Here is a 115343-nt window from a genome sequence, read left to right as displayed (position 1 = left end):
ATAAAGTATGAATGATCCAGGGAAGGTGCGAGCGCGTCAGCTTCCCTACGTCAGAAATGAAAGTAATGGTTAACGTCGGCGTGAGTGAAATAAAAAAACCGCGACAAACCTGTGATTTGCGCGGTTTACACCCTAAGTATCCAGGGGAAGCGGTGCTTCCTGCACCGCTCAGTCAGGGAATCAGAACGAGTAGTTGAAGCCCAACAGGTAGTTGGCACCGTAATGCTGGTACAAGGTGACCTGTCTTGAGTCAGCACCTGAAGACTGAATATCATCTTCATCGGTGATGTTCTGCGCCTGTAAGGTTACGCGCAGACCTTCCAGGTACTCAATGCCAGATTCGCTAAAGTCATAACCAATCTGTGCATCGATAAAGGTACCACCCTGGTTAGTAGAGTCAGACAGCGCCAGACTCAGACCGCGGGTTTCACTTAAGTAATCTGTACGTTTCGTTGCGGCAACACGGAATTCAAAGCCGGCGTTTTCATAGAAAACCGTCATGCTGTAGTTTTCGTCAGAAAGACCCGGTATACGCGTTTCCGATGTCCCTGGTGCGGCATCTGCGTACCCGTCAAGGAACGTGGCACTGGCAAATAAACCGAAGCCTTCCAGCGAGTCATGCAGAAGTTCGCCGGGTAAGCTACCCTGCACTTCCCAACCGCGTACAAAACCTTCGTAGCCATCTTGTGGACGAGAGTTTTCGCCTACGAACAGAACCGGAGCCTGATTCCCTGTCTCATCTGAACTCTGGTGAATTGCAGGAATATAGAATTCAGTAAAGTCTTGTGAAACAGCGTTACTACGATGCCAGTTTTTCAGATCTTTATAGAAGAAGGAAACAGCAACGTAACCAGTTTCAGAGAAGTAGTTCTCGTACGCCAGATCAAACTGATTCGCCTCATAAGGTTTCAGCTCAGGGTTACCTGATGATGCGCCCCACGGGCTGTTATCCGGGTCGTCACTCAGGATCTGACTGTCGTTAAACGAGAAGGTTACCTGACTGTTCGGACGCATATCATCCATACGCGGACGCGTCAGCACTTTGCTCAAACCAAGACGTACAAACTGCCCTTCTGCGAACTCGGCACTTAAGTTAAGCGTAGGGAGTACGTCGGTGTAATCCGTTCCGCCTGATACCGGTAGCGCTTCAACATAACCCAGACTGTCAGAAGTGGTAGCAAAACCCGTAGACTGTTGGTCAGCGTTAACAATTTGCAGACCTACATTACCGCGGATGTAAATACCTTCATATTCCGTATCGATATTCAGCTTACCGTAAAGCGTAGTCAGCTGTTCTTCCACTTCATAAGTGTCACCTAAACGATCGGCCTGTACCAGCTGTGCATCCAGCTCACTGTAGTAACCACTGTTGTAAAGACCCAGTGAGTCGTAAGCAAGCACCCCATTAATTCCCACGAAGTCCATAGGAACCACACCCAGCACGTCAGGGATTGCACCGTCTCCGGGATACTCAGGTGCCGTCAGATACGCACCGTTGTTAACTTTAGACTTAGTACGATCTGAATAGACGATGCCAAATTCAACGCCTGAGACAATACCCCAGTCGACAAAGCCTTCCGCATCCAGACGGTAAGTGTTCAGTTCCTCTTCAAACACAGGCTTGTTAACAAAGCCATCTTGCTGATCAGAGAAGTACACAGCGTCGCCGTCTTCGTTAAGAATAGTTGGGCCCCATGCCTGAGGACCGGCAAGACGAATCAGGCTTGGGTCTGTCAGATCCACCGGGTCAACGGTTGGGTGGTCAGAATAAACTACGCCGTTTGACGTCATCTGCCATGAACGTGCGGCTAATGGACGGCCGTCAGTGCCGGCACGACCTACACCTGAATAACTCTCAACATCGGTGATTGTCTTATCGACCTTGCCTGAGGATATATCGGCATTAACCGTCCAGTTATCATTTAACAGATACTCAGCATTCAGTGCCAGCGTAGTCAGCTCAGCTTCCTGTTGGCGTACGTCATTTCGAACCACGCTGTAAAAGCCGTCATAATAACCTGATGTGGCAAGCCCATTTTGTACTTCAGTTACTGTGTACGCGCTGCCTACACCAAATTCCGGACCGCCCTCTTCAAGACCACGACGCGCATCGTCTTCCAGAAAGTCGATATACAAGCCGTCAAACTGTAGCGTCAGCTTATCAGACGGAGCCCACTGAATCACAGTAGCGATAGAGTCACGCTCCATCATGGCTGAGCGCGCGAAGCTGTCGTGTCCAGCCTGAACTACCGTACCTTCAGGAATATCAACATCAGCACGTGCTGCGGCGTCTGGAGAAACACCCGCATAGCCCCAAATGCGTGACTGTTGCTCCTGACGCGGTGATTCCATCGTCGCGATAGTCAGTGCTACACCAAGGGTATCGTCAGCGAACTGGTCAACGTAGTTGAACGACAGACGGTGACCGTTATCGTCAAAGTCAGGGTTGAGGGCATCTTCTTTGTTTTGTTCGTAAGTACCGTTAATGGTCATCGTACTTTCGGCTGTTAACGGCTTCACCGTTTGCAGGTCGATTGAACCACCGATACTTTGTGTCGTCATTCCGGCTTCAGGTGTTTTGTAAACCAGAATGTTTGAAATGATTTCTGTAGGGTACAGGTCAAACTCAACACCACGGTTGTCACCCATACCTAAAAGCTCACGGCCATTTAGTGTAGTGCCGACGTAGTTCTCGTTGAAACCACGAACAGAAATACCGCTGGTACGACCGTTACGACGCTCGCCGGCAAGGCCAGGCAGACGCGCCAGCGACTCAGCGATACTGGTATCAGGAAGCTTACCAATATCTTCAGCAGACAGCGCTTCTACGATAGACGTATTGTCCATTTTGATGGCCTGAGCACGCTGCAGTGAGCCGCGGATACCAGAAACCTGGATAACTTCCACCATGCTTTCATCAACTTGATCAGTCTCTGTGTCCTGCGCCATTGCTGGCATGCTACCAAAAGCCATACCACTGGAAATCAGCGCCGCTTTAATTAGGTTCGGTTTGAATTGTGTCATAAGGAGGGTGTCCCATTCAGTTAGTTAGATTGTCTTTGTTATTGGTGTTATGACAATTCGATGACATTCAATTAGTCGGTGAGCATCCTAACTGTAGGGTCTTAATTGCTCAATTGCCTGCATACGTATTCATTAAAATTGATATACACGGCATTAACATTTAAGGGAGTTATTAACAATTCCAAAACCCGGAAAGCACATATTAATACATTGTAATTAATGGATTTTTTATTTTTCAGGTGTGATTACTGGGCGCATTTGCGAATGCAGGCATATACCATTTTTACATTATGCTTTAACCTCTGACTGATGAATAACAACCTTGTTACCTGACGAAAACGCCCCGCTTTTCCGCATAAATTACACAAGCCTGAATGTAAGAAGCAAAAACAGGTTCGCCACAGCGACCCTGTTTGAGAGTCACTTGGGTGCCTTAAAAACAGACATTGCGGTGTGAAGCTTTCCTTAAACGACAAAGGAATGAATTGACGACCATGAAGAACGGTCAAGTACCGGGAAGTACGTTTGTTTGAGCGTATGCCAGCAGAATTAGATTGGCGCGAAGCATGGCAGGGATTAGATATCGAAAGGATGTCATACTAATTCAAGTAAGAGCGCAGACACAAAAAAAGCCGGGAAAACCCGGCTTTTCATTTACTGGAGCCTGTTATGCTCTTTAGCTTACCAGCCAGTCGCTTCGCGAAGCGCTTTGCCGATATCAGCCAGTGAACGCACAGTTTTCACGCCAGCAGCTTCCAGTGCAGCAAATTTCTCATCTGCTGTACCTTTACCGCCTGCAATGATTGCACCGGCGTGACCCATACGCTTACCCGGAGGTGCAGTCACACCCGCGATGTAAGATACCACAGGCTTAGTTACGTTTTCTTTGATGAACGCCGCCGCTTCTTCTTCTGCGGTTCCACCAATTTCACCGATCATCACGATCGCTTCAGTTTGTGGATCGTCCTGGAACAGTTTCAGGATATCAATGAAGTTTGAACCCGGTATTGGGTCACCACCGATACCAACACAGGTAGACTGACCAAAGCCTTCGTCTGTGGTTTGCTTAACCGCTTCGTAGGTTAGCGTACCAGAGCGTGAAACAATACCCACTTTACCTGGCTTGTGAATGTGGCCCGGCATGATACCAATCTTAGTCTCTCCTGGCGTGATAACACCAGGACAGTTAGGACCAATCATACGTGCGCCTTTGGCATCAACGTACTCTTTCACATACAGCATATCCAGTGTAGGAATACCTTCAGTGATACATACAACAAGTTCGATACCTGCATCTACCGCTTCAACGATAGAATCTTTACAGAATGGCGCAGGAACGTAGATAACAGACGCCGTTGCGCCTGTTGCTTCAACGGCTTCACGCACTGTGTTGAATACTGGCAGACCCAGGTGCTCGGTACCGCCTTTACCTGGCGTTACACCGCCAACCATTTGCGTACCGTAAGCGATGGCTTGTTCAGAGTGGAATGTACCCTGACCACCAGTGAAACCCTGGCAGATAACTTTGGTGTCTTTATTAATTAAAACTGACATTATTTGCCCTCCGCAGCGGCAACCACTTTCTGAGCTGCATCGGTAAGCGATTCAGCAGCAATGATATCAAGGCCAGAGTTGGCCAGAACGTCACGACCCAGTTCCGCATTGGTACCTTCAAGACGAACAACAACCGGTACATTTACGCCAACTTCTTTCACGGCGCCAATGATACCTTCAGCAATCATGTCACAGCGAACGATTCCGCCGAAGATGTTAACCAGTACGGCTTTAACCGCATCGTCAGACAGAATGATTTTGAATGCTTCAGCCACACGTTCTTTCGTCGCGCCGCCACCAACATCCAGGAAGTTTGCCGGCTTACCGCCGTGCAGGTTTACGATGTCCATGGTTCCCATAGCAAGACCTGCACCGTTAACCATACAGCCAACGTTACCGTCAAGCGCGACATAGTTCAGTTCCCACTGTGCTGCATGCGCTTCACGAGAGTCTTCCTGAGAAGGATCGTGCATATCTTTCACTTTAGGCTGGCGATACAGTGCGTTGCTGTCGATGCCAACTTTGGCATCAAGACAGTGCAGGTTACCGTCAGTCTTGATTACCAGAGGGTTGATTTCGATAAGTGCAACGTCCAGTTCTTCGAACATTTTTGCCAGACCCAGGAAGATCTGTACGAACTGTTTAATTTGAACGCCTGACAGGCCAAGTTTGAAAGCCATTTCACGCGCCTGATAAGGCTGTGGACCAACGATTGGGTCAATTTCAGCTTTCAGGATTTTTTCTGGCGTTTCTTCAGCTACCGTTTCAATTTCAACGCCGCCTTCAGTCGACGCCATGAAAACAACACGACGTGTAGTACGGTCTACAACCGCGCCCAGGTACAGCTCATTGTCGATATCTGTGCATGATTCAACAAGAATCTTGCTAACTGGCTGACCATTTTCGTCAGTTTGGAAGGTCACCAGATTTTTGCCCAGCCATTTTTCGGCAAATTCACGGATGTCGCTCTTGTTCTTAACAAGCTTAACGCCACCGGCTTTACCACGGCCACCCGCGTGGACCTGACATTTTACAACCCACTCGTCACCGCCAATGCGGTCGGCCGCTTCTACTGCGCCTTGAGGAGTGTCTGCTGCGTATCCTTCAGAAACAGGTAAGCCGTATTCTTTGAATAGCTGCTTACCTTGGTATTCATGCAAATTCATGGTGTTTCTATCCGATTTTTAGTAAGACAAAAGTCGCTTTCGCGACTTGATTAACTTGACTGGCACTGTAGGGTCAACGCCAGCGTTGCGCCAGAGCGAGCGTCCAGTGTAAACAGGACACCCCTCTGCACACAATTCCCTGAGACGAAAGTCTTACACGTCTAAAAGCAGACGTGTTGGATCTTCAAGCATCTCTTTAACTGTTACCAGGAAGCCCACTGACTCTTTACCATCGACAATTCGGTGGTCATAAGACAGTGCCAGGTACATCATTGGCAGAATTTCTACTTTACCGTTCACCGCCATTGGACGATCCTGGATCTTATGCATACCCAGAATAGCGCTTTGTGGTGGATTAATGATGGGTGTCGACATCAGTGAGCCAAACACACCGCCATTAGTAATGGTGAAGTTTCCGCCTTGCAAATCCGCCATCGACAGCTTGCCGTCGCGACCTTTGATTGCAAGTTCTTTAATTCCCTTCTCGACATCCGCCATGCCCAGTGTGTCTGTATCTTTCAATACAGGCGTCACCAGACCACGTGGGGTGGATACCGCGATAGAGATATCAAAATAGTTGTGGTAGCAAATGTCATCACCATCGATAGATGCATTCACTTCCGGGAAGCGTTTCAGCGCTTCAGTCACTGCTTTCACGTAAAAAGACATAAAGCCGAGGCGGATACCGTGACGTTTCTCAAAGCCTTCCTGATATTGTTTACGAAGATCCATGATAGGTTTCATGTTCACTTCGTTGAACGTAGTCAGCATCGCTGTAGAGTTCTTAGCTTCAAGCAGACGATTCGCAATCGTCTTACGCAGGCGCGTCATTGGAACGCGTTTTTCTGTGCGATTACCCGAAGGCAGGTCAGAGGCATCAGAAGGTGCTGAAGACGTCGAAGAAGCTTTCTTGTCGCTATCGCCACCTTTCAGATATTGCTCAACATCTTCTTTTGTGATGCGACCATTTTTGCCAGTGCCTTTGACTTTAGAAGCGTCTACGCCTTTCTCCGCCAGCAAACGACGCACAGAAGGACTCAAGGCATCGCTGCCGCCCTCATCATCGTCACTATCTTCTGCCTTTTTGGGCGCTGATTTCGACGCGCCACTGCCGGCTACAAATTTCGCAATCACTTCCTCAGCAGTCACGGTTGCGCCTTCTTCAGCCAGGATCTCACTTAAGGATCCATCAGCCGGAGCCACAACTTCCAGTACCACTTTGTCGGTTTCTATATCAACCAGGTTCTGGTCGCGGCTGACCGACTCGCCCACACTCACGTGCCATGTAGCGATAGTCGCGTCGGCAACAGACTCCGGAAGTACCGGTACTTTAATTTCACTCTCTTCTCCAGAGGCAGCGTCATTGCTGTCGCCCTCGTCTGAAGATTCTGTTGTTTCTTTTGCTTCGGCTTTGTCTTTGTTATCCGTATCAGACTTATCACTGCTGTCAGATTTAGCAGCACTGCCCTCACCTTTTTCCAGCTTTGCGATGACTTGTTCGCCTAGAACTGTTGCACCCTCTTCATCAAGGATCTCAGCCATTACGCCGTCAGCAGGCGCTACAACTTCCAGTACGACCTTGTCTGTTTCAATGTCAACCAGGTTCTGATCGCGTTTTACTGTGTCACCGGCCTTAACGTGCCAGGTTGCAATGGTGGCATCGGCAACTGACTCAGGTAGGACCGGAACTTTTATCTCAATTGTCATCATTGTTCCTTATTTAATAGTGAGTGCGTTTTCAACCAGGCTCTTCTGTTGCTGGTTGTGAACGGAAACATAACCAACTGCAGGTGATGCTGACGCTTCACGACCTGCATATGTTAGCTTGGCACCTTCTGGAATTGCCTGCCAGAAATGATGCTGGCTGCAATACCAGGCGCCCTGATTCTGTGGCTCTTCCTGGCACCAAACCCAATCTTTCACGTGGCTGTATTCTGCCACAATTTTCGCGCATTCTTCCTGCGGGAAAGGATAAAGTTGTTCAAGACGAATGATAGCAACGTCGGTTTGCTCGTTTTTACGGCGTTGATCCAGTAAATCGTAGTATACCTTACCGGAACACATCACAACCCGTTTCACGTTTTCAGGGTTTATCTCGTCGATTTCCCCGATGACGTTTTTGAACTGGCCTTCTGCAAGTTCTTCCAGCGTCGATGTTGCCATTGGGTGGCGCAGCAATGACTTAGGAGACATTACGATCAATGGCTTCCGCATTGGCCGGATAGCCTGACGACGAAGCATGTTGAACACCTGCGCCGGTGTAGAAGGCACACAAACCTGCCAGTTGTGATCCGCACACATTTGCAGAAAACGCTCCAGACGGGCTGAACTGTGCTCTGGCCCCTGACCTTCATAGCCATGAGGAAGCAGTACAGTTAAGCCACACAAGCGACCCCATTTGGCTTCACCAGAACTCAGGAACTGGTCAAACACAACCTGTGCGCCATTGGCGAAATCACCAAACTGCGCTTCCCAGATCGTCAGGCAACCCGGTTCAGCTGTTGCATAGCCATATTCAAATGCCATAACAGCTTCTTCAGATAACACCGAATCGTATATCTCAATGTCGCCCTGTCCTTCGCGGACATGTTGAAGTGGCATGTAAGTAGAGGCGTCTTTCTGGTTGTGCAATACCGCATGCCGATGAAAGAAGGTTCCGCGACCCGAATCCTGCCCTGTGATGCGAATATCGGTACCAATATCAACGATGTTTGCATACGCCAGCGTTTCAGCCATGCCCCAGTCCAGCTTTTTCTCACCGGCAATCATGGACTTGCGGTCTTGATACAGCTTGTTTACACGGGAATGAAGCTTGTGACTATCAGGGTAAGACGTAATCGCCTCACCCAGTTCTCTAAGCTTTTCGACGCTCAATTCGCCATCATAAGGCGTATCCCAGTCATGACCAAGGTACGGAGTCCAGTCAACCGAATGTTCAGTCATCGGACGCCATTCCTCAACGACGCAAGCGCCGTGATCTAAAGCGGCACGATATTCCTCTAGAAAACGATCAGCATCTCGCTGTTCAATTACGCCTTCTGCGATTAATTGATCTGCATAAATCACGCGCGGGACCGGATGCTTTTTGATCTTCTGATACATCAACGGCTGCGTCGCGTTTGGTTCATCCGCCTCGTTATGACCGTGACGACGGTAACAAACCAGGTCAATCACAACGTCTTTCTTAAATTTATTTCTGTATTCAAGGGCCAGCTCTGTGACAAATGCCACTGCTTCCGGATCGTCTGAATTAACGTGGAAGATCGGCGCCTGAACCATTTTCGCAATGTCCGTACAATATTGCGTAGAGCGCGTATCTTCGGTTTTAGATGTCGTAAAACCAACCTGGTTGTTAACCACAATACGCACTGTTCCACCCACTGCAAAGCCGCGGGTTTCAGACATGTTGAAGGTTTCCTGCACTACACCCTGTCCAGCAATTGCTGAATCGCCGTGAATAGTAATAGGAAGGACCTTACTGGTGTCGTTGTTGCGTCGAACCAGACGTGCCCTGACTGAGCCCATAACCACAGGATTTACAATTTCCAGGTGAGACGGGTTAAACGCAAGCGCCAGGTGAACATTACCGCCAGGTGTTGCAAAGTCAGATGAAAAACCTGCGTGGTATTTCACATCTCCGGCACCCAGAGAATCATCGTGTTTCCCTGAGAACTCATCAAACAATACAGATGGATTCTTACCAAGGACATTTACCAGAACGTTCAGACGACCACGGTGAGCCATACCAATAACGCATTCTTTGGTACCACCCGCGCCCGCTTTACTAATCAGCCCTTTGAGCATAGGAATGAGCGCGTCGCCACCCTCAAGTGAGAATCGCTTCGCACCCGGGAATTTCGACCCGAGGTATTTTTCCATGCCGTCAGCTGCGGTAAGCCCTTTCAGTATGCTCAGCTTTTCGTCTTTACTGATTTCCGGCTTGGCCTGAACCGATTCAATTTTTTGTTGTAACCAACGTTTCTGTTCGGTATCGGTGATGTGCATATACTCTGCACCGATAGAACCACAGTAGGTTCTGTTAAGCGACTTAAACAAGTCGCCTAACGTCATTGATTCTTTACCAATGGCATAAGAGCCAATATTAAACGTTGAATCAAAATCTTCTTCTGAAAGCGAGTGATGCGACAGTTCAAGATCACGTACCCGGGCCTGCTTCCAAAGACCAAGGGGATCGAGGTTCGCATGCTGATGACCGCGGAAGCGGTACGCATTTATCAATTGAAGAACTTTAACCTGCTTCTGGTCAGAGACATTACCCGCAGATACCTGAGTCGGTGCCATGCGCGCTGTCGGACCTAAAGAAGCAAGTTTGCGGAACTGGTCTTTAATCGATGTGTGATTATTTTCAAGCTCCACACCTTCGACTTTAGGAAGGCTATCGAAGACCTGACGCCAGGTTTCGGAGACGCTCTGAGGGTCATCAAGGTACGCTTCGTACAACTCTTCAACATAGGCCGCGTTCGCACCAGCCATGTGTGACGAGTCCCACCACGCTTTCATCACGCTTTCTTGCATTATTGTGCCTTGCTACGTTCTGTAAAAAACAAAAGATACCGGCATATTATGAAGGCTAAATACGCGTTAACCAACCTTATTCCCGATATATACAAAAAAATAGCCATCCCGAGCGGATGGCCATTTAGAGCATTGCTATCTGTAACTCGTGAGTTGACAGAAATATAGTACTAAACAGCCCGTTGTAAAAGCATCGACTTGATTTGGCCGATAGCTTTTGTCGGGTTAAGTCCCTTAGGACATACGCTAACGCAGTTCATGATACCGTGGCAGCGGAATACGCTGAATGCGTCATCCAGATCGTTCAGACGCTCTTCGGTTGCTGTATCGCGACTGTCGATAAGGAAACGATATGCATGCAGAAGACCTGCCGGGCCAATAAACTTGTCCGGGTTCCACCAGAACGACGGACATGATGTTGAACAGCAAGCGCAAAGAATACACTCGTAAAGTCCGTCAAGCTTGGCACGCTCTTCAGGCGACTGCAAATGTTCACGTGCAGGCGGCACCTGTGAATCGTTAATCAGGAACGGCTTCACCTTTTCATACTGGGTATAGAATTGCGTCATATCAACGACAAGGTCGCGTACAACTGGCAATCCCGGTAACGGGCGAACAACCACTTTGCCCTTGCCCAGGCTGGATAATGGGGTTATACATGCCAGGCCATTTTTGCCGTTCATGTTAACACCATCAGAACCACACACACCTTCACGGCAAGAGCGGCGGAGTGACAAGGTAGGATCCTGCTCTTTCAGCGCCAGTAACGCATCAAGAACCATCATGTCACGACCTTCTTCCACTTCCAGCGTGTAGTCCTGCATGTACGGCGCGTCATCAACCTCAGGGTTGTAACGATAAATTGAAAATTCTAATTTCATGATCGTTGCCTCTCTTAATATGAACGCGCTTTCGGTGGGAATGCTTCCCGCAACTTCGGCGCCATATTGACTTCACGTTTGACCATAGACTCAGACTCCGGACGATACACTGAATGACATAACCAGTTTTCATCGTCACGGTCCGGGTAATCGAAGCGGCTGTGCGCGCCACGACTTTCCGTTCTGAAGTTCGCTGCAACTGCAGTGCTGTACGCGGTTTCCATAAGGTTATCCAATTCCAGACACTCAATACGTTGGGTGTTGAAATCTGAACTCTTATCATCCAGGCGAGCATGCTTCAGACGTTCACGAATTTCGCGAAGTTGTTCAAGGCCTTCAGCCATCGCGTCACCTTCGCGGAATACAGAGAAGTTAAGCTGCATACATTCCTGCATGTCTTTTTTGATTTGGACAGGGTCTTCGCCTTTGCCTTTTTCTGAATTTTCCCAGCGATTAAAGCGCGACATCGCGGCATCAATGTCCGATTCAGAAGCATCTCGGGACGGTGCCATCTCTGCCAGGGTTTCACCAAGATGAAGACCGGTTGCACGACCAAATACCACCAGGTCAAGCAGCGAGTTTCCGCCCAGGCGGTTCGCGCCGTGTACTGATACACATGCAATTTCACCACAGGCGAACAGGCCGTTAACCACGGTATCCTTGCCATTCTCATCAATAGTCAAACACTGACCATGTACGTTGGTTGGAATTCCACCCATCATATAGTGACAGGTAGGAATTACCGGAATCGGCTCTTTAACCGGGTCGACGTGTGCAAAGGTACGCGACAACTCAAGAATACCAGGCAAGCGTGACTCGAGAACTTCTTTACCCAGGTGATCCAGCTTCAGTTTAATGTGCGTGCCCCATGGGCCATCACAACCGCGACCTTCACGAATTTCAGTCATCATCGAGCGAGCAACAACGTCACGACCTGCCAGGTCTTTCGCGTTCGGTGCATAACGCTCCATGAAGCGTTCACCATCTTTATTTAGCAGGTAACCACCTTCACCACGGCAACCTTCTGTCACCAGCGTACCCGCGCCGGCAATACCTGTTGGGTGGAACTGCCACATTTCCATATCCTGCACAGATACGCCCGCGCGAAGGGCCATACCTACACCGTCACCGGTATTAATGTGCGCGTTAGTGGTAGACGCATAAATACGCCCTGCACCACCTGTGGCAAGAACCACTGCGCGTGATTTGAAATAAACCACTTCGCCGGTCTCAATGTCGATGGCAGTACAGCCAACAACGTCACCATCCTGGTTTTTCACCAGATCCAGTGCGTACCATTCGCTGAAAACTTTTGTCTTGTTCTTGACGTTTTGCTGATAAAGCAGGTGCAATAACGCGTGACCAGTACGGTCGGCTGCGGCGGCTGTTCGTGCGGCTTGTTCACCACCGAAATTCTTGGACTGGCCACCGAAAGGACGCTGATAAACCTTACCATTTTCAAAACGAGAGAATGGCAAGCCCATGTTTTCCATTTCAATAATGGCTTCAGGGCCGGTTTTACACATATACTCGATAGCGTCCTGGTCACCGATATAATCGGAGCCTTTGACCGTATCGTACATGTGCCATTCCCAGTTATCTTCATGAGAATTACCCAGCGCTACCGTAATGCCGCCCTGGGCAGACACAGTGTGCGATCGGGTTGGAAATACTTTTGATAATAGTGCGCAGGATTTGCCAGATTGAGAAATCTGAAGTGCAGCACGCATACCTGCACCACCGGCGCCAATAACGACGGCATCAAACTCGTGAACGGGTAAACTCATATTACACTCCCCACAATACAAACAGACCAACGGCAACGTAAACAAATGCGATGATGTTCAGCACATATTGCACCACGCCGCGCAGGGCAGCTGATTTAACGTAGTCGGTTAACACCTGCCAAAGGCCAATGCGAACGTGAATCATGATGGCAACCAACGCTGCCAGCGTGAACACTTTCATCGCGATACCAGAAAACAGATCTTGCCACACTGCAAAAGTAATATTGTCAGTGGTGATAAAGAACCACGCCATAAATAGCGAAAATGCAGCAATGATGACTGCGGTTGCACGTAATGAAACGTAATCCTGAACGCCGTTACGCTTAATGCTTGCTTGATTCGTTACCATAATGCAACTCCCAATACGATGGTCAGTACAATCCAAAGCCCGATAACGATCTTCGCGCTTAAATTACCTGACTCAAGCTCTTCCCAATAACCCATATCCATGATGCCATGGCGAATGCCGCCCAACATGTGATAGGTCAGCGCTGACGCTGTGCCGATTGCGACCAATTTTCCAATGATACCGTCCATCATAGACTGCACGCTCGCAAAGCCATCCGCTGATGACAAAGAAACCGCCCAAGCCCAGATAACAAACAGCAATGCAAAAAACATTGCCACACCAGTAACCCGATGGAGAATTGACGAAATAGCAGAAGGAGGAAATTTAATAGTATTGAGTTCTAAATTTACTGGTCTTTGCTTTTTCACAATGTATGCCTGTTTGATCCGTAGGGATAATGAACCTCTCACAATTTTTATGTCCTGTGTGAGTCGATTCGTTTATTACCTGTTAATTGCCTCATCCACTGAGTTGTTAACAATTTGTGAATTATTTATTACTTGATTTACAGAATAAATATTCCGGATTTCAAGTACGGCTGAGTATATCCAGCGCATAGTATAATTACAATTTTTTGTGCCTTATTAGGACTTTAGTCTTAGACTATAGACATAAGTCGGCTAGTGCCCAAATAACGCGCTAAAATTGATCGAAAGTTGATAACGCTGCAGTATAAAACGGCGCATCAGTTTATCAGTCCCTTACGTACATAACTATCGAAAAGATTGATAAATTACGCTCATTTAATGTGAGTGGACAAACACCACCCAAATTTTGATTAAATTAAGTGCGACTTAACAAGAAGTGTGAAAATTCACCGGCTTAACGGCTGGTGAATACGCTCAATCGCATGAATAAATTTGTGATTTGTGGCACATTATCCAGGTTGAATTGTGGAGAGTATCATTATTAACAATCTGGAATATTTATCATCCATATATGCATTTAAATTGACTTGTTAGTGCATAATAAAGTACAAATACGCCACTTTTCCCAACGAGTCGGGGAATTTCCCCTGATTTCGCTGCAAACAGAACCATTCTGAGGAGAGCATTTTATGGCAGATCAGAAAGCCATTCTTAAAGCGGGCGACAAGGAAATTGAACTTCCTATTTTGTCCGGAACAGAAGGTCAAGACGTAATCGACGTACGTCCTTTGGGCGCTAACGGTTATTTCACCTATGACCCAGGGTTTATGGCGACAGGATCTTGCGAATCAGCAATCACCTATATCGATGGCGCTAATGGTGTGCTTTTACACCGCGGTTTCCCAATTGAGGAACTGGCCAGAGACGCAGAGTACCTGGAAGTGTGCCACATGCTATTGCACGGTGACGCACCTTCAAAAGATGAGTACGAACAATTTAAATCGACGATAACTCGTCACACCATGTTGCATGAACAAATCAACATGTTTTTCCATGGTTTCAGAAATGACGCTCACCCAATGGCTATGCTTTGCGGCACTGTTGGCGCGATGTCATCGTTTTATCACAGCGATTTGGATGTTTCTAATCCAGACGAGCGTGTACGCAGTGCGCACCGTCTGATAGCGAAAATGCCAACGCTGGTAGCAATGTGCTACAAGTACAACATTGGTCAGCCATTTGTATATCCGCGCAATGATTTGAGCTATGCCGCCAACTTCCTGAATATGATGTTCTCAGTCCCTGCTGAAGAATATCAAATCAGCCCGGCGGTCGAGCGTGCAATGGATCGTATCTTTACCCTTCACGCCGACCATGAGCAAAATGCATCAACGTCTACAGTGCGTCTTGCTGGCTCTTCAGGCGCTAACCCATATGCGTGTATCGCAGCTGGTGTTGCGTCACTCTGGGGTCCTGCGCACGGCGGTGCAAACGAAGCATGCCTGAACATGCTGGAAGAAATCGGTAGTGTAGACCGAATTCCTGAGTTCATTGACAGGGCAAAAGATAAAAACGATCCTTTCCGCCTGATGGGCTTCGGTCACCGTGTTTATAAAAACTATGACCCGCGCGCAACCGTAATGCGTGAGAGCTGCCATGAAGTTCTGAAAGAGCTGAATGTGCAGGATCCGTTACTGGATGTGGCGATGGAGCTTGAGCGCATTGCACTTGAAGACCCTTACTTCGCTGAGAAGAAACTATTCCCTAATGTAGATTTCTACTCAGGAATTGTGCTGAAAGCGATAGGTATCCCAACTAACATGTTTACGTGTATCTTTGCCCTGTCTCGTACTGTTGGCTGGATTTCACACTGGCATGAAATGATGAGCGATCCAAAACAAAAAATTGGTCGTCCACGTCAGCTTTATACTGGTCACAGTAAACGTAAATATAATCCGATTAAGTAACACATCGTATTAGTCATTACGTCACAAAATAGCGCCCAACGGCGCTATTTTTTTAAGGAGAACTTCATGCCCTACTCTGCAGTGTTTCTGGGTATTGCAGGCCTAATCCCGTTCATTGCCATGCCACTTTTCGTTATCACCGACATGTTATCGTTAAGTGAAAGCGCCAGGTATTTCACCCAGTATTCGGCGGTATTGTTATCGTTTTTTGGTGGTGTCCACTGGCTGGATGCGCTTCAGCACAACCGTACCAATCATCAGTTATACATTGCTATGCTTCCTACCATTATTGGCTGGCTTTGCCTGGTGTTCAGCGGAGATGTGAAGGTGCTCGGTGTGTTATCGGTATCTTATATCGCGATACTTTTCTACGATAAATTTACGCTAACGCTGCCACAAAAAATTGTCGTAGCTTACACCACCGTCAGAATGGCCCTCACAACGGTAGTCGTAATTTGTCACGCGGCGATGATAGTGCTATTGACCTGAGCGGGATCTTATTCAGCGAGCCTATTTCAGCGCTGACTGCATTGTGGAGTTACCGACCTGGAGCGCGGCTGAAACCGCAAACGATTTATAAAAGCAAAAAAGCGCCTTCAGGCGCTTTTTACGTTCGTATTCGCAAATGATTATTCGTCTCTAATCACGGCAAGTAATTCCGCTGTTTTTTCTTCCATCAGAGGAATATCACCTTTCGACTCGACATTAAGCCGGATCACAGGCTCGGTATTGGACTTTCTCAGATTAAAGCGCCAGTTACCGAACTCAAGCCCTAAGCCATCAGTCTTATCGATAACCTGCGCATCCGCTTCATACTTATCAAGTACGCGTTGAAGCGCGGCATCTGCATCCTTAAGCTTACTGTTGATTTCTCCGGAAGAGGGAAACGCGGCGATCCGCTCCTTGACCATCGACGCCAGCGACTGCTTCTTCGTACAAATCAGCTCTGCAATCAGTAGCCATGGGATCATACCTGAGTCACAGTACGCGAAATCGCGAAAATAGTGGTGTGCGCTCATCTCGCCGCCGTAGACGGCATCTTCCTTGCGCATCCGCTCCTTAATAAAAGCATGGCCGGTTTTGCACTTAATGGGCTCGCCACCCGCGTTGTTTACGATATCTTCGGTATTCCAATAAACGCGTGGATCATAGATGATTTTTGAGTCACTGTTTTTATCCAGAAACGCTTCTGCCAGCAACCCAACAATATAGTAACCTTCAATAAAGTTACCTTCGGCATCAAATAAGAAGCAGCGATCAAAATCGCCATCCCACGCGATACCGAAATCTGCGGCATTGTCCTTAACAGCCTGCGCAGTATCGGCCCGATTTTCTGGCAACAATGGATTCGGGATCCCATTGGGGAACGTACCATCGGGCTGATGATGCACTTTCACAAAGTCAACCGGCACATTATTCTTTCTGAATGCAGAATCAATCGCGTCCAGCGCCTTGCCCGCCGCACCGTTTCCGGCATTGGCAACAATCGTCAGTGGTGTGAAGTTATCAAGATTCACATAAGAGAGAATATGTTCAACATACGCATCCATACACGTGGCGCTTTTATAGCTTCCCGTGTCATGTAGTCGTGCTTCCAGAATGTGCGATTTGCCATCAAAAAACGCGTCCGGATCGATATCAACGTGATTGGTGTAGAACCCAAGACGCTCATTAACCTTCGCATCATCGAGAGATTCAGCACGTGATTTGATTGCATTAAGGCCGGTGTCGCCGCTGATGGGGACCGATTGCGCCTTAACCAGCTTCATGCCGTTATAATTAATTGGATTATGGCTGGCCGTTACTTCGATACCACCATCAACGCCAAGGTGCTTGGTGGCGAAGTAAATCTCTTCCGTACCAGCCATGCCGATATCAACGACCTCAGCGCCACCATCGATTAACCCGGCAGAAAGGGCCAGTTTTAATGGTGCCGATGTCAGGCGAACGTCACCGCCGACAACCACTGTCTTCGCGCTCAGTTCTTCGGCAAAAGCGTAGCCGATTCGATATGCAACCTCTTCATTCAACTGGGAATTAAGTTCGCCGCGAATGTCGTAAGCTTTGAAACAGGTAATAGGTGTTCCCATTATGGTAATCACTCCAGGCGGTTACTTGGCTGTACGGCCATAGCGGTCAGAAAAACGCACAATGTCGTCTTCTCCAAGGTAGGCTCCCGACTGCACTTCAATCAATTCCAGCGGAATTTTGCCGGGGTTTTCCAGCGCGTGTACATCGCCGATAGGAATGTAAACCGACTCATTCTCTGTGACCAGTTGTGTTTTCTCACCGATTGTCACATTGGCCGTACCTGACACCACGATCCAGTGTTCTGCGCGGTGATGATGCATCTGTACTGAGAGCTTTTCACCCGGTTTAACGGAGATCCGCTTAACCTGGAAACGCTTCCCATTGTCGATGGAGTCGTAACTGCCCCACGGGCGGAAGACTTCCCGGTGAAATTCGAACTCAGGCCGCTTTTCCGCTTTTAACGTACCGACGACCTTCTTGATATCCTGCACCTTGTCTTTGTGGGCTACCATGACTGCATCTTTAGTCTCAACCACAACCACATCATCAAGGCCGATCACCGATATCAGGCGCTCCTCTGCATTAATGTAGCTGTTGTGCACTCCTTCAAGGATGGCATCACCCACAACCACATTGCCGTTCTCATCTTTATTCTCTGCGGTATCCCACAACGACGTCCAGCTGCCCACATCAGACCAGCCTGCATCCAGTGGAACCATCGCAGCCGCTTGCGTTTTCTCCATAACGGCATAATCGATAGAGTCATCCGGGCAGGTAGCAAAAATGTCAGCATCGACGCGGATGAAATCAAGGTCGTGAGATTCAGAATCTATGGCTTTTTTGCACACATTAAGAATATCGGGATTGAACTTACTCAGCTCTTCCAGGTAACGACTGGCCTTGAACATAAACATGCCGCTGTTCCAGAAGTAATTTCCGGAATCAACATAGGTCTTCGCCGTTTCCATGTCAGGCTTTTCAACAAACTCTTTTACTGCAAACCCGCCGTCCAGCTCATCACCAGACTGGATATAACCGTACCCGGTATGCGGCTCGTTTGGCACAATACCAAAAGTTACCAGGTTGCCCGCTTCAGCCAGAGCCTGAGCTTTCTCAATTGCACCATGAAACTCAGGCAATTGTTTAATCAGATGATCTGCCGCCAAAACTAGAAGTACAGGGTCCTGACCATCTTTCGTGGCATGCAGGGCCGCCAGCGCAATCGCCGGTGCCGTATTGCGCCCGACAGGTTCCAGCATAATACCGCCATGCTCAGTACCCAGTTGTCGTAATTGCTCAGCAACCAGAAACCGGTGCGCTTCATTGCAAATTAATACCGGCTTTTGTGCTCCGGTGCCGTTAAGGCGCGACAGCGTTTCCTGAAGCATGGTTTGTTCTGACGTCAGGGATAAAAACTGCTTGGGGAGTGCGGCGCGGGATTTTGGCCAGAGACGACTTCCTGAGCCGCCTGCGAGGATAACTGGTTTCATTATCTGTCCTGTTTAGTGTGGCTTTCGCCTGATAAATCCTGAGTATGATGGTAATCAAGGCGGACGCCCCAATCAATGGCTATATTCCATTAAATTTAAAAAAAACATAGATTGGAATAAAAAAGCCCCTCGCTATAAGCTTAAGGGCCTTTGATTCAGGATACTAGCGTTATTTTCAGGTGAAGTTACCGCTTTGGTAATCCATCAGCGCCTGACGAATTTCCTGTTCGGTATTCATGACGAACGGGCCATATTGCACCACGGGTTCGTGGATAGGTTCACCGGCGACTAAAATCGCCTTACCTGTTCCCGAAATCTCCACGTTTCCGGTATCGGATAATACCGCTAATTCGCCAGCCTCTATGGTTTCTCCGCACAGGGTAAGGTTGCCATCATAACAGTAGACAAAACCATTATGACCGTCTTCCACTTCAACGGCTTGAGTGTCCTGCGTTTTTAAATCAAAATCGACGAACAGTGGGGCAACGGCTTGTGTCGAGACCGGCCCGCAAACGTCTTTAATCGTTCCTGCAAGTACTTTGACGCTATTGCCATTTCCCAATTCCACACTGGGTACAGATGTTGGCTGAATGTCCTGATAGCCAGGCTCTGAGAGCTTTTCGCTGGCAGGCAAATTAACCCACAGCTGGAAGCCACGCAACAAACCGGATTCCTGCTCTGGCATTTCTTCGTGGATAATCCCTCGTCCTGCATTCATCCACTGGATGCCACCAGACTCAATCACGCCCTCATTGCCCACCGAATCTTTATGTCTCATCTTTCCGGTAAGCATATAGGTAACGGTCTGAAATCCACGATGCGGATGCGGCGGAAATCCTTCAATATAGTCGCTGGCTTCTTCAGAACCGAAAAAGTCGAGCATCAGGAACGGATCCAGCCTTGGTAAGGCCGGTTGCCCAATAATTCGGGTAAGTTTGACCCCAGCCCCATCCTGCGTGGCTATACCTCTTACTCGCTGGGTAATAAGTCTAACATTCATCGCGCTTTACTCCACCTTCCCGGACAAATCCTGATCGGGTCCTACCGGCACAACCTGCGTAGGATTGATCATAGTATGACTATAATAATAATGTCGCTTTATGTGCTCAAAATTCACCGTTTCAGCGATGCCCGGATGCTGATACAAGGATTTCATATATGCATATGTCGCCGGATAATCAGCAATTTGCCTGATGTTACATTTGAAATGACCGTGATATACCGGGTCGAAACGGATCAGTGTGGTAAACAGTCTCCAGTCCGCTTCAGTAAGAGTATCACCTACCAGATAGCGGTGCTGTTTCAGCCTTTCCTCTACCGTGTCCAACGCTTTGAAAAGCTTATAAACCGCTTCCTCGTAAGCTTCCTGTGTTGTTGCAAACCCTGACTTGTAAACGCCATTATTAATATCGTGATATACCATCTCATTAACGGTATTGATCTCGGTGCGCAGCGATTCTGGATAATAATCATCGTGATTGTCTGTGATGTCATTAAAAGCCGAGTTAAACATACGGATAATTTCCGATGACTCATTGCTCACAATACATTCTTTCTGTTTATCCCATAGAACGGGCACGGTAACCCGCGTAGTAACATCGGGTGTATCCATCAGATAAATTTCACGAAGAAATGTTTTGTTATACAGTGTATCGCCGGTGGCGCCAGGAAAATCCTCAAACGTCCAGCCTTCATCCAGCATGTCCGGACATACTACAGACACGCTGATATGCGACTCCAGCGCTTTGAGCTTACGAAATATCAGTGCCCGGTGCGCCCACGGACATGCCAGAGAAACATAGAGGTGGTAACGGCCGCTTTGCGGAGGAAATTCAGCGCCGGCTTCCGTTGATATTGTATTTCTGAAGGATGACGATTCCCGTTTAAATTTCCCATCATTGCTATCCGTGTCGTACCATTTATCCTGCCATTTACCGTCTACCAATAATCCCATGACTTTCTCCTGTATTAACCTGATTGCAGATACGCGGCGTTTCATCTGCGTCGTAAAACGTGCATTTCTTCACTGTGCTACGTTTCGCGATGATGATCGGGTGAAACTACCTGTCGATAACCCGCCAAATCTGCCAGGTCTTTATTTGACCATACAGAGTCTAGAACGTATTCACGTTATATTTGGATTGAGCGTTCGATAAAATAGAACAAGCCAGCGTGGTGGTGGTGGCTTATAAAAACGCTCTGTCGAGAATGGCTCTGGCAATAGGAAGCGCACTGGTAGCAGCCGGAGAAGGTGCATTCGCGACATGCAGGATACGTTCGGAGGCCACAAAGCAAAAATCCTGCATCAGTTCACCATCGTGAGTAACGGCTTGTGCACGAATACCGGCTCGGTAAGGAGCAAAGTCATGTTCTGTGACTGATGGACAATAACGCTGAATGAGAGACGCATAATGACGTTTACTCAGAGTGGTGGCTAATTCAGAGACCACACTTTGCCGATATTTCCAAAGCAGCTTCCACAATCCCGGAGACCTGCCCAGTTGCCAGAGTTCAGCCAGGGAAGTCTGGTAATTGTTATACGCTTCTTTCCCCGGCGCCAGCACCGCATTAGGCCCGACAGTCGTGTAGCCACCGATCATGCGGGTAAGATGGACGCCAAGAAACGGCATCGCCGGATCCGGTACCGGATAAATTAACCGTGAAGTAATATCATCGAAGCGCGAATGTAGCTTAAAGTACTCGCCCTTAAATGGCAGTATGCTGAATTCACAGTCAAGGCCTTGTTGCCGGATCAATGAGTCGGCATATACGCCTGCACAGATGATCAGTTTTTCTGCGCGGTACTGTTTTGTTTCACCAGAACACTGACATGTTATCGTGGCAAACGCATCACTTTCCTCAATGTCGCAGACTGCGTGCTGATAGCGAATTTCCAGCGCCCCGGACAACCGGGCTTGTTCCAGCATGCAGGCCGTGATTGCTGCATAATCGGTAATCCCCGTGTGAGAGACATAGATAGCCTCTTCGCCCCGAATATGCGGCTCCATGTCGGTAATCCCCTTGGCGTTTACGCGCTGGGGAGAAAGATCATTTTGCTGGCAACGGTCGAATATCGTATCCAGAGCTTCGACTTCTTTATCAGAGGTTGCCACGACAAGCTTACCGCATTGTTCGAAAGGTATCGTGTAGTCCTGACAAAAACGCAGTGTATCTTCCAATCCTTGCCGACAGTATTTCGCTTTTAGTGAGCCTGGTGGATAGTACACACCGGCGTGGATCACACCGGAGTTTCTTCCTGTCTGATGGCTAGCCGGCTTTGTGCTTTTCTCTATTAACATCACTCTGGCAGTCGGATATTTTTTGCAGTAAGTGTAAGCGACAGCGGCACCAATGATGCCCGCACCAACAATGATTAAATCGTATGTCTTCTCGCCCACTTCCTTCACCTGCAATTGCGCATCGTAACACTTGAAAATTACTGGTAGTCTGCCATTATGCGCGCGGTTAAGAAACCGATGAGTACAGATTCTGTAATCACGATAATCAGGCAGGGCAATATCCTGCACACCGGCGAACACTATCATCTGACAGGCACTATGAATTCAGACGAAAAAACCCGCTTTGGGGGTATCACGCGACTGTACGGGCAAGCCGCAACCGATGCTTTGACAAACAGTCACGTCTGCGTGGCGGGTATTGGCGGCGTTGGCTCCTGGACAGCGGAAGCGCTGGCGCGCTCAGGCATTGGCACGATTACGCTGATTGATCTGGATGATATCTGCACCACCAACACCAACCGGCAAATTCACGCACTGACCGACACGGTTGGAAATGCCAAAGTTGAAGTCATGAAATCGCGGATACACGCAATCAACCCGCAGTGCACCGTTAATGCCATCGAAGATTTTGTCACTGAAGAAACCGTCGCTGACTATCTGACGCAGAAGATGGATGTAGTGATTGATGCTACCGACAGCATTAAAGCCAAGGCGGCCATGATCCATCACTGCAAGCGGCGCAAAATCACAATCATTACCGTAGGCGGCGCAGGCGGACAAATCGACCCAACCCAGATAACCCGGGGCGATTTAGCAAAAACAACGCAAGATCCGCTTGCGGCAAAACTTCGCAGCGAGCTTCGTCGGTTTTACGGCTTTAGCAAGAATCCCAAGCGCCGGTTTGGTGTTGAGTGTATTTACTCCACCGAACAGCTTCGCTATCCGCAACCTGATGGTTCAGTGTGCTTTAACAAATCGGCAATGGAGGGGGGAACCCGCCTTGATTGTGCCGGCGGTTTTGGTGCTGTTGTAACCGTAACGGCGACATTTGGCATGTTTGCTGCGGCAAGTGCGATAAACCGCATCACCGGCCAGAAATAGACATCGACGGCGAACTGCCGCAGAATAGCGTCTAGTTACCGGGCAAAGCCAGAGGCATATCGCGGTAACGTCAGAGTGATAACAAAAAATAAAACGATTTCTCGAGCTTATAAAATACGGAGCGATGGATGGAACAACAAGAACTGGAAAAACTCATGGCAGATTGTGCCCGCGATGCGGTTGCTACAGCTCAGGAAGAATTTCAGGTAGAACTGGACTACTCCGGTGAGAGCATCGCTGCCGTAGATGACGTATTGTTGAGTTTCGTTGACCGTTATCACGACAAAGCGCTCGAAGACGAAGCTGTATTTACTCTGTGCAACGTCTACGGCGCGTATACCGGTGAAACCTTTCGCAGGCTTGCCGGAGGCACCTGGCGCTACGACCAGTCAGATCCGAAAGCACCCTACGTACTTCTGGATGTCGGTGAGCGGTCCTATGCGTTTGCAGGAATTTGCTATGAGCGCCTGGTAAACGACAGCCAGGTAAGCGTGAAAGCGTATTTTGACCAGGCACTGTCACAGCACGTGCAATAACCCAAATTGGGGTCAGCGCCAGCCTGATCCCATTGTTCAGGGTTTCAGCAACCAGTCTGAAATCATCCAACGTAAGTGACGGCTTTTGACTACCGCATAGCAACTGACAATACAAACCAGTAAACGTGCAGCAATAACAAACTGAAACTGCCAATGGTGGGACGACAAATACCATAGCTGCAGTGCTATCTGGCTCAACAGCGAAAATATCAGTAACGGCACCACCCAGTAACTCCACCGCAGATGTTCCCGCTTCCACAACCGCTCCCGTTGCGATGCCAGTATGAGAGAGAGCAACGCGGGTAACGCGCACAGTAAAGAGACTGCCAGTTCAATCCGGCTGGGATAAAACAGTGATAGTAAAAAGCTGGTCTTATCCCGCATCGTTAACGAAAATATCAGGATTAGCCAGTCGGCAAGACAGAAAACAAATACAACAGCCAGCCAGCGAGGCGGCGTGATCCTTCCGGCTTCATCATAGCAATGCAGAGGTAGTTTTAGTGGCGTTGTTTTCATGCGCTGAAAGGTATCAAAGTTTACCCGTTGGCGCTAAAATTTCTTTTCGATAGTCAACGACTATTTTAAGACAGTTACTGTGTTTGACGTCAGAGATGCTGCGCGCGAGCACAACAGTGGCATTACCGCTCTATTTAACAATCCGTGATAATCACCACCGTCCCCTCGCCAGCGCGATGCGTTCTGTTTATCAATTCTGGAAAAAGATTCGGGCACTCAGATGATCACAAAGAGATCGAAATATAACCAGCACACGATACTGATCTCATGGCAACATTGCTGTATAATCCGCGTCCGCTTTTGAGCTCACAGGCCGAACAGGTATATCAGCATGACCGTAGAAACTTACACTCCCAACAAAACCACTACTCTGGAGACCCCGGTGAAAACGCTGGAAGCGAATCGCTCCACGTCCACCACCCAGGGAAACCGTATCGGTTTTGTCAGTCTTGGTTGCCCCAAGAACCTGGTGGATTCCGAGCGTATTCTGACCCAGCTTCGAACTGAAGGCTACGATGTTGTGCCGACCTATAATGACGCAGATCTGGTAATTGTGAATACCTGTGGATTTATCGATTCCGCCGTGCAGGAGTCCTTAGATACTATCGGCGAAGCGCTGAAAGAAAACGGCAAAGTAATTGTTACCGGGTGTCTCGGGGTAAAAGAAGACGAGATCCGGGAGGTGCACCCCAATGTTCTGGCAATTACCGGACCGCATGCCTACGAGTCAGTCGTGGAACAGGTCCATGATCATATGCCTAAGCCGGAACACAATCCGTTTCACAATCTGGTACCCGATCATGGGGTGAAGCTGACACCACGCCATTATGCTTATCTGAAAATATCTGAAGGGTGCAATCACCGCTGCACCTTTTGTATCATTCCATCAATGCGCGGTGACCTGGTAAGCCGGCCTGTAGGTTCAGTATTGGATGAAGCCAAGCGGTTAAAAGCAGCTGGCGTAAGCGAACTTCTGGTTATCTCTCAGGATACCAGTGCGTACGGCGTCGACGTAAAGCACCGCACTGGCTTTTGGGACGGAATGCCAGTGAAAACACATATGCAGCAGCTATCTGCGAAATTGGGTGAGCTGGATATGTGGGTACGCCTGCACTATGTATACCCCTACCCTCACGTTGATGAGCTAATCAGCCTGATGAACGACGGTAAGGTATTACCGTATCTTGATATCCCACTGCAGCATGCCAATAAACGCATTTTACGCCTGATGAAGCGCCCCGGTAGTGCGGAGCGCACGCTGGAAAGAATTAAAAAATGGCGCGAGGAATGTCCCGAACTGGTGATCCGCTCTACCTTCATTGTCGGCTTTCCTGGTGAAACTGAGGAAGAGTTTGAGGAGTTGCTCGCGTTTCTGAAAGAAGCTCAGCTAGACCGGGTTGGCTGTTTTGCCTACTCTCCGGTGGAAGGTGCAAGGGCAAACGATTTGCCGGATCCAGTACCTGAAGACGTTAAGCAAGAGCGCCTTGCCCGATTCATGGCCGTGCAAAGAGAGATCAGTGCGCAGCGACTACAGGACCGTATTGGTAATGAATATCAGATAGTAATTGATTCTGTAGACAGCGAAGGTGCTGTCGGGCGCTCTTACGCTGAAGCCCCTGAAGTCGACGGCGTTATTCACCTCAATGGTGTTTACGATGTGCAGCCAGGACAGTGCGTCTGGGCCGAAATCATCCATGCGGATGAACATGACCTGTGGGCGGTGCTCTCAGAAGATCAGGACGATTAGGCTTTAAGGAAGGTGCGAGCAAGTCTATAGTCACTCAGCGAGTCCTGAAGCATGCAGTTGCAAGGCAGGATTCGCAGGGAATGGCAGTCGCCCTTGCCAAGAAGCCTAACGCCGCAAATGTTTGCTTCAGGGCTCGCCCTTCGGGGCTTACAGCCAAGCACCTACTCGCCGTTGGTCTTTTTTGATTTAACCCGCTAGGCCTGCAAAAGACCGCCTTGATTAGTCACTTGGCTGTGAGCCTTAGCGACTATAGACTTGCTCGCACCTTCCTTAACATCCGGGCAAGAGAAACAGACCGGCACTTCTCTTGCCTCTCACATGCTGGCGAAACAACAAGCCGTTAACGACTTTCAGCACGCTGAAACTGACTGACAGTGGTTTTAGTGTCCCGAGCTCCAGCTTTCGCCGCACCACCAATAAGCCAGATCTTATTATCAAGAACCACTGAACCCAGACCGTGACGCGGTACTGGCATCGTACTGACGCTGCTCCATGTGCGCTTACGTGGCGAGTAACGCCACACGTCACGGTAAACACCACCGCCTTCGGTGAAGTATTCTCCGCCGAACACATAAATGTCTCCGAGGTAGGCCGCGCAAGTTAATCCTCCCTGCGCCTTAGGGAGTGGTGCCAGTGTTTTCCATTTCCGGGTTTGTGGCGAAAACACTTCATGTACCGCAAGGTTACCGCCCTCGACGGTACGTCCGCCAATAACATGCCATTGCCCGTCAAGAACCACTGAGCAGGCACTGTTGCGAGGCGTAGGCAGTACCGGTGCTGTTGACCAGATCCCGGTATCCGGGTTCAGAACACCGTGCCAGTTGGTATCTTTACTGTCCAGCCATTGTCCGTTTTTATGCTTCGTGGCACTGCGCCCGCCAGCGAGATGGATGCCATCGCTAAGGTGCGCAGATACAGTCTCACTCAGGGTAACCGGCATGGGTTCTTTTAGCTGCCAGGACTCAGCTCCCTGACCTAAAAACATCACGGTACTGGTGTTTGTCCACTGTCCGTTATCGCTCTCAATAAAACCACCAAAAGACCAAACGCCTTTCTCAGTCCCCACGAGCAGAGCGTGATGGCGGCGCTCGGGTAAAGCTGGCGCGGGCTGCCATTGCGCTGCCCCGGGAGTCAGCATCCATACCCGATCGTCTATCTCGAGCATGTTGCCTTTTCCTGCTCGCAAGCCACCTGCAACCACAATTTGCCCATGACTTACTGTCGGATAAATCTCCTGAACCGGCACGGGGAGCGATGGTGCTAATGACCAGCGATAGTCACTTGCGGACGCTGCACCGCATGACCACAACAAGACGGTAAGTAACGCCAGTCTTACCACGGCAGTGTCTCTCCGTTCGAGTGAACAAAAGATCCGGTGGTTTCAAGAGACAATTCGTCAATACGCTCAACCAGCCTCTGCGCGGCGGTATCTGCATCAATATCTCCGTTACCGTTCACCATTTCAGTCTGAACAAATCCCGGATGGAAAAGCCCCACGGCAATCCCCTTTGGCGCAAGATCGTGCGCCAGAGATACCCCGACTGCGTTCAGAGCAGCTTTGGACATTCGATAGCCATAATAGCCACCGGATCCATTGTCCGTCATTGAGCCCATACGACTGGTTATCATGGCAACCTTGGCTTGGTCTGACAGCGATGACATTAGCGTCTGTGTGACCAGTAACGGCCCCAGTGCATTGACTCTGAATTGATAGTCAATGGTATTGGGATCCCAGTCCTGCAACGACTCTCTCCCTAACACCCCAGCGTTGTTTATCAAAAGATCAATATTGACTGCGTTTAAAGGAGCAAGCGCCTCCTTTAACGTATCAGGACGTGAAACATCTACCCCAGGGATCACATTTGCACCTGATCCGTTTAAGTCGTCACAACTGTTCCGACACGTCGAGTATACGATGTCACCGCGGGCAATATAGGCTTTCACCAGGGCGAGCCCGATTCCCCTGTTGCCGCCGGTAATGACTACGTTCATACGCACTCCTAACCTCTTAATTTTGAATACAATACCACGTTTCAGCCCCGCACTAATGCCTGGCTCAGCGTAACTAAGTCATCGGGTGTATCAATGCCAACCGGGGGTGGTTTAACCGCGATATCGCAGTGAATGATATCGCCGTACCAGATAGCCCGTAACTGCTCCAGTGACTCTATCTGCTCCAGTGCAGAAGCTGAATACCCGACATATTTCTCTACATAGCCTGCACGGTAGGCATATAACCCAATATGACGCAGATAAAGTGCCGGATCAGCTGCTTTATTCCCGGTCATCATTTTTTCCCTGTCGAAAGGGATAGCGCTGCGAGAGAAATAAATCGCATTGCCTGCTGCATTGGTAAGTACTTTAACGGTATTAGGGTTGAACACGTCTGCGGTGTCATGAATGCGGGTAGCCAGCGTGGCCATTGGCGTTTCGGGCCGCTCAATAAGGTTGCGGGCAACCTGACGGATATTTTCGGCCGGCACAAAGGGTTCATCGCCCTGGACATTCACGACTACCGTATCTGCGGGAATTTTGCGTTGCGAAATGACTTCTGCGATACGCTCTGTTCCGGACTGGTGGTGCTGTGCAGTCATGCAGACGTCACTAAATCCCGTGGCAATCTCTGCGATGCGATCATCATCCGTCGCCACAATGACCTTTTCTGCGCCGGCTTCCGTTGCCCTTTCCACGACATGTTGAATCATTGGCTTGCCCTGGATAGCCGCTAACGGCTTTCCAGGAAAGCGGGTGGACCCATAGCGCGCCGGAATGACCACAGTGAACGGCATTGTCTCTCTCCTATCGGGTAGCATCAACGTCTTCCAGCGACATTTGCGTCGCCTTCTCTTCGATCAGCACAGGGATCCCCTCTTTTACCGGAAAGCGCAAGCGGTCAAACCGGCACACCAGTGCCGAGTTATCACTATCATATACCAGCTTTCCTTTGCACACCGGACATGCAACAACATCCAGTAATCGTTTGTCAAAGGCCATATCTTATCCTTTCTTTAAGTAGCCAGCACGGGCCAGACGCTCGTGCACTAATTGATAAAAGCTGTCCGCCAGTTTAGCGTCCACCGGCAAGTACCAGCAATTGTCATGGGCAAATGCATGCACTTTCACCGCATCTTTTTCCGTCATGATTACCTCGCCTTCTGGTATATCAGAGCGGGAGAAGTGGTGATGATCGCCGAAAGACTGACAAGAAGAAAGCGCTATTCCCATCGACGATAACTGGGCGAAAAAACGCGCAGGATTGCCGATACCTGCAAGTGCATCCGGCTGGGTAAACGCATCTGCTGTACAGGTTGTAGCGGGATCGCGGACATTGCGAAAATCACGTGGCACCAAAGACATAACAAACTCCGGCGGCACACTTTTTAGTTTATCAGGGCGGTTTAGCTGACTGTTGTGAATAACGGCGTCTACGGTCTTTAAACGCCAGCGCCCTTCCCGTAGCGGCCCCATTGGCAGTAGCCAGCCGTTACCGGTCTTGCGGCCGTCCATGACTACCAGTTCCATATCACGCTTAAGCGCATAATGCTGTAGACCATCGTCACACACAATCACGTCGCAGTGGTGTTTGTCAGCAAGAAACGTTGCGCCCCGACTGCGAACAGGATCGATTACCACTGGCACACCGGAGCGAATACTCAGTAAACGGGGTTCATCACCTACTTCACTGGCCGGATCGTTGGCAGTTACCACTCGCGGGTAATAAGGAGACGTAGCGCCGTAGCCGCGGCTCAGGATCCCGACATTCAGCCCTTGTGCAGTAAGATACTCAGCGAGCGCAAGCACAACCGGTGTTTTGCCGTTTCCCCCCACCGAAATGTTGCCAACAACAATCACAAATGCGTCCACATTGTGCTGTTTTTTGATGCCGCTGCGAAACAGCAGGCGCCGGATCCCCGACACCAGCCAAAACAAAATGGTAAATGGCAGCAACAGCCACTGCAGTGGATGCCCCTGATACCACATTCTCTGAATAACGCTCACTTAGTCACCAAATTGCAATGCATGCAACTGGGCATAATGCCCTTTTTTATCCAGCAGTTCCTGATGTTTCCCCATTTCCAGAATACGTCCCTGCTCTACCACAATAATGATATCGGCGTTTTCTATAGTGGAAAGGCGGTGGGCAACCACCACACTGGTGCAGCGCTGCTGCAGCGTCTCTAATGCATCCTGGATCAGGCGTTCCGATTCCGTGTCCAGCGCTGAAGTGGCTTCATCAAGAATAAGAATCGGGGCATCACACAATATGGCCCGGGCAATTGCAATGCGTTGCCGCTGACCGCCGGAAAGCATCAGGCCGTTCTCACCGATGATAGTGTCTAGGCCGTCCGGTAACTGTGCCAGAAACTCAGTAACGTGAGCAATGCTGGCTGCATCTTCAATTTGCTGGCGAGTCACTTTATGCTGCGAACCGTATGCAATGTTGTTGGCAATCGTATCGTTAAACAACACGACATGCTGCGATACCAGAGCAAACTGCTCGCGCAGGCATTTAAGGTCGATATCGTTAAGCGGGATATCATCCAGCGTTATCTGCCCCTTTTGAGGCGAATAGAAGCGCGTAAGCAATGACGATATCGTAGATTTACCGCTACCGGACCGCCCTACCAGCGCAATAGACTGACCTGGCTTCGCTTCAAAAGAAACATGGTGTAATGCCGGGGATTGCTTACCCGGGTAAGTAAACGTCACGTCATGAAATGCCAGGTGCCCTTTCGCGCGTTCCAATTTGATAGTACCGCTGTCGTCTTCATCGTGACGGTCCAGTACTTCGAAAATACTGGTACAGGCTGCCATCCCTTTTTGAAACTCATTATTAATGGTAGTGAGTTGCTTTAACGGTTTTAACAGCATAACCATGCAAAACACCACATTGATAAACACCCCAGCGGTGAGTTGCCTGAGCATATCCGGCTGGCTGGCGATAAACAGCACCACCGCAAGTGCGACAGATGCAATCACCTGAATAGATGACACGCTGAGAATTTGCGTCACTGCCAGCTTCATGGTTTGTTGACGGTTGGTGTTATTTTTCTTTTCGAAACGCTTTTGTTCAATCTCCTGTCCGCCAAACATCAGCACGACTTTGTGGCCCTTTACCGCCTGCTCTACGGCAGAGGTAAGGTTTCCCATCGCCTGCTGAATATTACGGCTGACTACCCTGAAGCGCTTACTGACATAGGAAACAATCACTGCCACAACCGGGCCGATTAATAAGAAGATCAGTGACAACTGCCAGGAGTACCAGAACATCACTGCCAGCAGACCAATCACCAGAGCACCTTCACGTACCAGGGTTAACAGCGCTTTGCCCGCAGCATTGGCGACCTGCTCAGTATCATAGGTGACTTTGCTGATGAGCCCGCCAACCGCCTGGTTGTCATGAAACGACACCGGCAAATGAATGTATTTATCAAATAGCTGCTGACGCATCCGCATGACGACTTTGGAACCTATCCAGGTAAGTGTATAGGTGCCCATAAAATTAAATATGCCCCGCAACAAAAACAGCGGAACAATGGCGTAAGCCGCCAGTCGCAGATAGTCATGGTCGTTATTTCCCAGTGATTCATCAATCATGGGCTGTAATTGCGCGAACACGAAGGTATCTACCGAGGAATAACCAATCATGCCAACGATGGCAACGGCGAAAGGCAACTTATACTCTCGCAGATAGCGAAGGAACCGGCGAACCTGAGACGCGGAATACTCAGTTTGCTGCATGTAATCTAATCACACCTTTTATTAAAACCGGGATATTGTACAGTGTCAGACGCAATTCCCCTAATCCACTCATTTATCGAAGAAAAGTCATTCATCTCTTCGTGCGTTACTGATGTCTGCAAAGCTGGTTACTCTGGAAATGTCGCAATGAACACTTTCATGCAGTATGGAACCAAAAAACGTTTTTTCAATTGCTGCTGTTATTTCTCACGGGTAAACAGGGCTGCATGATACCAGGCGGGTGCCAGATCCTGACGATATTGCTGTACCTGTGGTGATGCCCCTGGCGAAAACGCGACTCTGATATATCCGCTAAAGGCGGTGTTTAGCTGCCTGGCTCCCACTTTACGGTATCGTTCTACTACATCATGACTTGGAAAGTGCCAGCGATTTAAATACCCGGTAGTAAATATTACCGTTTCAGGTTGCGTGACCTTAACCCATGCCATGGTAGATGATGTCCGGCTACCATGGTGAGGCGCCACCAGTACATTTGCGGCAAGTGTCGATCGCTGAGCAAGTAGCTGATATTCCGTGGAACGTTCAATATCTCCGGGAAGCAACACACTGTGCTCATCATCTTTAACCGTAAGTACGCAGGAATTCGCGTTGTCGTTTGTCAGGTTGCCAGGCATTGGCCAGTGATAATAAAAAGTCAGTGATTGCCACTGAAACTGGCTTCCTTGCCGGCATCCTGACACCGGGGTGTGCCAGAAGGTATTTGTGTGTGTGAGCGGGTGTTGACGAAGCAGATTGACGCCACCGGCGTGATCGTTATCTGAATGACTGATAATAACGCCGTCAATATGACGAATATTGAGTTGCTTCAGAGCGGGCAATACCGCAGATTCCATAGCATACGCATAATCATTATACGCCGGGCCGGTATCAATAAGGATAGCGCGATCGCCCCGGGTTATCGCAAGCGCCGTTCCCTGGCCCACATCAAATACATGCAGAAACCAACTGTCACTGCGATAGGGAACCCATGCCAACATCAGGGGTAACAAACACAGGCATACACAGCACTTTCTGTAAGGCACAGCAGGAAATGCCATCAGACATATTGCGACCATCAGCATTAGCAGAGAGCCGGATGGCAGCGTCATTTGCACTACACCGCCTGGCAAAGAGGCGACACGCTCGAGCACAGAAGCGATGACATTTAAAAATGTCGCGCAGCACCTGATGATGTCACCGGCAAAGGCTGGCATCAGTAACGCTGCCCCAAGCGATAGAAACAATAGGGGTAATGACAGTGTTATCACAGGTATCAGAACAAGGTTCACTGGCAACGACACCAGGCTGAACAGGGAAAACCAACCCGCGGTTACAGGAATGAGTAACAGCGACAACCCCACCTGCATCATCAATCCTGCCCGCCACCAGTTTGTCGCTGCCAACTGGTAGCGCCACAACAAAAACCAGATCCCGTACACCGCAGCAAGGCTCAAGATAAAGCCAGCTGAAAGTAACTGTAGCGGAAATAGCACAAAACAGGCAGTCGTCATTAACAGCGCAACATGGCGTGCAGACCAGGATGCTGCACTTGTTGTCAGAGTAAAACAGATGGTTAGCAGTACCCAGGCCCTGACGGCGGGAAGCGCCGCGCCCGTGAGAGTGACGTAACCGGCAGCTACCAGACACACGGCAACGGCAATAGGACGGCGTACATTGCGATAAGGCGCTAGCGTACCACCTGCCCGGCTCCACACTACTATTGCAATTTTTGCCAGCAAAACCAGTGCTGTTGCGATTATTCCCACGTGCATGCCGGATACGCTGAAAAGATGTGCAGTCCCCGTGTTTTGCAACGTATCCCAGTCCGCGTCAGATAAGCCGCTTCTATCCCCAAGCAATAACGCCAGCAGCCATTTGGGATCTGAACCTGAATGACTGACAATGAAACGCTTGATTTGCTGACGCGCTGACTCGGACGGAGCGTGCCATTGCTGCCACGCTCTGATGTAGCCAGTGGCGACAATATTTTTGCTTACCAGCAAGCGGTGATAATCAAATGCACCCGGGTTTGCCAGCCCGGCGGCAGGCTTTAACCGTGCAGTAAAAGTGACATCTTGCCCTGCTTGCCGACAGGCTATGGGTGTATGCTCATATACACGAATGTATCGGGTAAAAAAATAGGTGTCATTATCGAGAGCATCGACCGCAACAGTGAGCTGTTGTTTGTCAAAATCACAATCTACATCAAAAATTTCGCCTTTTACCGTGACATCCTGATGAATATTGTTTACCGGGAGTTGCCAAACAACATACCAATGCCCTACACTCGCCATCCAGAGAATGCCTATTGAAGCACCCTGTATGACTTTTTCTGTTCCCGAAAGCACGCCAGAATACGAACTTTTTCTGCAGATCCGGGGTAGAAATGGATATCGCAAACGGCACAGGGATTGAAATGCCAGCAGCAAAACGCACCAGCAAACCAGCTCAGGCAAGTTTGGCAGAAATTGCCAGAATAGTGATGACGCGGCCCCCAGGCAAAATCCTGTTAACCGGAGTGTAAAGCTATGATGCATTCCATTGTGGGCCTTAGCAGACGATCGTATACGTGTTATGCCTAAAAAATTTATAAAGCGATTTTTGCCTGATCATCAGACAATTAAAAAACAGCGCGCGCTACGCATCTTTGGCTCGGTACTTCACGAGCCCAATCTGTGGCACCTGAATCGCCGCTCCGCATCCGGTGCTTTCGGTATCGGGCTTTTTTTCGCCTTCTGGCCAGTGCCTTTTCAAATGTGGCTGTCAGCCGGCATGGCGATCCCATTTCGGGCGAATTTGCCCTTGTCCGTCGCCACAGTATGGATCACCAATCCGTTTACCATGCCGCCAATATTCTACGCGGCTTACAAGGTCGGAACGACTGTACTGGGAACCAGCCCCCAGCATTTTGAGTTTCAATTCAGCTGGCAGTGGGTAATTGAAAGCCTCACAACGATAGGTCCGGCGTTTTTGGTGGGGTGTGGGATTTGCTCAGTTCTGGCCGGATTACTGGGTTACTTCGGACTGAACTGGATGTGGCGCTTTCAGGTGCGAAGGGCCTGGGATCGCCGGCGCGAGAGACGCAAACAAAAAGGAGCACAATAGCCCCTTTTTTTGTTTTTGCAACAGCGCGACACATTACTTTGTTACCGGGTTGCCGCTGCCAACGTTTACTGATGAATAACAAAGACCGCCGGATTAGTCGGCGTACAGGTTATATTTTCTCAGATACGCCAGTAACGCGTCCTCGTCCCAGACAGCAACACCTAACCCCTGTGCTTTCGTCAGTTTAGAGCCCGCTTTGTCACCCGCAACAAGAAAGTCTGTGTTTGCAGATACCGAACCGGCTACTTTGGCGCCAAGTTGTTGCAGTAGCGCTTTCGCGTCATTGCGTCCCATAGCGGTCAGCGTCCCGGTTAAGACGCACGTTTGTCCTTCAAGGGGCTGTTCAGCTGACTCGTCCACTTCGATAGCAGGCCAGTTTACCCCCTCACTCAACAATGCCTCGATGATCTCGGTATTATGACTTTCGTGAAAAAAGTGATAGATATGCTGCGCCACTATCTCGCCCACATCGTTGACAGCTTTGAGTTGCTCAACGTCTGCGTCTTTCAGGGCGTCCAGCGTTTTAAAATGTAATGCAAGATTTGCCGCTGTAGTCTCACCGACTTCACGAATACCCAGGGCATACAAAAAGCGGGCAAATGTGGTTTGCTTTGAAGCCTCCAGTGACGTCAGCAGATTCGACGCAGACTTTTCTGCCATCCGTTCCAGTCCGATAAGTTCAGAAAGCGATAAGCGAAAAAAGTCAGCGGGACTTTTCACCAGATCAGCATCTACCAACTGCTCTACCAGTTTGTCACCCAGCCCATCAATATCGAACGCCTTGCGCGATGCGAAGTGCTTAAGCGCCTGCTTGCGTTGTGCACCACATATCAGCCCACCGGTACAGCGGGCAACCGCTTCATCTTCAAGCTTTTCCACGTGAGAGCCACAAACCGGACAAGAACACGGAAACGCAATTTCGCTCACATCATCCGGCCTGCGCTCTTCGATGACTGACACAACCTGTGGGATCACGTCTCCGGCGCGACGGATCACGACGTAATCTCCCACTTTTACGCCAAGGCGCTGGATTTCATCCTGGTTATGCAAAGTGGCGTTTGACACCGTCACACCACCTACAAACACCGGTTCCAGACGCGCCACAGGTGTAATAGCGCCAGTACGGCCAACCTGAAACTCCACATCAGTCAGGCGGGTAATCTCTTCCTGAGCAGGAAACTTATGCGCTATTGCCCAGCGTGGAGCTCTGGCAACAAACCCAAGCTGCTGCTGACGCGCTATACTGTCTACTTTAAATACCACGCCATCAATGTCATAGGGCAATGCATCCCGTGTCTGCAATATATGCTGATAATATTCCAGGCAACCTGCTGCGCCCTGCGCGATATCAATTTCCGGACAAAGCGGTAATCCCCAGCGTTTAATCATCGCCAGACGTTCGCTGTGAAGCGACGGCAGTGTGAAGGAATCCGGTGCTACGACGCCCAGCGAATATGCATAAAACATAAGAGGACGTCTAGCCGTAATTTTAGAGTCGAGCTGGCGTAGGCTACCCGCTGCCGCATTTCTGGGGTTAGCAAAAACTTTATCGCCGTTTTTACGCTGCGTCTCGTTGAGCTTTTCGAAACCGGATTTCGACATAAACACTTCGCCGCGTACTTCCACCCGCGCGGGAACAGCATCACCACGCAGTTGCAACGGCACATTAGCAATCGTGCGTACGTTTTTGGTAATGTTTTCGCCAACCTGACCGTCGCCCCGCGTGGCGGCACGCACCAGCACGCCATCTTCGTAAAGTATGCTGACGGCCAGGCCATCCAGCTTTGGCTCACAGCTAAACTGCAATGGGGACGTCTCTTTGAGTCGATCGCTTATTCGTTTTTCAAACGCTAACAACGAGGCCTCATCAAAGGCATTATCTAAAGATAACATTGGTACTTCGTGTGTTACCTGTTCAAAGGCCTGCAGTGGTGCCCCACCCACCTTTTGGGTTGGGGATGATGGAGTCATCAGCTCCGGGTGGGCCTTTTCAATGGCTTTCAGCTCTTCCATCAGCCGGTCATATTCGGAATCCGGAACCGTGGGGGCATCGTCTACGTAGTACTGGAAATTATAGTCGTTGATCTGCTCTCGCAACGCCGCGGCGCGCTCGCGAACCGCGTCAGTCAGTGTGCTCATATATTACTCGTGTGGTCTGGCGCAGAGGGTTCTGCGCCGGTGTTGCTAGTGGCGTGAAATCATCCGCTGACGCTCAAATTCACGGATCTTTTCGATGTACTGTTGCAGCCCTTGTTTGGTCAGAACGCTGCGTCTGCCGTCAAGAACCTGAGCGTGAAATTCATCGGCAATTTTACGCGCGGCATTGTGCATCATGTTAAATACCTGATGCGGATCACCTTCAATAGGTAAGATCATGAATAATGACACCCCCTGAGTGGTAAATGTCTCAAGGTTATCAATATCAAAAACTCCGGGTTTAAACATATTGGCGAGGCTGAACAACACCGGCCCCTTACCATTTGAATTCACATGGCGGTGGAAAATATCCTGTTCGCCAAATTTAAAGCCTAAGGTCAACAACATCGGTAACAAGGCAGCGCCGCTGATGGGCTCATCTTCCGGTGCGCGAACATTCAGTACCAGGACTTCCTGCTCGCCAGAGGGTGCCGCTTGTGGCTTGTCGTTCTGCGCCTTGGATTCAGGCGCTTGTGCGGCTGCAGGCTCATGGTCGCTATGTTTAGCCGAATCCTCGAAGTCTATGCGCATTTGATCGTCACCAAAGCTCGGTTCCTGACGCTTTTTATTTTGCGGGCGAGATTTTTTCCTGCCGACCAGTCGCCTAGCCTGTTCGGAAAAACTGCTGACATTAGAACCCTCAGGCGGTTCACTGGATTGCGATGGCTGAGGATCAAGGCTGAATTCATCAACTTCATCAGGCGTGCCATCAGCCACATTATCCGCGCTGTCGCGATCTTCTTCGGCTGCGTCCTCTTTTTCCCGGAGTAAAAAGCCCGGCGGCTCCGGAATATCAACATCATCCTCGCCAGCAGGCCGGTTTGACTTAATATGGGGTTTCGGATTAGTCACTACAGAGCCATAGAGTTTCTCTGTGGCTTCCGGGCGGACTATGTGCTGACTGCGACTCGGCGTATCAGAGTCGTCCGGGGCCGTCTGCTCGTCATTGTCAACGCCATCTTCATGCGGATGCGTTGCCACCGGCTCCTCAGGCTCACCGTCACTGCCGTGACTGGTTACAGGTGCCCCTTCAGCGCCGACAGGAGGCTGCGGCGTTACTTCGTCTTGCGCGCCAGCGATAATTCGTACTTTCCCCAGTCCCAAATCATCATAGTCTGGATCTGACAAGGCGTCTGGCGCCTGGTCATCAGTCTTGCGTTTATGTCCGACATCATCGTCATTCCAGGCAATATCATCAGCATCCAGCTCATCGCCATCAGCCGTCCACTCTCCCGGCTCTACCCGGGACCGATGTGAATCATTGCTTTTACTGCCTTTTCTGATTTTCCAGATACCATGAGCAAGTACTGCGAGAATAAAAAAAGTACCTGCTACCAGCAATGACAGACGTAATTCATCTTCCATTAATTTAGTCGCCCTTTGTTATGCTTCTGCGAAGGCAATGGCTTCATCAACATCCACCGCTACCATCCTGGAAACGCCAGGTTCAGCCATGGTTACCCCGGTGAGATGACTTGCCATCTCCATCGCAATCTTATTGTGGGTGATATAAATAAACTGCACGGTTTGGGACATCTCCGAAACCAGATTACAGAACCGTCCGACGTTAGCATCGTCAAGCGGCGCATCCACCTCATCCAGCAAACAAAACGGCGCTGGATTCAACCTGAAAATTGCAAACACCAATGATAAAGCGGTTAACGCTTTTTCTCCACCGCTTAACAGATGAATTGTACTATTTTTCTTGCCGGGCGGCCGCGCCATAATGGTCACACCGGTTTCGAGCAAATCATCATCAGTTAGCGCCAGATAGGCTGAACCTCCGCCGAACACCTTTGGAAATAGCTGTTTGAGATCGTCATTAACCTGTTCAAAGGTGTTGGAAAAGCGGGTACGGGTTTCTTTGTCGATTTTACGAATAGCACTTTGCAGCGTTTCCAGCGCCTCTACCAGGTCATTATGTTGTGAGTCCAGGTGCGCTTTTCTTTGTGACTGCGTCTCGAATTCTTCTACTGCGGCCAGATTCACTGCGCCTAAGCGCGACACCGCGGCGATGGTTTTCTCTAATTCTGCCTGCCAGTTCTGCTCATCCGCGTCTTCAGGCAGCGACTCAAGAATGGGCTTTAATGCCTGGCCGGTTTCCTGAAGTTGCTCCAGCACAGATGTGGCTCTGACGCGATACCCTTCAATTTCCAGCCTGATACTTTCGATGGCAGACTGACGCTGCTGAATTTGCTGGACAAGGCCCTGCTGGCCCTGTTCGGCTTCTTTCAGAAGTTGCTCGACATCATCCAGGCTTGCTTGTAGCCCGCGACGTTTGTCTTCCATTTCCGCCTTTTCTTCCAGCAGTTCCTGCAGCTGGGCCTGCTGCGTTTCCATCGGCTGCGACAAATTCGCTTTTTCTTCCGTCAGTGCATTGAGGCGTGACTGATAATCCAGTAACTGTGATTCATTACGTATTACCTGCTGCGCATACATTTCCAGCTGACTTTCACTTTGCTGAAGTTTAAGCGCAAAAGTATGACTATCCTGGAGCAGCGTTTCAGTCAACGCGCGTGCACCGGACAGCGTTTCTTCGCGCTTCTCACGTGCCTGTTGTACATCCTGAACGTGAATTTCGTGCTCGAGTATCATCGCTTCCAGCTCCTCAAGCCTTTCAGATAATACCGCCAGTTGCTGCTCTTCGGACTCCAGTAGCTGTTCTTGTTTGTGCAGGTCGTCAGAAAGTTTTTGGGTACGGGAACGGTTCTGCTCAAGCTGCATATTAACAATCCCTAGCTGGTGTTGTATCTGCTGCGACTGTGAACGGGCCTGCTCAAGCTGTTGTTTGACATTTTCCATCTGCTCGGTTTGCACATCGAAACGCTCCTGCTCCTGCGCTACGCGGGCACCGATAACCTCGATTTCCTCATTAAGCTGTGCCTGCGTTTGGCCAAGCTCATCAAGCTGAGCTGCACGATACAACGTCCCTTCACTTTGCGACACGGTGCCGCTGACAATCCAGTCTCTGGCCATCCAGGGGCCGTCTTTTACAATTACACTCTGATGGTTTGCCAACCCTGGCAACATCGCCAGCGCCTTATCTGAGGTGTCTGCTAAAAAAATATCGTTAAACACGCCGGGGCAAGAGCCCGTTTTTACAAAAGAGGCAAGCGTGCCTGCTGCTGCGTCACGACTTAGGATCTGATCAACAAAAACAGGTTTTCCGGATGGCAGCGAGTTTCCGCTTTCGCTTAATTCAGCAAGTGAATGGGTGTCGGCTGCCATAGGATGCTGCCAGTGTGCGAGTACGCGTTCAAACGTCGACTCCATCCCCGGCGTCACATCCAGTAACTGCCAGAGTGGCGTCAGCCCCGCCATGATTTCTTCCTGCGTATGGGAGGCATCTTCCTGCAGCGCTTCTAATGCGGCAATCTTAGATGCCACCTGCTGCGCGGCATTTTCCTGCTCTCGTAGCGTCGACTGCGCTGCCGCCAGTGACTGACGTATCTCGTGCAACACATCCTGATGGGTAGTCAGCGAGGCTTCTGCATCATGCTCCGCAGCCTGAGCGTCCCTGAGTGCTTCATCAAGCGCGTCACGCTGCTCTGCAGTGCTGTCATCGTTCAGCGAGGCCAGCTCTTCTTTAAGCTCGGTAACCCGCTGCGACGTTCGCAGTTGCATGCTCATCGTCGACTGTATTTGTCCGTGGCAAGACTGCACTTGCTGCTTCAGCTCGTGATAACGCTGTTCATGCTCGCGGCTTTCACTGTTAAATGTTCGCAACGCCTGTTCAGCGTCATCTCTGTCCTGTTGGGCCTGTTCTAGACGCGCCTGCACCATTTCTTTCTCAGGCTCAAGCTGATCACGCTGCGCCTCCGCCAGCGCTCTTGCTTCTCTGGCTTCGTTTAATGACGACTCCAGCGCGGTTTTACGATCCTGTAACTCGCGTAACTCGGTATCAATTTGCTGACTGCGCTGTTGACTGTGAAGTGTATTTTGTTCGATGCGGGTAATCGCGGTAGTGGCGGTGAACAGCGCCTGCTGAAGAACTTCAGTCTCCTGTTTGAGATCATCACGCTGCTGGCGATACGTTTCCATCCCAGCCTCGTCCCCACGCTGACGGGCAACAAGCGCATCCAGTTCCGTTTGCTGATGGTGCTGATCTTTTTCCAGCCGCTCGATATGGTGGCTGTGCTTTAACCAACGGATCGCGGCGAGTTCGGATTTTAAGCTTCTCTCGCTCGCTTTAAGTGTCTTATAACGTGTTGCTGCCGCGGCCTGGCGCTGCAGTTTTTCTAGTTGCTGTCCGAGCTCCTGACGCACGTCCTCAAGCCTGTCCAGGTTATCTACGGTGTGCCGGATGCGGTTTTCGGTTTCCCGCCGACGCTCTTTGTAGCGTGAAATACCTGCCGCTTCTTCGATAAAAACCCGCAACTCCTGCGGTTTGGACTCAATAAGCCGGGAAATCATCCCCTGCTCGATGATCGCGTAACTTCTCGGTCCAAGGCCGGTACCCAGAAACAAATCGGTAATATCACGACGCCGGCACTTCACGCCGTTAAGAAAATACGTTGATGTAGCATCACGGGTAACCAGACGCTTTACAGCCAGTTCGTTGTATCTGGCGTACTCGCCACCGATGCGACCTGAACTATTGTCAAATACCAGTTCAACACTGCACTGTCCAACCGGCTTTCTGGCTGAGGAACCATTAAAGATAACGTCTGTCATGGCGTCGCCACGCAGATTTTTTGCCGAGCTCTCACCCAGAACCCAGCGCACCGCATCAATGACATTAGATTTGCCGCAACCATTCGGACCGACCACGGCCGTCATGTCACCCGGAAAGGGTATGGAGGTGGGATCGACAAAAGACTTAAAGCCTGCAAGCTTAATCTTTTTCAGGCGCACGTGTTCACTCCCGGTGTGCGCAGGCACAGAGCATAGGTTGTCAGGACAGTGCCGGACATCTTCTGGAAGGTTAAAAAGTACGCTGAGCGCAGCATGATTCGCGCGTGTCGTTAATTATTATTGTTGGCTGACTCTACCAAAACTAACACGCTGTAACAATTGGCATTTATCGCACCGGAAGAAATGCTTTATAGTAGCACCCACAGCGTTTTACGGCGTCTGTTGTACCGTGTAATTAATGACTTCAAGCGTATGCGTAGTATCTGCACAGCAAGGTTACTGTTTGCTGATTCCCTACCGGGGGATTGTAGATCGCATACCGGGTTTCCGCCTGAATCCAACAACCGGCAGGTTGTCCAAGCGTAAATGCCTTACAACGACGTGTAGCGTTAAGCGTGTCAGTTTAGCTATAACAGGAGAATCAATGATTTCACGAAGTGGATTCAGTTACTTTAGCCAGGGATTCAGCCTCATCAGAACCAAAGGGTTAAAACGCTTTGTTTTCGTACCTCTGGCGATAAATCTGATTTTGTTTGCTACCGCGTTTTATTTTCTGTACGGCCAGATTGAAACCGGCATTACTTACCTGATTTCGATGATTCCGGAGTGGCTTGGCTGGTTGAAAAAAGCGTTGGTGTTTTTTCTGTGGCCACTGGCAATAATTTCCGTCTTGCTTATCTTTGCGCTTATCTTCGGCACACTGGCAAACTGGATAGCCGCCCCTTTTAATGGCGTACTGGCGGAAAAAGCAGAGCGTCACCTAACCGGAAAACCGTTAGGCGATGAGGGTGTGCTGTCATTGATCAAAGACATTCCTAGAACACTGGGGCGTGAACTGTCGAAATTAACCTGGTATTTGCCAAGGGCAATCGGCTTTTTCTTAATTTTTCTGTTTGTGCCTGTCTTCGGCCAGATTATCTGGTTCGTGTTCTCAGCATGGATGATGGCTATTCAGTACTGCGATTATCCGTATGATAATCACAAAGTAGACTTTACCCGAATGCGGCTCCACTTAAGCCAACATAAAGGAAAAGCCCTGTCATTTGGGATCATGGTCAACATTTTCTCACTGATACCTATCGTCAATTTTATCGTGATGCCGGTTGCGATTTGTGGCGCGACGGCCATGTGGGTTGCTGAACTGCGTGATGAAATGCTTGGTGCTGATGCGAATCGCAACTAAGATTAGCATGACGGTCAAACCAGAAAGGGGTTCCCTGTAACGGGCCAGCGGCTTGCTGATCACTGGTGTACGAGATTCGTGCACTCTCCGCGCGTTTGACCAAGGCACGGTGATGGGGTTGAACATTATTTAATGAATGCTAAGCAGCGCTGCGCAAAGTGCGTTTAGCAAATATCCGCCGAGCAGCGTTTATTTGCAATTTCTGCGGTGATATCGCCTGCATAGTTAAATCGGGGGGCATGTGTAGGCGCTGCCTGAAAGGCTTGGAGCTAAAGCGTTCTAATACTGCGATATCAGCCACCTGTTTGGATTGTCAAGTTACGCTGCTTCTGCCTGGTACCGGTGCGCTTTAGCATCAAGGATAAATACTGAACAAAGATACCCAGGCTCTAGGGGGTAACGTCAGACACGGCTGCCCCCGCTTCCACTTCCGACACCTCGCGATAGGATTCATAACGTTTTAACCATTCATCAGCATCTGCCGTTTGCTGGCCCTGATGGAAAGACTGGAATAAGTTTAAATACACCGGGCGGTGAACGGTTTTATCTTCCAGCTGTGCTTTCCATAGTCGTATATAGGACGCCGGGATCACACCGCTGTCATGATGCTCAAGAAAAGTCACCTGACGCGAAGGCTTGTAAGCGTTAACGCCAATACTTTCGCAGGTTTTCGCATGCCAGACGCCGGCACTGCCAAGTTGCTGCCACTGCCCTACCCGCGTCACCGGCTGATAGGTCAAGGCCCCGTCAAAGACCAGATTAGGAATATCTTCACGGCCACAATATCGTCTCGCGGCCGCTTTTGTCAGAGGATACTCATCTGCAAAACCAGCAAAATGCGCCAGCTCATGAACAAAAACAGAGTATGCATCTGATATATCCAGAAACATCACCCCGTTATGCGTATTCGCGGTTCCCTGCTTTGCAACGATAACGGCATGGGTGAAATCCCGCTTTTTCACGGCTGCCGATAACGGCCTGATATCACAACCCAGCCGGCCACTGCGTTTCCAGTTGTCATTACACTTCAGCTCGTCGCCCTGAAGCCAGACTGGCGGTTGCATACATATGGGCAAGGGTTCAAGACGTTTGTCGAGCTGAAATCGTTGGTACAACGCATCAGCCCGTTGAATAGTAGAAAGCGATGTGGCAAATATCTGAATTCGCTGCAAACAGCGTTTATTTTCAGGCCACTGCCGCGGGGTAATCTGACTGAAGGTTCGGGGTTGATAACGCGCTATCATCTTGGCGAGCGATGCGGCCATCTCATGGCCCTGCTCAGCCGCCTTCTCAAGGTAACCTTTTCCCGCCGCGTGCTCACCACTTTCCCACAACAGCCTGCCGTATTTAAATGCACTTTGCGCATCGAGGTCGGCGGTTTTCTCTAACCAGGGTCTCGCGTTCTCAGGCTGTTGCTGTAACAGATACCAGTCAGCGAGTGCTGCCTGTGCCGGCACATAGTCTTGTCGGGCAGATTTTAGCAACCAGGTTTCCCGAAGCTCTGGATCCTCTACCGACAAGGCATAAGCCAGCTGCGCGTCAGGGACATTACCCATCGCTGCCAGCCGCATTAATTTGCCGGAATCTTCGTCTGGTGCCGCGCGTTCATACAATACCCAGGCCGCGTCAGCATTCCCGATTTTCACCAGCCGGTTCAGCCAGTAGGTACTGTCATTCTCTGCCGCATACGTCACCAGCGCCTGCTGAGCATATTCGTTTCTTTGTATCGCCGCTGACCAGAGTAACGCCGCCGGATTTTTGGCCTGCGCCGCATTCCTCAATAACTGAGGAACGGAGAAACCGGTATCGCCGCTAAGTAGAAACAGTGCTATCACTGCCAGAACTAATCCTCGCATACGATACTTTAATCCGGGTCGCGATCGGTACTTCTGAGCCTTCCAAGCTCCAGCCTTGCGTAGCGATGCTCAACATAGTCAAACACGTTAGTGCTCAGCGCAAGTTTAAAATAATTCGACGCGATCCCACGGTTTCCTTGCTGGCTGTGATATTTACCAAGATAAAAGTACGCCTCACAAAGCCTGTCCGTCAGCGCTTTCTGGCTGGTTACGCCGTCAATCAGAGAGTTCAGAACGTCGTTTTCTGATTTCAGGCCAAGGAATAAGTCAACCAGCATGGTTGCCCAGTGATCGTTATCCAGTTCCGGTCTGACAGAAACCAGGTAAGCGTTACCTTTCTCCTGACTGATGTCGTTGTAAGCAAAATAAGCCCAGAGCACACGAAAAGGGTCGGAGTTGTCTTTTTCCTGAAACGTATCCAGATCTTTGACTGCTAAATCCGCACGACCGCCGTAGTACAGGGCGATACCCCGATTAAGAAACGCGAAGTCATAGTCGGGATCTATGTCTAAGGTAGAATCAAAGGCTTCGTATGCCTGCACGAATTCCTGCTGCTGAATGTAATGAATACCCATTGAGTTGTATGCGGGAGCAAGGTCCGGCTTGAGACTAAGCGCCTGGGTATAGTCGAACTGAGCGAGGCCTGCCAGACCCACGCTGTCGTATAACATCCCTCTCTGAAAATGCAGTTCAGCCTTATCTTCCTCTGCCAGTTGCGCATTTGCGAGTATCTGATTGTAGCGGGCAATGGCAACCTGAGAACGAGGGTTTACTGGTGCAGGCTCTGCCAGAAGCAGGTTTCCCATCTGTGTTTGTTCATGATTGGATGGCGTTTGAGCACATCCACCAAGAATCGCGACGGAGAGTGAAAAAAAGAGAGGACGCACAAGTTTATGCATGTTAAAAATGGATTCACCTATGAAAAAAACCGGTCCCGCTTGAATACGACTTCGGGCGATGAATGCCGCCAACGATGGCGCATTTGGCGTGTAATGTAAAGCGCCACGATGACAATTACGAGATCAAAAATGAAAAAGAATGTAATGACAACGCTGATTGAAAAAGCCACTGAGGCACAATCCAATGCACATGCTCCCTATTCGGGCTTTCAGGTCGGTGCTGCGGTGTTGTCTTCCGACGGCGACATCTTTGCAGGTTGTAATGTGGAAAATGCAGCCTACCCTCTTGGACAATGTGCAGAGGCAACCGCTATTGGTATGATGGTGGCAAAAGGTGGAAAAGCGCTTGATGGCGTGGTGATTATGTCTCCGAATGACGAGTTTTGTTTCCCCTGCGGCGGATGCAGACAGAAAATTGCAGAGTTTGCCGGGGATGCTGTGCCGGTTATTATGGCCACGAAAACAGGTGATACCTTCACGACTACTGTAGGGGAACTACTTCCCCATGCGTTTCGCTACAGCCAACCTGAGAAAAAAGCAAGCTGATAGCCAGCAAAGGCATTTAAGCCTGCTTATCATTGTGCAGTATCAATGTCGGACGCCAAACGCCCTAATACAAGGCATTAGCAGCATGGTTTGGCAGTCCAAATGAGCGGCGGATAACACAGTGACGTGCCAGTCAGCGCTGCCACAAGCCAAGCCGCAACAGCACGCTAATTCGCTGGGCCTCTTCTCTTACCCTTTCTGGCGCTCTGCGAGCTTTGCCAACTGCTCTTCAGTGGCAGGTGACTGGTGCTTCTCTTTCCATTCTGAATACGGCATTTTGTACACTATTTCGCGGGCCGCGTCGTAGTCTACTGATTCGCCGTGCTCCTGTGCCGCAGATGCGTACCATTTCGCAAGACAGTTACGACAAAAATCCGCCAGAATCATTAAATCAATATTCTGCACATCTTTGTTTGCGTCCAGATGATCCACTAAACGTCGAAACACTGCCGCTTCCACTTCTGTTTGTGTTTGCTTATCCATTTCCGTCCCTTTAAAAATCAAAAAAGGGAGCAAGGCTCCCTTTTAAATCGGTGAACAATGCAGGTCAGACAACCTGCACCAGAACTTACTCGCCGTCGTCAGATTTTGGCGCAGGCTTTTCAAGCAGTTCTTTGATGCTCAGACGAACGCGGTTCTGACGGTCAATTTCCATCACTTTCACGTCAACCATCTGACCTTCAGACAGGTAGTCAGCCACTTTATTCACACGCTCATGCGCGATTTGTGAAATGTGAACCAGACCTTCTTTACCTGGCAGAACTTCAACGAACGCACCGAAGTCAACAATACGGGTTACTTTACCGTTGTATGTCTTACCTACTTCGATTTCCGCTGTAACCTGCTCAATCTTGCTGATAGCAATATCTGCCTTCGCACGTTCAGTGGCGAAGATCTTGATAGTACCGTCGTCTTCGATCTCGATGTTAGTATCGGACTCTTCGGTGATTTGACGAATCATCGCGCCGCCTTTACCAATAACATCACGGATCTTGTCCTGATCGATCTTCATGGTATAGATGCGTGGGGCGAATTCGCTCAGCTCTTCGCGGTGACCGCCAATCGCTTCGTCCATAACAGACAGGATGTGAAGACGGGCTTCTTTCGCCTGCTTCAATGCCTTCTGCATGATTTCTTTGGTGATACCTTCGATTTTGATATCCATCTGCAGCGCAGTGATACCGTCAGTCGTACCGGCCACTTTAAAGTCCATGTCGCCAAGGTGATCTTCGTCACCCAGGATATCAGACAGAACCACAAAGTTGTCGTCACTTTTCACCAGACCCATTGCGATACCCGCAACAGAGGCCTTAATCGGTACACCCGCATCCATCAGTGCCAGAGACGTACCACAAACAGACGCCATCGAAGACGAACCGTTAGATTCTGTGATTTCAGAAACCACACGTACTACGTACGGGAATTCTTCTTCACTTGGCATAACAGCCTGAATACCACGTTTCGCCAAACGTCCGTGACCAATTTCACGACGCTTAGGCGACCCAATCATACCCGTCTCACCAACACAGTATGGAGGGAAGTTGTAATGCAACATGAAACGGCTGTCACGCTTACCGGCAAGCTCGTCAATCATCTGTGCATCACGCTCTGTACCCAGAGTGGCAGCAACCAGTGCCTGGGTTTCACCACGGGTAAACAGTGCTGAGCCGTGAGTACGTGGCAGAACGCCAGTAGCAACGTTCAGTGCACGGATCATCGCCGGATCACGACCATCGATTCGTGGCTCGCCCGCCAGGATGCGTGAACGAACAACGTCACTTTCCAGTTCGTGCAACAGGTCCAGTACTTCTTTCTTATCCTGCTCTTCGTTTTCTGCCATGATATCCGCAAGCGCTTTTTCAGTCACTGCAGTTACTGCGTCTTTACGCTCCATCTTGTCAGAAATCTGGTAAGCGGCTGTCATCCCTGACTCTGCAAGGGCTTTAATTTTGCTCTTGAGGTCAGTATTTTCAGCGTCTGGCTGCCAGTCCCACTTCGGTGTGTTCACTTCAGCAGCGAACTCGTTTACTGCGCTAACCACTGTCTGTAATTGCTCGTGCCCGTACATTACGGCACCCAGCATGGTATCTTCAGACAGGATGTTAGCTTCTGATTCCACCATCAACACTGCGCTTTCTGTACCGGCAACGACCAGGTCCAGCTCGCTGGTTTCCTGCTCAGAAGCACGGGTGTTCAGAAGATATTCGCCATCAGTATAACCAACGCGAGCTGCGCCGATTGGACCGTTGAATGGAATACCCGAAATTGCCAGCGCGGCTGAGGTACCGATCATAGACACGATGTCTGTTGGAATTTCAGGGTTGGCAGAAACAACGGTAATAACAACCTGAACTTCGTTCTTGAACCCTTCCGGGAACAGTGGACGGATAGGACGGTCAATCAGACGAGCGGTTAAGGTTTCGCCTTCTGAAGGACGACCTTCACGTTTGAAAAAGCCACCCGGAATTTTCCCGGCAGCGTATGTTTTTTCCTGGTAGTTAACAGTCAGAGGAAAGAAATCCTGATCAGGTTTTGCTTCTTTCTTACCAACTACGGTTACCAGAACAGCGGTATCGTCCATGCTGGCCATAACGGCAGCCGTTGCCTGACGGGCGATTACGCCTGTTTCCAGAGTGACAGTATGTTGTCCATACTGAAATGATTTTGTAATAGGAGTCACTATTTGTCCTTTAATTTCAATCTTTATTTATCGCTTTTAAACGCGGCGCATAGTATAGCTATGAAAACCGGCGAATACCATTATCAAATTTTTTCTCACGCGGATTTTCTTTAATTCCCATTGCAGCGCCAGCACAGCATTTGCGGCAAGCCTTAACATCACCCAGCGGAGGCGGCAAACAGACGACGGCGTCGTAAGTATTACCTGTATCTTTCAGCATTAATCATAATTTTTCTTTAATAATGTACATTTTTTCATCTATTTGAAACAAAAATAGGTATGCTAGAGTTACACCTACCCCATATTGGGAGTGTTTTATGTTAGTACTTCGTTTGAATAAGGCTGGCATGCCGCAGGAATGGGTTTCTCCGGAACAGGCGGCAAGACTGTATTGTCAGGAAAAAGTGTTGTTTGAGCTTGGCTCAGATCACATGGTCATGCACGGCGGATGGAACCATATTGGTGAACAAAGTACGCTGCGACTGGCTTCTATTATAGCCTGCGATGGCAAAGTTACGGACGTAAGTGGCAAAATTGCCCTGACTAACCGCTACCTTTTTCGCAGAGACAACTATCTGTGTTTGTATTGCGGTAATACTTTCCCCGTCTCACAACTGACACGTGACCATATTCTTCCCCGTTCTCGTGGCGGGCGTGATAACTGGACAAATGTGGCAACCGCGTGCAGTCGGTGCAATCATGCGAAAGGCGCTAAAACACCGGAAGAAGCGGGTATGGCGTTATTAGCTGTGCCGTTTACGCCGAACGTTTACGAACGTTTTTACCTGATGAATCGACGTATCCTCGCTGATCAAATGAGCTTTCTGAAAAGTCACTTTACCCAGCGACGGGATTGGGAAATCAGTATGACCTGACATTACCGCAATAACACACCGGTAGCGATTTGCTACTCACGCCGAAGCTTCATCCACTAGCCGTATCTGGTCTTCATCCTCTTTTATGGCCTTAAACCACAAACTCATCCAGTCAGAGCTGATTTTAGACTGCAGTTCCTGCGCTTCTGTGGTCGGACAGAATATAGAGACTGACACCACAACTTTCGCCAGTTCGTTCGTTTCAAGCAATATATCAGGATCGATTTGAATAAACTCCTGCTCAAGATGACGCTCAATAAGCCCTTTATAACGCTCTGCAACGTCGCGGAAATACTCGCAATGAGCCTGTGCTCTGGCTGAAAATGCCGGTAGGATCCGATACGGGTTCACGGTTGGCTCGTTCACAATCTGAAAACTGTGAAGCTTATAGCGTCGCAGGAAGTTAAGATTCCGTACCGTTTGGGTGACGAGCTGGCTGTTTGGCACGTAAACGTGCTTACCGGTATAGTTAAACGTATCCGGGTCAACCTCCAGTAGCGCTGTCTTTGCCCAGTCCATTTCGACCACTTCACCCACAATATTGTTCATCTGGATCCAGTCGCCGACCCGGAACGGGCGCGCACCAAGATAATAAATGAACCCCATAAAACACTGAATGAACTCGCGGGTCGCCAGTACAATCGCCACCATAAAGGCGGCAATGGAAATGGCCAGCGTCTGAATTTCTGACGACCAGATCATCATCAGCGCAATAATGATAAATGCATTTCCCAATTGTTCGAGAATGTTTATCTGATTACGCCTGTCATGGCCTTTCTTTGAGCTTTGCTTGCGTATGACTTTGAGTACGAGCCGTTTAAACACGTGCAGCAATACTACTACCAACACTGAAGTCAGTAGCTTGTAATCAAGCATGAAGGCGGAAACCTCTAGCCACAATGCATTGATGTCATACTTCATCGACGCGCGCGCTCCTGTAGTCCTGTATAAAAAAAACTCCGGTCACTGACCGGAGTTTTTCATTATGAATCAAAGTGCTCTGACGAACAATGCCAACCGCTAGTCGCGAATTTGACCTTCGCCATTTACCAGATACTTTTCGGTTGTCAGCGACTCCAGCCCCATTGGGCCGTAGGCGTGCAATTTAGTGGTCGCAATACCGATTTCAGCACCGAGCCCCAACTGGCTGCCGTCGGAGAAGCGCGAAGAAGCATTTACCATTACCACGGATGCATCTACTGTACGCTGGAATCGCTGGGCAGCAGCCGTGTCTTTGGTAGAAATTACTTCAGTGTGGTTACTACCGAATGTGGCAATGTGGTCCAGCGCCATATCGATATCGTCAACGACACGAATTGCAATTTCCAATCCCAGGTACTCTTCACCGTATTGGTCATCAGCAATCACATCTGCATCGTCAAAATATTCTGCACCAACCTGATTGACGTGAACCTTCACATCTTTTTCTTTAAATGCCTGGGCTACACGTGGCAGGAAATCACCAGCGACAGCTTTGTGAACTAACAAACCTTCAAGCGCGTTACACACGCCCGTACGCTGGGTCTTGCCGTTTAACAGCAATTCCATCGCATTGTCCAGGTCAGCCTCTTTATCTACATAAAGATGGCAAACCCCTTTAAAGTGCTGAATTACCGGCACTTTGGCATTGTCAGTAACATAATTGATCAACCCTTCCCCACCGCGAGGAATGATCACGTCAATATAGTCACGCTGCTCCATCAATTCCTGCATTAAAGCGCGGTCCGGGTTTGGCACAACAGTAATCAGTGCACGCGGTAAACCGTGTTTCTCAAGTACGTCCTGCAACAGATTGGCAATGGCAAGGCTGGTATCCAGCGCTTCTTTACCACCACGCAAGATAACGGCGTTACCCGATTTGAAACACAGCGCGCCAGCGTCAGCAGTCACATTTGGACGCGCTTCATAAATCATACACACCACACCAAGCGGGATGCGCATTTTCTGAATATCAATGCCGTTTGGGCGCTTGCCCATGGAGCGTGTCTGACCCACAGGATCATCCAGACTGATAATAGTCTCTATACCTTGCGCCATATCTTCAATACGGCTCTCGTTAAGAATCAATCTGTCGACCATCGCAGCGTCCAGGTTGTTTTGCTTCGCGCGTTCCACTTCCTTGACGTTTACATTTACGATTTTTTGCGTATTGCTACGAATGGCTTCTGCCATATCTTTTAAAACCGCATTTTTCTTAGCTTCATCAAGCACTGCCAGTGTCTTGGCTGCGGTTTTTGCTTCTCGTGCTAATTCTGTAATGATGCTCATTCTTTCTCCAAATTTGCTATATGCTGTTCTGAAATAATCGGTCCGGTCTTCTCTTCAAACTCGGTGGCGAACTCTTCACTGTCCTGCTTGGCAATGAAGTTCAGCAGACAACTGCTGTAGTTCGATTTCGCTTTCACCAGTTTGGTACCGTCGTCCTTTCTTACCAGGATCGTGTCACCAACAGAAAACTCACCTTTAACACCAATTATTTCACTACTTGTTAATTGCTCTGCATCACTTTCCAGTGATACATCAAAATCACTTTGTACAATGACTTCACCCTGCGCATTCGATGTGTGACGCATCCAATGCACGTTTTCCTGCATAGGTTTGTCATAAGGCTGGAAGTGTGTTCCCGGGTTCTGACCCTCCAGCAACATGTTAAACGACAGTTCAGTAAAGCCGTTGATAATGAACGTGTCGATACCATGTGATACGGCTTTTTCTGCCGCTTCGATCTTCGTTCTCATACCGCCGGTACCCACGCCATCTGCAGCGGCACCGCCCGCCATGGCGTAAATACTCTCATCGATATTTTCAACCCACTTAAGCAGTTCCGCATCGTCGTGCTCATGCGGGTTCTTATTATATAACCCGTCAATGTCAGAACAGATGATCAGGGCGTCAGCCTCTGCAGCCGATGCCACCATCGCGGACAGGTTATCGTTGTCACCAACTTTCAGCTTATCCGTTGTTACCGTATCGTTTTCATTAACAATAGGCAGAATCCCGTGGTCGAGCAGGCTGTCGATTGTGTCGCGAACGCTGACATAGCGCTCACGGTCGCGCAAATCGCCGTGCGTGAGCAGAATTTGCGCAGAGGGAAAATCAAACAATCTGTCCCACGTGGCCATCATCTCTGTCTGACCTGCCGCCGCCATTGCCTTTTTCACCGCAATATTTGTTTTCTCTTCTTCGGTAAATAAGTGGGAACCTGCAGCAACCGAACCGGACGACACCAGTACCACCTGCGTACCGTTGGCTCGACATTTGACAATAAATTGCGCGATGCTCAGCAAATAATGGCTACTACAGCCTTGTTTATTTGGTGCAATCAGCGCACTCCCTACTTTTATAACTACCCGTTTCCAGTTTGGAAAACTCATATCTCTATATCACCTTACGCTTGTTGATTCGCTAATTGCTGACCTGCTTCTTCGAACGTCTCACGAACCTCATCTGAAGGTGAAGACGTGACAGCAGATACCAGCCACAATGTTGCTGAGCTGATAATGAAACCCGGTACAATCTCATATATGACACTACTTAACGTGGCGCCGTTTTCCAGCACCGGTGCATATATCCAGAACAGTACCGTTACAGCACCACTAATAATTCCTGCTAACGCTGCAGTATGCGTTAAATTCTTTTTATACAGACAAAACAGCACTAATGGACCAAAAGCGGCTCCAAATCCTGCCCAGGCATTACTCACTAACGACAATATAGTATTAGAGGAATCCAGAGACAGCAGTAACGCCACTATCGCTACACCGGCCACACCGAAACGTCCGATTTTCACTGTTGTTTTTTCATCTACTTCTTGTTTCGAAAAAACCCGATAAATGTCTTCCGTCAATGAACTTGCTGAAACCAGCAGTTGCGACGAAATGGTACTCATAATTGCTGCCAGTATGGCTGCCATCAGGAAGCCACTGATAAGCGGATGGAACAACAATTGAGAGAACAAAATAAATATAGTCTCTGGATCGTCAACTTGCAGGCCAAACTGATTAGCATAAGCAATGCCGACGAACCCGGTTCCCAGCGCCCCAATAATCGTTACCGTCATCCAGGACATGCCGATATTTCGTGCTGTACCAATTGCCTTGACAGAACGAATTGCCATAAAGCGAACAATTATGTGAGGCTGTCCAAAGTAACCAAGGCCCCACGCCAGGCTGGAAAGCAAGCCGACTGCCGTCAAGGCTTCCCAGGACTCGAAAAATCCCGGCACAGATTCCAGTGCTGATGCATTCATCTGCGCCAGGCTGTCAAATTCAGTATAGGCAACGATTGGTACAAGGATTAGTGCAATAAACATAATGCACCCCTGTACAAAATCCGTCATGCTGACTGCAAGGAATCCGCCCAGCAGTGTATACGAGACAACGACACCTAATGTGATCACTAAGCCCCACTGATATTCAACACCGAACGCACTTTCAAAAAGCTTTCCGCCGGCAACTAGTCCCGCAGATGTATACAACGTGAAAAACATGACAATAATAGCGGCAGACACCATGCGAACAGATGCACTGGACTTTCCGAACCGCTTTGCAAAAAACTCCGGAACAGTTAGTGAATCATCAGCCACTTCGGTATAAACCCGAAGTTTTGGCGCAACCAGTAAATAGTTGGCTAGCGCACCTGCTAACAGGCCAATTGCAATGTACATCGCATCGAAACCAGTAACGAACATCGCTCCGGGCAGCCCCATCAGCATCCAACCGCTCATGTCGGATGCGCCGGCAGATAATGCTGTTACCTGCGGACTGACTTGCCTCCCTCCCAGTATATATCCGGAAATATCACTGGTGGACTGTCGGTATGCGAATAAGCCAATTCCCAGCATTGCCAGGAAATAAAGTGCCAACGAGATGTATCCTTCTACTTGCATGTAACTTATGCACCTCTTATTACTACGTTAAGCGCCCTGAAATTCAAAAATTCAAAGAACGCTAATCATTAGAGCTCTAATTATATAAGGTTAACGAAGATTATTTCAAGCTCAATATTTCGGCAACCCGCGCAAACACTGGCTTTTCGCGTATTTTTACCCAAACACCCGATAAACAACAAAATTATAAAAAGGAATTATTAAGACATTGTTTTATATAAAGAAACAAATGTTTCACGATCACTGTGAAACAAAGTTTCAATCACAACTGAGTGTATTTAAAGTAAAGTTACATTCATTTTTATTCAATATAATCCTGCTTTTATATTGAGGATTAATCAGGATCAATAACTTCGAAAAGTACCTTCTCAATAGCACCTATAGCCTGATCGTCGATCAATTCACCAGGTATACACCCTTTCGTTTGTTCTAGCAGGTACCGACGCTTTTCCGCATTATCGACGGTCTCATACAATTTCGGATGAAGGTAATATTGGCGGCAAACTGAGGGCGTATTACCCAACATTTGCGCGACATGCTTAGTCAGTGTCGTAGACCATTTGCGCTGTCGCTGCTTCTGCAGTATGGCTTCCAATTCCGGCAAACTGAGGAGCGCGTACCGGCTTGCAGTCCAGGTTCGGAAGTCTTTAGCGCTGAATTGAGGATCAAGGTTCTCATGAATAAAAGCGTTCACATCGTCACTGTCGATATCATGCCACTGACCATTATCGTCGGTATAACGAAATAGCGCATATCCTCTGGCTTCCGCGCTTTGTGATACAAGTTCCGCCAATCTGGGATCGTCTACCGTCACGTCACGCGGTTTATTGTGCTTGCCTACAAACGCAAGGTGAACACCTTGCTCGTCATGTACAAAATGCTTTCGCCTGAGCGTCGTTAAACCGAAGGTATTATTTTTTCTGGTGTACTGACGGTTGCCAGCTCGCAGACCGGTGTGGTCCAGTAACAGACAAATAAGTGCAAGACTGCGTTGAGGGGTCCAATCTGATTGCTCTACCCAATCCCAGCAACGTTTTCTAAACTCAGGAAGGGCGTTACTGAATTCGGATAACCGTTTAAATTTTTCTTGTTGTCGCTTTTTGTGCCATTGCTCATGATAAATGTATTGCTTGCGATTTTTAGCATCAAAACCAACAGCCTGTAAATCGGCGCTGGCAGATCGTGCGATGCGAACATTTTTCCAATTAGGAGGGACAACAAGTTTGTCGATTCGCTTTAGTACGCGCTGGCTGGTGACTTTTCTTCCCGAGTCGTAATAATAGGCAAAGCCTCGCCCAACTCTCTTGCGTTCAATATCCTGCTCTACTGCAGCCATTGTCGATTAACAATCAGGTTGCCATTGTCTTGCGACACGGGCGAGGTACTGGCCATGTCGATAAGCCTGGTACATAACATTATCGAGGATTGGGGCATTGCCAACAGAAGATGTCACTTTATTCGCTATGTGTTCGGCTTCCATGCTCTCAATGCCTGATGATAACCAAATCATATTCTGACTGTTACAGAAAAACGAGAAGTCAATCATTGCCCGAAGTGACACCGCTGCAGAATGCGCACTATGGCTAAACCCTGCAGCCAACTTATCCCGCCACAGGCCCGCCTTGTTCTTCAGCGCAGACGCACCGTTAAAGGCATCAATGATTTTGTCCAGTGACTGACTCGACTCAGCTTCAAATACAAAGCCACTGAACTGCTCCAGTTCATCAATATTTGTGATTACGTCCTGTGTACTGAAAAGACTGGTTCGGACACCCTGGCTGGTAATGCCTTCAAGTAACCGACTCGTCGTCTCATCCGTATCTGTGCCGTGTTGATTACAGATTACCGCAAGTGATGCTGACATACTGTTTCTCCTCATAGTCGACCTGAAGAAGTATTGAACTTTCGCCGGCCGATTAACAATATCATTACACCTGCAATACCGGGGCCAATTAACACCTGTTGGTTACCACTAATTTACCTTGTAAAAACAGACAGATATCAAGGCAATACCCCCGACAATGCGCTATTGCCTGCTACGTCAGGTAAAAATTTCATGATTTCTATAAATTGTTCCTGTCACGCCACTTTTCGCTCGTCGCCTTAAGACTACAGATTTTGCTTTTCTTCACATATTCATTGAGTTACGACTTCAGGAATGATTTTTGTATTTATAATATGCAGTCATGCTACAGATACAGCGAGGTATCGTTTCGCTGCATTATGTATCAATGGAGACAACGGAACCGATCTCCCAGACGCTATCGAGCGTAGAACCTATCAGTGTTAACACTATTGACAGCATAAAGAACGGGTTCGATTTTAGTCTCAAATTCAAGCGAAAATGCTGAGGAGGAGCAATGAATACCGTAACGGATCATGAAAACTTTCGCGCAGAACTTATTTCTGCAAAGCATACACAGGTCGCAGCTATATTTAACTCCCAACAGGAGGCGAGTAATTCGGCTAGTGAACTGACGAAAAACACCGCCGTGAAGGCAAGTCAGATAACCTTGGTCGACCCAAATGATAACAAGCTCAGTCAGAAGCTTGAGGGACCAAGTAAGCCCATTGGAAAATCGATGTGGCACTCGCATCTGGCGCTCGGTGGAGCAGGCCTTGTTGCCGGCTTGATTGCGGCTTTCTTTCTAACTCAGTTTGGACCTGCCCTCACACAGCAGAATCCATTGTTCACTTACATTGCACTTATTAGTCCGGGACTTTTCATCGGGCTTTTCATCGCAGGTCTGATTGGACTGCGCCCAGACAGGACGGAAATTATTAACACCGTACGTCATGCTGTAAAGGAACGTCGATACGCACTTATTATCAATCTGAAAGATAGCCAGTCTGTAAAAACAGTCACAGAAGCGCTTAGCAAAAGCAGCAACAAGGTTGTTGAAGCGGTGAAGTGAATGTTCCATTAATGGCAAAAGTGACGCGGGCAGCATGTTTTAATGCTGTCCTTTTTATTACCTTAACCCTGTTTGCCGTATATGCCGAAATTAACCAGAGAAGGAGCATGCCACCAACGTGATAATCAGCTCCATCCGGGCAACACGTTTACCAGTTAATCTCTTTTTTATCTCGGAAAAATTTTCCGTTAGGTTTATCGTCTTCCAGCGTACCCAGCCAAACAATCGTGTCAGCCCCTTTTTCCGGCGACCGTGGGGCATCAGATCCCCCCATCCGCGTATGCACCCAGCCGGGACAAACGCTGTTTATGGTGACATTGCTATCACCATCCAATGACCCGGCAACGTTTTTAGTCAGCGCATTCAGCGCAGCTTTACTTACCGCGTACGCAAGTGGCCCCTCCATGCCCTCATGAAATGATCCCCAGCCTGATGACACATTGATGATCCGACCAAAGCCTCGCTCTTTCATTCCTGGCAACACTTGCTGAATGAGCGTTAGCGGTGCGTTCACGTTCACTTGCATTGTGCTGTTGAAATCATCCAGTGAGAGCGAGGATAACTCACTGTCCTCCATGACGCCGGCATTGTTTACCAGAATATCAATCCCTCCAAAAACCGCCTCGGCACGTACGAACGGGTCAATGATAGCCTGTTCATTGTTCAGGCTGATTTCTACAACGTGTACATCTCCACCCACAATGTCTTCTTTGACTTCGTTGCCTGCATCCTCATCTCTGCATCCCAAGAGAACCTTATAGCCTGCTTTGGCAAAGCCTCTGACTACTTCTAGTCCGATCCCCCGGTTGCCGCCGGTCACAAAAACGGTTTTAGTCATTACGAATCTCCCTGTTTTGCTGATGAAGTGTTAGATGTTTCTGACCACACTGACTCTGCCCGTTTGCTCAACCAGACAGCGAATGGAAATATGATGGCCCAAATAGGACTAAGGATGAGCATTGTTGTTGTCATGCCCATTTCGAACTCAACGGCGCCAAGCCTTGCTCCCGCTGCATAGCTTACAGGGCCAAAGATCGCACCGCCGGCAACAGACACCCAAAAATGATTTCTGAAGTATCCCAAACTGTGCCGCAATGTGCCGGCGAAGCCAGCCCAGAGTGCCAATAACCACCAGGGTATGACTAAACCATAATTCGGCGTTGTGAAGGTGAAAACACCACTGAGAGTAAGCGCTCCGTCTACCACGAGACCAACGATAATCACACCAAGTATCAAGATGCCATCGCACCGAGGGTCGTCACTGAAAATAAAAAAAGCGAATAAAAGTAGTCCAACTAACCAGAGGTATTCGTACTGGAAAAGGATTGCGAGCAACCAGATGGCCTGAAACCAGACGAAATTTACAATATGTCTGCGAGTTTCTGAAGTCATGTAAAACGCTCATTTCGATAGTAAATGGGATACTTCCCTTGGTACTGACAAGTTGTCTCAGAAGTTCAGTCATTTGGATAAATGATAATAAGGAGGTTTTGGAATGAAAATGGTGAAATGGTACGTACTCGGTGCAATTGTGGCCGGCTTACTCACCTGGTTTATTCCTGTCTGGTTATTGAAAATTTTGTTTGGCTGGACGTGCTTTTCATTAATTGCTGTAAGTAGTGCTTATCTTCTGAATTACCCTGAGTTGTTCAGGAAACGCGAGGACGGCTCTATTCCTATCTACATCCGTTGGGTCTTTATTCCGTTTTTGCTGGGAACGGGCGCTTACAACAGCTGGGCAAGAAAAACCGATAAAGTGCCCGCAATACAGAAAATTGACGAGCAGCTTTTTCTGGCTTGCCGTCTGTCCGGCAATGACATTGAAACGCTTACAGAGTATGGGGTGGATGCCATCCTTGATGTGACAGCTGAATTTGACGGTTTAGACTGGACCGCATACCAATGGGATTGTCAGTACCTGAACATCCCTGTTCTCGACCATACCAGCCCCAGTCCGGAGCAACTGAACACCGCAATTAACTGGATTGACCAACAACTAAAAAATAACCACAAAGTGGTTGTTCACTGCGCGCTCGGCAGAGGGCGTTCAGTTCTGGTCATGGCCGCGTATTTACTGGCTCGTGACGAAACGCTGTCAGTCATTGATGCGCTCAACCGCATTCAGTCGGTGCGGGAAACGGCTCGCCTCAATAAACGCCAACTCCATTCATTAAGAAAAGTTAAGCAAGGTGGGCGGCTAAAATTGACCAGAGGCCTGGCACTGATAGCGAATCCGGTTGCCGGGGGAGGCAAATGGCCAGAGGAAAAAAACGATATTCTTGCTCAGCTTAATCCACATTTTCGCGTGACCGTGTTCGAAACAACTGAATCGATTAGCGCGGAGCAACTGGCGGCTAAAGCGGTAAATCAAGGCGCCGATATTGTTGTGGCCTGTGGCGGTGACGGGACGATCACTGAAGTCGCACGAGCCCTGGAAGGCACAAAAGCGACACTGGGTCTTATTCCCCTGGGCACCGCAAATGCGCTAAGCCAGGTACTACATGGCTATTCCAGCAAACTAATGCCCGTTGGTACAGCCTGCGATATCATCGTTGACGGTCATAGTACGGCCATTGATACGGCTATCTGTAATGACAAGCTGATGCTTCTGGTGGCAGCACTGGGTTTTGAGCAACAAATGATTTCCAGTGCGGACAGAGACGAAAAAAATGCCGGCGGCCAGTTTGCCTACCTGCGAGGGCTGTGGGATGCCATTAGCAAAAACGAAGCGCAGGAGTTTGAAGTTCAGTTCGAAGACGAAGAGCCAGTTATCCTGCACTCGCCAAGTCTGGTTATCGCTAATGCCGCGCCGCTTACCACCGCACTGGCTCAGGGTGGAGACATTCCCAGCGTGACCGACGGTAAACTGGATATCACCTGGCTGGAACCACAGGATTCTTCCGAAACGCAGTTCCTGTCTTTAGCTGAACTGGTGTTTCTGTCCAGCGACGCAAAGAAATCATCAAACCGAATACGTCACAAACAGGCGAAATCAGTGCGTATTACCTTACCCCGCAAAATGGAGTATGCGCTTGATGGAGAAATTCAGAGCACTGACACATTAACCATAAGCACGGTACCGGAAAACCTTAATGTTTTTATCAGTAAAGACAGTGACGCCGTCGATAATTAGTGATCGCTACGTCACTGTGACTGGTAGTAAATGGCGGGCTGCAACGATTTGCTTGCAAGGCGAAAACATCTAAACAACAGGTGCTCGAAATTATGTCAAATGAGTCGCAGTACGACACACTGATTTCCTGGCTGGAAACCAATTACCCTAATGAACCCGAATATCATCAGGCTGTTCGGGAAATCGTGAAAGACATTTTGCCGGTTTATCATGTTCATGATGAGTACAAGCAACATAACGTTGTTACCCGCCTGTGTGTACCCGAACGAATCATCCAGTTTTCTATTTTCTGGCAAAACGACAATAATGAAGTCGAAGTCCACCAGGGCTGGCGTGTACAGCATTGCGGTCTTATCGGCCCTTACAAAGGTGGGCTGCGCTTTCACCCCACAGTAAACACGTCCATCCTTAAATTTCTGGCTTTTGAGCAGACATTCAAAAATGCCCTGACCGGTCTACCAATGGGGGGCGCGAAAGGCGGCAGTAACTTTAATCCAAAAGGTCGATCTGACGCGGAAATCATGCGTTTCTGCCAGGCATTCATGATGGAGCTTCATCGACATATTGGTCCTAATACCGATGTTCCGGCAGGAGACATTAATGTTGGAAATCGTGAAATCGGATACCTGTATGGCGCGTACAGGCGCCTCGAAAACCGGTTCGAAGGGGCTATCACCGGAAAGCACCTTGAGTTTGGTGGCAGCCATGTTCGTACAGAGGCAACCGGATTTGGCCTGATTTACATGCTGCAATGCGTATTGGACACCCATGAAGACTCGATGGCAGCTAAACGAATTGTGATCTCAGGTGCCGGAAATGTTGCGTTGCATGCCGCGTTAAAAGCCACCGAACTGGAAGGCAAAGTCATTACACTATCGAACAGCCGTGGGTATTATTTCAATGAAAACGGGCTCAGTCAGGACATGATCCAGTGGGCAATTGCCAACAAGAAGAGCGAAGATAATGTGCTTTGTGCGCTGGCAGACAACTATGGCGGTGAATGGATTAGTGACAAAACGCCATGGAATGTGAAAACGGATATCGCCCTCCCCTGTGCAACACAGAATGAGCTTGATGGAGAAGATGCAAAAGCCTTGCTAAACAACGGCTGCCAGTATGTGCTTGAAGGCGCTAATATGCCCTGCACTGACGATGCTCAGCGTGCATTTGCAGAAGCGCAAATACCTTATGTCCCCGGGAAAGCGTCAAATGCCGGAGGCGTAGCGCTTTCAGGGCTTGAGATGTCACAAAACGCAAAATTCCGTCGTTCGTCTTTTGACAAACTTGACCAGTCATTAAAAGACATCATGCAATCAATACACGAGCAATGTGTTGAAGAAGGTCAGGATTCCGGATGGATAAACTATAGCCGGGGAGCCAACATCGCAGCATTCCGACGCCTGGCCACAGCAATGGTTGCTCAGGGTGTATAGCAGCAAAATGTGCTGCCAGCTTGTAATTGATGCACGGTATTTGAAATGTACCATGCAGAAAGAAAAATAAAACACAATGATAACAAAGGGTTACCATTCCTATTTTTTGGAACGTTTCTCGCAATAGAGTAAGTACGCATTCTTTTTATTGTTGAACGGAGAAAGTCATGAAAATTTTCGAAGCTCTACGTCAGGATCATGAAAAACAGCGTTTACTACTGAAAATCTTAGCTGAAACCAGTGGCGATACGCCGGCCAGACGCGAGTACTACCAGGAACTTAAAGAGCAGCTTGAAAGTCATGCTGTAGCAGAAGAAAGGCACTTTTATTCACCGCTGATGAAGCAGGATCCGGCCGTAGAGTTATCTCGTCACGGTATTGCTGAACATCACGAGATTGATGAGCTGATTGAGAAACTGGATGACACGGACATGAGCTCACCAGCGTGGTTACACCACCTGAAAGCGTTACGTGAAAAAGTTGAGCACCACCTTGCAGATGAAGAACAAGAGTTTTTCCAGGTTGCAGGAAGGTTACTTAACGAACAGGAAAAACAGAAACTCGCCGGCGATTACCGGGATGAGATGAAAGAAGAGTTGCATTCCTAGTCATGAAGAAATGCCTGCGACATTGTCGCGGGCATGTCTAATTTCGCGCAACGCAAAGGAGAAGCCATTATGTTGACGTGGGCTGTTATCTTTCTTATCGCGGCTATTGTGCTGGCCATATTCGGGTTCGGCGGTGCTGCAGGCACCGCAACAGCGATAGCCCAGTTTTTATTTTATATTTTTGCTATTCTACTGGCGATTTCACTGGTATTTTCGTTCTTCAGCTCTATTCGCCGTAAAAGGTAGTTCTCCCCGTTGAATCTGACATCGCTATCTGACAGGCTCAAGCCATATTGGGAATCGCTTAGCACCAGTTACTGGTTTATTCCCATTTGTATGATGCTGGCCTCTGGTATTATTTGTGGCGCCTGCTTGTTTATTGTTCAACGAGCAACCCTGCCCGACTCTTTACTTTTCTTTGTCCCGCTGGTTACCCAGTCCGGCGCGATGCAACTTTTAAGTACGCTTGCCACCGCGATTATTACTGCCACCAGTATTGCGTTTTCGATGACCCTGGTGGCGTTGACGCTAGCATCCTCTCAGTTTGGCCCGAGACTTATCCGCACATTCATGAATGACAGGGGCACACAGGTTGTGTTGGGTACACTGGTATCCACGTTCCTGTTTTGTATGATATCGCTGCATCACATCAGCTCAATTCAGGAAAATCAGGACGCCATTTCATTACTGTGCGCAGTTTCCGTGGTGCTAGGGGTTATTGATGTTGTGGTGATAATTTATTTTATCCACCATGTTTCTACTTCTATTCAGGCAGATCATGTCATTAAACGGTGTTTTGAAGAACTGTGCAGAGATATTTCGGCGTTGTTACCTAAACCAGAATCTCCGGCATCACTACGTGCGATCTCGTCAGAATTAATTACCGGTGCAGAAGAGCAAACCGTGATAAAAGCGACTCGGGAAGGTTATATTCAGAACATCAACTATGATGTACTCACTACGGTAAGAACAGATATCGTTGCCGGTATCGAAGTACTGGGAAGAAGTGGAGATCACGTGTTTCCTGATGCTGAGGTGGTTATAGTCCATAGCCATTGCCCGCTGCCTGACAGTGTGCAAAAGCAGTTTGAACAATACATTATCATCGGTAATAGCCGCACGCCGATACAGGACCCTGAGTTCGCAGTAGGACAGCTTGTTGAAATAGCACTACGAGCGCTGTCGCCGGGAATTAACGATCCGTTTACCGCAATTACCTGCCTGGACAGACTGACATCAGCCTGCATATTGATGTCGCGACGAGAGTTCCCTCATGAGTGCGTGATTAATGAAAGCACCAGTAAGTGGTTAAAGCGTCGTACGTTCACGTTTGAGGGGGTAGTTGATAAGTCTTTTGACCAAATCCGTCAGGCCGGGAAAAAACACGTTGCTATCGGATTGCACATATTGCTATGTCTGGATGTACTTAACGGGCAAACAAATGGGCGATACCACGGCATGTTGTTCGGTCATGCAATCGCAACAAGAGATTTGCTTAAAACAGAACCTCTGGTTCAAAAAGACGATGCCGCTATCGACATCGCCTTTAATCGTTTAAAAGATCCTAGCGGCGCGCAATAATCCAGACAGCATGAATAATGCCCGGAATATAACCTAAAAGCGTTAGCAGGATATTAATCCAAAACTGTGCGCCGATACCGACCTGAAGAAACACCCCCAGTGGCGGCAGTAAAATTGACAAAATTATACGAATAATATCCATGGTCACGTCCTTTTTTTAATAAAAAATGGTCTTCGCACTAAGTATCTGCAAGTTTTTTGCCATTGTCGACGTTTATTATTTATACAACATTTGCGAACGCATTGGCGCTAGCTGTGCAAGGATTTGGTTTTGGTGTCTGTGACTGACGCCGGCCTTGTTCATCGCATTAATTAACAGGTCGACTGTGCGGTTAAAGTCAGTTTCCGTGATATTCATGCCTCCGTGGACCTGTTCCATGGTGTCGCCACTGTAGCTACACGGGCCGCCAGTCACCATACACAACTGTTCAATCAACTTCGCTCGGAAGCGGTCAATGTCACTGCCCTCAAAATAGGCGAGAATAGTGGGGTCATACTCAATTTCATAAATGAAATTATCCACGATTTCAGCCACTTTGGCTTCGCCACCAATATCGTTGTACAGCGAGTCTGACGTAGAAGCACAAGACACTGCCCCTACGCAAAAGACACATAATAATAAGATTCGGCGGATTACCACAGCTGACCTCCTACTGACAAATACAAACCATTTTGATCGGGTGCACCGGCAATACTGCCTAGTTCAGCCCATGCAAGAGTAACGTTAAATGACTTCGAAGGTATGTAAGTGATAAATGCATCCCACCAGTCTTCTTCACCAAGACCAAGATTATCGGGCTTCTGACGATACTCAACTCCTGCAGCAAGATGCCGGTTAAAAAGCACGCCGACACTGCCTTCAAACATAACGTCATAATCGTCGTCGTTCTGCGAGCCAAACCCAAGCAAACCAAGCTGATTTGCCTTTGTTGCCCTGGCCGTGACATTCCACACAAGATTGAAACCTGCTGCAGCGCCTAAGTGCACTTTTGTCGCCACGAGATAGTAATCGGTGCCGTTTTCATCTGCACTGCCCAGCGCATACGCTATCGCACTATCCTGAAGTCGCTTATGCTGAACGCCAGCACTTAACTGAGGAAAGTCGGAATACACAACATCGCCATAAAGCCGGACTTTCATTCCATACACATTTTGCTGTATTTCCCCTCCCAGTGTGGTCAAATCGAAAGTGTGACGGGCAACAGACAACTCGACTCTGTCGTAAAGTGAAAGATTCGCTCCCAGCGCTGTGAGACGATAATCATCCAGATTAACCCGAGTGACGAAAGCACTGGCAGAGGTTTGATCCTGACTGTCATACCCTGATAATGTCGCCCAGGGGACTATCCCGCCGCCTCCGGCGCCCTCCACCTGGTTCAGGCCAGCAGTGCCTATCAGTTTGCCGTCACCGGCAAAACTGGCAGAACTACACAATAGTCCCGCTGCTAATGTTGCTGCCACTCTTCTCATATTACCTCTCTTTCTTGTTCTGATAGGGCGTGACTTCAAGCCAGTCAAACAACACTTCAGCAGATTGTGGTTTGCTGATGAAATACCCCTGGGCAATGTCGCATCCCCACTCCTGAAGCATGACCAGAGAAACTTCGTCCTCTACACCTTCTGCAACGACGTCGAGATCGAAAATATGTGCAAGGCTCAGTACAGTATGAACAATTTGCTGATCATTCTCATCCTTTGCCAGGTTGAGGATAAAGCTTTTATCAATCTTAATTGTTGTGACTGGCAAATGCTTCAAATAAGCCAGAGAAGAGTAGCCGGTACCGAAGTCATCTATTGCAAAGCGGAAGCCAGACGCTTTAAGCTTGCGCATATTTTCAATAGCAAGATCAGCATCTTCAACCAGATCACTCTCCGTAATTTCCAGCTCTAAATCCTGAGGTGTCAGGTCCGCTTCTTCCAGCATCAGAATCAGACGGTCTAATAACGCCGTATTCTGTATATCATGCGAGGACAAATTCATAGCAATACTGAAGGTGTGCCCTTTTGCCCGGAAGCGAGACAAATCGCTGATAGTCTGCCCCATAACCCAGGTCGTCACCTGTTCAATCAGGCCAGCCTGTTCCGCAATTCCGATAAATTCATCGGGAGGAACGAACCCCAGCGCTTCGCTGTTCCAACGTACAAGCGCTTCCATGCTGGTCACTGTCATCGTGTCCAGCGCCAGTTTTGGCTGATACACCATCGATAATTCAGGCCGGTCTGACTGCAGCGAGCGTTTAAGCTCGGTGATAATAGCCAGACGACGCAGGTAGTGTTTTTCCAGGTCATCATCATACTGTACAAGCCAGCTTCCGCTACGATTCGCTTCATCTTTAACGATATTGATTTTACGAAACAAATCCTCAGCTGACTCTGCATCGGCAGGACAATCGAGCAACACCAGCGACACTTTCACTGGAATGGCAACCAGTCCAACCTCTACAGATTGCTCAAGAATGTGTCGAAGCGTCTCAAGCTGCAGTTCGTTAAGTGCAGTCTCCGAGATATACAGGATCTCACCGCCAGCAAGACGCGCTGCCATTCCCGGCCAGCGCGCAAGCCGCTGCGCTGTTACCTGTAGCACTTTGTCACCATTAACGTATCCGTACAGGTCATTAATTGTTCTAAAGCCGTTAACGCTGATAGCAATTACCTGAAAGGACTCGCGGCTTTGCAATCTGGCGCCAATGTGTTCTTCAACATAGTTGCGATTGTATAAGCCGGTGAGCATGTCATGCTGGGCCTGAAAGCGTATGCGCTCTTCGCGGCTTTTCAGGTTACTCTGCATACTGGAAAAGGCATGCGACAAGTCAGAGATTTCTTTTAAATTCCCGGAATCTGGCAACGTCTGTTCGTAATTGCCATCTGCAATGCTGTCGACCGCTTCCACAAGCCGCGAAACCGGGCGGCTGACGCGATGAGACAATAACATCACAACCATCAGCGACACCGCGCTTGCAACCACACTAATAACAACAATGCTGAACAACAGGTTAGCAAAGCCCTGATACTGCTTCGTGACATCAAGGGCAATCGTGATTTCAACCGGAAGGCCATCTAAGCCTATATCTGACATGTCGACCTGTCGGCTGACATAGCTTTCCTTACCGCCGGTAAGAAAATCCAGCCAGTTCAGTCTCTCTGATCCGGTTTGCAGAATATATTGCGCCACTGCAGGCTCAACACTTGATGCAATAGCCAGACGTTCAGCGGTCACATCCGTGGTGGAATGAACGATAACTTCTGCCTGCATGATGTTGCTGATACTGGCCAAATACTGATCGTTAATCTCGTAACCAAACATGGTGTAGGCGATGGTTATCGGCATTTTTACCGGAGAAGCCACTACGTGATACAAGCTGTCGGAGAGGATCAGGAAACCGCTTTCATAATTATCTGAATCGGTTAGTAAAGCCTTGCCATTTTCAGGTAGCTGCTCACCAATCCACTGTTCTTTTGGGGAGGACGCGACCACGTCGCCATTTAACCCGAGGTACGCTGTCCAGTCAGCATCGGTTCTTAGTATGAGCGAATCCAGGTAGCTTTCTGTGGTGGCAATATCATCATTCGCCTGGCCTCTGATGACCGCAGAAATAACACTATACTGCCGACTTGATATGTAGCCTATCTGGCCTATCTTACTGGCCTGCGCCTCCAGCCTGTATTTAAAAATTTCTTTGGCTACATCGATTTCTTTATCAAGGCTATTCTGTACCAGAGAGGCGGTACCATTCCATACGCTAACGAGGATCAAAGTAGCAGTAATTACGATACCACCTAACAGGATCCGAAACAGGCTATGACGTAAGGATATCTGCAACGTCTAATCCCCGAACTTTCGTTTGCCAAACGTTTTGGCTTCGGGCTTTGCAGGCGCCATTAACGTTAAAGTTACCGTGGTTGTCTCTGCGTTCAGCTCCACCACCTTACGGGTGGTTTGCGTCAAATCCAGGTTAGGGTGCCACAAGGTCACTTCTGAAACGTCATCAGGAACATACAGCATACCGTCCTTACCCGACTGACTGTATTCTGAACCGTCATTGACGTAGATGTAGCCGACCATTTGATCGTGTATGTTACAGCCGAGCACGACAATCCCCGAATTAGGGAACTCTACGGGGTCGCTGGGCTCGCCGCTGTACAACTTAATTTCAAACGTTTTGGGAGCAGAGAAACTGTAAACATGGTGGCGAATGTTGTCACTGTTTGGAAATGAGACTTGCTGTCCCTGCTCGATCACTTTCACATGTGGCACAAATTGCCTGCCAACCTGATCCACTATCGCTACATCATTTGAAGATGTTTTAGCCGGTGTCTTTCCCTCCCATGTCGCTATTACATCAGATAAAAGCGTCCCGTTCTGGTCTTCAATACGCAAGGACTTCCCGTTCACATTCGTTACCTGAACAGCAATAAGAAAAACAACTAACTTTACTATTCGACCGGTCTTAATGGCACACCTCTCTGGGCATTCTATTCGTCTTATAAAAATTCAATTTACGCGAGATTTACAGCTATCACAACCTGAGGAAGACAGGATTATCCGGATAGTCGACCAGGCCTTTAACAAATTCGTTGAACGGGCGGTATCTGGTCAACCTCATCATCTAAGACTGGCCGCTTCATAGGAGAATGCCCTGAACGAAACAAACCCTTTCACGGCGAACCATTTTCACCATTCGGATAGAAGACTCAAATCTCCCCAGTTACCCTGCAGTACTTTGCATGTATGGAACCGGCGCCGGTTGCCAGCAACAAACTCGATTATACCGATATTAACAATATTGCAGAATGACATAAGGGCCACTCTACCGCATGGTGTTCTGAATAAGATTACGATGCCCGAACAAACCACAGCACAATACGTTACCATTTTGGCTGTTCATTGCCGGTCCTTCATTTGGGGAGTAACACAGGGAAGTGACAAAACGAAAAAAGCCAGCAATGCTGGCTTTTTCTAATTGGTGCGGAAAGCGGGACTTGAACCCGCACGAGCATAGCTCACTACCCCCTCAAGATAGCGTGTCTACCAATTCCACCACTTCCGCGTATTTCTTAGTTTGGTACGTCAGACTCGTTCTCTGCATCATTGGTTGCAGGAACGTCTGTTGCCGGGGCACTGTCCTGACTGACTGGCACGTCGGCGTCACCTGGTACCTGCTGCTCTGACACAGGCACGTCCATGAATTCAAAATCATCAGCGGCTTTTTCGCGATTCGCCGTAATGTTGCCCAGCGTCAGACTGATACCAAAAAACAAGGTAGCCAGTATGCCTGTGGTACGGGTCATAAAGTTACCTGAACCCGAAGAACCAAATACAGTATTGGAACCGCCAGCACCAAATGAAGCGCCCATGTCTGCGCCTTTACCCTGCTGGATCAGTACAAAGCCGATCAACAATAGTGCGACAATCAGATAAGCGACTAATAGCACTTCGTATAACATAATTACCTCAAATCTTTGCCGACTGGCAAATTGCAATAAAATCGTCTGTTTTCAGACTGGCTCCACCGATTAAACCGCCATCTACGTCAGGTTGACTAAACAACTCCTGCGCATTCGCGGGCTTAACGCTGCCGCCGTATAAAATTCTCATACCCGACGCCACTTCTGCATCGGTCTCAGATAGTTCACCACGAATAAACGCGTGAACATCCTGCGCCTGTTCAGGACTTGCCGTTTTACCGGTACCGATTGCCCAGATTGGCTCGTAAGCAATAACACTTTGGTTAAGCTCACTGGCACTTAACTTACTGGTAAGCGCACTCAGCTGCTCGCGAATAAAACCCTGTACTGCTTGATCACCTGCCTCTCTAACCTCGAGTGGCTCACCAACACAGACGATCGGGGTCAACCCGGCAGACACCACTTTTTCGGCCTTTTCTGCAACGGAATCGCTAGTCTCGCCGTGATCTTCACGACGTTCAGAATGACCGACTATGACGTACTTACAACCCACTTCACTGAGCATATCCACTGATATATCACCAGTATGCGCTCCCTGGTCCAGCGCACTGACGTCCTGAGCGCCGATGGCAAATCGACCTGCACTGAGTGCAGAAAGATAAATCGCCGGAGGACACACAACCACATCAACGCCGTTAGCGTCGTCAGCATTCAGTGCATTGATGAACTCAGCCACAAGTGCCTTATTACCGTTCATCTTCCAGTTTCCCGCTACCAGCGGTTTTCTATTCATAGTCGTCACTTTGCAGACCTTAGCCCTGTCTTAAAGCGGGCGTGATATTAACGATTCCAGATACAATATACAAGAACTAAACGCAAAATACGCCTGACGATCAATTAATTGGCGACTTTACGTACAGCATCTGCGATAAACTCAGCCCATTTCTGCGATGCGGACACCTCGTCGGATTCCACCATCACCCGAATTAAAGGCTCTGTGCCGCTTTTTCGAAGTAGCACACGCCCACGTTTACCCAGCGCTGATTCGGCTTCTGTAACAGCATGTTGCACTTCCTCGGCGCTGAGCGGATCCTGTGAAGACTCCGCAAACCTGACATTCACCAGTGTCTGAGGGTATTTTTCAAACCCGCTGCTTAATTCATGAAGATCCAGATTGCTTCGCAGCATCGCTGCAATAACCTGAAGACCGGCAACAATTCCGTCACCCGTGGACGCCATATTAAGATTCAGTACGTGGCCTGAGTTTTCGCCGCCAATGGACCACCCTTTTTGCTGTAGCAGTTCCATCACATACCGGTCACCTACATTACTGCGCGCAAAGGGTACGCCCAGCTTTGAGAGTGCATTTTCCAGCCCCAGATTACTCATCAGCGTACCGACGACGCCGCCCTGCATTTTGCCATTTTTCAGCGCATCTCTGGCGATAATATACAGAATCTGGTCACCGTCGATAACGTTTCCAAGATTATCCACCATCATTATGCGGTCACCATCACCATCTAGCGCAAACCCGAGATCAGCATTATGCTCAAGCACAGCCTCTACCGTGGCTTTCATCGATGTGGCACCCACCTTTTCGTTGATGTTTAAGCCATTTGGTTTTGTACCGATTTCAATCACCTCGGCACCAAGTTCGGCCAATACATTTGGCGCGATGTGATATGTGGCGCCATGGGCGCAATCTACCACTATCTTCAGACCGGTAAGAGACAATTCTGACGGAAACGTCCCTTTACAAAATTCGATATAGCGCCCTGCTGCATCCTCAATCCGGCTGGCTTTACCTAACTTGTCTGACGCCACGCAGGTCATCGGCTGCTCAAGCATGTCTTCAATCGCCAGCTCAATGTCATCATCGAGTTTAAAGCCATCAGCAGAGAAAAATTTGATACCGTTGTCGTAATACGGGTTATGCGAGGCACTGATCACGATACCCGCTTCAGAACGAAACGTTTTGGTCAGATAAGCAATCGCAGGCGTTGGCATCGGGCCAAGTAATCCAATGTTAATACCCGCGGCAGACAGGCCTGCTTCCAGCGATGACTCCAGCATATAACCAGAAATCCGGGTGTCCTTACCAATAAGTACCTTGTTCGTGCCGCGACCGGCTAACACTTTTCCGGCGGCCCATCCCAGTTTAATTACAAATTCCGGGTTAATTGCACTTTCACCGACCTTTCCCCGGATGCCGTCGGTACCAAAATATTTACGCTGCCCCATGCTGTCACTTCCTGATTATTATTGTAACGCCTTTAATTTATTAACAATGGCAACGGCATCTGCCGTTTCCTGCACATCGTGTACGCGTATGATGTGCGCGCCCATTTGTGCGGCAATTGTAGCGAGTGCAATGCTTCCCGCCAAGCGTTCGTTGACCGCCCGGTTAAGTAATTGCCCAATCATAGATTTTCTCGACATGCCAACCAGTACCGGGTAGCCCATATTCAGTATGTGAGATAAACCATTTAACAGCTGATAATTATGCTCCAGCGTTTTACCAAACCCGTACCCAGGATCAAGGATCAGCTTATCAGCGCCAATACCGGCATTTTGACAGGCATCTACCCGCTGTTGCAAAAACGTCATTACATCTTGCGTAACGTCCTGATAATGAGGAGTTTGCTGCATCGTTCGGGGTTGCCCCTGCATGTGCATCAGGCACACGGGAACATCAGCCTTTGCAGCCACCTCTATCGCTCCGGGCTCCTGCAATGCTCTTACATCATTAATCAGTTCCGCACCAGCCGCTACCGCTTCCTGCATTACCTGTGCTTTGCTGGTATCTACTGAAATAATCGCGTTGGTTTCATTCGTAATGGCTTCAATGGCAGGGATAACACGGTCGAGTTCCTCCTGAAGACTAACATCAGGCGCACCGGGTCTGGTTGACTCTCCACCGATATCGATAAAGGTAGCGCCCTGCTGCACCATGGCGAGTGCATGCCGCAGTGCGCGTTCAGTTTGCATGTGCTTTCCGCCGTCTGAAAAGCTGTCTGGCGTAACATTTAAAATGCCCATGATGTGGGGCTGGGTAAAGGAAACGGTGCGGGAAGAAAATTGCATATTACTGATAAATCTCACAAATCATAAACAGCACAGTCTTATTGGGACAACGCTGTTTTGCGTAAACTACATGATGACGTATAAAAATAAAAAAAGCGCCGTGTGACAGGCGCTTTTTCCACAAACATATTGATTAGCCCGGAAGATCACCTGGCTTACCAACTGACGGTTTATCAACACCGTCGTCGGTGATTTCACCTTCGCGTGCAGGCTTGCCACCGCTTGGCTTATCGCCACCTGACGGTGTACGGTCATCCCAATCCGCCGGTGGGCGAACTTCACGACGAGCCATCAAATCATCGATTTGCTTAGCATCAATAGTTTCGTACTTCATCAGTGCGTCTTTCATCGAATGAAGTATATCAATATTCTCTTGAAGAATGTTTGTCGCTCTGTCGTAGTTCGAGTCGATCAGGGCTTTAATTTCGCTATCAATAGCGCGGGCAGTATCATCTGACATATGAGACGCCTTTGACATGCTCTTGCCCAGGAATACTTCACCTTCATCTTCAGCATAAAGCATCGGCCCCATTTTGCTCGATAGCCCCCACTGAGTCACCATTTTACGTGCGATATCTGTCGCTCGCTCAATATCGTTCGAGGCACCGGTTGTGACTTTATCATCACCGTAGATGATTTGCTCTGCGATACGGCCACCGAACAGACTTGAAAGCATACTTTCAAGGTGCTGTTTAGAGTGACTTACGCGATCCTGTTCAGGCAGATACATGGTTACGCCCAGCGCACGTCCACGCGGAATAATCGACACTTTATAAACCGGATCATGTTCCGGAACCAGTCGACCTACAATCGCGTGGCCAGCTTCATGGTAGGCCGTCATCTCTTTTTCAGACTCGGACATGACCATCGATTTACGCTCAGAGCCCATCATGATCTTGTCTTTTGCCTTGTCGAACTCTTCCATCGAGACAACACGCTTGTTACCACGAGCGGCAAACAGTGCAGCTTCATTTACCAGATTAGCCAAATCGGCACCTGAGAAACCTGGAGTGCCTCGCGCAATCACGGAAGGATCGACGTTATCTGCAACTGGCACTTTGCGTACGTGTACTTTCAGAATCTGCTCACGTCCACGAATATCTGGCAGACCAACAACAACCTGACGGTCGAAACGACCCGGTCTCAACAACGCAGGGTCAAGTACGTCAGGGCGGTTTGTAGCCGCAATCACGATGATACCTTCATGACCTTCAAAGCCGTCCATTTCAACCAACATCTGGTTCAGCGTCTGCTCACGTTCGTCATGACCACCGCCAAGACCGGCGCCACGCTGACGGCCAACGGCATCAATTTCATCAATGAAGATAATACAAGGTGCCGCTTTTTTAGCTTGTTCGAACATGTCGCGAACACGGGATGCACCCACACCGACAAACATTTCTACAAAGTCAGAACCGGAAATGGTGAAAAACGGTACTTTCGCCTCACCGGCAATGGCTTTGGCAAGCAATGTCTTACCGGTTCCCGGCGGGCCTACCATCAGGACACCTTTCGGAATTTTACCGCCAAGCTTCTGGAACTTAGACGGGTCGCGCAGAAAGTCTACTAATTCAGCAACATCTTCTTTGGCTTCATCGCAGCCTGCCACATCAGCAAAGGTTGTCTTAATCTGATCTTCACCAAGAAGCCGGGCTTTGCTTTTACCAAACGACATTGCCCCGCGGCCGCCGCCACCCTGCATCTGTCGCATGAAGAAAATCCATACTGCGATAAGCAGAAGCATAGGGAACCAGGAAATGAAGATAGACGTCAAAATTGACGGTTCTTCCGGTGGCTCACCAAGCATACGAACTTCATTTTTTGCCAGGTCAGAAATCAGCTTGTCATCAAAATAAGGGATGTAGGTAACAAAATTTTCGCCGGAACGTTTTGTACCGCGAATTTCCCGCGAGTCGCCATCGATGCGTACTTCACGGATGTTGCCCTGATTCACTTCTTTCAGGAAGGTGGTGTAATCCGTTTGGGCGCGCGTCGACTCACCCGGAGAAAAACTCTGGAAAACCGACATCAACACCACGGCGATGACCAACCATAAGATTAAATTTTTTGCCATATCGCTCAATGCTACTAACCTCTAAATAAAGTCGATTTCCAACTCGGTTATCGTTGCAATTTCCTTACCAGAAATCCTTTGATAACGGCGGTTATCGACACGAAATTCGCTAACCCAAAGGGTACTACATTTTAAAACCACTAGCCACCAGATACACTTCTTGTAACACGCCACCCATCAATTCACATTCTCTGTAATACAATATGTTTCTACACGCGCACATATCACCGAAGTTGTGAATGACTGATGTCCCGTCATCCTGTGTAAAGGTAACAGCCCTTTACCTATTATTCTGTTGCGCTTAATGCTTTTGTTTTCATTCTTATATCGTCGCACCAACTCGTTTGCAGTCAGTCTCGCGTAACGTATCCACTTAACGAGCAGGTGAACGCCGAAAAATTACCGATATTTCGCTGTCAATTCAGACAACACTATTACTACGTCGTTCACCATATTTCTGTTCAACGATGAAATTAAATCTGCGTCATCAAAAGCAAGTTTTCATACCATCCACGCTCGCATCGCTCTGATTCCACCGCCGGTGAGCTCATCTCTTAACCCCCTACCCGCCTTAAGACGCTGACAACGGAAACTGCACGGGGAAAACGGCAATTAAGACGCAAAAGTACGCTGCCGGATTTATCTGTGCGACTTTTTTGTTATTCCATCACAATGTGATTAGGATTGTGGAGTAGATGGCGTTAGAATACGTCATTTCAAGTCGTAACGAACAGATTAATTGTAAGAAATCTATTAATGAAACTATCAAATAAACAAAAACAGTTTCTCAAAGGCCTGGCGCATCCACTGAAACCGGTGGTCCAGTTAGGCAATAACGGACTGACAGAAGGTGTTGTTGCCGAAATCGACAATGCATTATCACATCACGAGCTGATTAAAGTGAAAGTACCCACTGATGATCGGGAAGAAAAAGCACTGATTATGGACGCCATCGTTCGCGAAACTGAATCAGTCAAACTTCAGGTTATCGGTCACACCCTGGTAATTTACCGCCCTTCTGACGATCGTAAAATTCAGTTGCCAAAATAATTTCGACATTTATGCCGGCTCTCGCCGGCATCATGGAGTTTGCTCTCAACTGTCAGTAGTATTGCGTTTAACGTAATAACAACAAGACAGGAAATGTTATGGAATTGTCTGGCTCTACTGCCATTGTTACCGGAGGCTGTTCAGGCCTTGGGCATGCCACCGCCATCGCGTTACGCGACGCTGGGTTGAACGTTGCACTATTCGACTTAAACGATGAACTGGGCGCGCAGCGTGTTGACGAACTGGGTTCAGAAAACACAGCCTTTTTCAAAGTCGATGTGCGTGATGAAGCTCAGGTGCAATCAGCCATCGATGGTGCGAAGGAGGCTTTCGGCGATATCCATTTATGCGTGAATTGTGCTGGTATTGCACCGGCCAAACGCATACTGAATAAAGAAGGTAACGCCGCCCCCCTCGACGGTTTCCAGAACACTATCGACATCAATCTGGTGGGTAGCTTCAATGTATCGAGACTGGTCGCGCAGGCAATGGCATCGCAGCCAACTCACGGCGAAGCCGGTGAGCGCGGGCTTATTGTAAATACGGCGTCAGTTGCAGGTTATGAGGGTCAGATTGGACAAACCGCGTATGCTGCGAGTAAGGGTGGCATCATCGGACTCACGCTGCCTATGGCACGGGATTTGGCGCCACTGGGTATTCGGGTTAACACCATCGCACCTGGGGTGATGGGCACGCCAATGTTGCTTGCTATGCCAGAAAAAGTGCAGGATGCGCTGATCGCAAATGTACAGTTCCCGAAACGACTTGGTCTGCCTGAGGAATTTGCCAAACTGGTTAAGCACATGATGGATAACGTCTACCTGAACGGCGAAACGATTCGTCTGGATGGTGCCCTTCGCATGCCACCGAAATAACAGGTTATGTTAAGAAAAACATAATCTTTGAGCAATGAAAGTAACACTTACTAAAAGCCGCATCAGCGGCTTTTTTCTTTCCTGGTGCGCGTTTTCACCGCTCTGTCACGCGCTGTCTTGAACGTTGTCCGTGCAGTGCAACCCAGCCGGGCAGTGTCAATTTCTCTGTGATGTGTGTCAGTCGCTGTCACCACCGGACACAATAAGCGCAATATTGTAAAGGCGATTCACGGCATGGTAATTGATGCTGTTTTTCGGATACCGCCCGCGACTGGATAAGGTTCCCGCTTCCTGCTGCATGAGTATCGATAAGGCATCATCCACGGTTTCCACTTCATAGATATGAAACTGCCCTTTTTTCACCGCACTTATCACAGCTTTATCTAAAACCAGATTCACCGCGTTAGATTTTGGGATCACCACGCCCTGCGTGCCGGTGAGACCACGGTGCTGGCACAAATCGAAAAAGCCTTCGATTTTTTCATTGACGCCACCAACCGCCTGCACTTCCCCATACTGGTTGATCGACCCCGTCACTGCCAGCGTCTGTAATGCAGGAATTTCGGTAAGCGCGGAGATAAGTGCGACCAACTCACCCAGCGACGCACTGTCGCCGTCGATATGGCCATAGGATTGTTCCAGAGCAATGTTGGCCGACAGCGTCAGTGGGAAGTGCTGAGCATATTTGTGTCCAAGGTAACCTGTCAGCAACATTACGCCTTTTGAGTGGATTGGCTGACCCAATTCGACTTCACGCTCGATATCTACAACGCCACTGGCCCCCGCGAATACCGTAGAGGTAATGCGCGCAGGTGTGCCAAAGGCAGTACCACCAATTTCCAGTACGGTCAGCCCGTTTACTTTCCCTATTGCCTTACCTTCGGTGGCAATCAGGACATGCCCTTCCTTAATATCATTCAGCAGGCTCTGACTTACGCGACCGGTGCGGCGCTTTTTGGCATTCAGTGCCGTTTCAATATGGCCCAAATCCAGCTCTGAGGTCTTGTCTTTCAGACAAAAATAATGAGCCTCATTGATGAGCTCAATCACTTCTGCAAAATGCGCAGAAAGTTTCTGCTGGTGCTCTGCCATTCGCAATGCATATTCTACCAAACGACACATGGCTGCACTGGAAACCGATGTCAGTCCCAGCGACTGAATATGCTTTCTGGCTCTGCCTACGAAGTCGTATAACGACTGTCGCGTTACCGGGATCTCTAAATCAAAATCGACCAGCACACGAAACAGCTCATCAAATTCATCATCGTAATCCTGAAGCGTGTAATACAAATCCCGCGAGCCCAGCAAAATAATTTTCACATTCAGGTCAATAGACTGTGGCGTTAGCGTAATGGCATTCACCATCCCGACATCCTGTTGCGGGATATCCATTTTCAGCTTGCCAAACTTAATCGCCAGCTTCAGCGACTCCCATACATAAGGCTGGTCAATGAGTTGGTCTACATCCAGTAGCAGGTAACCGCCATTGGCCTTGTGCAACGCGCCGGGACGAATCATCCGGTAGTTGGTATACACGCTGCCATGGATGTTGGTGTACTCCATTTTCCCGAATAAATTCTGGTAACTGGGGTGAGGTTCGTAAATAACCGGGGCACCATCGTCTAATGCGCGACTGACAAGCACGTTAGGAAGGTATTGCTCTTCCAGAAAGCTGCGCCGGTCAAGCTCCTCGCCCTTCTCTTCTTTGCGCTCTTCAAGATGCAGAGACACGATGGTATCGATGAGGTGTGTGCGAATTTGTTTAAGGTACTTGAGAACGCCGAGATCGGAAGCGTATTTATGTTCAAGGGTTTTCAGCAGCGGTTTGATACCGTGCTCTGCGGTTTGCTTATCCAGTGCCCGTAAGCGTTCAGAGTTTTCTCTTTTCCAGGCTGGCAACCCAAGCAAACTTTCGCTTAAGCGGTTTTCCAGTTCGTCGATAAGGTCATAATAATACTTCCGGCGTTCATCACTTAATGATGCAAACTCTGTGTCGTTGATGGGCTTGCCGTCCACGACCGGTGAAAAACTGATACTGCCACCTTCCTCATATAAGGCAACGCCGTTCGCCTGCGCGTACCGCTCCAGTGCATCAATGGCCTGATCATATTTCTGTTCAAACTCTCTGGAAATTGCTGCGCGGCGGCGTTGATATCCCGGATGGTCAAACGCAGCCGGAAATGTCGCCAGCAAATCGTCAACCAGGCCCTGCATATCCCTGAGGAAAGCTTTCCCGCCCCCCGGGTGCATCTTCAGCACCACTGGCTCCCGCTCATCGTCCACATTATTGAGAAAACACCAGTCTTCGGGCGTAGGTAGCGATGCCACCTGACGTTCAATATAATCTTTTACCAGAGTAAAACGCCCGGTTGCCGGCTCGCCCATGACATATAAATTGTAACCTTTCGCGTCGATACCCAGACCAAACGTGAGCGCCTCGCGAGCGCGCTCCTGACCGATAAATGTCGAGCTTAAGGCCTCCTCATCGTTGAGTGCCGCGTTAATCATCCGGCGGTTCAGAGAAGGAGACAAAGCTGAAGCTGATAATGGCGTAAATTGCGGAGCGCCTGGCATAATTAGGTTTTTTCTCGTTATTTGTTAGTTATTAGCATTGGGCAGTAACGCCACACGCCGTCTGTCAGACCTCAAACACAGTGAGAATAATCATGTCCGTCGAGCCGCCATCTACAAAATGGTTACCCACGACTTCTGCACGTATATTGGTGACAGTGTTTTATAAAGGTAAGTGAAACTTGATTCGCAAGTCCTGTCAAACGCTTATGCTTGTATTTGCCTATTCTGCATACTAGTCTCGATAATTATTTCTTTGTGGTTTTGGGTTTATGATTTCTTTTCTGAAATATTTGTCGCCGTTCATTGTGCTGTGGCTTACGAGTTTCCCCGCAAAAACAGAAGTTATGCACGCCTCTGAAGGCGGTTTTATCATTGAAAACACCCGGATTTCACCACGCGATCCGCAGGTAACCTGGCAGGCACTGGTAGCCGATGTCGACAACTGGTGGCCGAAAGATCACAGTTGGTGGCGAGGCACCTTCACGATTGATACGACCGCCGGTGGGTGTTTTTGCGAGCGTGTAGGCGCTAACAGCGCTGAACATATGCGTATTTCCCTGGTGGAATCACCTTCTACCCTGATAATGACAGGAGGACTCGGTCCTCTCCAGGGGATGGGTGTGTATGGCGCGCTGGCATGGACACTGACACCAGTGGAGAGCGGCACCCGGGTGACGCTGACGTATAAGGTCCATGGCTACGCCCCCCCAGCCGGTTTCGTTGAGTTTGCGCCGGTGGTCGATAAGGTACAGGCACTTCAGCTTGGCGCATTAATGACGTACTTATCCCAAAGCAGTGATGAATAATTCGCCAGCGAACAGAATTTTTCTGAACAAATAGCCGCAAGCTATTGAGCGCTCTGGGCGCGCTGGGGTATTCTATGCGGCTAAATACAAGATCACTTGCATGCAGTAAGACGGCGAAGGCAGTTGTGCCCCGCGTGCATCAGCTTTTTACTCACTCACATTTGCGGAAGCCCGATTTTCATGGCCGAAAAACAGTATAACCCCAAAGAAATAGAACAACAGGTTCAGCAGTATTGGGAAGATAATCAGTCTTTTAAAGCCGTCGAACAGCCAGAAAAAGAGTCATTTTACTGCCTCTCCATGTTCCCCTACCCAAGTGGCCGATTACACATGGGACACGTACGTAACTATACCATCGGTGATGTTATCAGCCGTTTTCAGCGCATGCAGGGCAAAAATGTACTGCAACCTATGGGTTGGGATGCCTTCGGTTTGCCGGCAGAAAACGCGGCAATTAATAACAATACAGCGCCGGCAAAGTGGACCTACGCCAATATTGATTACATGAAGACGCAGCTTAAATCTCTTGGCTTTGGCTATGACTGGGATCGCGAGGTTACTACCTGCAAATCAGATTACTACCGCTGGGAGCAGTGGTTCTTTACCCGCCTTTATGAGAAAGGCCTGGTATACAAAAAGAACGCCACCGTTAACTGGGACCCGGTTGACCAGACCGTACTGGCAAATGAACAGGTTATTGATGGTCGCGGCTGGCGTTCAGGCGCGTTGGTCGAGCAAAAAGAAATTCCACAGTGGTTTATTAAAATCACCGATTATGCTGAAGAGTTGCTTTCAGATTTAGAACAGCTGGAAGACTGGCCAGATCAGGTTCGTGCCATGCAGGCTAACTGGATTGGCCGCTCTGAAGGGGTCGAGGTTACGTTCGATCTGGCCCAGGCTGCCGGGGATGTGGCAAACATGACGGTATACACTACCCGTCCGGATACGCTTTATGGTGTGACTTACGTGGCTGTAGCTGCACAACACCCGATTGCCGAATTTGCCGCAAAGCAAAATCCTGAACTCGCCGCATTCATTGACGAGTGCAAGAATACCAAGGTGGCGGAAGCTGAGCTTGCTACCATGGAGAAGCGAGGCTGCGCTACCGGATTGTTCGCTGTGCATCCTTTAACCGGCGAGCAGGTTCCGGTGTGGGTAGCCAATTTTGTATTGATGGATTACGGTTCAGGTGCTGTGATGGCGGTGCCTGGCCATGATCAGCGTGACTGGGAATTTGCGACCAAATATGGTCTGACTATCCAGCAAGTGGTAGCGGCTGATGAAAACGCCCAGGAAGAATGCGACCTGAGCGCGTCTGCTTACACCGAAAAAGGCACCTTGGTCAATTCCGGCGAGTTTGATGGCCTGGCCTTCGATTCAGCTTTTGAACAGATTTCTGCAAAGCTGGAATCGATGGGGCGCGGTACGCGCAAAGTCAATTACCGGTTACGCGACTGGGGCGTAAGCCGTCAGCGTTACTGGGGCGCGCCTATTCCTATGCTGAATCTGGAAAATGGTGAGTCAGTACCCGTGCCCGAACAGGAACTGCCAGTGATCCTGCCAGAAGATGTAGAAATGAACGGCGTTACCTCTCCTATTAAGGCGGACCCGGAGTGGGCAAAAACAACGTATAACGGACAGGACGCCCTGCGTGAGACCGACACCTTCGATACCTTCATGGAATCGTCATGGTACTACGCCCGCTACGCCTGTGCGCAAAACAAAGATGCCATGCTTGACCCTGCGCAAGCGAACTACTGGCTGCCGGTAGATCAGTATATTGGCGGTATTGAACATGCCATCCTTCACTTACTGTATTCCCGTTTCTTCCATAAATTGTTGCGCGATGAAGGTCTGGTAGAGTCAGACGAGCCATACAAACGATTGTTATGTCAGGGCATGGTGCTGGCGGATTCCTATTACCGCGAAGATGATGCCGGCAAGAAAACCTGGTACTCACCGGCAGACGTTGAAACGGAAAAAGACGATAAGGGCCGGATCACAAAAGCGTGGCTTAAAGCTGACGGTCAGCCTGTTGAACACGGCGGTATGACCAAGATGTCGAAGTCGAAGAACAACGGCATTGACCCACAACAGGTTATCGAGCAATACGGCGCCGATACCGTGCGACTGTTTACTATGTTTGCCGCGCCACCGGAACAAACCCTGGAATGGGTAGACTCAGGCGTTGAAGGGGCAAACCGTTTCCTGCGTCGTGTCTGGAAACTGACTCAGGAGCATATCGAAAAAGGGACGCCAGAGCGTCTTGATGTTTCAGCGCTCACTAAAGCACAACAAACGCTGCGTCGTGAAGTGCATAAAACCATTGAGAAAGTTTCTGACGATCTTGGCCGCAGACAGACCTTTAATACAGCCGTGGCCGCCGTTATGGAGTTGCTGAACCATCTCCAGAAAGCGCCTCAGGAATCATCGCAGGATGTGGCACTGATGCGAGAAGCAATTGAAAGCGTATTGCTTATCCTCAACCCCATTACGCCGCACCTGAGCCATGAACTATGGAAAGCATTGGGTCATGATGAAGATATTGAGCATGTGGCCTGGCCGGTGGCAGATAAAACAGCCCTGGTTGAAGACGAAAAGCTGATTATTGTTCAAGTGAACGGAAAACTGCGCGCCAAAATTACTGTCGCAGCCGATGCTTCAAAAGAAGAAGTAGAAGACATCGCCAGATCACAGCCAAATGTCCAGCAATTTACCGAAGGCAAAACGATCCGCAAGGTCATCGTTGTGCCCGGTAAACTCGTTAATATTGTTGCCAATTAATGGGCCGCTTACTGCTAATTCCCTTTCTCTGCAGCCTGCTGCTAGCGGGTTGCGGATTTCAGTTGCGGGGAAGTCAGGCCCTTCCTGAAACTGTTAATCAGGTGGCGGTGGGCTCTGTGCGGGCCCATTCTCCGCTGGCTCGCGCCTTGTTAGCGCGCCTCGACGTGTACGATATCAATGGGATAAGAGAAAGCGAGCTGCAGAGCGCCGACAGCACAGTACTGGTGCGTATTTTACCAGAGTCACTGGAACGCCGGTTGTTATCTGTTTACCCCACAGGGCAAGTCGCAGAATACGAACTGATTTATGGCGTAAAGTATGTGGTTCAATTTCCGGATGCAGAAGCCGTCAGCGCTTACTTTGAAGTACTCAGGGACTATCAGGATGATCCTGATCAGGTTCTGGCTAAATCCCGCGAACTTGAACTGGTACTTCAGGAAATGCGCGAAGAAGCCGCAGACCGAATCATCCGGCGTCTTCCCAGTCAGGCACCACGTACCATGACGGTGGTTGAATAGCGCCATGCAGGTGTACCCAAACCGTTTCGCTCAGGATTTGCAGTCAGGGTTAAAGCCCTGTTACCTCATCTTTGGTGACGAGCCGCAGCAGAAATTCGATATGATCCAACGCATTCGCGATCGGGCCCGCGAGGCTGGTTTTGACGAGCGAACAGTGCTGGTTGCTGACAAAGAGTTCAGCTGGAACCATCTTCTCGATGCCACTCAGGCGATGTCCTTATTTTCCGATAAGAAACTGATTGAACTGGAGTTGCCCACGGGCAAACCCGGTACTGAAGGCAGTAAAATCTTGCAGGATGTTGCCAGCGGACTCAGTGACGAGACGCTGCTGCTAGTGCACGGCCCGCGCATTGGCAAGGATGTTCAGAAGGGAAAATGGTTCAAAGCGCTGGATGCTATTGGCGTTCACAGTCTGTGCTATCCGCTGGAAGGTAAACAGCTGCATAGCTGGATCCAGGAGCAACTCTCGCATCACCAGTTACGTGTGTCACCGGCAGGCGTACGTCTGATTGCGGAATTCTGTGAAGGCAACCTGCTGGCAGCAAAGCAGGAAATTGATAAATTATCTCTGCTCTACCCCGCCTCAAGTATCGATGAATCACAACTGGAAGCTGCGATGGTGGATCAGTCGCGCTTTAATGTATTCCAGCTTATTGATGTCATGCTCAACGGCGAGCAGCAGCGCTGCGTAAAAATGCTGTATCGCCTGGAGAGCGAGGGGATTGAGCCGAATATCGTGATCTGGGCACTGGTCCGTGAATGGCAAACCCTGTGGACGCTTAAGCAGCAACAGCAAAACGGCGAGACAGTGCAGTGGCAACGTCACGGAATATGGCGAAACCGACAAGGGTTTTACCAGGCTGCACTGTCACGGCTGACACCGGATAACCTCAGTCATATTCGCGACCAATTGCAACTGGCCGATTTTCAGTTTAAACAGCAAACCATCGCCAGGCCATTTATTAAGTTATGCCATTTGTGTATGTTATTTCTCGGCGTGCCGCTGACGCATTTACCTTTACTTGCCGGTCATGATTCATAACACCTCTCTGGCACTTCTCGGCGGGACATTCAACCCGCCGCACAAGGGCCATATCGGCCCCGCACTGGAAGCCATTAAGGAAATTGGCGTGAGCCGTCTTGGGCTGATGCCGTGCAAACTTCCTCCTCATAAATGCGTGGGTGGCATTGACGAAAAGCACAGAGTAAATATGGTTCAGGCCGTATGTAAGCAATCGGCGTTGCTGTATCCGGAGCTTATTGAACTGTCGCTTCCCTCACCTTCTTACACGGTGCAAACCCTTCGTGAGTTGCGCCGGCAACACCCAAAGGCCACAGTTTATTTTTTGATTGGATACGATTCACTGTATAATCTGCCGTCCTGGCATGAATGGCAACAGCTTACAGATTACTGTCACCTCACTGTGATGAGACGCACAGACGGTAACGTTGCGCTGTCAGCAGAGTTGACCGCGTTTATCGACGCGCGCCGCGAGTATGAACCTGATATTATGTCGGGCAAACCGGGCGGCAGCATTTATTTTGCCGATACCACACTACACACGGTTTCTTCAACTGCGCTACGTGAGGCAATCGCCGGCACAACCAGAAACGAGACAGCGTCTTTGGCAAAAGAATGGCTTGAGCCAGACGTCATCGACTATATTTACAAACATCAGCTTTATCAAATAACCGAGTAACACGAGGAGAACTTTTGGAGAGTCTACAACTCAAACAGTTCGTGATTGACAAAATCGACGATATGAAAGGGCGCGACGTCGTGGCGCTGGATGTAAAAGGCAAATCAACAATTACCGATACTATGGTAATTTGTTCCGGAAACTCAAAGCGCCATGTGATATCCATTGCTGAGAATGTCATGGTCAAAGCAAAGCAGGAAGGTCATCCAGCAAGTAATGTTGAAGGCAAAGAGTCCGGCGAATGGGTGCTGGTTGATTTAGGGGATGTTATTTTGCATGTTATGCAGGATGAGACCCGCGACTTTTACCAATTAGAAAAGCTCTGGTCTTAACCACCTTCTCACGCTTCTTTAGTTAGCGTCACTACAGCAAAACAGGACGGTTGTACCTTGCGAATTCAAATCGTAGCAGTAGGAACCAAAATGCCCGCCTGGGTCGCACAGGGAACTGACGAATTTATTCGCCGGTTTCCTTCTGACTTGCCTGTGTCATTTACCGAAATTGCAGCGGGAAAACGTGGCAAAAATGCCGATATTCCCAGGATCCTGCAAAAAGAGGGAGAGCAAATGCTGGCTGCTGTTCCCAAAGGCAACCGCATCGTCACCCTGGAAGTCACTGGCAAACCGTGGGACACCCCAACACTCGCAAAACAACTGGATAGCTGGAAGATGGACGGCAGAGACGTCAGTTTGCTGATTGGCGGGCCTGAGGGGCTGGCACCTGACTGCATCGCTGTATCGGAACAGAAATGGTCACTTTCCGCACTCACCCTGCCCCACCCTTTAGTCAGGATCATCGTGACAGAAAGCCTTTACCGGGCATGGTCTGTTACCCAAAACCACCCTTACCACCGGGAATAAGTCATGCCAGCAAAACGCCAGCTAATCAGAGATCACAGCGCCGAGGCGAATCTGTTCGCCCGCCGTGCGACGATAGCGTTTCTGATTGTTGTGGCTATGCTTGGTATTGTCCTGAGCAACCTCTACGTGTTGCAGGTAAAGCAATATGATGATTATCAGACGCGCTCCAACGGTAACCGGATAAAGGTGCTGCCGATTGCCCCTAACCGCGGGCTGATTTACGATCGCAATGGCGTGTTACTGGCAGAAAACCGCCCCGTTTTCAGCCTGGAAGTAATACCCGAACAAATTGATAACCTGGATGAAACCATGGAAGCGCTGACCACGCTAATGTCCATCACTCTGGAAGAAAAAGAGTCGTTTTATTCCACACTTCGCGGACAACGGCGTTTCAAGCCTGTTGCGCTTCGCACGCAATTAACCGAAGAGGAAGTGGCCCTGTTCTCTGCACAACAGCACCGCTTTCCGGGGGTCTCTATAGAAGCGCGGCTATCGCGTCACTATCCCTTTAAAGACGCGCTTACCCATGTGTTGGGCTATGTTGCAAAAATCAACAAAAAGGACCTGCAAAAGCTGGTCGAGGCTGGCCAGGAGGCCAATTATGCCGCCACCCACGATATTGGTAAGCTAGGGATCGAAAAATACCATGAAGACCTGCTGCACGGCAGCGTGGGCTATCAACAGGTTGAAGTAAACAATCAGGGCAGAATTATTCGTGTGTTAAGCACAGACCCACCAGTGCCCGGGAAAGATTTGGTACTCAATATTGATATCGAGATGCAACTTGCCGCACAGAAAGCGCTTGACGGCGGCCGCGGCACCATTGTGATCACGTCAACGGATACTGGTGGTGTTCTGGCCATGTACTCCAGCCCCAGCTACGATCCTAATCTGTTTGTGCATGGCATCAGCAGAAAGAATTACTCCGCACTGCTCAACTCGCCGGATCGCCCGCTGATAAACCGCGCAACGCAGGGGCAATACCCGCCAGCATCAACCATTAAGCCTCACCTTGCCCTGCTCGGTCTTGAACAGGATGTTATTAATATCGACACAACGATTAACGACACCGGCAGATATCGCCTTCCGAATGTCAGCCACGTCTGGCGGGACTGGAAACGCTGGGGGCACGGCGAAGTCAATGTCAGCAAGGCAATCGAAGTGTCCTGCGATACCTTTTATTATGATCTGGCTTATCAGTTAGGTATCGATAAAATCAGTGAAGCCATGTTTGAGTTTGGGTTCGGCGAATTCACCGGCATAGATTTGTATGAAGAATCTGATGCCAACATGCCCAGCCGGGGCTGGAAGCGAGCCAGGTTCAATCAACCCTGGTACATAGGTGACACCATCCCGGTAGGTATCGGGCAAAGTTTCTGGACCACGACACCTATTCAGCTAACCCACTCCATGAATACGCTGGTAAATCGTGGTGAACGCTATGTACCGCAGTTATTGCGAGGTTTCCGTTATGAACAGGGACAGGTAGAGCTGGAGCCGCTAAAATCGCTGCGTCCACTACAAATTTCCGAGCCCAAAAACTGGGATATTGTATTAGATGCTATGCACGATGTGGTTCATGGCGAAGAAGGTACGGCTCGTCATGCGTTTAAAGATACGCCATACGAGTCAGGAGGCAAAACCGGGACGGCTCAGCTTTTCTCCATTGGGCAAAACGAAAAATACGAAGAGGATGAAGTTGATGAGCGCCTCAGGGATAATGCGATGTACGTTGGCTTTGCGCCATTTGACGACCCTGAAATCTCAATTACCGTTGTGATAGAAAACGCCGGAGGGGGTAGCTCACATGCCGCGCCAGTAGCCCGCCAGATGATGGACTTTTATTTTCGTGACCGCGAATTTATCCAACCCGTTCCCGCGCTTGCTGACACACCGTCTTCCGGGGATGTGAGCGAATGAAAAAAAATACATTAAAAGCAAATCAGAGTAGCTTTCTGCAACGCATCCACATTGATGGCGTTTTGTTCCTTGGGCTGCTCGCACTGATGGCGGTGGGGCTGATTACACTTTATTCCGCCTCCGGACAGGACCCGGGCCAAATGGAACGCCAATACACCCGTCTGGGTGTGGCGATTATTGTGATGGTGGGTATGGCGCAAATTCCGCCGATGGCGTACCGCCGCTTGTCTATCTATGCCTATGCCGTCGGCTTGCTGATGCTGATTGCTGTACTGGTATTCGGAGATATCGGTAAAGGGGCTCAACGCTGGCTGGATCTGGGCTTTATCCGCTTTCAGCCTTCTGAGCTTATGAAACTAGCAGTGCCCATGATGGTAGCGTGGTACATCAGTAAGTTTACGTTGCCGCCAAAAATGCTGCAGATAGGAACGGGATTCGCGCTTGTGGTGGTGCCGACCATCTTAATCGCGAAACAACCAGACCTCGGCACGTCGCTGCTAATCGCAAGCTCAGGAGTGTTTGCCATTTTCCTTGCTGGCATGAGCTGGAAGCTTATTGGCCTGGTGGCAGTCGCTATTGGTGCTTTTGCGCCAATTATGTGGTTTTTCCTTATGCAGGAATACCAGAAGCAACGCGTGACCACATTCCTGAACCCTGAGAGCGATCCGCTGGGGGCCGGTTACCACATCATCCAGTCAAAAATTGCAATTGGCTCAGGCGGCGTAGACGGCAAAGGCTGGCTGCAGGGTACACAGTCACAACTGGAGTTTCTTCCCGAGCGTCACACTGATTTTATTTTTGCGGTATTCAGTGAAGAGTTTGGCTTATTAGGCGTACTGGGTTTACTGGCGATCTATTTGTTTATCATATTGCGGGGGCTCATAATCGCCGCGCGGGCACAGGACGCTTACAGCAAGTTGCTGGCCGGAAGTATTACGCTGACATTCTTTGTCTATGTCTTCGTCAATATGGGCATGGTATCCGGTCTGCTTCCAGTGGTCGGCGTTCCCCTGCCCCTTGTCAGCTATGGGGGAACCTCCATGGTGACATTGATGGCAGGATTTGGCATTCTGATGGCAATTGGTACGCAGAAACGGTTTTTATCACGGTAATGTTCAGATTAATTCTTCTCGTTTCGTTACTCTCTCTGGTGTTGTCCGGTTGTCAGTCAGCGCCTCAAGGCAGATATAAACAGCGTCAGGATTCAGCGCCGGCGTACACCCACGCCCCTCCGGCTATGATTGATGCCGTGCCAAAGTATGAGCCCTATCGCAAGTTTAACAGTCGCCCTTACGAAGTTCTGGGTAAACGCTATTTCCCGATGCAGGATGGCAAAGGCTTCGAGCAAACTGGGTATGCCTCCTGGTATGGTCAGAAATTTCATGGCCACCTCACGTCAAATGGCGAAACCTATAATATGTTCGCCATGACAGCAGCACACAAAACACTACCACTGCCTTCATTTGTGCGGGTAACCAACCTGTCAAATGGCAAACAGGCTATCGTCAGAGTCAATGACCGAGGCCCCTTTCACGACAATCGCATTATTGATTTATCTTATGCCGCGGCAATGAAACTAGACTACCACCAACACGGTACGACACAGGTAAAGCTGGAAGTCATTCATTTTGATGAAAACAACAATGTGACCGTGGGTAAGAACCCTACCGTGACTTATGAAGAGTACGCCGGTATCGTGCCAGCCAGAAACGATACCAGGTCCGACACCACGTCTACCGCCACCTTTATACAGGTAGCTGCGCTTTCGGATATTGAACGGGCAAAGTCCATTTCTCAGGTCTTATCTTCGCTTTACCAGGTACCGGCACAAATTCCTCTGGTAGATAATATCTATAAACTGAGACTGGGCCCCCTGAGTGACCGTTTCCAGGTAAAAATGCTGCTGGATGAGTTAAAAACCAATGGCTATCCGGGAGCTTACACCGTCGAAGAAGCCCTGTAACACGTTTTGCTTTTTTGCAGGCATTCGCAAAGTCAGCCAATAAGGTGTAGAAAGGCCACAGACCAAATGAGTAAGGATAAGCCTTTCAAAAGCAGCCGGGACAAGGAATGGTGGCAGCAATATGGCGTTTGGCTGACTTATCCGGGTCATTAACGCCAAACACTCGCGTTCTGTTGCCAATCAGTTAAACTTTTTGTGTTTCGCCTAGTCCAAACACGGGGCTTACGATAGAATTCCCTATCATCACTAACCTTTAGTATTACGGTAGAACAGTAAATATAATCATGTACAAAAAATTAAACTGCGCTAAAAAAACTGCCTTCTCCCATGTTATTGCCATGCTCACTATGTTGTTGGCAGCTTTCACATTTACTGCATCAGCGGCTGTGGTAACGCCACCGCCACCGGGTGTAGCAGCCAAAGGCTTCGTGCTGATGGATTACAATACCGGTCAGTTAATTGCTGAACAAAATGCGGACATGCAATTGGCGCCCGCCAGTCTGACAAAAATCATGACCATTTATGTGATTGGTAAAGAGTTGCAGGCCGGTAATATCTCGTTAAATGACGAAGTAACCATTTCTGAAAATGCCTGGGCGAAGAAATTTCCAGACTCCTCGAAAATGTTTATCGAGGTGGGAACGAAAGTTAAAGTTACGGACTTACTGCGCGGTATCGTCGTGCAATCTGGCAATGACGCCTGTGTGGCGATGGCAGAGCACATTGCGGGCTCTGAAAGTGCGTTTGCCAGTATGATGAATGCCCATGCGCAGTCGCTGGGTATGACCGCCAGCCACTTTGTGAACAGCCACGGCCTTCACGACCCGGATCACTACACGTCACCAAGAGACATGGCAATCCTATCTCAGGCCTTAATTGAAGAAACGCCTGAAATGTACAAAATTTACAGTGAAAAAGAATTCACCTACAACGGCATTAAACAATATAACCGCAACAGCCTGTTGTGGGACAAAAGTCTGAATGTAGACGGCATTAAAACCGGTCATACCTCTGACGCCGGCTACAGCCTGATCACCTCAGCAGAGCAAGGTGATATGCGCCTTATCTCTGTAGTTATGGGAACTGACAGCGAGCGTGCCCGCAAAGTCGAAAATAAAAAGCTGCTGCGATATGGCTTCCGCTTCTACGAAACGGTCACGCCTTACAAAGCGGGTGAAAGCTTTGTCGCCCACCGTATCTACATGGGCGACAGAGAGACGGTAGACCTTGGAATTAATCAATCTACCCCCATTACCATTCCCCGCGGACAGGCTAAGAACCTGGAGGCCAACTTTGAGCTAGACAAAAAGCTTGAAGCTCCGCTGGCGAAAGGCCAGGTGGTTGGCACGCTTTACATTCAGCTTGAGGGTGACGACGTAGCGACCTATCCATTAGTAACGCTACAGGAAGTGCAGGAAGGCAGCTTCTTTGACCGTATTTGGGACTGGTTGTTGTTACAACTGGGCTTTGAAGGATAATTCACCCCGCTGACAATCTGCAGAGCATTCGTTGTCATGTGTTCAGTGTTTAGTACATTTTTGAATACATAAGCGATACAGGCTCTGGTTCAGGGACGGCCAGATTTGATACAATCCGGCCGTTTTTGTATTTATACTTCTACCAAGGATATCTGATGGATACCCGTTTTGATGAATTGTTGGAATTTCCGACGCACCAGACATTTAAAGTAATGGGTGTAGCCCATGAAGATTTACCCGATCAGGTAGTAGCCTGCCTGCAGGAACATGCACCGGGAGATTATTCACCGGCCGTGAAGCCAAGCAGCAAAGGAACTTACCATTCCATTTCTATCAGCGTTCGCGTTACCAGCAAAGAGCATATGGAAACCATCTACGAAGAGCTGGCCAAAATTGAGCTGGTAAGGGTTGTTCTGTAAGTGACAGCAAGTGATGATGTACTGATCATTCGCCAGCTGGGCAGACAGGCCTATGAGCCAGTCTGGCAAAAAATGCAGGCAATGACGGATACCCGTGACGACACCGTAACCGATGAAATTTGGCTGGTCGAGCATGATCCGGTGTTTACTCAGGGACAGGCAGGTAAAGCCGAACACATTCTGATGCCGGGCGACATTCCGGTGGTTCAGGTAGACCGCGGTGGACAGGTAACCTATCACGGGCCCGGTCAGCAGGTTGTCTATCTTCTGCTGGATATTAAACGACGAAAGCTGGGCGTGCGCCATCTGGTTACAGCGATGGAGAATGCGGTGATAGCTCTGCTTGAAGATAGCAACATACACGCCTACGCAAAGAAAGATGCGCCTGGGGTCTATGTCGATGAGAAGAAAGTCTGCTCACTGGGGCTTCGAATTCGACGTGGCTGCTCATTTCATGGGCTGGCACTAAATGTTAATATGGACCTCGAGCCCTTTCAGCGAATTAATCCCTGTGGCTATGCGGGTATGGAAATGATTGATACCGCCCGGTTAGGTGCCGTTGATTCTCTGGCCGATGCAGGCCCTGCTCTGGTTGATAAGCTGCTTGACGCGCTGTCAATCCGGAACACACTATATAAAGAAGGTTTTGATGAGTAACGCACGACCTAAAGCCGGAGTCAAACTCCGCGATGACGAAAAAGTTAAGCATATTCCGGTCACCATTGTTCCTACTGAAAAAGAGGAAATGCTGCGTAAACCGGAATGGATTAAAATCAAGTTGCCGCGCACAACGGATCGTATTGATCACATCAAAAAGACACTGCGCAAAAATAAACTGCATTCGGTGTGTGAAGAAGCCAGCTGCCCTAACCTGGCGGAGTGCTTCAACCACGGGACCGCGACGTTTATGATCCTTGGCGATGTGTGCACACGTCGCTGCCCTTTCTGTGACGTGGCTCATGGTAAGCCTTTACCACCCAGCGCAGAGGAGCCACTGAAACTGGCAACCACAATCGCTGAAATGAAACTGCGCTACGTCGTTATCACCTCGGTTGATCGCGACGACCTTCGCGATGGCGGTGCACAACACTTCGTTGACTGTATTAATGCCATTCGTGAACATAGCCCGGAAACGACTATTGAAGTTCTGGTTCCGGATTTTCGTGGCAGAATGGACCGTGCGCTTGAAATCTTCAAGCAAGGCGTGCCGGATGTATTTAATCACAATCTGGAGACTATCCCGCGGCTATATCGTGAATGTCGGCCAGGTGCAAACTACCAGTGGTCACTGGATTTGCTGAAAAAATTTAAAGCGCAGCACCCGGACATCCGAACCAAATCCGGACTCATGATGGGAATGGGTGAAGAAAACGAAGAAATTGAAGGTGTGTTACGCGATCTGCGCGAGCATGGCGTCGATATGCTGACACTGGGTCAATACCTCCAACCCAGCCGTCACCACTATCCGGTAAAGCGCTATGTGCACCCTAAAGAGTTTGATGCGCTTGGCGAGTACGCAAAATCTATTGGCTTTAGTCACGCCGCGTGCGGACCGATGGTTCGCTCAAGCTATCACGCTGACCAGCAGGCAGCGGGCCAGGAAGTGAAGTAAAACGGATAAGTCTGACAAACATTAAAAATCCCGCGATTGCGGGATTTTTTGTATTTGAAACACAGCATAACAAGATTAGACATCCCTTGCCGCTTTCTTAGATCGGGTTAATTTCACTATCATACTCATACACCCTATTACGTCCATACTGCTTAGACTGATAAAGTGCCAGGTCGCACGCGGATGATAAGTTTTCAAAGTGATAACCTGCCTGCGAGGTGTCGGCGACACCAAAACTGGCGGTCAACGTAAACCGGTGCCCCGTAGGTTGTGACGATATATTTTCAATTGCAGCACGGCACGCTTCCGCCACAGCGAGTGCCCGTTCAGCGTTGCAATCGGTGATCACAATGCCGAACTCTTCGCCGCCAAGACGCCCCAGTGTCATCGTAACATCACAGGTGTCTGATAAAGCCCTCACTACTTCTCTGAGCACCCAGTCACCAATTTGATGGCCATAGGTATCATTAATCTGCTTGAAGTGATCAAGGTCCAGCAGCGTCATGCTAACAAACGTATTCTGCTGCTGTGCTTTGCTCAGCAACCGCTTAGAGCGCTCTTCAAAATAGCCACGATTAAAAATCCCGGTTAGTGAATCCTTGCGGGCCAACTCTCGAAGTTTAATTTGCACTTTGCGGCTGCGATACGACCAGAAAATCAGACCGGCCAATAGCAATGACACCAGCGACAGGGCAAGATAAAGCTGCTCCTCCCGCACTTCAGCCAGCTTATTTTCTTTATCCAGTAACGCCATCGCTGACTCAGCTTCCGCGATTTTAAATCTGGCTTCCTGGCGTGCGAGAGACTGTGCAATCTCTCTGGAATGAAATTCCTTTCTCAGTGTCAGTTTCTCTTCCAGATACCGCACTGCAGCCTCATAGTTCCCTGTCGCTTTTTCTGCTCCAATAAGCACTTCCAGCGACTCAATCCGACCGGACTCATATTGACCACCGGTATCAATAGACAGCGCCTCAGATGCCAGCGCTTTGGCGTTGTCCCAGTCTTCTTCTAATAACGCCAACTGGGCTTTTCCTACCGTAAAAGAGGATTTCAGATGCGTAAAATCTAAATCCAGCTCCTCTATAAGGGCACCGGTCTTGCGAGCAATCTGTTTGGCTTTATAGACATCCTCAATCTTCACCAGGTGACGTAACAACGTATTGTGGTTAATGGCATGAAAAAGTTTATGTTGTGCAGCCGCACAGACCGCAATGGCATTTTCCAAAGCCGGCTGATTGAGACTGCCATCGTTTACTTCTTCCTCGATTTGCATTTTAAGTGTGACAGCATAACACCGATCCGACTCAGAAATATTGTCGGAACTCAGCAGTGTTGATATGTAGTACATGGCCATGTCGAACTGATCAACGCGCTGATAGAAACTAATGAGCCCAAGAATAGCATTCATCCGGTCCTGTTCCGTCATACCGTCCAGCCGGCTTTCCAGCTTCTCGGCCAGTGTGAAGCTTTGTGCCCACTCTCCGGAATAGGCGGTGAGGCTCAACATGGTTACCATCAGCCTGTCTTCAATGTGGCTGCCACCGGCCTCTTTTATTAACGCTTCAAATCGTACCAGCGATTCCGGAATGCCATGACTGAATGCAAAAAAATAACTCTCCAGGTAACGGTAATGGAGTTTTTCTTCATCACTGAGAGATTGCATATCAATCTCGGATAAACTGGCCCGGGCGCTGCTTGGATCCGACATCCGCTTAGCGTCAATCTCAGCCAGCACGGTATTTTCCGCATTAGCTGAGAAACCACACAGGCAACTTAATGTTGCCGCTATCAGTATAACTCTCTTAAGCAAGGGAAGGTTTCTCAGGTTCGTCATCCGGCTCAGGCACTGGATCGTTCGGGTCATGTGGTTCACTAATGATCATTGACGCATTCATTTCCGCTGCCCCGCCTTTTAGTAAGTCAATCTGACGACGCTGCTCACTGGTAAGTGATACGTCGTCGGCAGTGGCGGCTTCCTGCCCAAGTTTGTCTAATAACTCTAAGGTACTGGTGGTCATATCTGCTCTCCATGACGCGTTTGATGTAAACGTTGCATAACTACAACAGGCTATTGATTTAACGAAATAATTTCTTCTTTAATTTGCGTTGCTGGTTTCATTTTCACGGACGGCGGGACCACTAATGTTGTCACAGGCGTCAAGTCTGCTTCCGGTAGGGCCTCCAGCGTTATCCATTCAATTCTCACCTTATCAGTTATCAATGTCGGGCATTCGTAAAGCGCAACAGGGTGCGTAAGCGGATAGTTCTCGCTGAGAATTCTGACCAGTATTTTTCTTTCGTCTGGAGAGCTGACTCGTTTAGATACGCTGATATCACCGGCCAGCGCTATCTGCCACAGGATAAGGTAGGCTGATGGATCGAGACGCCGTTCATAAAATACAACCTGACTGGCTTCGTAATGCTGGCATCCGTAATCCCCAGGATCAATGCCCATATCAGCGTACAGACAGTCTTCTGCGGAGATCCCAGGTTCCATTCTGGCTGAATAACCTTCACTGCGTAATTGTTTTACCGCCTGATGTGGCACCCGTGCGAAAACCCCGGGGTGGCCATAGAATGCGCCGACGACCTGCTTTCCGGCGCGGACTTCCTGTGTAATGGCCTCCAACATTTCACGGTAGGTGATCCGTCTGTCTTTGTTCTCACCATACATGCCCTGTAATGACCTGACATCCTCGTTCATGAGGGCTATCCAACTCTCCATGATGGGGTGACAACTGGTGAATACCAGGTCGGCATTTTCTATTAGCTTTCGACAACGCTGCGTAATGTGTACACCCAATGTCATACCGGGCCCAACACATACCAATGATCCTTTTTTATCTGACTCTGACACGTCCATCTTCTTCGTTTTTTTCAACCAGGGAAGATGCGAATAAGTCTACGGTCGCTTCGCCCGACCGCCAGTTGACGAATCAGGACAACCTTTTCAGGCCTGGCGGGTTACGTCAAAGAATGCAACCACGACCTGATGTCTGCCTGTATCCCCGGCGAGCCTGTAACCACACATTTTCGGCGTTAGACTTTTAGGTACGGACAACTTCCCGTCCATGTGGCCCCTGCCCGACAGTGGCATAATTCAGGACTCGCTGAGTGACGATAGACTTATTCGCATCGCCCCTAGTATGCCGAAAAAAATGCAGCGAGTAACCATTAAATCATTAGTAATCATAGGATTTCTGATGCAGGCGATGATGCTGCTGCACCAGACTGGCTAAGTACATGACAGTAAAATGAGAAACGCAATCGGCCTCAATATGGTGTTGACGCACCTGGCTAACGTCACTCCGATCTATTCATTGTCCCTTTCCCCGGGTAGGCAATACCGGAATTCGGACAAACACCGCTTACTGGTGCTTATTCAGAGCGAATAAGATGAAAGCGCCTCTGACGTCCATCCATGAACTTAACCTGCTTTCCGTCAAAAAAAGCCTCTTCTTCAAGCATAATGCGGATGTCGCCACCCCAGTCAGGCATCGGAACCGCAGCATTTAATTCAATAGAATACGCGGTATTTTTCTGCATCGGGTAATCTCCCCCCACCGGCACGCCGGATTGGGAATCCCACATGCCAATGGTGGTACCTGCCGCATGCCCATGGGTGCCAATCGGATGGGTATAGATAGTAGGAGTAATGCCCTCTTCAATTGCTTGTTGTCTGGACATCGCCAGAATGTCATTGCCCGTGCGGCCTAGTTTGAAGTGGCTCATCAGAATATCCTGTAGACGATTTCCCTTCTCTAAAGCCCGTACCAGCGCCGCAGGCGCTTGCGACTCTCCTGGCTTTAACACGTACGCATGTTGCTGCTGATCGGAGTTCAGTCCCAGATAGGTAAGACCAAAATCAACGTGAAGTAGATCGCCCGGCTGGATCACGGAGCTTGTGCTTTTACTGCTGAAATCATTATCTTTCGAGGCGTCCGGACGCTGCAATGACACGCTGGGGTGAAACCAGTTGTCCATCTTCAGCGCCTGAGACTGTTCTTTCAGCCACCATTCGATATCTTGTGTCGTTGTTTCGCCAGGCGTGACGACCTCATTAGAGAAAGCACGGGCAATCAACTCATGCCCCTTCGCGACAAGCGTAGGGTAAATCTCCATTTCGGTTTTTGTGCGGGTTTCCAGCCAGGCAACAGACAGATATTCGGCACTGACCAGCCGCGAGCGCAGTGACGCGTCAAGTGCGTCGGTTAACAGGGTATATTCAGTATGTGTCAGGCCATCTGCCAATCCGAAGTGTAACGACTGATTAATACCAATTTTGCCCGGATTTCGTTGTTTAATTATCTCAGCAAGCGCCTGATATTGGTCTGGCTGATTATCAGGATCCCAGGCTTTTTCGAACACTTCACCCACATTATATCTGGCAACTGCCAGGTATTCCGTGTTGTTGCTTTCTTCGTCATCAAAGATGACTAACATCGTACGACGGCGCGCTGACTCCCACGATGAAGGTAACATGGTTTTTAATACCGGATCTTCATTGTATTCCCGGGCGATAAGTACCCACATATCAATGCCCTGGCGACGCATCAGCGCTGGTAGCATAGTGGTCAGTCTATCGTTCACCACCTTATCTCTGAGTTGTGCGCGGTCTTTTAACGACAGTAATGATGTCTGTTCGCTTAAGGCCGGCTGGCTGATAACCATCGTTGCCCCTAACAGTGCCGTTGCCAGTGCCAGGTGTTGCAGCAGTTTCATATCGAATCATCCCGTTTGTTATCGTTGTTATGGTATTCCCTGCCACCAGAGTCAATCCGCGGTTCTCGCGGTTATCGAAGGTCACAGAGTGTAGTGAATATGTACAAGTGTATTGTTTTCACGGTGCCCCGGCTTATGCAAGGGTTTTTACGCGAATGGATGACATCATGCGATGGCCTGATACAATGGCGCGAAAAATCACGGCAGACTTCCATGCGCAAACACATTTACATTGCCTATACCGGTGGCACTATTGGCATGAAACCCTCAGCTCAGGGCTATGTTCCTGCTGCGGGCTTCCTGAATGACACACTGGCATCAATGCCTGAGTTTCACCGCCCGGAAATGCCGGCATTTACCCTTCGCGAATACAGCAATCTGATTGACTCGTCCGATATGGATCCTACTCACTGGCAACAAATTGCAGACGATATTGCTGCAAATTACGACAGTTACGATGGGTTTATTATCCTTCATGGCACTGACACCATGGCGTATACGGCGTCGGCACTTAGCTTTATGCTTGAAGATCTGAGTAAACCGGTGATCGTTACCGGTTCACAAATACCACTTGCTGAGCTACGTTCAGACGGTCAGGTGAATCTTCTGAACGCGCTCTATATTGCAGCCAACTACCCCATCGCTGAAGTGGGTCTGTTTTTTAATAACCGGCTTTTGCGGGGTAATCGCAGCCGCAAAATTGATGCTGACGGTTTCAATGCTTTTGAATCACCCAACTTCCCGCCCTTACTGGAAGCAGGAATTAACATACGTCTGAAAGCCGGCGAGTTAGCAAAGCCGTCAACCCGGCCACTGTCAGTATCCGGCGTGAAGGCCCAACCGATTGGGCTTGTCAGCCTGTATCCGGGGATTTCGCCGGCGGTGTTAAAAAACACCCTGCAGCAACCGGTGAATGCGTTGATTCTGCTTAGTTATGGCGTAGGGAATGCACCGCAAACCCCTGCACTTCTGGAGCAGTTAAATTACGCCCGGGAGCGGGAAATTCCTGTGTTAAATTGTACGCAGTGCCTGCGCGGCCGCGTCAATATGGGCGGTTATGCCACTGGCCACGGCCTGCTTGAGGCTGGTGTGCTTTCAGGTAGTGATATGACCCCGGAAGCAGCACTGGCAAAACTGCATTATCTTCTTAGTAAACCCCTGTCGTTCGCGCAACGAAAGCAAGCACTGGTTGCCAACCTGCGCGGCGAATTAAGCGAGTAAAACATGACAACAACCCTTACCGGTACTATTCGTAAAATGCGGGTATCGGCGCAACAACAGAATCAGGTTTTTTATCAGCTGCCGGTTGCCGATGATGTCATTAACATGAATGACTACATTGGCGAAAAAGTTAGTGTCAGCCATACCGGCAATATCTACTGTGTTCACTGCAACAGCAAGACCAAAAAGAGCTTTAACCAGGGTTACTGTTACCGCTGCCTGATCACGCTTGCGCAATGTGATAGCTGTATTATCAAGCCTGAACAGTGTCATTATCATGAGGGCACTTGCCGGGAACCTGAGTGGGGCGAAACGCATTGCCTCACCGACCACTTCGTTTACCTTGCAAATACCGGTACGCTGAAAGTGGGAATTACTCGACATGTAACCGACACCGTATCCTCGCGCTGGATGGATCAGGGCGCGACGCAGGCTCTGGTTATTCTCAGAGTGAAAGACAGACTCACCAGTGGTGAAGTAGAAACGCTCTGCAAACAACACATTGCCGACAAAACAAACTGGCGTACCATGTTAAAAGGCCAGCCGGACAGTGCTGACCTGATTGAAAAACGCGATGAAATTTTACACGCCATTAAAGATGACCTCGATGCTCTGAAGCAGGAAAAAGGTCTGCAGGCCATCTCCGAGGTGGACGCCGAGCCACTCGCTATCCGCTACCCGGTGTCTCAGTACCCGGATAAAATCAAATCCATTAACCTGGACAAAACGCCCGAATTTGAAGGCGTGTTGCAGGGAATTAAGGGCCAGTACTGGCTATTAGACGGCGACCGGGTAATAAATATGAGGAAATACGCGGGTTACGAACTGAGTATCACCTGCTAATGCGCAATTAAGGTGCAAGGAAAGCGCTTTCATGGCAGAATAAAAATCACGCTGTTAGCAGGTACTGGGTGAAGTAGAAGTGGAATCAGCACGCGAGCTTACCGCACTGGGAAAATCTGTCAGGTTGTTAAGCGCCTCTGTATGGGGCCAGGGTCTGGTAGTCTGCGTGCTGTGGCTGCTGGTCTTTCAGATAGGACGTCTTGGCGAGCTTGAGGCACATGCAAGCGTATGGTTCCCGGCTGCCGGCCTGACGTACGCCGCTTTACTACTTGCAGGTGCTGCCGCACTGATTCCCCTGACGGTTGCCGCTATTGCAATTACCTTCTGGACAACCAACTACTATCAACTCGACTTGACGATGACACAGAATGTCATCGCCGGGTTTGCATTTGCATTTGCCCACCTGCTTCCGTATTACCTTGGTAGCGTAGTCATGCGGTTTATTGCCAACCGGTTTAAAGGACGCCTCCCGGTCATCATTTTGAGCTTTTTACTTAGTGCCCTGATTTGCTCCGTGCTGGCGACCATTGCCGTTATGGTTGCCCTGAGCAGCACCGGTATGATGCCCGCCAGTGATATCCGCCAGACCTGGTTTCCGTTTTGGATTGGTGATCTAGCCGGGGTGGTTGTAATGACACCGGTATTTCTGTCTGCACTGCGATACATATATCCGGACTCCCGCTTTTCACTGAAAATTTATATGTACAGCGATACGGCCAGATACTCCAGCAGCGTTGGGTGGAAATTAGCGGTAAATCTGGCGCTTATATTGAGCTCTACCCTGCTCGCCTATGGATTGGGAACCGAGGAGAGTGCCTTTGCGATTTTCTTTCTGGCAATCGCGCATATGTGGATTGCCTGCACGGAAAGCCCGTTTATAAACGCTATCAGCCTGGCGATGAGCAGTTTCCTGATTGCGTTTATGGTGGCCGCGCTGGGCCTCGAAGAGTTTATTATGGTTTATCAGTTTGCAATTATTGTGATCGCCAGTAATGCCTTATTTGGTGTCGCCCTTCCTAAACTGGTGGCAGATAACTTTGAATTAAAAAGACGTATTAGCACTGATGCACTTACCTCCGCAGCCTCCCGCGAACACCTGCATCAACACGCCGATCGTGTATTTATGCAGGCGCAACAATATGACTTTCCCGTATCACTGATAATCATAGACGTGGATGAGTTTAAGCAGATTAATGATACTCACGGTCACCAGGCCGGTGATGACGCTCTCAGGCAGCTTTGCCTCACTGCAAACCAGCTACTGCGGCCAACAGACATGCTGGCGCGCTTTGGCGGCGACGAGTTTGTTGTACTGTTACCAGATACGGCAGACGAAGAAGCTGCGCAGATAAGCGAACGACTTCACAGTAAGATTAATCAGATCGACCTTGGCTTTGCTCTGACAACCAGTCTGGGCGTCGCGACTCGCGAGCAAAATGAGGGGTTTGCTGAGGTATTCCGGCGAGCGGACAGTGCTTTATATCGCGCGAAAAAGCAAGGACGCGATCAGGTCACGACGGCGGAACCCGCCCAGAAGTGAGGCTATGTCATCAGACACGATGAAAAGGTTCCATTGCCAGCCTTCGTGAGCAAGCGCCACTCAGGACGCCTCTTCCCCTTCAAGCTCCCTGGCTAAATCATCAAGTCTGGACAAGGTCGCGTCAAACGCACCCAGTGCGTAACGGTAGCGAACAAAAACATAGCGATCACTTCGTCCGTACTTTACTTTTAGCCCTTCCGCATCCACGTGCTTTACCGTGTTCAGAAACCGGTAAGCAAGACTTTCTGACGGAAAAACATATTCAATACTATTTTCCATCTCAATCTTGCCTTGGTTCGCCTGTGATCAGTAAATTCAGGCACTCGTTGATTCTTGGAATTAGTGGCAGATCCTGCTCGCCGACTTTGCCGTGAGACAACCACTGTGCCAGCAAATCATCCTTGTCCCAGGATTCGCCGCGCTCCAGTTTTGCTGTGAGCAGCGCCAGCTGAACCGTTTTCCGAAGTTCGCTATCTGCCGGTCCGGACGGCAGATCAAGGATGACCTCCAGTGCCGTCGTTAACCAATGGCGCTCCCGCTTAGCTACATCAGAGCCTCGCAGTGCATCCTGCCACGTTTTATCCAGTTCGCTGACCAGATCGGTATCCAGCGACGATACAGAGTGCTCTGTCAGCTCTTTGATGACATCGGCTAACACCTGATAGCGTTTGCGGCTGCGATCTTCAGCACGCTTTTGTTGCTCGCGCTGGAACGTCTTGTGCAACGCATTGAGTTTCTTCTCAGCCTGACCTTTTGCATTTCGCGGCAGGCTGTCAGCCAACGCCTGCAAATCGTCAAGTGCCTGAGCGCTGTTGCCAGGGTTGTCCGAATGTAATTGTTGCTGAACGTCCTGTGCTTTGCGCAGAAAAATGTCCAGTTCAGCATTGCTTTCATTACGTTGCTGCGCTCTCGCAGTTTTGAGTTTGGCAAACACAGTATCATTGGCATCTTTGAACGCCTGCCATAAGCGAGTTTCGTAGCGACGGCCGGCGTGTTCAATCCCTTTCCATTGTTTTTGCAGCGCCTGCGCCTGCTCCGCGGCTTCAAAGACATCATCGTGGACGGACAATGTGCGTGCTTCTTCCACCAGCTTCTGCTTCTTCTGTCGGTTCTCCTGCTGCCAGCTGGCAATCACGTCCTGAGCGGGTGCTAATGCATCGTCAAACGCTTGTTTTAGTGTTTCATAGGTTTGTTTATCTACCTGACCGCTTTGTCGCCATTGCTGCTTAAGCTTATCCAGCTGTTGATACACGCTGGCAGGAGCAATGTTCACATCCAGCTGTTTAGCAGCATCAACCAGCGCGTTTCGCTCTGTCGTTGCCTGTTCACGCTGCTTTTCAAGCTCTGCATAGTGCTCCCTGCATGGAGCAAACGCCTGCTCTAGCAAGGTATCGAAAGTAGCCTGTTCTTCCTGATTGTCCCCACCTGGCACGTTGAGACTTTGCCACTGCTTTCTGAGATAGCGAATAGCCTCAGCTCTCTGGGCGATACTCTCAGGTTCAGAGGCGGCCAGTGCTCTGGCCTCATCAATAAGCGCGGGACGTCGCGGTGCGGCCAGATAGCTTTGCCATCCTTCGAGACGCTGAACATCCTGCTGTGCCTGCTCAAAGCGACGTGATAGCGGGGATTTTTCTTTCTCTGTCAGCTGTTGATACTGCTCATCGAGTTTCTGAAAGCGAGCCATTGCGGCACGAAAACGCCCTTTGTCAATTAAGTTGACCACGGCGTTAATGTGTTTGCGACATTGTTTTATGCGCTGATCGGCCTGCGCCCGCTCCGCACTCTCCTGCGCTTTCACTGCCCGCTGACTTTCCCGCCAGCGGGCTTTCCAATCCGCCGGCACGTGCTTGAGATGGGTGCTTAGCTCGCGCCACTTTGCGGATAGCGCGGCAAAGGTTTCCGATGTATCTGAATCCTCGCTCTTGGAGCTCAGCGCTTCGAGCTCTTCCAGAATGTTGACCGCTTTTATCGCCAGCTGCTGCTGCGCTGAAAATGCATCCAATTTATCGGTAAGTGCTTTTTGTGCCAGCAGCAACCGCTTAATACCGGCCGTATCTTCCGACATTTGCCGCAACGTTTCTGCTTTTTCTTCCAAAAGTCTTACGTCTTGACTGACGCTCTCTACATCCTTCAACGTCGCCTCACACAAGCGCTCCTCGTACAAGGAATCGACCGACGACGTGGCGGTTTTCAGCAACGCCTGCATCTCAGAGATTTGCTGCTGTTGGGCAACAGCTGCCTGTCTGGCCTCCCACTGCGGACGGATATTTTCAAGGTGCCGTTCGACCTGTCGGCTGATACGCTGATATTTCTCGGTGAATGATTGCTGAAGCACATCTGTCAGACAATGGTGGTCGCCCCAGGCGCTCTCGTATTCTGCACGTAAACTGGCACTCGCCTGCTCAATAAGCGCGAAATCGGATTTATCTGTCAGCGCCTGAAGTTTAGAGAGGATCAGAGTGAGTGATTTTTCCAGCTGGAGCGGCTTCTCCTGTGCTTCACGCAGTGACGTAAGACGACGTTCAACAACATCAAGACATGCCTGGTCTTCAAATTTACGGCTTAAACGCTGCAGCAAGTCCGTATCCTGAGTATCCTGTAACAAACGTTCGGTTAACTCAGGATCGCGCGCATTAAGCAACAGACGTTGCGTAAAGGAAGGTTTTGCCATTCGTTCGCACAGACTGACAGTGAAAGCGGTATCGGCAAGTAAGTCAGAACGTACTTCAATAGCGCGGGCTATCAAATCGCTGCCGGCAGACTCCAGTAAATAGGCTTTTCGCTCGGTGTCCGTCAGAAGCGTCTGATCTTCGTCGAACAGCCCACGCTCAACACGCTGCATAGCAACGCGTTTTATTTTATCTACGGCAGCGATTTGCGACATTTTTTGCCACAATGCAAACGAGTCAAGTTTCTCCAAAGCGGCAAGACTCACGTCCGGGTCCGCATCATTAAAAGCTAACTCATGAAGCACTGATTTTTCTTCAGGCTTTTCGGTGTTAAGCGTCTTTATGGCTTCTTTACGTTTCGCCGCCTCCGGACTCTTATACGCCGGAGTAAATAGTCGACTAAATATCATCCTGTTTAAACCGCGCTATTGTGTGCTCCTCATGCTGGGAGTCTGCCAGTTCTTTTTTGAAATCCTGTTTGCGCTTATGCACTATCTCACCGTCTGCGTTAATGGTCATATGTTCCGTAGAGCGTTCAATTTTCGCCTGATACAACATGACAGCCTGCATGGTATTTTCCTTTTGCTCTTCGCTCAAAGGCGTCCCGTCAGGCCACTTCCCTGTCTCAACGGCCTGACGAAGACGGGCATACACTTCTGGTGTCATTGCTGCAAGTATTGCTTCTAAATTCATGATTTAAATCGTTTAATGATCAGTATTCTTACACGGTTAATTACATACCAGACGAAGCCAATGATCGACGCCATAATGGCGATATTGTGTTGCATGTCGCCCGGACGTGCGCCGCCCCAGTACATAAATCCAAACCCGGCGACAAAAATCAGCATCGCGATTAATGACTGATTCTGAATGCTTTGTAGTTTCTGAAATCTTACCAGACTCTGTTTTCGCTCAATATCTTCAGAAGAGGCGTTACCAATCGCAAAACCACAATGCGGGCAGGCGTCGGCTTTATCTGAAGTTTTTTTGTTACACGAGGGACAAGTCGTTAATGCCATGTAGTGCTCCTGTCTTTTGTGATGTAAACGACGTAACCAGGGCAGCGATGGTATTTGTTAACAAACAGCAAAAAATGCGGTTTGGATCACGATTGGTATAAAGAAAAAAGCGTGACGACACAAACCTAACGGCTACCACATTTGCATCGACACGCAGTTTATCAGTTAACGGTTATTTATGTACGCGTTTCCAGTAGTCATTCACCGTTTCTTTCATCTCTCTGCTCAGCATCACAATGCCAAAGAGGTTTGGTAATGTCATTACGACAATAGCAACCGCAGAAAGTGCCCACACCAATGTGGTATCAGAAAAGGCTGCCCACACAAAGCCGGCAACGTAGATTACTCTGTATGGCATCACGGATCGCGGCCCCAACAGGTAAGTCATTGCACGGTCACCATAGTAGGACCAGGCGATCGCCGTGGAGAAGGCAAACAGCATCAGACCCACCGAGACAATATACTGACCAAAGTCGCCAAAGTAGCCTCGCGTAAACGCAATTGTCGTTAGCGCTGCTGAATGCACCAACGATTTTCCGCTGACTTCCAGGTTGTCTTTGACCGGTTTACCGTCTTTGATTTCCAGCGTACCGGTAAACAAATCTTCGGAACCCACTGAGTAAGTCACGTCTTCAGCAACCGAACGTGCGTTCAACAATGTAAAGCCACTGCTTACTGCCGTGCCGTTTACCACGGTAATTGCGCCGGTATAAGGCTGAACGTCATTGCCGTCGATGTCATTCAGATATCCGTAGAGTTTATCTACGTCTGCCTGATCACTGTCGTCATACTGTCCGGTAACAAAGTACATGTCTGAACGGTCAAATGTGTTCTCGTGTTTTTCTTTCCACACCCCGGATGACAGGATAACCAGACCAGTAATGGTACAGATAATAATGGTATCGATGAACGGCTCAAGTAAGGACACCATTCCTTCTGATGCAGGCTCTTTGGTTTTCGCCGCCGCGTGTGCAATAGGTGCTGAACCCTGACCCGCTTCGTTGGAAAACAAGCCGCGGTTAACCCCACGGTTAAACGCATAGGCCAGTGATGCGCCCAAAAAGCCGCCCGCTGCCGCCGAACCTGTGAAAGCGTCACTCACAACCGCGACAAACGACGGACCGATGTTTTCCAGGTTAGCAAAAATAACCGCCATGGCGCCGATGAGGTAAATCACCGCCATCAGGGGAACCACTTTTGCTGTAACAGCGGCGATGCGCTGAATACCGCCGAGAATCACCAGAGCCAGTAAAATGCCAAGTACACTGCCGACAACCCAGGGCTCAAAACCAAATGTTGCTTCAATGCTTTGCGCAATACCGTTACTTTGTGGCAGGTTACCGGTACCAAAAGAACTGACGACCGTGGCGATAGCAAACGCGACAGCTAGCCATTTCATGTTCAAACGTCGGTCCATGTAATACATGGGGCCGCCGGCCATAGTGCCGTCTTCGGTTTTCACCCGATATTTGTGAGAAAGGGTAACTTCCACAAACTTGGTTGTCATACCAAGAAACGCAGTAGCCCACATCCAGAATAGCGCTGCAGGTCCGCCCAGGAAGATTGCAAACGCCACCCCACTGATATTACCGGTACCTACTGTACCCGAAAGCGCAGTGGTAAGCGCACGGAAATGTGTGGTATCCCCCGGGTCAGTGTCTTTATCGAACTTACCGGTCACCACCATCCAGGCGTGTTTGAAGAAACGGATTTGTGGAAATTTAAGATAAATTGTGAAAAATAAACCCACGCCAAGCAGCACGAACGGAAACCAGTCCGCGCCCCCCAGCAGGCCATCCAGCCCCACCAGAAAATTATATAACCCTTCCAACCTGAGTTCCCCTTATTCTATTTTTGTTATTTATGTTTGTTTATCGTAAATCGTCAACCACCGCTCTCACGGCAACCAGCAAATCTTCGCCAAATTGCTGGCAGCGCTGAACGGACCAGCCAAACACCTGGTCTGGCAGGTTATCATTATCTTTAAACGGCATTTCCACAGTATACGCCAGACACGCAAACTTCTGGCCGACCGCGTTTGATGCCACAGTCAGGTTTGCTTCACCCGGTTTGTCTTTCTCGTAACCAAAGGTATCCTGAAACTCAGGTGTCGCGGTTAACAGCGCCGATTTGAACGCGTTTTCCAGCGACTCCAGACGTGCATCATATGCCGGAATTCCCTCACTACCTGCGACGAAATTGTATGGCAGTGCTTCATCGCCATGCAAATCCAGGTACATATCGACACCGGTTTGCTCCATCGCGTTCATCACGTACAGCACCTCCGGGCTTTTCAACGCAGTTGGCTCTGCCCACTCGCGATTAAGGTTCGTGCCTACCGCATTGGTACGCAGGTGGCCGCGAGCGGCACCGTCAGGGTTCATGTTCGGAACAATGTAAAACACCGCTTTGTCCAGCAGTTGGCGTCCGACACCATCCTGTTCATCGAGCAGACGGGATATGATCCCTTCAGCGCACCACTCTGCCATGGATTCGCCGGGATGCTGGCGGGCAGTGATCCAGACTTTCTTTTTCTCTGGCTCTTCTTCCCCTATCACCAGCATAGACATATCGCGACCATCCAGCGTCAGACCGAGGAAGCGATGCTCACACAAAAGCGACATCTGCGCACTGTGAATTAAATCGAGGTGGCGTTCATAGCTGTAAGGGATGAAATAAGCAAAGTACACGCTAGGTTGTTCCAGCGTAAGTGAAAACGACAGGTTATCGCCATCAAACTCACTGGGAACACGGAACCAGTTTTCACGGTCATAAGAGGCCAGCACGTTATACCCTTTCCAGCCTTCCGGATACGCCGACTTTGCCAGCTCTGAGATCGTAATACTATGCGTCTCAAAGGTGTCGCCAATCAGGCGAAAGTGAAACCACTGGTAAAAGTCAGATTGATTGTCTTTGGGAATGGTAAGAACGATATCGGAGGCATCGTCAGCCTTAACAACGTGGATATTTCCACTGTCAAATTGACTAGAGATATGCATATTCTGTCGGATCCTTATTATTTTCGGCTAATTTAGCACAGACAACCCGGGAAATACTATTGAATCCCCGGCAGTTGATGACGCTTTATACTGCGATATCTTTACAATTCTAACGACGCCGTTCGGTCATCGTCTTGATGGAATTGACTTTCAGATAATGCTGGCCTGTTGGTTCAGGATATTAGTCTGCCAGCCAGGTTCGGACCTTCAGCCCGGCTGCAGAGCTATAGCCCATTGTCCGATCTACGACGTGGTAATCTTTGTTTAGCAGATAATATGTTGGGAACCCGGTAATTCGGTATTTTTCCTGAAGTTCGCTGCTGCCCAGATACACCGGCGCCTCAATACCAACATCATCCACAAACGCCTGCACCTGCTCCGCAGATTCATAATCAAGGGCAATGCGAAGTACGTGAAAGCGGGCGCTGTCTACGTAATCAAGATTGCCAATACTCGCTTTACAAATGTGGCACCAGGGTGCAAAAAAATAAACAACGGTAGGCTTCTGTCCATCTGGCTGCATGATGTGCATTTCACCACTGAGATCCACAAGTCGTGAGCTGCCCTGGGCAACCGAGTCCCCCTCGCTAAGCAAATTACGATTCTGCCATGCTGACACGGCGATAAAGATAAGTATAAGAATACTGCCGTCTCTGACCCATCGCGCCCAGCGAGGTGTCTTTCTGGCAACAAAGTTTGGCTCTTTCACAGATACCCTGGCTCTTTATTGTTATTTATTCTGATTCGCTGTAGCTGCGCTATCCTGCGCCCCCGCGATTGTACCGCACCTGCCAGCAACAATGCGTCACTCCACATGGCTAAACGCAATCGAACCGAGTTGGTCCTGATACCGGGGTTACTCTTATACAATACCCGGCCATGTTACTTTCTCCGGCGCTGACAACACACTAAAAACGATAACTGGCAACTACCGACTGCTGCATGTCGTACTTGCCAATCCGGCTTCAGCTCTCACAAGATATAAAAAAACCGGCAAAGGGTCTACCTCGCCGGTTTGTTATTCTCTTTACGCGACCATTATACAGGCAGTGTGGGGAAGCTCAGTCCGGCCATATCGCGAATACAACGCATAACCTGACAACTGTACCCGAACTCATTGTCATACCACACGTAAAGCGTCAGGCGGTTCTCTGACACGATTGTGGCCTGAGAATCGACCACTGACGCGGCTCTTGATCCAACCAGGTCGGTAGATACTATTTCTTTGCTTGCCGTGTAGTCTATCTGATGCTGCAGATTTGAGAACAACGCCGTATCGCGCAGAAACTCATTCACTGCGACTTTGTCAGTCTCTTTTTTCAGATTCAGGTTCAGAATTGCCAGAGAGACGTTCGGTGTGGGTACGCGGATAGCGTTACCCGTTAACTTGCCGGCAAGTTGCGGGTACGCCTTGGCCACAGCTTTCGCTGCTCCGGTTTCGGTGATAACCATATTCAGTGGTGCACTACGCCCGCGTCGCTCTGCCTTGTGATAGTTATCAATCAGGTTCTGGTCATTAGTGTAAGAGTGTACCGTTTCCACATGGCCATTTTCGATGCCGTACTCTTCATCTAAGGCTTTTAAAACCGGCGTGATGGCATTCGTGGTACAGCTGGCAGCAGACAGAATGGTGTCTTCCGGCAAAATATCGTTATTGTTTACACCGTGAACAATGTTCTTTATGTCGCCTTTACCAGGAGCCGTTAAGATCGCTTTCGCTGTCCCTTTGGCTTTCAGATGTAATCCCAGGCCATCGCGATCGCGCCAGATACCGGTATTATCCACAATGATGGCATTGTTAATTCCATACTGCGTGTAATCCACTTCATCCGGGCTGTTTGCGTAAATCACCTGAATATAGGAGCCGTTTGCTTTGAGTGCATTGCGCTCATGGTCCACGGTGATACTGCCATTGAACGGGCCATGTACTGAATCGCGTCGCAGCAGGCTGGCACGCTTTTCCAAATCACCATCGCGGCCACCACGAACCACAATAGCGCGCAAACGAAGCTTGTTATTTTTACCCTGGCGTTCAATCAATAAACGCGCCAGTAAACGGCCAATCCGGCCAAAACCATAAAGCACGACATCCTGAGGTTCCTGATCGTCATCCTTATCTACCACGTCGGACAGCTTTTCGTGCAGGAACGTATGCAAGTCTTCCTGATCAACAGCAGCACCGTAGTTGAAGTCAAACGCCAGTTTTCCAATATCAATCTGTGAAGGGGCAAGCTTCATTGAGCTCAGCGCGTGCAGAATCGGATAGCTTTCGCGCAGACGCAGCTTGATACCTTCGTGCAGACGGACTTTACGATGTGCCTTGATGACGTCAATGGCACTGGCATTCAGAAGTGGGCGGCCATAGACTGAAATTTCAACGGCGTGATTTCGATAAAGCTTTCCAATCAGCGGCAACATCATTTCCGCGTATTCCTGACGCTCCTGCCAACTGCTTTGTAGTTCCTGTTCAAACTGTTGATTCATGCTCTTGCCTTCATCAGATAAAATTGTGGGACTAAGCACGTCAAGACGGGATATTATAGGGTACACTGAGGTGAAGTTATTCGTCTGACGGCGACGAACGCTATTTTAATTAAACGTTAAGGGAACACCAAATTGTTGAAAATTTTCAAAAAAGCCAATGGAAGTGGTAATTTTGGCGCTTTGTTTAGTAATTTTTCCACAATACCAGCCTGCATCATTTTATTCGTATCTGTTCTGGGCCTATCTGCTTGTTCTGACATGTTCGAACCTACCATCTCCGAAATTTGTCAGGAACAGGGAGAGTTCTGTACCGACCTTAACCAGGATCATCAGTGCCGCTACGAGAAAGCAGAGATTATTCGTCATCGCTATTACCACCAGAACGAGGCGACAGACGGACATAAATACGACTTGCTGCTGAAGTTCGAAGACTACCTCACGTGTATTGAAAAAGCCGCACATATCGAGCACAAAAAGATACGGGATAAAGAAGCGACGCGACTGAAAGGCGTATTAACGGCAAGAAAGGAAATCGACCGGTTATCCAGAGAAACGCGACAGTCTGCTGATCCTTACCTCTCCTACTATCAGTGGTCCCGCTATGGCCACGAAGATGCCCTGCAGCGCTTCATGCACTACAGCCGCACCGGTCAGGTTAATGATCCTGAATTACTGGTTAATCTGGCGTCCATACAAGTGAAGGACGATCTCAATGCGACAATCAATACGCTGTACAAAGCATTGTCGCTTTATCCCGGCAGTGATGAGGTTGATGAAGAGATTTATGCAACATTGGTCACCATCGGAATGGAAAAAGAAAACTACCGGATGGCTTACGTGTGGGCAGGAGTGCTGGCTAACTACAATGATAAGGTGAATTCTTCTCAGCAAGCTGCACTGGCACAGAAATTCGGGCTCCCCGCAGACGTATTAGATGATGTAACCGAAGACATCACATCCGCGCTGGACAGCGGTAAGTTTGATGCGCAGGCGCTGGGGCTTTATCGACTTTGATACGAGTATTGTGAAAGCAACTTTCAGAAAAAACAGCTAAAGTTTTTTGTGATAACCAGTATTTTTAGCCGGAATAGTTCTCTGGCTTTATAATGCTGGTTGTTTTTTATCCATTAGTTCAGTTTGCCGGGGCGGAATCAGATTGTCAGGCTGCGACTCTGGCTTATAAACAAAGCCATAAGTTTCCAGCCATTTACATGCTGGTTCCAGTGCATTAAACAGGCTCGCATTAACACCAAGCTCGAGATAAATCCTAACCAGGTATGACTGCACGTTAATAAGTGGGTTTTCCGATAAATTAACCAAGGCGACGGCACGTAAACCACCCTGTCTGGCTCGGACAATTTCAGGTTTTAATAATTGCGTCACACCTTCTGCTATTTCGAGATCTTGGTGAAGCACAATCAGATCAGCCCATGTTATCGAGCGCAGCCTCTCAATATTTCTGCGATAGGCACTGACAAACTCACCAACTTCTCGAGTAGTCCAGTGACCCGAGGCATGTGTCAGCATCACATCATTGGCGGGAACAGTATAAAACCGGGAAACGTTAGTCATGACATCTATCTGTATAAAATAACTACAAAATAACTACAAAATAACTACAAAATAACTACAAAATAACTACAAAATAACTACAAAATAACTACAAAATAAACATACTTCAGGTGTACGGAAATGCAAGTCGTTATGTGCACTTTCGCAGTTTAACTTAACGATTTTTTCAGTGGTGAGAAAAGGCGAGAATGATGTTGGGGATGACGTACTGACAACCAGCGTGTTTTTTGCCGGATTATGCAACGATATCAGGCACATCGCTGTATCAGCGTTGATTACGCATCGACGAATATGAAAAACCCGGTAACGGAAGCGCCGCGGTTTACCATCTGAAGATAATGCCAAAACGCGGCGGGCTGAACACAGAGAATGTTGATGATGTGGGTAGCTATCCCGGTACTACGTCCTTGTCATCTGACTTGAACGTCATCGACAGCGAGTTCACACAGTAGCGTTGTCCTGTCGGCTCAGGGCCGTCCGGAAACACATGACCTAAGTGGGCATCGCAGGACTTACAGAAGATTTCCACGCGGCGCATTCCGTGAGTAAGATCCTCTCTGTAACCCACATTCTCATCGTCAAGTTGCTTAAAGAACGAAGGCCACCCGCAGCCAGCATCAAACTTTGTATCCGAGGGGAAAAGTGGAGCACCACAACATTTACACACGTAAGTACCACTGCGACTCTCATCGAGCAAAACGCCGGTGAAAGGTCTTTCCGTAGCAGCTTCACGAGTCACACGGTATTCTTCATCTGATAAGGTTTCACGCCACTTTTCACTCATATTCCGGCTTCCTCAGCTACTGAAAATTATTTCTTGATAGCCACCTGAGGTCTTGCAGGATCACTCCAGTTCAGATGATACTTTTTACCTGCAGGCTTATCCACGCGCTGATAGGTGTGTGCACCAAAGTAATCGCGCTGGCCTTGCAACAGGTTGGCAGGCAAAACTGCAGTGCGGTAGCTGTCATAATAACTCAACGCAGACATCATCGCCGGACACGGAACGCCTGCGAGTGTTGCTTTGGCAATGGATTCGCGCCAGTCGGACTGGAAATGAGCAATCTGATCCGAGAAAAACGGATCCATTAACAAATTAGACAGCTCTTCGTTATTCTCATACGCTTTCGCGATAGACTGCAGGAACACGGCGCGAATAATACACCCCGCCCGCCAGATTTTGGCAATTTCACCAAAGTCCAGCGACCAGCCATGCTCTTTGGCAGCAATCGCCATCAACTGGAAGCCCTGCGCATAGGCGCAGATTTTCGAGCAATACAGCGCCTGCTCCAGCTTATTCACCACCGCCAGCTTTTCTTCATCGGTAAGCGACAAGGCGTCCGGACCTGCCAGCGTCTCGCTGGCGGCAACCCGTTCATCCTTCAATGATGACAGACTTCGGGCAAATACTGCTGAGGTGATCGTTTGGGCCGGGCTGCCAACCTGAAGCGCACTGACAGCTGTCCACAAACCGGTGCCCTTCTGCCCTGCTTTATCTAAAATCACGTCCACCAGCGGTACATTGGTTTCCGGATCCATTTGCTCAAGGACTTCCGCGCTGATTTCCATCAGGTAGCTGTTAAGCTTACCGTCATTCCATTGGCGGAATACCGCAGCAATCTCAGCGGCAGACATATGTAATGCCTCACGCATCATATGGTAGGTTTCGCAAATAAGCTGCATATCAGCGTATTCAATACCGTTATGCACCATTTTGACATAATGGCCTGCCCCTACCGGACCAATGTAGGTGGCGCAGGGCTCACCTTCCGTAACCGGCTTTCCGGGAGTAAAGGATTCAATTGGCTTGCCGGTTTCAGGATCCACTTTTGCAGCAATGGCAGTAAGCACGGGCTCAAGACGTGTCCATGCATAGGGATTGCCGGATGGCATAAGCGACGGGCCGAAGCGCGCGCCGACTTCACCACCGGATACCGCAGTAGAGAAGAAGATAAATTTACCTTTGTAATGCTCTTCCCGGGTCACAGAGTCTGTCCACAGGCTGTTACCGGTATCGACAACGATATCGTCAGCATGAATGCCAGCATCAATCAGGTGATTACAAACGTGGTCTACCGGGTCGCCGGCAGGAACCGAAAGGATAATTAAATGCGGTGCTTTTAGCTTGCTGAGTAATTCAGTGTAGGAACTACACCCTTCAACACGGGGGGCGGCATCACTGTGACGTTCATCTGCATCTTTTTGCAGAATAGCATCCACTTTGTGTTGGTCCAGATCAAAACAGGCAACGCGATAGCCGTGATCTGCCAGGTTCATTGTCAGGTTGCTTCCCATCACGCCCAGACCAATAAAACCAATGTCACAAAGCGTGTCCGCCTGTGCTGTTACACCATCATTTTGCATA

Annotated in this window: 101 protein-coding genes and 1 tRNA gene; 36 read left to right on the top strand and 66 right to left on the bottom strand. The window is 49.2% G+C overall.

The genetic code is table 11. The features are described from left to right. Positions 1-180 precede the first annotated feature (180 nt). The 9 genes from JKP77_RS08160 to sdhC form a co-directional block, all read right to left on the bottom strand. Positions 181-3024: a TonB-dependent receptor gene (locus tag JKP77_RS08160; RefSeq protein ID WP_218310692.1), complete on the bottom strand. Its 2844-nt coding sequence runs from the start codon at positions 3022-3024 to the stop codon at positions 181-183. 681 nt (positions 3025-3705) lie between these two features. After that, a complete protein-coding gene (sucD, locus tag JKP77_RS08155; protein WP_218310691.1) occupies positions 3706-4578 on the bottom strand; it encodes a succinate--CoA ligase subunit alpha in 873 nt (290 codons plus the stop codon). Beyond that, positions 4578-5744 (bottom strand): ADP-forming succinate--CoA ligase subunit beta, encoded by a 1167-nt coding sequence (gene sucC / locus JKP77_RS08150; protein ID WP_218310690.1) that lies wholly within the window; start codon positions 5742-5744, stop codon positions 4578-4580. The genes sucD and sucC overlap by 1 nt, the downstream gene beginning before the upstream one ends. 153 nt (positions 5745-5897) lie before the next feature. After that, the gene (gene odhB, locus JKP77_RS08145; protein WP_218310726.1) at positions 5898-7451 is read right to left on the bottom strand and encodes a 2-oxoglutarate dehydrogenase complex dihydrolipoyllysine-residue succinyltransferase; all 1554 of its coding nucleotides are present in this window, start codon (positions 7449-7451) and stop codon (positions 5898-5900) included. A 9-nt stretch (positions 7452-7460) separates the two neighbouring features. Continuing rightward, positions 7461-10280: a 2-oxoglutarate dehydrogenase E1 component gene (gene sucA / locus JKP77_RS08140; RefSeq protein WP_218310689.1), complete on the bottom strand. Its 2820-nt coding sequence runs from the start codon at positions 10278-10280 to the stop codon at positions 7461-7463. Positions 10281-10450: 170 nt separating this feature from the next. Then, entirely contained in the window at positions 10451-11161 is a 711-nt protein-coding gene (locus JKP77_RS08135) for a succinate dehydrogenase iron-sulfur subunit (protein WP_218310688.1), read from the bottom strand. Between the two features lie 14 nt (positions 11162-11175). Then, positions 11176-12948, bottom strand: a complete 1773-nt coding sequence (sdhA, locus tag JKP77_RS08130; protein WP_218310687.1) for a succinate dehydrogenase flavoprotein subunit — start codon at positions 12946-12948, stop codon at positions 11176-11178. Between the two features lies 1 nt (position 12949). Continuing rightward, positions 12950-13297: a succinate dehydrogenase, hydrophobic membrane anchor protein gene (sdhD, locus tag JKP77_RS08125; RefSeq protein WP_218310686.1), complete on the bottom strand. Its 348-nt coding sequence runs from the start codon at positions 13295-13297 to the stop codon at positions 12950-12952. Continuing rightward, entirely contained in the window at positions 13291-13665 is a 375-nt protein-coding gene (gene sdhC / locus JKP77_RS08120) for a succinate dehydrogenase, cytochrome b556 subunit (RefSeq protein WP_218310685.1), read from the bottom strand. The genes sdhD and sdhC overlap by 7 nt, the downstream gene beginning before the upstream one ends. Before the next feature lie 689 nt (positions 13666-14354). Here sdhC and JKP77_RS08115 point away from each other — a divergent pair. Together JKP77_RS08115 and JKP77_RS08110 are read left to right on the top strand one after the other, a co-directional pair. Next, the gene (locus JKP77_RS08115; protein WP_218310684.1) at positions 14355-15632 is read left to right on the top strand and encodes a citrate synthase; all 1278 of its coding nucleotides are present in this window, start codon (positions 14355-14357) and stop codon (positions 15630-15632) included. Between the two features lie 66 nt (positions 15633-15698). Beyond that, positions 15699-16121, top strand: coding sequence for a DUF3429 domain-containing protein (locus tag JKP77_RS08110; RefSeq protein ID WP_218310683.1), 423 nt, complete (start codon positions 15699-15701; stop codon positions 16119-16121). Between the two features lie 140 nt (positions 16122-16261). On the opposite strand, the gene JKP77_RS08105 is transcribed toward JKP77_RS08110, so the two are convergent. The 5 genes from JKP77_RS08105 to lhgO all read right to left on the bottom strand — a co-directional run bounded on the left by JKP77_RS08105 (position 16262) and on the right by lhgO (position 22551). Further along, entirely contained in the window at positions 16262-17722 is a 1461-nt protein-coding gene (locus tag JKP77_RS08105) for a phosphohexomutase domain-containing protein (protein ID WP_218310682.1), read from the bottom strand. A 21-nt stretch (positions 17723-17743) separates the two neighbouring features. Then, a complete protein-coding gene (locus JKP77_RS08100; RefSeq protein WP_218310681.1) occupies positions 17744-19153 on the bottom strand; it encodes a mannose-1-phosphate guanylyltransferase/mannose-6-phosphate isomerase in 1410 nt (469 codons plus the stop codon). 175 nt (positions 19154-19328) lie between these two features. After that, positions 19329-20153: a pirin family protein gene (locus JKP77_RS08095; RefSeq protein WP_218310680.1), complete on the bottom strand. Its 825-nt coding sequence runs from the start codon at positions 20151-20153 to the stop codon at positions 19329-19331. A 6-nt stretch (positions 20154-20159) separates the two neighbouring features. Then, positions 20160-21107, bottom strand: coding sequence for a glutathione S-transferase family protein (locus JKP77_RS08090; RefSeq protein WP_218310679.1), 948 nt, complete (start codon positions 21105-21107; stop codon positions 20160-20162). A gap of 232 nt (positions 21108-21339) precedes the next feature. Next, entirely contained in the window at positions 21340-22551 is a 1212-nt protein-coding gene (gene lhgO / locus JKP77_RS08085) for an L-2-hydroxyglutarate oxidase (RefSeq protein WP_218310678.1), read from the bottom strand. 159 nt (positions 22552-22710) lie between these two features. On the opposite strand from lhgO, the gene tcdA reads away from it, so the two are divergent. Continuing rightward, positions 22711-23493: a tRNA cyclic N6-threonylcarbamoyladenosine(37) synthase TcdA gene (gene tcdA / locus JKP77_RS08080; protein WP_218310725.1), complete on the top strand. Its 783-nt coding sequence runs from the start codon at positions 22711-22713 to the stop codon at positions 23491-23493. 128 nt (positions 23494-23621) lie between these two features. Then, complete coding sequence (locus JKP77_RS08075) at positions 23622-24029, top strand: hypothetical protein (protein ID WP_218310677.1); 408 nt, start codon at positions 23622-23624, stop codon at positions 24027-24029. Positions 24030-24065: 36 nt separating this feature from the next. Here the strand turns inward: JKP77_RS08075 and JKP77_RS08070 are convergent, their stop codons facing one another. After that, positions 24066-24545, bottom strand: coding sequence for a DUF2919 family protein (locus tag JKP77_RS08070; protein ID WP_218310676.1), 480 nt, complete (start codon positions 24543-24545; stop codon positions 24066-24068). A 331-nt stretch (positions 24546-24876) separates the two neighbouring features. Between JKP77_RS08070 and rimO the strand changes: the two genes are divergently transcribed. Further along, on the top strand, positions 24877-26292 hold the full coding sequence (gene rimO / locus JKP77_RS08065) for a 30S ribosomal protein S12 methylthiotransferase RimO (protein ID WP_218310675.1): 1416 nt from the start codon (positions 24877-24879) through the stop codon (positions 26290-26292). Positions 26293-26632: 340 nt separating this feature from the next. Here the strand turns inward: rimO and JKP77_RS08060 are convergent, their stop codons facing one another. The 7 genes from JKP77_RS08060 to JKP77_RS08030 form a co-directional block, all read right to left on the bottom strand. Further along, positions 26633-27631 (bottom strand): Kelch repeat-containing protein, encoded by a 999-nt coding sequence (locus JKP77_RS08060; protein ID WP_218310674.1) that lies wholly within the window; start codon positions 27629-27631, stop codon positions 26633-26635. After that, positions 27625-28284, bottom strand: a complete 660-nt coding sequence (locus JKP77_RS08055; RefSeq protein WP_218310673.1) for an SDR family oxidoreductase — start codon at positions 28282-28284, stop codon at positions 27625-27627. Before JKP77_RS08055 ends, JKP77_RS08060 begins: the two co-directional genes overlap by 7 nt. 41 nt (positions 28285-28325) lie before the next feature. Continuing rightward, positions 28326-29081 carry a 3-deoxy-manno-octulosonate cytidylyltransferase gene (gene kdsB, locus JKP77_RS08050; protein WP_218310672.1) on the bottom strand — a complete coding sequence of 252 codons (756 nt, stop codon included), beginning with the start codon at positions 29079-29081 and terminating at the stop codon, positions 28326-28328. A gap of 10 nt (positions 29082-29091) precedes the next feature. After that, complete coding sequence (locus tag JKP77_RS08045; RefSeq protein WP_218310671.1) at positions 29092-29286, bottom strand: Trm112 family protein; 195 nt, start codon at positions 29284-29286, stop codon at positions 29092-29094. A 3-nt stretch (positions 29287-29289) separates the two neighbouring features. After that, positions 29290-30273 (bottom strand): tetraacyldisaccharide 4'-kinase, encoded by a 984-nt coding sequence (gene lpxK / locus JKP77_RS08040; RefSeq protein ID WP_218310724.1) that lies wholly within the window; start codon positions 30271-30273, stop codon positions 29290-29292. An 18-nt stretch (positions 30274-30291) separates the two neighbouring features. Next, positions 30292-32034 carry a lipid A export permease/ATP-binding protein MsbA gene (gene msbA, locus JKP77_RS08035; protein ID WP_218310670.1) on the bottom strand — a complete coding sequence of 581 codons (1743 nt, stop codon included), beginning with the start codon at positions 32032-32034 and terminating at the stop codon, positions 30292-30294. Between the two features lie 200 nt (positions 32035-32234). Further along, positions 32235-34433 carry a DNA internalization-related competence protein ComEC/Rec2 gene (locus tag JKP77_RS08030; RefSeq protein ID WP_246601141.1) on the bottom strand — a complete coding sequence of 733 codons (2199 nt, stop codon included), beginning with the start codon at positions 34431-34433 and terminating at the stop codon, positions 32235-32237. Here JKP77_RS08030 and JKP77_RS08025 point away from each other — a divergent pair. Continuing rightward, complete coding sequence (locus JKP77_RS08025; RefSeq protein ID WP_218310668.1) at positions 34421-34558, top strand: hypothetical protein; 138 nt, start codon at positions 34421-34423, stop codon at positions 34556-34558. The genes JKP77_RS08030 and JKP77_RS08025 overlap by 13 nt on opposite strands. A 50-nt stretch (positions 34559-34608) precedes the next feature. Then, the gene (locus JKP77_RS08020; RefSeq protein ID WP_218310667.1) at positions 34609-35139 is read left to right on the top strand and encodes a DUF2062 domain-containing protein; all 531 of its coding nucleotides are present in this window, start codon (positions 34609-34611) and stop codon (positions 35137-35139) included. Positions 35140-35232: 93 nt separating this feature from the next. Here the strand turns inward: JKP77_RS08020 and ligA are convergent, their stop codons facing one another. Genes ligA through smc form a run of 3 tightly spaced genes read right to left on the bottom strand, consistent with a single transcriptional unit; the run spans position 35233 to position 42189 of the window. Then, a complete protein-coding gene (gene ligA / locus JKP77_RS08015; protein ID WP_218310666.1) occupies positions 35233-37278 on the bottom strand; it encodes an NAD-dependent DNA ligase LigA in 2046 nt (681 codons plus the stop codon). A gap of 45 nt (positions 37279-37323) precedes the next feature. After that, positions 37324-38700 carry a cell division protein ZipA gene (gene zipA / locus JKP77_RS08010; protein ID WP_218310665.1) on the bottom strand — a complete coding sequence of 459 codons (1377 nt, stop codon included), beginning with the start codon at positions 38698-38700 and terminating at the stop codon, positions 37324-37326. A gap of 18 nt (positions 38701-38718) precedes the next feature. Further along, complete coding sequence (gene smc, locus JKP77_RS08005) at positions 38719-42189, bottom strand: chromosome segregation protein SMC (protein ID WP_218310664.1); 3471 nt, start codon at positions 42187-42189, stop codon at positions 38719-38721. Positions 42190-42613: 424 nt separating this feature from the next. On the opposite strand from smc, the gene cysZ reads away from it, so the two are divergent. Next, positions 42614-43372 carry a sulfate transporter CysZ gene (gene cysZ / locus JKP77_RS08000; RefSeq protein ID WP_218310663.1) on the top strand — a complete coding sequence of 253 codons (759 nt, stop codon included), beginning with the start codon at positions 42614-42616 and terminating at the stop codon, positions 43370-43372. 389 nt (positions 43373-43761) lie between these two features. Here the strand turns inward: cysZ and JKP77_RS07995 are convergent, their stop codons facing one another. Together JKP77_RS07995 and nlpI are read right to left on the bottom strand one after the other, a co-directional pair. Continuing rightward, positions 43762-45228 (bottom strand): tetratricopeptide repeat protein, encoded by a 1467-nt coding sequence (locus JKP77_RS07995; protein ID WP_218310662.1) that lies wholly within the window; start codon positions 45226-45228, stop codon positions 43762-43764. A gap of 8 nt (positions 45229-45236) precedes the next feature. After that, positions 45237-46127 carry a lipoprotein NlpI gene (gene nlpI / locus JKP77_RS07990; RefSeq protein ID WP_218310661.1) on the bottom strand — a complete coding sequence of 297 codons (891 nt, stop codon included), beginning with the start codon at positions 46125-46127 and terminating at the stop codon, positions 45237-45239. 129 nt (positions 46128-46256) lie between these two features. On the opposite strand from nlpI, the gene cdd reads away from it, so the two are divergent. Beyond that, positions 46257-46673 carry a cytidine deaminase gene (cdd, locus tag JKP77_RS07985; protein ID WP_218310660.1) on the top strand — a complete coding sequence of 139 codons (417 nt, stop codon included), beginning with the start codon at positions 46257-46259 and terminating at the stop codon, positions 46671-46673. A 189-nt stretch (positions 46674-46862) separates the two neighbouring features. Here cdd and JKP77_RS07980 read toward each other — a convergent pair whose 3' ends face one another. The 3 genes from JKP77_RS07980 to JKP77_RS07970 form a co-directional block, all read right to left on the bottom strand. Continuing rightward, positions 46863-47156: a DUF1244 domain-containing protein gene (locus JKP77_RS07980; RefSeq protein ID WP_218310659.1), complete on the bottom strand. Its 294-nt coding sequence runs from the start codon at positions 47154-47156 to the stop codon at positions 46863-46865. Positions 47157-47241: 85 nt separating this feature from the next. After that, positions 47242-49353: a polyribonucleotide nucleotidyltransferase gene (pnp, locus tag JKP77_RS07975; protein ID WP_218310658.1), complete on the bottom strand. Its 2112-nt coding sequence runs from the start codon at positions 49351-49353 to the stop codon at positions 47242-47244. A gap of 58 nt (positions 49354-49411) precedes the next feature. Then, complete coding sequence (locus JKP77_RS07970) at positions 49412-49573, bottom strand: hypothetical protein (protein WP_218310657.1); 162 nt, start codon at positions 49571-49573, stop codon at positions 49412-49414. Between the two features lie 97 nt (positions 49574-49670). Between JKP77_RS07970 and JKP77_RS07965 the strand changes: the two genes are divergently transcribed. After that, positions 49671-50228, top strand: coding sequence for an HNH endonuclease (locus JKP77_RS07965; protein ID WP_218310656.1), 558 nt, complete (start codon positions 49671-49673; stop codon positions 50226-50228). Positions 50229-50264: 36 nt separating this feature from the next. On the opposite strand, the gene JKP77_RS07960 is transcribed toward JKP77_RS07965, so the two are convergent. From JKP77_RS07960 to JKP77_RS07935, 6 genes are all read right to left on the bottom strand, one after another. Further along, positions 50265-51149, bottom strand: coding sequence for a mechanosensitive ion channel family protein (locus tag JKP77_RS07960; RefSeq protein WP_246601130.1), 885 nt, complete (start codon positions 51147-51149; stop codon positions 50265-50267). A 99-nt stretch (positions 51150-51248) separates the two neighbouring features. Further along, positions 51249-52496: a glutamate-5-semialdehyde dehydrogenase gene (locus tag JKP77_RS07955; RefSeq protein WP_218310655.1), complete on the bottom strand. Its 1248-nt coding sequence runs from the start codon at positions 52494-52496 to the stop codon at positions 51249-51251. Then, a complete protein-coding gene (gene proB / locus JKP77_RS07950) occupies positions 52493-53602 on the bottom strand; it encodes a glutamate 5-kinase (protein ID WP_218310654.1) in 1110 nt (369 codons plus the stop codon). The genes JKP77_RS07955 and proB overlap by 4 nt, the downstream gene beginning before the upstream one ends. Before the next feature lie 14 nt (positions 53603-53616). After that, positions 53617-55116 carry a sodium/proline symporter PutP gene (gene putP, locus JKP77_RS07945; protein ID WP_218310653.1) on the bottom strand — a complete coding sequence of 500 codons (1500 nt, stop codon included), beginning with the start codon at positions 55114-55116 and terminating at the stop codon, positions 53617-53619. 334 nt (positions 55117-55450) lie between these two features. Next, entirely contained in the window at positions 55451-56452 is a 1002-nt protein-coding gene (locus JKP77_RS07940) for a DNA topoisomerase IB (RefSeq protein ID WP_218310652.1), read from the bottom strand. A gap of 6 nt (positions 56453-56458) precedes the next feature. Then, on the bottom strand, positions 56459-56980 hold the full coding sequence (locus tag JKP77_RS07935; RefSeq protein WP_218310651.1) for a hypothetical protein: 522 nt from the start codon (positions 56978-56980) through the stop codon (positions 56459-56461). 496 nt (positions 56981-57476) lie between these two features. On the opposite strand from JKP77_RS07935, the gene JKP77_RS07930 reads away from it, so the two are divergent. Next, positions 57477-58031, top strand: a complete 555-nt coding sequence (locus tag JKP77_RS07930; RefSeq protein WP_218310650.1) for a hypothetical protein — start codon at positions 57477-57479, stop codon at positions 58029-58031. 148 nt (positions 58032-58179) lie between these two features. Here the strand turns inward: JKP77_RS07930 and JKP77_RS07925 are convergent, their stop codons facing one another. Both JKP77_RS07925 and JKP77_RS07920 read right to left on the bottom strand, forming a co-directional pair. Continuing rightward, positions 58180-58869 (bottom strand): SDR family NAD(P)-dependent oxidoreductase, encoded by a 690-nt coding sequence (locus JKP77_RS07925; protein ID WP_218310649.1) that lies wholly within the window; start codon positions 58867-58869, stop codon positions 58180-58182. Next, complete coding sequence (locus JKP77_RS07920) at positions 58869-59423, bottom strand: DUF2878 domain-containing protein (protein WP_218310648.1); 555 nt, start codon at positions 59421-59423, stop codon at positions 58869-58871. Before JKP77_RS07920 ends, JKP77_RS07925 begins: the two co-directional genes overlap by 1 nt. A 103-nt stretch (positions 59424-59526) precedes the next feature. Between JKP77_RS07920 and JKP77_RS07915 the strand changes: the two genes are divergently transcribed. From JKP77_RS07915 to JKP77_RS07895, 5 genes are all read left to right on the top strand, one after another. Beyond that, positions 59527-61164, top strand: a complete 1638-nt coding sequence (locus JKP77_RS07915) for a diacylglycerol kinase family protein (RefSeq protein ID WP_218310647.1) — start codon at positions 59527-59529, stop codon at positions 61162-61164. Positions 61165-61256: 92 nt separating this feature from the next. Further along, a complete protein-coding gene (gdhA, locus tag JKP77_RS07910; protein WP_218310646.1) occupies positions 61257-62597 on the top strand; it encodes an NADP-specific glutamate dehydrogenase in 1341 nt (446 codons plus the stop codon). A 167-nt stretch (positions 62598-62764) separates the two neighbouring features. Then, positions 62765-63205 carry a hemerythrin domain-containing protein gene (locus JKP77_RS07905; RefSeq protein WP_218310645.1) on the top strand — a complete coding sequence of 147 codons (441 nt, stop codon included), beginning with the start codon at positions 62765-62767 and terminating at the stop codon, positions 63203-63205. Positions 63206-63274: 69 nt separating this feature from the next. Beyond that, positions 63275-63451, top strand: coding sequence for a DUF1328 family protein (locus tag JKP77_RS07900; RefSeq protein ID WP_218310644.1), 177 nt, complete (start codon positions 63275-63277; stop codon positions 63449-63451). A 9-nt stretch (positions 63452-63460) separates the two neighbouring features. Next, positions 63461-64786 (top strand): DUF2254 domain-containing protein, encoded by a 1326-nt coding sequence (locus JKP77_RS07895; RefSeq protein WP_218310643.1) that lies wholly within the window; start codon positions 63461-63463, stop codon positions 64784-64786. Here the strand turns inward: JKP77_RS07895 and JKP77_RS07890 are convergent. The 11 genes from JKP77_RS07890 to ftsH all read right to left on the bottom strand — a co-directional run bounded on the left by JKP77_RS07890 (position 64770) and on the right by ftsH (position 75359). Further along, positions 64770-64928: a YqaE/Pmp3 family membrane protein gene (locus JKP77_RS07890; protein WP_218310642.1), complete on the bottom strand. Its 159-nt coding sequence runs from the start codon at positions 64926-64928 to the stop codon at positions 64770-64772. The two genes, JKP77_RS07895 and JKP77_RS07890, sit on opposite strands and share 17 nt — an antisense overlap. 75 nt (positions 64929-65003) lie before the next feature. Next, entirely contained in the window at positions 65004-65378 is a 375-nt protein-coding gene (locus tag JKP77_RS07885) for a group I truncated hemoglobin (RefSeq protein ID WP_338024851.1), read from the bottom strand. Between the two features lie 41 nt (positions 65379-65419). Further along, entirely contained in the window at positions 65420-66256 is an 837-nt protein-coding gene (locus JKP77_RS07880) for a DUF3034 family protein (RefSeq protein ID WP_218310641.1), read from the bottom strand. Position 66257: 1 nt separating this feature from the next. Further along, positions 66258-68606: a sensor domain-containing phosphodiesterase gene (locus JKP77_RS07875; RefSeq protein WP_218310640.1), complete on the bottom strand. Its 2349-nt coding sequence runs from the start codon at positions 68604-68606 to the stop codon at positions 66258-66260. A gap of 3 nt (positions 68607-68609) precedes the next feature. After that, positions 68610-69179 carry a methylamine utilization protein gene (locus JKP77_RS07870; protein ID WP_218310639.1) on the bottom strand — a complete coding sequence of 190 codons (570 nt, stop codon included), beginning with the start codon at positions 69177-69179 and terminating at the stop codon, positions 68610-68612. A gap of 569 nt (positions 69180-69748) precedes the next feature. Beyond that, a tRNA-Leu gene (locus tag JKP77_RS07865) sits at positions 69749-69834 on the bottom strand. Between the two features lie 7 nt (positions 69835-69841). Next, positions 69842-70231 carry a preprotein translocase subunit SecG gene (gene secG / locus JKP77_RS07860; RefSeq protein ID WP_218310638.1) on the bottom strand — a complete coding sequence of 130 codons (390 nt, stop codon included), beginning with the start codon at positions 70229-70231 and terminating at the stop codon, positions 69842-69844. A gap of 7 nt (positions 70232-70238) precedes the next feature. After that, positions 70239-70994: a triose-phosphate isomerase gene (gene tpiA, locus JKP77_RS07855; protein ID WP_218310637.1), complete on the bottom strand. Its 756-nt coding sequence runs from the start codon at positions 70992-70994 to the stop codon at positions 70239-70241. 95 nt (positions 70995-71089) lie between these two features. Beyond that, a complete protein-coding gene (glmM, locus tag JKP77_RS07850; RefSeq protein ID WP_218310636.1) occupies positions 71090-72433 on the bottom strand; it encodes a phosphoglucosamine mutase in 1344 nt (447 codons plus the stop codon). Between the two features lie 18 nt (positions 72434-72451). Next, a complete protein-coding gene (gene folP / locus JKP77_RS07845; RefSeq protein WP_218310635.1) occupies positions 72452-73276 on the bottom strand; it encodes a dihydropteroate synthase in 825 nt (274 codons plus the stop codon). A 133-nt stretch (positions 73277-73409) separates the two neighbouring features. Then, a complete protein-coding gene (ftsH, locus tag JKP77_RS07840; RefSeq protein WP_218310634.1) occupies positions 73410-75359 on the bottom strand; it encodes an ATP-dependent zinc metalloprotease FtsH in 1950 nt (649 codons plus the stop codon). 747 nt (positions 75360-76106) lie between these two features. On the opposite strand from ftsH, the gene yhbY reads away from it, so the two are divergent. Then, on the top strand, positions 76107-76400 hold the full coding sequence (yhbY, locus tag JKP77_RS07835) for a ribosome assembly RNA-binding protein YhbY (RefSeq protein WP_218310633.1): 294 nt from the start codon (positions 76107-76109) through the stop codon (positions 76398-76400). Positions 76401-76498: 98 nt separating this feature from the next. Then, positions 76499-77275 (top strand): SDR family NAD(P)-dependent oxidoreductase, encoded by a 777-nt coding sequence (locus JKP77_RS07830; protein ID WP_218310632.1) that lies wholly within the window; start codon positions 76499-76501, stop codon positions 77273-77275. A 177-nt stretch (positions 77276-77452) separates the two neighbouring features. Here JKP77_RS07830 and JKP77_RS07825 read toward each other — a convergent pair whose 3' ends face one another. Beyond that, a complete protein-coding gene (locus JKP77_RS07825) occupies positions 77453-79849 on the bottom strand; it encodes a Lon protease family protein (protein ID WP_218310631.1) in 2397 nt (798 codons plus the stop codon). A 344-nt stretch (positions 79850-80193) separates the two neighbouring features. Between JKP77_RS07825 and JKP77_RS07820 the strand changes: the two genes are divergently transcribed. The 14 genes from JKP77_RS07820 to lipA all read left to right on the top strand — a co-directional run bounded on the left by JKP77_RS07820 (position 80194) and on the right by lipA (position 93909). Then, positions 80194-80655 (top strand): SRPBCC family protein, encoded by a 462-nt coding sequence (locus JKP77_RS07820; protein ID WP_246601129.1) that lies wholly within the window; start codon positions 80194-80196, stop codon positions 80653-80655. A 180-nt stretch (positions 80656-80835) separates the two neighbouring features. Further along, a complete protein-coding gene (leuS, locus tag JKP77_RS07815) occupies positions 80836-83439 on the top strand; it encodes a leucine--tRNA ligase (RefSeq protein WP_218310629.1) in 2604 nt (867 codons plus the stop codon). Beyond that, complete coding sequence (locus JKP77_RS07810) at positions 83439-83957, top strand: LPS-assembly lipoprotein LptE (protein ID WP_218310628.1); 519 nt, start codon at positions 83439-83441, stop codon at positions 83955-83957. The genes leuS and JKP77_RS07810 overlap by 1 nt, the downstream gene beginning before the upstream one ends. 4 nt (positions 83958-83961) lie before the next feature. Next, positions 83962-84999: a DNA polymerase III subunit delta gene (gene holA / locus JKP77_RS07805; RefSeq protein WP_218310627.1), complete on the top strand. Its 1038-nt coding sequence runs from the start codon at positions 83962-83964 to the stop codon at positions 84997-84999. Further along, a complete protein-coding gene (gene nadD, locus JKP77_RS07800; protein ID WP_218310626.1) occupies positions 84989-85657 on the top strand; it encodes a nicotinate (nicotinamide) nucleotide adenylyltransferase in 669 nt (222 codons plus the stop codon). The genes holA and nadD overlap by 11 nt, the downstream gene beginning before the upstream one ends. Before the next feature lie 14 nt (positions 85658-85671). Continuing rightward, entirely contained in the window at positions 85672-85989 is a 318-nt protein-coding gene (gene rsfS / locus JKP77_RS07795; protein WP_218310625.1) for a ribosome silencing factor, read from the top strand. Between the two features lie 57 nt (positions 85990-86046). After that, a complete protein-coding gene (gene rlmH, locus JKP77_RS07790; RefSeq protein WP_218310624.1) occupies positions 86047-86517 on the top strand; it encodes a 23S rRNA (pseudouridine(1915)-N(3))-methyltransferase RlmH in 471 nt (156 codons plus the stop codon). A gap of 3 nt (positions 86518-86520) precedes the next feature. Next, positions 86521-88437: a penicillin-binding protein 2 gene (gene mrdA, locus JKP77_RS07785; protein WP_218310623.1), complete on the top strand. Its 1917-nt coding sequence runs from the start codon at positions 86521-86523 to the stop codon at positions 88435-88437. Next, the gene (gene rodA, locus JKP77_RS07780; protein ID WP_218310622.1) at positions 88434-89549 is read left to right on the top strand and encodes a rod shape-determining protein RodA; all 1116 of its coding nucleotides are present in this window, start codon (positions 88434-88436) and stop codon (positions 89547-89549) included. Before mrdA ends, rodA begins: the two co-directional genes overlap by 4 nt. Next, complete coding sequence (locus JKP77_RS07775) at positions 89549-90400, top strand: septal ring lytic transglycosylase RlpA family protein (protein WP_218310621.1); 852 nt, start codon at positions 89549-89551, stop codon at positions 90398-90400. The genes rodA and JKP77_RS07775 overlap by 1 nt, the downstream gene beginning before the upstream one ends. 338 nt (positions 90401-90738) lie before the next feature. Further along, positions 90739-91878, top strand: coding sequence for a serine hydrolase (locus JKP77_RS07770; RefSeq protein WP_420840061.1), 1140 nt, complete (start codon positions 90739-90741; stop codon positions 91876-91878). Between the two features lie 152 nt (positions 91879-92030). Further along, positions 92031-92297, top strand: coding sequence for a DUF493 family protein YbeD (gene ybeD / locus JKP77_RS07765; RefSeq protein WP_218310721.1), 267 nt, complete (start codon positions 92031-92033; stop codon positions 92295-92297). Further along, positions 92298-92954, top strand: coding sequence for a lipoyl(octanoyl) transferase LipB (gene lipB, locus JKP77_RS07760; RefSeq protein ID WP_218310619.1), 657 nt, complete (start codon positions 92298-92300; stop codon positions 92952-92954). It abuts the gene before it with no gap. Then, positions 92947-93909 carry a lipoyl synthase gene (gene lipA / locus JKP77_RS07755; protein WP_218310618.1) on the top strand — a complete coding sequence of 321 codons (963 nt, stop codon included), beginning with the start codon at positions 92947-92949 and terminating at the stop codon, positions 93907-93909. The genes lipB and lipA overlap by 8 nt, the downstream gene beginning before the upstream one ends. A 97-nt stretch (positions 93910-94006) precedes the next feature. On the opposite strand, the gene JKP77_RS07750 is transcribed toward lipA, so the two are convergent. The 4 genes from JKP77_RS07750 to JKP77_RS07735 form a co-directional block, all read right to left on the bottom strand. Further along, the gene (locus tag JKP77_RS07750) at positions 94007-95719 is read right to left on the bottom strand and encodes a GGDEF domain-containing protein (protein WP_218310617.1); all 1713 of its coding nucleotides are present in this window, start codon (positions 95717-95719) and stop codon (positions 94007-94009) included. Beyond that, positions 95712-95927 (bottom strand): hypothetical protein, encoded by a 216-nt coding sequence (locus JKP77_RS07745; protein WP_218310616.1) that lies wholly within the window; start codon positions 95925-95927, stop codon positions 95712-95714. The genes JKP77_RS07750 and JKP77_RS07745 overlap by 8 nt, the downstream gene beginning before the upstream one ends. Positions 95928-95977: 50 nt before the next feature. Next, a complete protein-coding gene (locus JKP77_RS07740) occupies positions 95978-96772 on the bottom strand; it encodes an SAM-dependent methyltransferase (protein WP_218310615.1) in 795 nt (264 codons plus the stop codon). Between the two features lie 515 nt (positions 96773-97287). After that, positions 97288-98631 carry a M24 family metallopeptidase gene (locus JKP77_RS07735; protein ID WP_218310614.1) on the bottom strand — a complete coding sequence of 448 codons (1344 nt, stop codon included), beginning with the start codon at positions 98629-98631 and terminating at the stop codon, positions 97288-97290. A gap of 213 nt (positions 98632-98844) precedes the next feature. Between JKP77_RS07735 and ansA the strand changes: the two genes are divergently transcribed. The 3 genes from ansA to JKP77_RS07720 all read left to right on the top strand — a co-directional run bounded on the left by ansA (position 98845) and on the right by JKP77_RS07720 (position 102235). After that, positions 98845-99852 (top strand): asparaginase, encoded by a 1008-nt coding sequence (gene ansA, locus JKP77_RS07730; RefSeq protein WP_218310613.1) that lies wholly within the window; start codon positions 98845-98847, stop codon positions 99850-99852. Between the two features lie 3 nt (positions 99853-99855). After that, the gene (locus JKP77_RS07725; RefSeq protein ID WP_218310612.1) at positions 99856-100695 is read left to right on the top strand and encodes a DUF2797 domain-containing protein; all 840 of its coding nucleotides are present in this window, start codon (positions 99856-99858) and stop codon (positions 100693-100695) included. Positions 100696-100774: 79 nt separating this feature from the next. Beyond that, positions 100775-102235 (top strand): GGDEF domain-containing protein, encoded by a 1461-nt coding sequence (locus JKP77_RS07720; RefSeq protein WP_218310611.1) that lies wholly within the window; start codon positions 100775-100777, stop codon positions 102233-102235. 60 nt (positions 102236-102295) lie between these two features. Here JKP77_RS07720 and JKP77_RS07715 read toward each other — a convergent pair whose 3' ends face one another. The 9 genes from JKP77_RS07715 to JKP77_RS07675 form a co-directional block, all read right to left on the bottom strand. Beyond that, complete coding sequence (locus tag JKP77_RS07715) at positions 102296-102514, bottom strand: hypothetical protein (RefSeq protein WP_218310610.1); 219 nt, start codon at positions 102512-102514, stop codon at positions 102296-102298. 1 nt (position 102515) lies between these two features. Then, entirely contained in the window at positions 102516-105314 is a 2799-nt protein-coding gene (locus JKP77_RS07710; protein WP_218310609.1) for a DUF349 domain-containing protein, read from the bottom strand. Next, positions 105304-105597 carry a YeaC family protein gene (locus JKP77_RS07705; RefSeq protein WP_218310608.1) on the bottom strand — a complete coding sequence of 98 codons (294 nt, stop codon included), beginning with the start codon at positions 105595-105597 and terminating at the stop codon, positions 105304-105306. The genes JKP77_RS07710 and JKP77_RS07705 overlap by 11 nt, the downstream gene beginning before the upstream one ends. Next, positions 105594-105923: a hypothetical protein gene (locus JKP77_RS07700; protein ID WP_218310607.1), complete on the bottom strand. Its 330-nt coding sequence runs from the start codon at positions 105921-105923 to the stop codon at positions 105594-105596. Before JKP77_RS07700 ends, JKP77_RS07705 begins: the two co-directional genes overlap by 4 nt. Positions 105924-106095: 172 nt before the next feature. Beyond that, the gene (locus tag JKP77_RS07695; protein WP_218310606.1) at positions 106096-107754 is read right to left on the bottom strand and encodes an alanine/glycine:cation symporter family protein; all 1659 of its coding nucleotides are present in this window, start codon (positions 107752-107754) and stop codon (positions 106096-106098) included. 40 nt (positions 107755-107794) lie between these two features. Then, the gene (locus JKP77_RS07690) at positions 107795-108922 is read right to left on the bottom strand and encodes a M14 family metallopeptidase (protein ID WP_218310605.1); all 1128 of its coding nucleotides are present in this window, start codon (positions 108920-108922) and stop codon (positions 107795-107797) included. 181 nt (positions 108923-109103) lie between these two features. After that, a complete protein-coding gene (locus JKP77_RS22665; RefSeq protein ID WP_218310604.1) occupies positions 109104-109631 on the bottom strand; it encodes a TlpA family protein disulfide reductase in 528 nt (175 codons plus the stop codon). A 329-nt stretch (positions 109632-109960) separates the two neighbouring features. Continuing rightward, a complete protein-coding gene (locus JKP77_RS07680) occupies positions 109961-111406 on the bottom strand; it encodes a glyceraldehyde-3-phosphate dehydrogenase (protein ID WP_218310603.1) in 1446 nt (481 codons plus the stop codon). Positions 111407-111522: 116 nt separating this feature from the next. After that, entirely contained in the window at positions 111523-111666 is a 144-nt protein-coding gene (locus JKP77_RS07675) for a hypothetical protein (protein WP_218310602.1), read from the bottom strand. On the opposite strand from JKP77_RS07675, the gene JKP77_RS07670 reads away from it, so the two are divergent. Beyond that, complete coding sequence (locus JKP77_RS07670) at positions 111665-112420, top strand: DUF2989 domain-containing protein (RefSeq protein ID WP_218310601.1); 756 nt, start codon at positions 111665-111667, stop codon at positions 112418-112420. The genes JKP77_RS07675 and JKP77_RS07670 overlap by 2 nt on opposite strands. An 87-nt stretch (positions 112421-112507) precedes the next feature. On the opposite strand, the gene JKP77_RS07665 is transcribed toward JKP77_RS07670, so the two are convergent. The 3 genes from JKP77_RS07665 to gndA all read right to left on the bottom strand — a co-directional run bounded on the left by JKP77_RS07665 (position 112508) and on the right by gndA (position 115342). Beyond that, complete coding sequence (locus JKP77_RS07665; RefSeq protein ID WP_218310600.1) at positions 112508-112978, bottom strand: hypothetical protein; 471 nt, start codon at positions 112976-112978, stop codon at positions 112508-112510. A gap of 388 nt (positions 112979-113366) precedes the next feature. Next, positions 113367-113762 carry a peptide-methionine (R)-S-oxide reductase MsrB gene (gene msrB / locus JKP77_RS07660; protein WP_218310599.1) on the bottom strand — a complete coding sequence of 132 codons (396 nt, stop codon included), beginning with the start codon at positions 113760-113762 and terminating at the stop codon, positions 113367-113369. Between the two features lie 26 nt (positions 113763-113788). Continuing rightward, on the bottom strand, positions 113789-115342 hold the full coding sequence (gene gndA, locus JKP77_RS07655; RefSeq protein WP_218310598.1) for an NADP-dependent phosphogluconate dehydrogenase: 1554 nt from the start codon (positions 115340-115342) through the stop codon (positions 113789-113791). Position 115343 lies beyond the last annotated feature (1 nt).

The sequence above is a fragment of the Alteromonas antoniana genome (assembly GCF_019249295.1).
GTDB classification, from domain to species: Bacteria; Pseudomonadota; Gammaproteobacteria; order Enterobacterales; family Alteromonadaceae; genus Alteromonas; species Alteromonas antoniana.
The sequence above is the reverse complement of the archived record's forward strand: the minus strand, read 5'-3'. Positions and strand labels throughout refer to the sequence as shown.

What these genes read in the sequence shown, in the direction of transcription:
- JKP77_RS08160 (WP_218310692.1), bottom strand. Translation starts at nt 3,024, where the DNA reads ATGACACAATTCAAACCGAACCTAATTAAAGCGGCGCTGATTTCCAGT.
- sucD (WP_218310691.1), bottom strand. Translation starts at nt 4,578, where the DNA reads ATGTCAGTTTTAATTAATAAAGACACCAAAGTTATCTGCCAGGGTTTC.
- sucC (WP_218310690.1), bottom strand. Translation starts at nt 5,744, where the DNA reads ATGAATTTGCATGAATACCAAGGTAAGCAGCTATTCAAAGAATACGGC.
- odhB (WP_218310726.1), bottom strand. Translation starts at nt 7,451, where the DNA reads ATGACAATTGAGATAAAAGTTCCGGTCCTACCTGAGTCAGTTGCCGAT.
- sucA (WP_218310689.1), bottom strand. Translation starts at nt 10,280, where the DNA reads ATGCAAGAAAGCGTGATGAAAGCGTGGTGGGACTCGTCACACATGGCT.
- JKP77_RS08135 (WP_218310688.1), bottom strand. Translation starts at nt 11,161, where the DNA reads ATGAAATTAGAATTTTCAATTTATCGTTACAACCCTGAGGTTGATGAC.
- sdhA (WP_218310687.1), bottom strand. Translation starts at nt 12,948, where the DNA reads ATGAGTTTACCCGTTCACGAGTTTGATGCCGTCGTTATTGGCGCCGGT.
- sdhD (WP_218310686.1), bottom strand. Translation starts at nt 13,297, where the DNA reads ATGGTAACGAATCAAGCAAGCATTAAGCGTAACGGCGTTCAGGATTAC.
- JKP77_RS08115 (WP_218310684.1), top strand. Translation starts at nt 14,355, where the DNA reads ATGGCAGATCAGAAAGCCATTCTTAAAGCGGGCGACAAGGAAATTGAA.
- JKP77_RS08110 (WP_218310683.1), top strand. Translation starts at nt 15,699, where the DNA reads ATGCCCTACTCTGCAGTGTTTCTGGGTATTGCAGGCCTAATCCCGTTC.
- JKP77_RS08105 (WP_218310682.1), bottom strand. Translation starts at nt 17,722, where the DNA reads ATGGGAACACCTATTACCTGTTTCAAAGCTTACGACATTCGCGGCGAA.
- JKP77_RS08100 (WP_218310681.1), bottom strand. Translation starts at nt 19,153, where the DNA reads ATGAAACCAGTTATCCTCGCAGGCGGCTCAGGAAGTCGTCTCTGGCCA.
- JKP77_RS08095 (WP_218310680.1), bottom strand. Translation starts at nt 20,153, where the DNA reads ATGAATGTTAGACTTATTACCCAGCGAGTAAGAGGTATAGCCACGCAG.
- JKP77_RS08090 (WP_218310679.1), bottom strand. Translation starts at nt 21,107, where the DNA reads ATGGGATTATTGGTAGACGGTAAATGGCAGGATAAATGGTACGACACG.
- tcdA (WP_218310725.1), top strand. Translation starts at nt 22,711, where the DNA reads ATGAATTCAGACGAAAAAACCCGCTTTGGGGGTATCACGCGACTGTAC.
- JKP77_RS08075 (WP_218310677.1), top strand. Translation starts at nt 23,622, where the DNA reads ATGGAACAACAAGAACTGGAAAAACTCATGGCAGATTGTGCCCGCGAT.
- JKP77_RS08070 (WP_218310676.1), bottom strand. Translation starts at nt 24,545, where the DNA reads ATGAAAACAACGCCACTAAAACTACCTCTGCATTGCTATGATGAAGCC.
- rimO (WP_218310675.1), top strand. Translation starts at nt 24,877, where the DNA reads ATGACCGTAGAAACTTACACTCCCAACAAAACCACTACTCTGGAGACC.
- JKP77_RS08055 (WP_218310673.1), bottom strand. Translation starts at nt 28,284, where the DNA reads ATGAACGTAGTCATTACCGGCGGCAACAGGGGAATCGGGCTCGCCCTG.
- kdsB (WP_218310672.1), bottom strand. Translation starts at nt 29,081, where the DNA reads ATGCCGTTCACTGTGGTCATTCCGGCGCGCTATGGGTCCACCCGCTTT.
- JKP77_RS08045 (WP_218310671.1), bottom strand. Translation starts at nt 29,286, where the DNA reads ATGGCCTTTGACAAACGATTACTGGATGTTGTTGCATGTCCGGTGTGC.
- lpxK (WP_218310724.1), bottom strand. Translation starts at nt 30,273, where the DNA reads ATGTGGTATCAGGGGCATCCACTGCAGTGGCTGTTGCTGCCATTTACC.
- msbA (WP_218310670.1), bottom strand. Translation starts at nt 32,034, where the DNA reads ATGCAGCAAACTGAGTATTCCGCGTCTCAGGTTCGCCGGTTCCTTCGC.
- JKP77_RS08025 (WP_218310668.1), top strand. Translation starts at nt 34,421, where the DNA reads ATGGATATCGCAAACGGCACAGGGATTGAAATGCCAGCAGCAAAACGC.
- JKP77_RS08020 (WP_218310667.1), top strand. Translation starts at nt 34,609, where the DNA reads ATGCCTAAAAAATTTATAAAGCGATTTTTGCCTGATCATCAGACAATT.
- ligA (WP_218310666.1), bottom strand. Translation starts at nt 37,278, where the DNA reads ATGAGCACACTGACTGACGCGGTTCGCGAGCGCGCCGCGGCGTTGCGA.
- zipA (WP_218310665.1), bottom strand. Translation starts at nt 38,700, where the DNA reads ATGGAAGATGAATTACGTCTGTCATTGCTGGTAGCAGGTACTTTTTTT.
- cysZ (WP_218310663.1), top strand. Translation starts at nt 42,614, where the DNA reads ATGATTTCACGAAGTGGATTCAGTTACTTTAGCCAGGGATTCAGCCTC.
- JKP77_RS07995 (WP_218310662.1), bottom strand. Translation starts at nt 45,228, where the DNA reads ATGCGAGGATTAGTTCTGGCAGTGATAGCACTGTTTCTACTTAGCGGC.
- nlpI (WP_218310661.1), bottom strand. Translation starts at nt 46,127, where the DNA reads ATGCATAAACTTGTGCGTCCTCTCTTTTTTTCACTCTCCGTCGCGATT.
- cdd (WP_218310660.1), top strand. Translation starts at nt 46,257, where the DNA reads ATGAAAAAGAATGTAATGACAACGCTGATTGAAAAAGCCACTGAGGCA.
- JKP77_RS07980 (WP_218310659.1), bottom strand. Translation starts at nt 47,156, where the DNA reads ATGGATAAGCAAACACAAACAGAAGTGGAAGCGGCAGTGTTTCGACGT.
- JKP77_RS07970 (WP_218310657.1), bottom strand. Translation starts at nt 49,573, where the DNA reads ATGCTGAAAGATACAGGTAATACTTACGACGCCGTCGTCTGTTTGCCG.
- JKP77_RS07965 (WP_218310656.1), top strand. Translation starts at nt 49,671, where the DNA reads ATGTTAGTACTTCGTTTGAATAAGGCTGGCATGCCGCAGGAATGGGTT.
- JKP77_RS07960 (WP_246601130.1), bottom strand. Translation starts at nt 51,149, where the DNA reads ATGAAGTATGACATCAATGCATTGTGGCTAGAGGTTTCCGCCTTCATG.
- JKP77_RS07955 (WP_218310655.1), bottom strand. Translation starts at nt 52,496, where the DNA reads ATGAGCATCATTACAGAATTAGCACGAGAAGCAAAAACCGCAGCCAAG.
- proB (WP_218310654.1), bottom strand. Translation starts at nt 53,602, where the DNA reads ATGAGTTTTCCAAACTGGAAACGGGTAGTTATAAAAGTAGGGAGTGCG.
- putP (WP_218310653.1), bottom strand. Translation starts at nt 55,116, where the DNA reads ATGCAAGTAGAAGGATACATCTCGTTGGCACTTTATTTCCTGGCAATG.
- JKP77_RS07940 (WP_218310652.1), bottom strand. Translation starts at nt 56,452, where the DNA reads ATGGCTGCAGTAGAGCAGGATATTGAACGCAAGAGAGTTGGGCGAGGC.
- JKP77_RS07935 (WP_218310651.1), bottom strand. Translation starts at nt 56,980, where the DNA reads ATGTCAGCATCACTTGCGGTAATCTGTAATCAACACGGCACAGATACG.
- JKP77_RS07930 (WP_218310650.1), top strand. Translation starts at nt 57,477, where the DNA reads ATGAATACCGTAACGGATCATGAAAACTTTCGCGCAGAACTTATTTCT.
- JKP77_RS07925 (WP_218310649.1), bottom strand. Translation starts at nt 58,869, where the DNA reads ATGACTAAAACCGTTTTTGTGACCGGCGGCAACCGGGGGATCGGACTA.
- JKP77_RS07920 (WP_218310648.1), bottom strand. Translation starts at nt 59,423, where the DNA reads ATGACTTCAGAAACTCGCAGACATATTGTAAATTTCGTCTGGTTTCAG.
- JKP77_RS07915 (WP_218310647.1), top strand. Translation starts at nt 59,527, where the DNA reads ATGAAAATGGTGAAATGGTACGTACTCGGTGCAATTGTGGCCGGCTTA.
- gdhA (WP_218310646.1), top strand. Translation starts at nt 61,257, where the DNA reads ATGTCAAATGAGTCGCAGTACGACACACTGATTTCCTGGCTGGAAACC.
- JKP77_RS07905 (WP_218310645.1), top strand. Translation starts at nt 62,765, where the DNA reads ATGAAAATTTTCGAAGCTCTACGTCAGGATCATGAAAAACAGCGTTTA.
- JKP77_RS07900 (WP_218310644.1), top strand. Translation starts at nt 63,275, where the DNA reads ATGTTGACGTGGGCTGTTATCTTTCTTATCGCGGCTATTGTGCTGGCC.
- JKP77_RS07890 (WP_218310642.1), bottom strand. Translation starts at nt 64,928, where the DNA reads ATGGATATTATTCGTATAATTTTGTCAATTTTACTGCCGCCACTGGGG.
- JKP77_RS07880 (WP_218310641.1), bottom strand. Translation starts at nt 66,256, where the DNA reads ATGAGAAGAGTGGCAGCAACATTAGCAGCGGGACTATTGTGTAGTTCT.
- secG (WP_218310638.1), bottom strand. Translation starts at nt 70,231, where the DNA reads ATGTTATACGAAGTGCTATTAGTCGCTTATCTGATTGTCGCACTATTG.
- glmM (WP_218310636.1), bottom strand. Translation starts at nt 72,433, where the DNA reads ATGGGGCAGCGTAAATATTTTGGTACCGACGGCATCCGGGGAAAGGTC.
- folP (WP_218310635.1), bottom strand. Translation starts at nt 73,276, where the DNA reads ATGCAATTTTCTTCCCGCACCGTTTCCTTTACCCAGCCCCACATCATG.
- yhbY (WP_218310633.1), top strand. Translation starts at nt 76,107, where the DNA reads ATGAAACTATCAAATAAACAAAAACAGTTTCTCAAAGGCCTGGCGCAT.
- JKP77_RS07830 (WP_218310632.1), top strand. Translation starts at nt 76,499, where the DNA reads ATGGAATTGTCTGGCTCTACTGCCATTGTTACCGGAGGCTGTTCAGGC.
- JKP77_RS07825 (WP_218310631.1), bottom strand. Translation starts at nt 79,849, where the DNA reads ATGCCAGGCGCTCCGCAATTTACGCCATTATCAGCTTCAGCTTTGTCT.
- JKP77_RS07820 (WP_246601129.1), top strand. Translation starts at nt 80,194, where the DNA reads ATGCACGCCTCTGAAGGCGGTTTTATCATTGAAAACACCCGGATTTCA.
- leuS (WP_218310629.1), top strand. Translation starts at nt 80,836, where the DNA reads ATGGCCGAAAAACAGTATAACCCCAAAGAAATAGAACAACAGGTTCAG.
- JKP77_RS07810 (WP_218310628.1), top strand. Translation starts at nt 83,439, where the DNA reads ATGGGCCGCTTACTGCTAATTCCCTTTCTCTGCAGCCTGCTGCTAGCG.
- holA (WP_218310627.1), top strand. Translation starts at nt 83,962, where the DNA reads ATGCAGGTGTACCCAAACCGTTTCGCTCAGGATTTGCAGTCAGGGTTA.
- nadD (WP_218310626.1), top strand. Translation starts at nt 84,989, where the DNA reads ATGATTCATAACACCTCTCTGGCACTTCTCGGCGGGACATTCAACCCG.
- mrdA (WP_218310623.1), top strand. Translation starts at nt 86,521, where the DNA reads ATGCCAGCAAAACGCCAGCTAATCAGAGATCACAGCGCCGAGGCGAAT.
- rodA (WP_218310622.1), top strand. Translation starts at nt 88,434, where the DNA reads ATGAAAAAAAATACATTAAAAGCAAATCAGAGTAGCTTTCTGCAACGC.
- JKP77_RS07775 (WP_218310621.1), top strand. Translation starts at nt 89,549, where the DNA reads ATGTTCAGATTAATTCTTCTCGTTTCGTTACTCTCTCTGGTGTTGTCC.
- JKP77_RS07770 (WP_420840061.1), top strand. Translation starts at nt 90,739, where the DNA reads ATGCTCACTATGTTGTTGGCAGCTTTCACATTTACTGCATCAGCGGCT.
- lipA (WP_218310618.1), top strand. Translation starts at nt 92,947, where the DNA reads ATGAGTAACGCACGACCTAAAGCCGGAGTCAAACTCCGCGATGACGAA.
- JKP77_RS07745 (WP_218310616.1), bottom strand. Translation starts at nt 95,927, where the DNA reads ATGACCACCAGTACCTTAGAGTTATTAGACAAACTTGGGCAGGAAGCC.
- JKP77_RS07740 (WP_218310615.1), bottom strand. Translation starts at nt 96,772, where the DNA reads ATGGACGTGTCAGAGTCAGATAAAAAAGGATCATTGGTATGTGTTGGG.
- JKP77_RS07735 (WP_218310614.1), bottom strand. Translation starts at nt 98,631, where the DNA reads ATGAAACTGCTGCAACACCTGGCACTGGCAACGGCACTGTTAGGGGCA.
- ansA (WP_218310613.1), top strand. Translation starts at nt 98,845, where the DNA reads ATGCGCAAACACATTTACATTGCCTATACCGGTGGCACTATTGGCATG.
- JKP77_RS07725 (WP_218310612.1), top strand. Translation starts at nt 99,856, where the DNA reads ATGACAACAACCCTTACCGGTACTATTCGTAAAATGCGGGTATCGGCG.
- JKP77_RS07715 (WP_218310610.1), bottom strand. Translation starts at nt 102,514, where the DNA reads ATGGAAAATAGTATTGAATATGTTTTTCCGTCAGAAAGTCTTGCTTAC.
- JKP77_RS07710 (WP_218310609.1), bottom strand. Translation starts at nt 105,314, where the DNA reads ATGATATTTAGTCGACTATTTACTCCGGCGTATAAGAGTCCGGAGGCG.
- JKP77_RS07705 (WP_218310608.1), bottom strand. Translation starts at nt 105,597, where the DNA reads ATGAATTTAGAAGCAATACTTGCAGCAATGACACCAGAAGTGTATGCC.
- JKP77_RS07700 (WP_218310607.1), bottom strand. Translation starts at nt 105,923, where the DNA reads ATGGCATTAACGACTTGTCCCTCGTGTAACAAAAAAACTTCAGATAAA.
- JKP77_RS07690 (WP_218310605.1), bottom strand. Translation starts at nt 108,922, where the DNA reads ATGCATATCTCTAGTCAATTTGACAGTGGAAATATCCACGTTGTTAAG.
- JKP77_RS07680 (WP_218310603.1), bottom strand. Translation starts at nt 111,406, where the DNA reads ATGAATCAACAGTTTGAACAGGAACTACAAAGCAGTTGGCAGGAGCGT.
- JKP77_RS07670 (WP_218310601.1), top strand. Translation starts at nt 111,665, where the DNA reads ATGTTCGAACCTACCATCTCCGAAATTTGTCAGGAACAGGGAGAGTTC.
- JKP77_RS07675 (WP_218310602.1), bottom strand. Translation starts at nt 111,666, where the DNA reads ATGTCAGAACAAGCAGATAGGCCCAGAACAGATACGAATAAAATGATG.
- JKP77_RS07665 (WP_218310600.1), bottom strand. Translation starts at nt 112,978, where the DNA reads ATGACTAACGTTTCCCGGTTTTATACTGTTCCCGCCAATGATGTGATG.
- msrB (WP_218310599.1), bottom strand. Translation starts at nt 113,762, where the DNA reads ATGAGTGAAAAGTGGCGTGAAACCTTATCAGATGAAGAATACCGTGTG.
- gndA (WP_218310598.1), bottom strand. Translation starts at nt 115,342, where the DNA reads ATGCAAAATGATGGTGTAACAGCACAGGCGGACACGCTTTGTGACATT.